Here is a 113,158-nt window from a genome sequence, read left to right as displayed (position 1 = left end):
GCAGGATCATGTAGAAGTACTTCATCGGAATGCCGGTCGTCTGCGACTTCCAGAACATGTTCATGCGGTTGAAGACGAAGTCGTAGCTCAGCCACACGAAGTAGAGGTTGAACCCCACCCAGAGCAGGTCGGCAACGGTCTCGCTGACCTTCTTGACGATGGGCGGAAAGAAGCGGAAGTGGAACGACACGCGGTTGTGCGCCGACATCTTCGCGGCCACGACGGCGCCCAGATAGGCAAACCACACGAACATGTAGGTCGCCACCTCCTCACCCCACGGGATCGAGTAGTGAAAGAACTGGCGCAACAGGATCTGGACGAACAGGAGCACTACGAACAACGCAAGCAGCGTCTCGCACAGGTACTCTTCCGCATTGGAAAGAAACTTCAGGATGGCCCGTTTGACGGACATGGCGGCTCTCCCTGGCTGAGGCGTAACGCGTCCGAGGCGGCCGTGGGCGCCTGCACCGGGCGGGGCGCTGCGCCGGCAGCGCGAACGACGCGTTGGGGTAGAGAAGTGCTTCGGGCGCCCCTGTCTCGGCCCTTGCGAAAGATTGCGGCGGGGTGCCGCGCAATCGCAAGGGCCGTGGCAGGGGATTACATCAGCGGCCCAGTGCCTTGAGGACGGCGTCGAGCTTGTCCTTGCCGCCGATGCTCTTGTGGAACTTCGGCCACACGGCAGTCGTGGCCTTCTCGATCCACTCCTTCTCGCCGTCGGCAGGATCGACGATCTCCATGCCCTTGGCGGCCAGGTCGGCGCGAATCTGCTCCTCGGTCTCCAACAGGTACTTGAAGCTGTGTTCGGTCGCTTCACGACCCGCTTCAAGGATAGCCTGCTGCACGTCCGGTTTCTGCGCCTGGAAAACCTGCTCGCTCATGATCAGCGGCTCGAGCGAGAAGATGTAGCGGATGTTGGTGATGTACTTCTGGACTTCGTTGAACTTCATCGCCGAGATGGTGATGTAGGGGTTGTCCTGGCCATCCACCACACGTTGCTGCAGGGCGGTGAAGGTCTCGGACCACGACATCGGCGTCGGGTTGATCCCCCAGGACTGATAGGTCGAGATCATGATCTCGTTCTTCGGCACCCGGATCACCAAGCCCTTGAGGTCGGCGAGCGTCGTCACCGGGCGCTTGGAGTTGGTCAGTACGCGAAAGCCCGAATAAGCCCAGCCCACGATGCGTACGCCGGCGTCGCGAATGGTGTTGTCCACCAGCTCCTGGCCCACCGCTCCCTGAGTCAGCGTCTTGGCGTCTTCCGCGCTCTGGATGACGTAGGGCAGGGTCAGTACGCCGACGGTCGGCGAGAAGGGCGTTACGTTGTTGATGGCGAGAACGGAGAAGTCCAGCAGCCCCATCGCCGCGTTGTTCACCGTATCCTGCTCGTCGCCGAGCTGGCCGTTGGGGAACAGATCGACCTTGTGCTTGCCGCCGGTCTTGTCGCTGAAACTCTTGGCAAAGCTGGTGGCGAGCTCCCATTGGGTACCGCCGGCAGCATCACCGATCGCCATCTTGAAGGTGGCCGCGATGGCGCCGGGTGCGCTCAGCATCAGGCTGGCGGCGGCGAGCATCGGCATCAGTACGGATTTACGGATCTTCATGGTTGTCTCCTCGATCACTAGGGGTGGTCTTGTAGGTCTGGCTGCTGCGGGTACTGCGGTTTGCTGCATGGTGCACCACCCGTCCGCTGGACGGGGTGTCATTCCGGGGCCTTCGTCCTCCTTGCTTGTTCGATACGATCAAGGCCGTACGCCAGTTTCAGAGCACCTCGTCCTTGAGGTGGTACCAGCGATACAGCCACCATTGGCCAAACCGGCGGAAGGGTGCGAAAGCCTGCGACTCGACCATCTCACGCACATTCGGGAACGGCAGTTTCGAAGTGAAGATCGGCAGATCCAGCGTCCTGCCCTCGCCCGCGATCCACTGCGCCAGGCGGCGCCCGGCCTGGGCCGAGTACATGACCCCGTTGCCGCCGTAGCCCAGCGCGTAGTAGATGGTCTGCGCCGGGTCCGGCTGGTAGATGCGCGGCATCATGTCGTGGCTCACATCCACCCAGCCCCACCACGAGTAGTCGATCTGGATGCCTTCCAGCGCGGGAAACTTGCGATGCAGGTCGCGGATCAGGAAGTTCTCGTACTTCTGCTGCGGCGCATCACGCCCGGTGATGGCACTGCGGCTACCGATCTGCACCCGGTTGTCGGGCATCAGCCGGTAGTAGTGGCGCAGTACGCGGGTATCGGTGATGACCTGCGTCGTACGGAAGTTGCAGGCGTCGATCTCCGCTTCGGTCAGTGGCCGCGTTACGATGGAATTCGACAGGATCGGCAGCAGGCGATTCCTGAGCTCGGGGTGCAGGCTGTTCGACGTGTAGCCACCGGTGGCGACGCCCACCGCGCGAGCCCGTACCACGCCACCCGGTGTGCGCAGGTAGTGCACACCGTTGCGCGTCTCCCAACCCTGGACCGGGCTGGCGGGGTGTACCGTCGCCCCCAGAGCACGCGCCTTCTTGAGGTAGCCGAAGGCGAGCTTGCCGGCATGGATGCCGATGCCTTCGGGCTCGTGCATGGCGCCACAGGCTTCCTTGTCGTCGACGTACTCGCGCCTGACCGTCTCCGCGTCCAGGATGCGGGCGTCGTACTTGAAGGTTTCGCGCAGGAGTCGCGCTTCCTTCTCCAGCGTGGGCATGACCTTGTCGCGGTGGGCGATGTAGAGGTGCCCACCGGGCTGCGGGTCGCAGTCGATGTCCTTGATCAGCGCCTTGAAGTTTTCCATGCCGTCGACGCATTCGCGGTGCATCTTGAGCGCGGTCTCCAGGCCCCAGCGCTCGATCCACTGCGAGCGCTTGAGGCGGCCCGAGGCGCACTGCGCCTGTCCGCCGTTGCGCACGCTGCACCCCCAGGCGGTACGGTTGGCTTCGAGCACGGTTGCCTTGATGCCGTACTCCTGGGCCAGGAAGATCGCCGTGGTGAGCCCCGTGAAGCCGGAGCCGATGATGGCCACATCGACGTCGATGTCATGGGTGATCGGGCCATCGTCTTCCGGCGGCTCGCCGGCAGTGCCGATCCAATAGGTGGGCGCGTATTCGCGACCGTGGCCCGGTGTGGCCGATACCAGCGGATCGTAGGCCGGGTCATAAGGCCGCGCCGCGGGCGTTGGCTTGCCGCTGGCGGCCAGCTGCTTGAGGCTTGCTGCATCCATGTCCGGAATCCTCGTCGGTGAAGCCGTACGGCCGGATCAGGCGCCGACGACCGGCGGACGGTCCTTGCGGTAGGCGTTCTTGACCGCAATCTTGCCGTTGTGGAAGGTGAACACATCGACCATGCGCGCCTCGATGCGCGTGCCGTCGGCCTTCGTGCCCGAGAACGTCGATTCGGTGACGCCGCGGTTGCCCACGACGAAGTGGTCGGGGTCGAGCCAGGCGGCATCGGGGAAGGTCTGCCAGGCAAGCTCGAAGCCCTGGCGCACAGCCTCGCGACCGACAAAGCTGCGGCCGAGAAGATCGGGGCCGGCAACGGCGTGGAAGGAGCAATCCTCGGCCATGAAGCTCATCAAGGCGTCGATGTCGTGGCGGTTCCACGCATCGCTGAAGGCTTGCAGGAAATCGACTGTGGGTTGGGTCATCTGCGTCTCCATGGGTCCCTTTGGCTTGTCATCGCTGTCCGCCCCCGGAGCGGGTCAGCGGCAGCGTCTGAGGTGCACATTAGGGATCGCGGAGACGGCTGCGTAGGACCAGTTCGGAACAATCGTTTGGGCCAGTCCGCGTGGCCCGCACGCCCTCTTCAGGCCTGTGGGCGCAGCGCGCGCAGAACCTCGCCCAGCACGCGGATACCGGGCTCGATGCGGTCCTTCGAGATCGACGAGAAACCGAGCCGGAAGCAGTTGCGCGGCGGCGGGTCGGCGTTGAAGAAGACGCTCCCGGGTTCGATCAGCACCCCTTCGCGCTCGGCTGCGCTCGCCAGTACCGCGGCATCGAGCCAGTCAGGCCCCTCGACCCAACACGCCGAACCGCCGGTGATCGGCTGATGGCGCACCTCGGGCAAATGACGAGACAGCGCAGCGGTCAGGCACTGTGCGCGCTCATGATGTGCTGCGGACAGTCTGCGCAGCAGCGCGTCGTGATGCCCGAGCGAGAGAAAGAGCGCAAAGGCGCGCTGCATGAAGGCGGTCGGATGACGCAAGTTGAGGCGCCGCATGCCGCGCAGTTCGCGGATGAGCTCCGCCGGCCCGACCACGTAACCCAGCCGCAGCCCGGGCGCGAGGCTCTTCGACAAGCTACCGACATAGATCACCCGGTCGTGGCGATCGAGGCTCTTGAGTGCCGGTGCAGGCTCGCCCTCGAAGGGGTTCTCGCTGTCGTAGTCGTCCTCGATGAGGACGAAGTCGGACGCCTCGGCCATGCGCAGCAGCGTCTCGCGCCTGGTCATCGACATCGTGACCTGGGTGGGGCACTGGTAGCTCGGCGTGACATAGACGTAATCGCAGCGCGCCAACGATTCGTTCGGCACCAGCCCCTCACCGTCGACCGCAAGGTCGATGATGTCCGGGCTGCGACTGCTGAAGATGTTGCGGGCGTCGGGATAGCCGGGGTTCTCGATGCCCACCGCCGTTGTGGCACCGACCAGCAGGTCGGCAAGCAGATAGAGCGCCTGCTGGGCACCGACGGTGACGACGATCTCATCGTCCGAGGCCCACACGCCGCGTCGCGGCAGCACGCGGGTACGGATCTGCCGTACGAGCGACTCGTCGTCACGCAGGATCATGTCCTGTGCCCACTCGCTGATCTCGAGCGCGCCGAGCGTCTTCATGCAGCATTCACGCCAGTCCGCGGTCGGAAACAGGCTTGCGTCGAACTGCGCGTAGAGGAACGGGTACGGATAGCGCTGCCAGTCCGAGCGCTTCTCGATGTTGCGCTGCGCCGATGGACGAAAGCGGAAACGCCGCCCCCAGTCGGGCGCATGTGCAGGGGCGGGGGCCGGCGCCGGGCCAGCAGCACGCGCAGCACGCCCCTCGAGCATCTCCGGATTGACGAAATGCCCCTTGCGCTCGCGCGACAGCAGATAGCCTTCGTCGGCAAGCTGCTGGTAAGCGATCACCACCGTGTTGCGCGCGACGCCCAGTTGTGCGGCCAGCTCCCGGCTCGACGGAAGCGGCGCATCGAGCGGAAGCTGGCCATCCAGGATGGCCATCACCAGCATCTCACGGATCTGTGCCTGCAGACTCAGCCCGGCGGACGTGGACCGCTGGAACAGCTGCTGCCACATTGTCCCTGTGGGTTTGACACTCATCGACTCTCGCATTCCCTCACTACGCCCCCGAGCACCGCACTCCTGCACCGTGCAAGGAACGCAAGCGCCGCGAGAGCCCTTCCACGCGACGGCGGCCGACCTCAGGCCGCCCGCGCAACCGGAGCGATCATCCCCTGCATGGGAGACGAGGGCTCCGCTGTGTACAGCTTGCGTGGCATGCGTCCGGCAAGAAAGGCCTCGCGGCCCGCCTGGACGCCCTTCTTCATCGCACTGGCCATCAGCACCGGATTGCGCGCATGCGAGATGGCGGAATTCATCAGCACCGCGTCACAGCCCAGCTCCATGGCGATCGCCGCGTCCGACGCCGTGCCCACGCCCGCATCGACCAGTACCGGAACCCGCGCATTATCGATGATCAGACGCAGGTTCCACGGATTGAGGATGCCCATGCCCGAACCGATGATCGAGGCCAGAGGCATCACTGCGGCGCAGCCGATGTCCTCGAGCATGCGCGCCTGAATCGGGTCGTCCGAACAATACACCATGACGTCGAAGCCATCCCGAACCAGCTCCTTCGCCGCCTTCAGCGTCTCGGGCATGTTGGGGTAGAGGTTGGTCGGGTCACCGAGCACCTCGAGCTTCGCCAGGGCGTGGCCATCGAGCAGCTCGCGCGCCAGGCGCAGGGTGCGCACCGCATCGTCGGCCGTGTAGCAGCCGGCCGTATTGGGCAGATACGTGTAACGCGAAGGCGGCAGGTAGTCGAGCAGGCTCGGCTCGCCCACGCTCTGGCCGATGTTGGTGCGACGGATGGCGACCGTGACGATCTCCGCGCCGCTCGCCTCGACGGCCAGGCGCGTCTCGTCAAAGTCCTTGTACTTGCCCGTGCCCACGAGCAGGCGCGAATCATAGGTCTTGCCAGCGATGACCAAAGGGTCGTTCATGAGGGTCTCCCGGTGCAGTCGAAACTGCAGAAATTGCTGTCAGCCGCCGCCGACGGCAGCGATCACCTCGATGCGGTCGCCGTCGTGGAGCAGCACCTCGCCGTGTTCTGCCCGCGGCACGACCGTGCCATTGCGCTCGACGGCAACGCGCTTGCCGGCCAGGCCCATGCGCTCGAGCATGTCGCGAACGGTCAGGCGGTGGTTCAGGATCTCGGTCTTGCCGTTGAAGGTCACATTCATCATTTCAGTCACACCGTACGATAAAGATCGGCACCGCTCTTGACGAACTCGATCGACTTCACCTCCATGCCCTTCTTGAGCGCCTCGGCCTCGTCGATGCCCTGCTGTGCGGCGAAGTCGCGCACGTCCTGGGTGATCTTCATGCTGCAGAAGTGCGGCCCGCACATCGAGCAGAAGTGCGCCACCTTGGCCGAGTCCTTGGGCAGGGTCTCGTCGTGGAATTCCTTGGCCTTGTCCGGGTCGAGGCCGAGGTTGAACTGGTCTTCCCAGCGGAACTCGAAGCGCGCCTTGCTCAAGGCGTTGTCGCGGATCTGCGCGCCCGGGTGGCCCTTGGCCAGGTCGGCGGCGTGCGCGGCCAGCTTGTAGGTGATGATGCCTTCCTTGACGTCCTGCTTGTTGGGCAGGCCCAGGTGCTCCTTGGGCGTCACGTAGCACAGCATGGCGGTGCCGTACCAGCCGATGGTGGCCGCGCCGATGCCGCTGGTGATGTGGTCGTAGCCCGGGGCGATGTCGGTGGTGAGCGGCCCCAGGGTGTAGAAGGGCGCCTCCTTGCACCACTCGAGCTGCAGGTCCATGTTCTCCTTGATCAGGTGCAGCGGCACGTGGCCGGGGCCCTCGATCATGACCTGCACGTCGTGGCGCCAGGCGATGTCGGTGAGCTCGCCCAGGGTCTTGAGTTCGCCCAGCTGGGCCTCGTCGTTGGCGTCGTAGATCGAGCCCGGGCGCAGGCCGTCGCCCAGGCTGAAGGCCACGTCGTAGGCCTTCATGATCTCGCAGATGTCCTCGAAGTGCTCGTAGAGGAAGCTCTCCTTGTGATGCGCCAGGCACCACTTGGCCATGATCGAGCCGCCGCGCGACACGATGCCGGTCATGCGGTTGGCGGTGAGCGGCACGTAGCGCAAGAGCACGCCGGCGTGGATGGTGAAGTAGTCCACGCCCTGCTCGGCCTGCTCGATCAGGGTGTCGCGGAAGATCTCCCAGGTCAGCTCCTCGGCCTTGCCATTGACCTTCTCCAGCGCCTGGTAGATCGGCACGGTGCCGATCGGCACGGGCGAGTTGCGGATGATCCACTCGCGCGTCTCGTGGATGTTCTTGCCGGTGGAGAGATCCATCACCGTGTCGCCGCCCCAGCGGATCGACCAGGTCATCTTGTCGACTTCCTCGGCAATCGACGAGGTGACCGCCGAGTTGCCGATGTTGGCGTTGATCTTGGTGAGGAAGTTGCGGCCGATGATCATCGGCTCGCTCTCGGGGTGGTTGATGTTGTTGGGGATGATGGCGCGCCCGCGCGCCACTTCGTCGCGCACGAACTCGGGGGTGATCACCGGCGGCAGGCTGGCGCCGAAGTTCTGGCCCGGGTGCTGGCGCAGCATCATGTCGGCCATCTTCTGGCCCTTGGGGCCGGTGGCGCGCAGCGAGGCGATGTACTGCTCGCGGTTCAGGTTCTCGCGGATGGCGATGTATTCCATCTCGGGGGTGATGATGCCGCGCCGGGCGTAATGCATCTGGGTGACATTGGCACCCGGCTTGGCGCGGCGCGGGGCGCGGTGCAGGCCGGGAAAGCGCAGCTCGTCGAGCGCCGTGTCGGCGGCGCGGGCGCGGCCGTACTCGGAGGACAGGCCGGGCAGCACTTCGGTGTCGCCGCGCGCCTCGATCCACGGCTGGCGCAGCGCGGGCAGGCCGGAGCGGATGTCGATCTTGGCGGCCGGGTCGGTGTAGGGGCCCGAACAGTCATAGACGAAGATCGGCGGGTTGGGTTCGGCGCCGAAGGAGGCCGGGGTGTCGCTCTGGGTGATCTCGCGCATCGGCACGCGGATGTCCGGGCGCGAACCCTCGACGTAGATCTTGCGCGAGTTGGGCAGCGGGGCGATCGCGGCCGCATCCACATGGGCCGTGGCGGCGATGAATTTCTCGGTGGCGTTCATGGGCTGAGTCTCCTGGGGGGTGGTCTGTTTATGTGTGAGTGTGCAAATGCCGCTCGTCCTCGGGGCGGCCTGGGGCTGTGCCTTCAGGGTGACTTCTGCGAGCGTCGCCACAGGGCATGGAAGTGATGCACAGGGCCGTGACCGCTGCCGACGGCGAGTTCGCCCGCATGTGCGATGGCACCGAGCAGCCACTGGCGTGCATGGCGCACGGCGGCCTCGACCGGGTGCAGCTGCCCCTTGGCTTGCGGCAGCAGCGCCGCGATTGCCGAGCTGAGCGTGCAGCCGGTGCCGTGGGTGTTCTTGGTGTCGATGCGCGGCGACGACAGTTCGACCATGCGATCGCCGTCGAACAGCAGGTCGACCAGGTCGTTGCCGGGCAGGTGGCCACCCTTGAGCATTACCCAGCGTTCGGAAGACAGCGGTAGCAACTCGCGCAGGCGCTCGGCGGCGCGGTACATTTCCTTTACCGTGTCCGGCGCGCGCTGTTCGAGCAGCACGCCCGCCTCGGGGAGGTTGGGCGTGATCATGAACGCCTGTGGGAAGAGCGCCTCGCGCATTGCCGAGATCGCGCTGCGGGCGAGCAGGCTGTCGCCGCTCTTGGCGACCATCACGGGGTCGAGCACCACATTGGCTGCCTGCCAGTGTGCCAGGCGCTCGGCAACGGTGGTCGTGACCTCTGCGCTGCCGAGCATGCCGATCTTGGTGGCGTGAAGTTGGACATCGCCGAACAGGGTGTCGATCTGCAGGCGCAGGAAGTCGGTCGGCGGCACGTGTACGCCAGCCACCCCCTGAGTGTTCTGAGCGGTCAGTGCGGCGACGACACCGCAACCGTAGGCGCCCAGTGCCGAGAAGGCCTTGAGATCGGCGAGCACGCCGGCGCCGCCCGAGGGGTCGACGCCCGCGATCGAGACGACATTGACAATGGCGGAAGCGGCGCCGCTGGCTCCGGAGGGGGTGTTGCGGGTATGCATGGATACGTTTCCCTACGCCGGTATGAGCCGGATCAGGTTCAAAGGGTCTTTCTCAGCCCCGTGCTGCGGGCACCCCTAACGAGATCGCCGCACGATACTGGATGCGTCAGCATGTGGCAAGGTGCTCAAGATATCGCCGAAATGGTCGTTTAGCATCGTGCCAGCCGAATTTGCTCAGTGCCCATGAAGCCCATCCGACTCCTGCTCGCCGCCTGCTTACTCGCCCAGCCCATGCACGCCGTGCTTGCGGCTGACTGGCAGCTCGTGTTGAGCGACCGTAATCGCCGCATCGAGATCGACCGCGACAGCATCCTGTCTTCGGATGCGGGCACGAAGATCTCTTGGGGACGTGTCGTGCTGACGACGGACGAGGCACGCAGCGCAGGCTACGCGATGATCAAGGCGCTCAACCGCTACGATTGCCGAAACCGCAGCTTTACCACGATCAAGCGCGTCTACGTCGATGCCGCGGACAATATCCTCCGCGAGGAGGCTGTGGATGGGGCGTCGGTCATGGTTACGCCTAATTCCGTGGACGAGCGCATGTGGCGGGAGGTATGCGATCCGCCCAGTGCCGCAGAGTTGCTCAAGCTCGCCAACGAGGCGGCTCGGCTTGCTGCACCGGCTGCCGCGCCAGTTGCCAATGCCGCTCCTGCGCCGCCGCCTGCCCGGCCTGCCGCTGCAGTGCCGCCGGCCGCGCCTGCCGCCATTGCAGTGGCGCCGGCTACCGTGCAGCCTCCGGTATCGGCCCCGGGGCCATCCGTGCCGCCGGTGCAGCCAGCGCCGCCGGTGACGCCTGCCGCGGCGCCGATGCCGCCCGCTGCTTCGGCGCCGCCCGCTCCGGCGCCGGTTGCCGTGGCTGCGGAGCCTGCTCCTTCACTTCCCGAGCCCGTGGTTCGCATCCCCGCGAAATTCGCCTCAGGCACCATTCGCACTGGGGACGCGTCCCCTGCCACGCAGGAGGCGCAGCCCTCCATTTTGCCGGCACTGCCCCGCATTGGCCCGTCACAGGGGGCGGCCGCGCAGGTGTCGACGCCCTCTCCGACGCCCTCTCCGACGCCCTCTCCGACGCCCTCTCCGACGCCCGCTTCGGCGCCTGTATCGGCGCCTGCTCCGCGGAGCGAGGCTACCGCTTCACGGCCGGCGTCCGCTGCAGCCGTCGCGCAGCCCGCTCCCCGTTCATCCGCGGCTACGCCCCAGCGGCCAGTCACCCGTCCGCCCGAACCGCGCACGCCAGTGCGCACCGAGCCGGTCAGGCCGCGATTGCCCGCCGACGGCGGCGCAGCGGAGCGCGCCCGTATCGCGCGTGCCGCTGAGCAGTCCGTCGGCGAGCGTGGTGGCGTCCGTGTGACACGGCCGGCGCTCGAGCCCAGCTGGAGTTACGCGGGTGAGACTGGCCCCGAGCATTGGGCCGCGTTGCGGCCGGAGTGGCGCCTGTGCGCAGAGGGGCGGCGTCAGTCGCCGATCGACCTGCGCGACGGCATCGCTGTGGATCTGGCGCCTGTCGAGTTCGATTACCGCCGCAGCGGATTTCGCATCCGCGATACCGGAAACACCCTTCAGGTGGATGTGGGCGAGGGCCTGAGCATCGTGGTGCGCGGCACCCGCTACGCGCTCGAGCGCTTCACGCTGCATCGTCCCTCGCAGGATCGCATCGGCGGCATGGCGCACGACATGGCCATGTATCTGGAGCACCGCAGCGAAGACGGGCAGGTTGCGATTCTGTCCTTGTTGCTCGAGGCTGGGGATACGCCCAACGAGGTGTTGCAGACTATTTTCAACAATCTGCCGCTGGATCGCGGACGGGCGTTCGCGCCTGACGCCGTGCTCGATCTGCCTTCGATGGTGCCGTCGAATCCGGGGCATTTCCTCTACATCGGCTCACTCCCTGCGCCTCCCTGCACCGAAGACGTACTTTGGGTGGTGATGAAGCAGCCGGTGCCGATCTCCCATGACCAACTCGCGGTCTTCGCGCGCCTCTATCCCCGCAACGGCCGGCCCATCCAGCCGCACAACGGTCGTCTGCTGCTCGAGTCACGCTGATTGCTCCGTTCGGATGTGCCTTGGTGACATGCAGCGGATCGCGCTGCAGCATCTGCGCTAGAATGCCAAGGTTTTGGCCTTCCGGATAACGCTATCCATTAGCGTGTGCTAATATATTGCATGGAGTCCCCGATGAACTTCGAGAAAGCGCGCTTCAACATGGTCGAGCAGCAGATCCGCCCCTGGGAGGTGCTGGATCAGGATGTGCTCGACCTCCTGATGACCGTCAAGCGCGAGGAGTTCGTGCCCAAGGCGCATCGCGAACTGGCGTTCGCCGATGTCGAGATTCCCATTGGCTGCGGCCAAGTGATGCTCAAGCCTGTCATCGAGGGCAAGGTGTTGCAGGCGCTGCGCGTTGCCAAGGGTGATTCGGTGCTCGAGATCGGCACCGGCTCGGGCTATTTTGCCGCCCTGCTCGCGGCGCGCTGCGACTGGGTGCGCACGATCGAGATCGAGCCGGAGCTGGTCAGGCTCGCTGGCGCGAACCTCGAGCGCAATGGTGTCGACAACGTGGTCGTCATCCAGGGCGACGGTGTCGCGGGCTGGCCCGAGCGCGCGCCCTACGATGTCATCGTGGTCTCCGGTGGGCTGCCGTTCGTACCTCAGGCGCTGCTCGAGCAACTCAAGGTCGGCGGCCGTCTGTTCGCGTTCGTTGGCGAGGCGCCGGTCATGAAGGCGCGGCTGGTCACCTGCGAAGCCGAGGGGCGTTTCCGTACCGAGGACATCTTCGAGACCGTCGTGCCCATGATCAGCAACGCCGCGCGCGGCGAGACTTTCAGTTTCTGAGCCCGCCATGCACCAGATCACTCCAGTGCAGCTTGCCGAGCGCCTCGCGGAATCAGAGCAGGGACTGCCGCTGCTGCTCGACGTGCGCGAGCCTTGGGAGTTCGAGATCTGTCACATCGACGGCTCGGTGCTGATGCCGATGGCAAGTGTCCCCGCGCGCGTCGGCGAACTCGACCGCGACCGCGAGACCATCGTTGTCTGCCACCATGGCGGGCGCAGTGCCCAGGTATGCGTCTTTCTGCAGCGCCAGGGCTTCAGTAATGTGATCAACCTGGCAGGTGGCGTGGCTGGCTGGGCAGCGCAGGTCGACCCGCGCATGCCGCAGTACTGATGCCACGCCCTGGATGAGGCAAGGAGCGGAGGTTCGGATGAAGCGACTGTTGGCGGTGTGCATCGCAGGCTTGTTCTCGGCCGGTGCAATGGCAGCGGATCTGATGCAGGCTTATCAGGATGCGCTGGCCAACGATGCGCGCCTTGCCGCTGCACGTGCCGAGCTCGAGGCCGGCCGGGAGCGTGTCGTTCAGGGCCGTGCTGGCTTGCTGCCGCAGATCGGCCTGTCGGCCAACACGACCTGGAACGATTCCGAACTGCGCTCTACCAGTGGCAGTCTTGAGCGCAGCTACAACAGCAATGGCTACGGCGTGCAGCTCACCCAGCCGCTGTTCCGCTGGCAAAACTGGGTACAGTACAAGCAGGGCGAACTGCAGACTGCGCTGTCCGAAACCCAGTTCGGCATCGCCCGCCAGGATCTCGTGCTGCGGGTCGCGGAAGCCTATTTCAATGTGCTGATTGCCCAGGATGCGCTCGCAGCCGTGGACCAGTTGCGCGCCGCTGCAGCCGAGCAGCTTGAACTGGCGCGAACGAGCTTCGAAGTTGGCACGGTCACCATCACCGACGTGCACGAGGCGCAGTCGCGCTTCGATCTTGCCTCGGCACAGGAGATCGCTGCTGCAAACCAGCTCGAGGTCGCGCGCCAGACGCTGGCGCAGATCATTGGCAAGGAGCCGGGGGGGCTTTCCGGCTTGCGCGAGGGGGTGGCGCTCCAGCGTCCGCAGCCCGACAACATCGCCGACTGGGTGGCTGCCGCTGAATCCGGCAGCTTTGGCGTGCAGGCGAGGCAGTTGGCACGCGAGATCGCCGTGCGCGAAGTCGAGCGTCAGCGTGCCGGCCACCTTCCGACCATCGATGTGGTTGCCTCGCATGGCGTGAATCATCGTCCGCAGCCCTCGACCGACCGTGCCGAGGCGAGTGCCATCGGCGTGCAGCTGAACATGCCGCTCTACGCCGGGGGTAGGGTGTCTTCGGTAACGCGCGAAGCAGCCGCGCTGCGAGTGAAGGCCGATGCCGAACTCGATGATGCGCGCCGCAGCGCTGCGCTCGCGGCGCGTCAGGCCTGGCTCGGCGTGACCAGCGGCATGGCGCAGGTGCGGGCGCTGGAGGCGGCGCGGGTTTCGTCCACTTCGGCGCTCGAGGCCAACAAGCTTGGCTACGAGGTTGGCGTGCGCATCAACATCGATGTGCTCAATGCGCAGACTCAGCTTGCCGACACCCTGCAACAGCTGTCGCGCGCGCGCTATGACACCCTGCTCGCTCAACTGCGCCTGAAGGCGGCCGCTGGAACGCTCGGCGAGGACGATGTGCAGGCGATCAACGCGCTGCTGGCGCCCTGAGTCCCGGGCGCGGAGCGGGCGACTGCACCTGCAGTCCGCGTAGCAGCTCGATGGTGCGTCGCGTCGCCCCTTGGTGCTGCGTGGCGAAGGCGCGTCCGGCCGCAGCCATCTGCGCGCGCATGTCCTCATCGCCCAGCACGGCCAGTGCGGCGGCGATGCCGTCCGCGGCGTCCTTGGCCCGGCGCGCTGCGCCGGTGCGCACAGCCTCTTCGGCCACCTGCATGAAGTTGAAGGTATGCGGGCCGACGACCACCGGCGTGCCCACGGCGCAGGCTTCGATCAGGTTCTGGCCGCCCAGCGGCAGCCAGCTGCCGCCGATCAGCGCCACGTCGGCTGCGGCGTAGTAGGCGAACATCTCGCCCATCGAGTCCCCGAGCAGGATCCGCGTGTCCGCTTCGATCGCCTCCTCGGCGCTGCGTCGCTGCAGTTTTACGCCGCGGCCGGCGACGAGGCGGGCGACCTCGTCGAAGCGCTGTGGGTGGCGGGGTACGAGTAGCAGCAAGGCTTTTTCCGGTGCCAGGCGGACGAAGGCGTCGATCAGCAGCGCTTCCTCGCCTTCGCGGGTGCTTGCGGCGAGCACGACCGGGCGCTCGCCTGCGCGTTCCCGCAGCTGGGTCGCGAGCGCCAGTGCCGCCGCGGTGGGTGTGACGTCGAACTTGATGTTGCCAGTGACGCTGACACGCGCTGCGCCGAGCTGCTGCAGGCGCGCAGCGTCGGCGGCCGTTTGCGCGCCGATCACGTCGAGAGCCTTCATGGTCAGGCCAGTCAGCACTGGCGCGCGCGCGTAGCGCCGCGCCGAGCGTTCCGACAGGCGAGCGTTGGCGAGCATCACGGCAACGCGGTTGTGGCGGCAGGCGGCGAGCAGATTCGGCCACAGCTCGGTTTCCATGATTACGCCGAAGCTCGGGCGGAAGTGACGCAGGAATCGTTCTGCAAGGCAGCCCAGGTCATAGGGCAGGTAGGCGCGCAGCACGCGGGCGTTGCTGCCGAACAAGGCCCTGGAGGTCTCGCGGCCGGTGGGTGTCATGTGCGTGATCACGACGCTGTGCTCGGGCCAGGCTTCGAGCAGGGCACGCACCAGTGGTTCGGCCGCGCGCGTTTCGCCCACCGAGACGGCGTGCACCCAGATCACCGGGCCGGGCGCGCGTACGCGGTAGCTCGCGAAGCGCTCGCCGAGGTGGCGGATGTAGCCGGGCTGGCGGCGTGCCCGCCACAACAGCCTGAGCAGTACGAAGGGCAGTGCGAGGAGCCAGAGCAGGGTGTAAGGCAGGCGGGTCAGCATCGATCACGGACTGAAGGCGACTGCGCAAGTATAAGCAAGGATGGTGGTCGAGGTCCGTGCATCGGCATGCGTGCGGCGTCACTGCCGCTGCAAGACCTCTGTCACACGTGCGCACGGATCTACATGCGATAATCCGCCCCTGATCCCACTCCTCGCTCATGCACTCCCAATGAAGATTCTCGTAACTGGTGCCGCCGGTTTCATCGGCATGCACACGACCGAGCGCCTGCTCGCTCGCGGTGACCAGGTGGTCGGACTGGACAACCTCAACGACTACTATGACCCCTCGCTCAAGGAGGCGCGACTCGCCCGGCTTGCGCCGCATCCGCAGTTCCGCTTCGTGAAGCTGGACGTGGCCGATCGTGCGGGCATGGAGCGCCTGTTCGCTGAGGAGGGCTTCGATCGTGTGATCCATCTCGCGGCCCAGGCCGGCGTGCGCTACTCGCTGCAGAACCCGCATGCCTACGTCGATAGCAATCTCGTCGGCTTCATGAACATCCTCGAGGGTTGCCGCCATGCGCGCGTCAAGCACCTGGTGTATGCCTCGAGCTCCAGCGTCTATGGCGGCAACACCAAGATGCCGTTCGCCGAGCGCGACAGTGTCGATCACCCGGTCAGCATCTACGCGGCGACCAAGAAGGCCAACGAGCTGATGGCGCACACATACAGTCACTTGTATGGGCTGCCGACCACCGGCCTGCGCTTCTTCACCGTCTATGGCCCCTGGGGCCGGCCTGACATGGCCTTGTTCCTGTTCACAAAGGCCATCCTCGAGGGGCGGCCGATCGACGTCTTCAATCATGGGCGCATGAAGCGCGACTTCACCTATGTGGACGACATCGTCGAGGGCGTGCTCCGCACCCTCGACCGCGTTGCCGCGCCGGATCCCGCCTTCGACGCCGACCAGCCCGATCCGGGCACGAGCAACGTGCCCTACCGCGTCTTCAATATCGGCAACCATGACCCGGTCGAATTGATGGAGTTCGTTTCGGCGATCGAGGGCGCGCTTGGCATGACGGCGCAGAAGAACTTCATGCCGCTTCAGGATGGCGACGTGCCGGCCACGTACGCCGACACGGCAGCGCTCAACGCCTGGACCGGCTTCGCGCCTGCGACCAGCGTCAAGGACGGGGTTGCGCGCTTCGTCGCCTGGTACCGCGACTACTACCGGGTCTGATCCCGCGCAGCACCCGCAACGATGGCCACCTACGCGATTGGAGACATCCAGGGCTGCCATACCCCGTTTGCGCGCATGCTGGACCTGGTGCATTTCGACCCGGCGTGCGATCGCTTGTGGATCGTGGGCGACCTGGTCAACCGCGGCCCGGAGTCACTGCGCGTGTTACGCGCGCTACGCGACCTCGGTGATGCTGCGGTGGTTGTGCTCGGCAACCATGATCTCTACCTGCTGATGATCGCAGCCGGCCTCAAGCGCCGCCTGGGCGATGACACCTTGTACCAGGTGCTCGAAGCGCCTGACCGCGATGAGCTTTTGCATTGGCTGGCGCGGCGGCCTCTGATGCATGTGGCGGGTGATCACGTGCTGGTTCACGCCGGGCTGCTGCCCGGATGGACTGTGACGCGCGCGCGTGCGCTTGCCCAGGAAGTCAGCGACACGCTTGCCGGGCCGAAGGCCAGGGATTTCCTGCTTCAGCTCGCGGGTAACCGTCCGGAGCGCTGGTCGGACAAGCTCAAGGGTTGGGATCGCCTGCGTGTGATCGTCAATGCACTGACGCGGTTGCGCTTCTGTTCGGCGGACGGGCGTATGGACCTCAGCGCGAAGGGGGCGCCGCACAAGGCGCCGGCGGGGATGATGCCCTGGTTCCGGGTGCCCGACCGCTTCAGCCGCACGCACACGATCGTCTGTGGCCACTGGTCCGCACTCGGCTTCTATCGCGAGCCTGGGCTCATCGCGCTCGATTCGGGGTGTGTGTGGGGCGGCAAACTTACTGCACTGCGCATCGAGGATGACGCCGTGTTTCAGGTCCCGGGCTGAGTGCCGGACGCGGGGGCTGCCCTTGGCTGCTCCGCGTCGGCTGGCAGTTCGAGGGCGGCAACGATCAGGGAGCGTGCAAGACGCGCCAGTTCTCTGCGGTCCGTGCCGTCACCGGTCGGTAGCGGTGCGGCGACGCAGACCCGGGCGACGATGACCGGTGTGGAGATGATGTTGCGCACGCACTGGCCCAGGCTAAGGTCGCCGTCATAGGCCGGTGCGCGCGTGTAGCGGCCGTCTGCCGTCTGGTAGCGCAAGGCGAGGGTCTGCACGGGGTGCTTGCACGCGATCGCCGGTTGCAGCAGTGCGCCGTGAAAGTGCAGCACCTGCGAGCCGTCGGTTGTCGTCCCCTCAGGAAAGATCGCCACGTTGCAGCCGGTCTCGAGCAGGGCAGCCGTTTCCATGTTGATGATGCGGGCGTGGCCGCGGCTGCCGCGGCGCAGGAAGATGGTGTCGTTGCGTGCGGCCAGCCAGCCGATTGCCGGCCACTGACGCACTTCGGCCTTCGAGACGAAGGCGGCAGGAGCGAGCGCGTTGATGACGAAGATATCCACCCAGGAGATGTGGTTGGCGACCAGCATGCAGCCCGGCGCCACCGCCTCACCCTCGTGCTCGAGCCGAATCCCGAGCGTGCGCAGCAGGCCGCAGGACCAGCGCTGGCGCAGACGCTGGTGGCTAGTGCGCCCGCAGAACGGGAATACCAGCGCGATCGTCAGCAGGCCGAGCAGCAGGTGGAGGCCCAGGCGCAGCGCGCGCCAGGCGCGCAGCGTGGGCGATGCCACGGCAGGCCGGACGGTCGCTGCCTGTGCTGCAATGGCGTCGCGAGCCTCGGTTGCGGCCTGCTCGATCTCGGGTGGTGTCGCGGGCGTGTTCAGTCTTTGCGTCCCAGGAAGTGCTTTGCGTAGCGGCCATCGACCTTGCCCATCGGCATCAGGATCGGCAGGTCTGCGGTGTTGAAGTCGGGATCCCAGGCCGGCTCGCCGCAGATCCACGCCCCGGCGCGCAAGTAGCCCTTGACCAGCGGCGGTGCCTCTGCCGGCAGGTCGTGGCGCAGGGCGTCGAGCGGCAGCGCGCAGCGCGGGAACACGTGGTATTCGAGCGGCGCGAGATGCTTGTCGCGGAGCTGATTATACAAGCTGGCCGCAGCATGGCCGCCGTCGGCCATGCTGACCGAGGCGCAGCCGATCAGGTAGCCGTAGCCGCCTTCCTGCATGTAGCGCGCGAGCCCGGACCACAGCAGGGCGATGACCGCGCCACTGCGGTAATCGGCGTCGATGCAAGAGCGCCCGATCTCGACCAGGTTGCCGCGCAGGTGCTGCAGGCGGGTGAGGTCGAACTCGTTCTCCGAGTAGTAGCCGCCAACCTTGCGCGCTGCGGCCGGAGACAGGATGCGATAGGTGCCGACGATGCGCCCGGCATCCTCATCGCGTACGATCAGGTGCTCGCAGAACGGGTCGTAGATGTCGCGATCCACGCCCGGGCTGCGCGGGTTGAGTCGTGCGCCCATCTCGTCCGCGAACACGCGGTAGCGCAGCTTCTGCGCTTCGAGGATCTCCGTTTCGCAGGTGGCGAGACCAACGTGAAGGTTGCGCGACTTGCGCGCATTCGCGTCCTGGCGGGGCTTGATGTGCTGGAGCATGGCAGGCTTCCGTCCTGTTCTGATGGACGCATTCTCGAGAGCCTGCGTTGCGATGCAGTGACGCCCTGATTACGATGCGGTGACGACAAACCAGCATGGAGAACTGAAAGCATGGAGAACTGCGTGTTCTGCCGCATCGTCAGCGGCGAGCTGCCTGCCTCGAGGGTGTACGAGGATGAGAATACCCTGGTCATCATGGATATCCAGTCGGTCAATCCTGGGCACATGTTGGTGCTGGTGAAGCCGCATCGGGCAAACGTGTACGCGCTCGAGGACGAGCTGGCCGGCGCTGCCATGCGCACCGCAGCGCGCATGGCGCGTGCGGTCAAGAAGGCTTTCGGCTGTGAAGGCGTGACCTTGCTGCAGGCGAACGAGCCGGCCGGCGCCCAGACGGTATTTCATTTCCACATCCATGTGCTGCCACGCTGGGAGGGCGACGGCATGGCGCTCGCCTGGCCGGCCAAGAACCCGCCGCGCGAAGCGCTGGAGGAAATGGCGATCCGCCTGCGTGCTGTGCTCGCCGACGCTTGATGTCGGCCTGGAGATGTGCGCGGGGCTTGGCGATGCAGGGGTGATTGCCGGCAGTCGGCAACTCGCGGCGCACATCGTCCCATGCAGGCGCGGCGCCAGTGCAGCCATTTTGGGATAATCGCGGTTTTCCCATCCTGGTCCCCCAAAAATGTCCATTCTCGTCTGCGGATCGGTCGCTTACGACTCGATCATGGTGTTCCCCGATCGCTTCAAGCACCACATCCTCCCCGACCAGATCCACATCCTGAACGTGTCCTTCCTGGTACCCGACATGCGCCGCGAGTTTGGGGGATGCGCGGGCAACATCGCCTACAGCCTCAAGCTGCTGGGCAGCGATCCGCTGATCATGGCGACGGTCGGCGAGGATGCCGGGCCTTATCGGGCACGCATGCGGGCGCTGGGGCTGCGTGAGGATCACGTACGTGAGGTGCCGGGGACGTTCACCGCGCAGGCCTTCATCACCACCGATCTTGACGACAATCAGATCACCGCGTTCCATCCGGGAGCGATGTTCCACTCTCATCTCAACGACGTTCGCGAGGCGCAGGGCGTGCGTCTGGGTATCGTGTCGCCGGATGGTGCCGATGGCATGCTGCGCCATGCAGCCGGTTTCGCCGAGGCGGGCGTGCCGTTCGTCTTCGATCCGGGTCAGGCGCTGCCGATTCTCGGTAGCGAAGCGTTACTGAATTGCCTGCAACAGGCGCGCTACTGCACGGTCAATGACTACGAGGCCCGCCTGATGTGCGACAAGACCGGGCGCAGCGAAGAGGCGTTGGCGCGCGAGGTCGAGGCGCTGGTTGTCACACTGGGTGCGGAGGGTTCGCGCATCCACTGGCGCGGCGAGTTGATCCATGTGCCGGCGGTGCCGGCCACGGCGGTCATTGACCCGACGGGCTGCGGTGACGCCTACCGGGCGGGCCTGTTGCACGGTCTGGTAAACGACTGGGACGTATTGAAAAGCGCGCGCCTGGCTGCCGTCATGGGTGCAATCAAGATTGCTCATCGTGGAGGGCAGAACCACCAGCCGACGCGCGCCGACATTGCCGCCCGCTTTGCAGCGGCATTTGGGGAGGAGCTATGGTGAATCACAAGGGATTGAAGTTGCGTGCTGCGGCAGGCGCGATCGTTGCGGTACTGGTGCTGGGCGGATGCGCTCAAGGGCTCGGTGGCGGTACCTATTCGCGTACCGAGGCGCGGCGGGCGATGACGGTGCAGTTCGGCACGGTCGAGTCGGTGCGCGGTGTTCAACTGGAGGGTACGAAGTCGCCGGTTGGTACCGTTGCCGGGGCTGCGGTGGGGGGTATTGCCGGCAGTACGATAGGCGGTGGCCGCGGCCAGGCTGTGGCCACCGTGATTGGCGCGGTGGCGGGTGGGGTGGCTGGCTCCGCCCTGGAGGAGGGGATGACGCGGACTCCCGGCGTGGAGGTTACCGTGCGGCTGGACAACGGACAGTTCCTTGCTGTCGTGCAGGCCGATGAGGGTGAGCGTTTGCGGCCGGGTGAGCGTGTGCGGGTGCTGCGCGACGGCGGGACGACGCGCGTGACGCGCTGACTGCGGCTCGTCCCTGACGAGGGCGGCGCTGCAATGCAGCCCCTCGGCGCTTCAGGGGAAGAACGCGTAGATGCGGTAGCCGGTCGGCGCTAGCCCCGGCGCCGCGAACGGAATACGCAGGCCGACCACGTTGCGTGCTGGAAAGGCCGGCGCCACCTGTCCGGCGGGTAGCCAGTCGGAAGGGGCCAGGACCCGGCGCGAGATCGGGTTGTCGCCAGCGTCGGTCAGCGTCAGCTCGAGATGGGGCCACTGCTGAGGGTAGTCGGCGCGGTTGTTGAGCGTCGCATGCAAAAGGTAGTGGCCCGGGCGTCCGGGTTCGGACTGCAGGTCCGAAGAGTCGATCGCGATGCGGTCGGCATCGCGCGGGTAGGGGACGGTGCAGCCGGCATGGGCGCAGGCTGCACTCAGGACTGTGCGCAGGCCTGGTAGGTCGCGGGCGATTTCAACGCGGTACAGATAGGTCAGCTGTGCGCCCAGCAGGAAGAGCAGCACGGTGAAGGCGAGCGTCGCGGCCGCGCGTGCGGCCGGGTGGGGTGTGTGCCTGGGCTTGCCATACGTTGCGTCCAGGCGGCGGATGTCGTCGTCCGAATGCAGGCCTTCGTCGATCGGCAGAGCACGTTGCGCTGCAGCGTCCGCTGCGAGGCGTGGTTCCGCCCTCGCAAGGGTGCGATCCATGGCGCGCTCGAATGCTTCGTCATGCGCAAAGGGCGCAGCGGCGAGCTGATCTCCCGGCGCTGCATCGATGCCCGCTTCATGAAGCGCTTCGGTTCCGCGCCTGCCGCTGCGCAATACCCCGGGCATTGGCGTGGGTGCGGTGCGTCTTTCGTCCTGGCTGTCGTGCCCGAGGGGGCTCGCCTGGCTGGTGGTCGACACGTCCGCTGCCGGCCACACAGGAGGCAGCGGGTCGTGTCGCTGCTGTACCGGCGCGGGTGCAGTGTCGAAAGCCGGATCGAAAGCCGGATCGAAAGCCGGATCGAAAACCGGATCGAAAACCGGATCGAAAACCGGATTGAAAACCGGATCGAAGGCGAGTGGCGCCTCTACCGGATCCGTCTTGCTGTCGGCAGGCGGTCGGGCGGGGGGCTGCGTGGGGGCATCGGGCGGGTCCGGCAAATGGAAATCGGGAATCTCGAAGTCGAGCCCGATACCTGCGGAAGGTTCTTCCGTCCGCCTGCCGCCGAGGGCGAAGAATGCCTCCCCGGTCCGCTCGGTACCTTCTCGTGCCTGTAGGGCGCCGTCCTGGCGGGACGCGGGGGCTGCCGTCGAGTCGGTGCCGTGGGCGTGATCGTGAGTCGCGCCGGCAGGCGGTGCCTCGATTGCGTGCTCAGGCGCGTTGAAGGGGTGAAAGCAATGGCCGCAGCGGACCTCTCCACGCCTGGCGTGCAACTGCTCCGGCCGCAGCCGGAACACCGTCTGGCAGGCGGGGCAGCGCGTGAGCATCATGGCCTGGGGCGCTGTCCTTCCAGGCGTATCCAGCCATCCAGGCTGCCGCCTACGTGCAGTGTGATGAAGGGCGCCCAGGCTTCGATCACCTGCTCGGCCTGGGTCTCGAGAACGCCCGAGAGGGCGACCCGCCCGCCCGCGGCGACGCGAGCCGCGATTGCCGGGGCCAGCACGCACAATGGGTTGGTGAGGATGTTGGCGACGACGAGATCGAAGTGTTCATCGAGCGGTACCGCGGAGTGCTGCAGCCGCATGTCAACGGCATTGCGGGCGGCATTGTCCTGCGCTGCTTCCACGGCTTTGGCGTCGATGTCGACGCCGATGACGTCCCCTGCGCCGAGCTTGGCAGCAGCAATGCCGAGGATGCCGGAGCCGCAGCCGTAGTCGAGCATGCTGCAGCCTGGGGTGACCGCATCGCACAGCCACTGCAGGCACAGCCGGGTAGTCGGGTGCGAGCCGGTGCCGAAGGCCATGCCGGGATCGAGCTCGATGTTGATCGCGTTCGCGTCTGGTGCCGCATGCCAGGACGGCACGATCCACAGCCGGTCGGTGATGCGGATGGGGTCGAACTGACTCTGCGTGAGCTGCACCCAGTTCTGCTCCGCAATCTTCTCGGTCGTGAATGGCGGAACTGCACCCAGGCCGGCAGCTTGCGCGGCTTCTGCCAGCATGGCGGCGAGCGCGTCGCCGGCGGTGTCGCCATCGAACAGCGCGATCACCCGGCTGTGGTCCCACAGTCCGGTGGGCAGGTGCCCGGGTTCGCCGAATTGCGGCTTCTCCGCCTCGGTGCCGGCGTCCGCATCCTCGATCGAGACCGACAGCGCGCCGGCCTCCATCAGGGCGTCGGACAGGGCCTCTGCCTTGTCGGCGTCGGCCTGCAGGGTGACGGAGATCCACATTGCCGCCTTACTCCTTGACTTCGCTGCGGTCGGCGAGCTTGTGCTCGAGATAGTGGATGCTGGTGCCGCCCTCGATGAAGCGCGGGTCGAGCATCAGCGTCTGGTGCAGCGGGATGTTGGTCTTGATGCCCTCGACCATCATCTCGGAGAGCGCGATGCGCATGCGGCGGATCGCCTGGTCGCGTGTGTCACCGTAAGTGATCAGTTTGCCGATCATCGAGTCATAGTGCGGCGGCACCATGTAGCCGTTGTAGACGTGCGAGTCCACGCGCACACCCGGGCCGCCCGGCGTATGCCAGTTGGTGATGCGTCCCGGCGAGGGGGTGAACTTGAACGGGTCCTCGGCGTTGATCCGGCATTCGACCGCGTGGCCGCGGAACTCGATGTCACGCTGGCGGAACCACAGCTTCTCGCCGGCAGCGATGCGGATCTGGGCCTGCACGATGTCGATGCCGGTGATGAGCTCGGTGACCGGGTGCTCGACCTGCACGCGGGTATTCATCTCGATGAAGTAGAACTCGCCGTTCTCGAACAGGAACTCGAAGGTGCCTGCGCCGCGGTAGCCGATCTTGCGGCAGGCCTCGGCGCAGCGCTCGCCGACCTGGGCGATCAGCTTGCGGTCGATGCCGGGCGCAGGGGCCTCCTCGATCACCTTCTGGTGGCGGCGCTGCATGGAGCAGTCGCGCTCGCCCAGATAAACCGCGTTGCCGTGTTGGTCGGCCAGCACCTGGATCTCGACGTGGCGTGGGTTTTCGAGGAACTTTTCCATGTACACCACCGGGTTGCCGAAGGCCGCCTGGGCTTCGGCACGGGTGGTGGTCACCGCATTGTGCAGCGCGGCTTCGGTGTGCACGACACGCATGCCGCGCCCGCCGCCGCCGCCGGCGGCCTTGATGATGACGGGGTAGCCGATGGCGCGTGCGATCTTGACGATCTCCTTCGGGTCATCGGGCAGGGCGCCTTCCGAGCCGGGCACGCAGGGTACGCCTGCCGCTTTCATCGCGTCCTTGGCCGACACCTTGTCGCCCATCAGGCGAATGGTCTCCGGGCGTGGGCCGATGAAGACGAAGCCGGATTGCTCGACACGCTCGCCGAAGTCGGCGTTCTCGGACAGGAATCCGTAGCCGGGGTGGATGGCCTCGGCGTCGGTGACCTCGGCGGCCGAGATGATGGCCGGCACGTTGAGGTAGCTCAGCGTCGACGAGGCCGGGCCGATGCAGACGGATTCGTCGGCCAGGCGCACGTACTTGGCCTCGGTGTCGGCCTCGGAATGCACCGCGACGGTCTTGATGCCGAGCTCGCGGCAGGCGCGCAGGATGCGCAGCGCGATCTCGCCGCGGTTCGCGATCAGGATCTTCTCGAACATGGCAGGCTCAGCCGATTACGAACAGGGGCTGACCGTATTCGACCGGCTCGCCGTTGTCGACCAGGATGGCCTTGACGACGCCGCTGGCATCGGCCTCGATCTCGTTCATCAGCTTCATCGCTTCGATGATGCACAGGCGGTCGCCCTCATTCACGCTCTGGCCGACTTCGACCAGCGGCTTCGCGCCCGGTGCGCTGGCGCGGTAGAAGGTACCGACCATTGGCGACTTCACGATGTGGCCCTCGGGCAGGGCGTCAGCGGCTGCGGCCGGTGCCGCGCTGCTGGCGGCGGCGACAGGGGCTGCGGGTGCTTGCGCCGGAATCTGCGCGTAGTAGGCGGCAGGTTGGGCTGCGGCGGCATGCTTGGCGATACGGACCTTCTCTTCGCCTTCGGTGACCTCGAGTTCGGAGATGCCCGATTCCTGGACGAGGTCGATGAGTTTCTTCAGCTTGCGCAGATCCATGATGTTCTCCGTACGGGACCGCGGCACGATATTGCGCTGCACGGTTGGATGATTGATGGTTCGGTTCGGACGACGAATGGCGCCGGGCACGCAGGTGTGGCGCGAGCGCGCCGCTGATGCGGACCGCCCTGGCGAGGCTCAGAAAGATCGTCGTCGTGGGGGGCGAAGAGGCCTGTAGGGCGTGCTGCAGGCAGCAAAAGAGCCCTCTCGCCACGATCCGGATGGAAGCGTGGCGATACGTGCTTGCCGGCGGCTTGAGTGCTTCATGCCGGCAAGTTTGCCGTAAATGGCGGCACGTTGTCCACCTTTTGGCTGGAATCTGCGCAGCCTGAGGCGGGCTCAGGAGGGCAGGAGTGCGCGGATTTTGCGCTCGAGTTCCTCGCGGTGCAAGACGCCGAGCTTGATGTGGCGCACTTTTCCTTCGGTGTCGAGGATGACGGTGAACGGCAGGCCGCGGGCGGCGTTGCCGAAGCCTTCGGCAAGGTCAAGCACGTGGTTGCCGGCGATCAGCAAGGGGTAGGGGACGCGGAATTCCTCATTGAACGCGCGCACCTTTGCGGCCGAGTCGATGCTGATGCCGACGAACTGCACCGGCTCGTCCGCCAGCGCCTGGCTGGCTGCTGCGAAATCGGGGATCTCCTTGCGGCAGGGTGGGCACCAGGTCGCCCAGAAGTTGGCAACGACGACCTTGCCCTGCCACTGCGCCATGGCCTGCTCCTCGCCGTTGGTGTCTGGCAAGCGCAGGGCGAGCAGGGCGTCCACTGTGTCTTGGCTGACCGTGTGCATGCCCGCAGGTGCGATCTGGGATTGCTCGCGGTTGAGCAGAAAGCCGCCGGCTGCGGCGGCGATGGCGACTGTCGCGAACAGCGCGGCCTGGATCTTGCGTTTCATTCCTGGGGCGTTCCTTGTGTTGTGTGCTCGCCCGCGGCGAGTAGCGCTTCGACCTGCGCCAGGCGGGCGCGCTCCTGGCCGCGTCGGACGTTGCGCTCTGCCGACGAGGGATAGACCGAGACCTTCACCGGTACGTCGTTCCAGTCGAAGCTCAGCACCGCCTCGGGGGCGTGCGGCGCCGGGCGGCGTGGTTCGCGGTGGTCATAGGGCAGGTCGAGATTGAGGAAGAAGATCTCCACATCCTTGGTGCTCTCCGGGAAGATCTCGATCTCGAGTTCGGAGTAGCGGCCCGCAGTGCCATCGAGTGCGCCGCCGGTAAGGTAGGGGCGGAAGTCTGCGAGCAAGCGCATGACCTCGACAGCGACGCTGCGCATCTCGTGCAGGCGCTCGGGTTGCTCCTCGTCCTGGTACAGCGCCAGCCAGGCGCGCAGCTCGGTTTCTATCTCGGTGTTGTTGGGCAGGGCATCGGCGTCGGTGGCGCCGAGTTGCTTGGCGGCCTTGCGTTTGGCGAAGCCGAAGTCGCTGATGCCGTCCTCGGCCATCATGCGGGCAGCGAGCGCGGCGATTTCGCGTCTCAGGCCGCCGCTGCGGGATACGTGGGCATGTGAGGGCATGACGGGGCTCGGGTAAGATGCGCAGTCATTGTACACGGGCCGGTTTCATACGGATGACGGCCCTTCGGAGCACATTGCCTCATGCATATCCACATTCTCGGCATCTGCGGCACCTTCATGGGCGGGGTCGCCTTGCTGGCGCGCGCGGCAGGCCATACCGTCAGCGGTTGCGACGCCAACGTCTATCCGCCGATGAGCACCCAGCTCGAAGGGCAGGGTATCGGGCTGATCGAGGGCTATGACCCCGCCCAGCTCGAGCTCGAGCCTGACGTGTTCGTGATCGGCAATGCAGTGTCGCGTGGCAATCCGCTGCTGGAGGCGATTCTCGATCGTGGCCTGCCCTATGTTTCCGGCCCCCAGTGGCTGGCCGAGCATGTGCTTGCCGGGCGTTGGGTGTTGGCGGTCGCCGGTACCCACGGCAAGACGACGACGACATCGCTGCTGACCTGGATGCTGGAGGATGCGGGGCTCAATCCCGGCTTCCTGGTCGGCGGCGTGCCGCAGAATTTCGGCGTTTCGGCGCGCCTCACCGAGTCGCCATTCTTCGTCATCGAGGCCGATGAATACGACACCGCGTTCTGCGACAAGCGCTCCAAGTTCGTTCATTACCGGCCGCGCACCGTCATCCTCAACAACCTCGAGTTCGACCATGCCGACATCTTTGCCGACCTGGCCGCGATCGAGACACAGTTCCATCATCTGGTGAGGACGATTCCCGCCAGCGGGAGGGTCATCGCCAATGCCCGCGAGGACAGCCTGAGACGGGTTCTTGCGCGTGGCAACTGGTCCGAACTGGAGTGGTTCAATGACGCCGCCCAGTGGTCGGCGGCCGCGGGCGGGCGGGATGTCGAGGCGGTGTTCCGCCTGGCCGGGACGGAACTGGGCAGGGTGGAGTTGGCGCTGCCCGGCAGCCACAACCGTGAGAATGCACTTGCGGCGATCGCGGCGGCGCGTCACGTGGGCGTCACTCCGGCGCAAGCGATCGCCAGCCTGGCCGCTTTTCGCGGCATCCGGCGCCGGCTGGAGCTGCGCGGCAGCGAGCGGGGGGTGAGCGTGTATGACGACTTCGCTCATCACCCGACCGCGATCGCCCTCACCATCGATGGCCTGCGTCGGCGCGAGCCCGAGGGGCGTATCCTCGCGGTGCTCGAGCCGCGTTCCAACACCATGAAGCTCGGTGTCATGAAGGCGCAGCTGGCGGGCAGCCTGACAGCTGCCGATGCGGTGTTCTGCTACGGCCATGGCCTGGGCTGGGATACGGGCGAAGCACTCGCGCCGCTCGGCGCGCGCGCGCGCAGCTATGACGTGCTCGAGGCGCTTGTTGCCGACGTCGCGGCGATGGCGCGCGCCGGCGACCACGTGCTGGTGATGAGCAACGGCGGCTTCGGCGGTGTGCACCAGAAGCTGCTCGACGCACTCGGCAGCGTCGGCGCGCGCTGAGGCGTCAGCGCCGGGCGCCGGTCGGGTTGTCCAGGCGGCGGGCCTCATCGTCGCTGATGAACTCGAACACGCGCACCACCTTGCGCACGCCCTGGCTGGTGCGTGCCACCTCGGCGGCGGCGTCGGCCTCGGTGCGGGTGACGATGCCGAGCAGGAACACCACGTTGGCCTCTGTCACCACCTTGACGTGGTGCGCCGAGAAGCGCTTTGCATCGACAAAGCGGGCCTTGACGTTGGAGGTGATGAGCGCGTCGTTGGCGCGTGCGGTGAGCGTTGAGTTCGGGCCAACCACGACCTCGTTGATCACGCCGCGCACATGCTCCACTCCGGCCACGATGCCTTCGAGTTCGCCCAGCACGGTCGCGTTCGGCGCCTGGCCGGTGAGCAGCACGTTGCGGTTGTACGAGGTCACATTCACATTGACCGTGTTGCCGAAGCGCTGGCGGATGCGTCCCGACACCTTCCATTCGATGCTCTCGTCCTCGACGTAGGTGCCGCTCGTACGGCGATCCGACACCATGGCGGCGCCGGCTCCGACCCCGGTGGCGACGACCGGAAAGCAGCCCTGCAGCAAAGGGAGCGCGGATGCAGCGGCAAGGCCGAGCACAAGCGTGCGACGACGGCCATCGGCGGTTGCGGAGGCCGCGGACGGGGCGAGTGCTTGGGGGGGCGTCTTCATCAGTCTTCCACTCCTAGTAATAGACAGTCGATGCCGTCGCACAGGCAATGCAGGGTGAGCAGGTGAAGTTCCTGAATGCGGGCCCTGCGATCGGCAGGCGGGGAAATGTGGATGTCGGCGGGGCCGAGGCACTCGGCGATCCGCCCCGGCTTTCCGGAGGTGAGAGCGATCACGTGCATGTCGCGCTCGTGGGCGGCGTGGATCGCCTGCTCGATGCGCGCCGAGTCGGCACCCGTCGACAAGGTGATCAGGATGTCCCCAGGGTGGCCGAAGGCGTGGATCTGGCGTGCGAACATCGATGCCGCGTCGGGTTCGCCTGTGAGCGGCGCCAGCGTCGAGGTGTCCGCACTCAGCGCAAGGGCTGCAAGCGACGGTCGCTCGAGCTCGAAACCGTTGACCAGTTGTGCTGCAAAGCGGCGTGCATCTCCGGCGCAGCCGCTCCCCCCGCACACCAGAACCTTGCCGTTGTCGAGCAGACTGGCGGTGATGAGTTCTACCGCGCCTGCGATCGGTGCGGCGAGGAGTTCGAGCGCCTCCAGTGTGGTGCGCATGTTGTCCTCGAACTGCGCGGAGATGCGATCGATCAGATTCATGCTGCCAGTGTCGTCTGAAGGGCGTAAGAGTCTAGCACGGCCCCTCATGTCGCATTGAAGGCGCCGGGTAACCAAGTGATGCGATCGGCGGAGAGGTCGTCGAGAAGCACTGCGTCGAAACGGCAGGGGGCGTTCTGGAAGCGCCGTCCGGCGCCGTTGAGCCACCACTGGGCGGCGATCAGCACGCGGCGCTGCTTGGTAGGTGTGATGCTTTCCGCGGCGCCGCCAAAGCGTCCATTGGTGCGCAGGCGTACCTCGACGAACACGACATGGTTGCGATCGAGGCAGACGAGGTCCAGCTCGCCGCCTCGGCAGCGCACGTTGCGCGCCAGGGTGCGCAGCCCGTGCGCCTCGAGGTAGGTGCATGCGAGTGCCTCGGCGGCCGCGCCGCGCGCTTGCGCCGGTGTCCGGCGCCCGTCGATACTGTGCGCCTGCGCGCTCCGGTTCTTCTCCATGACAGCTTCCTTCCGCCTCCCCGATCATCCGCTTTCAAGTACGCCGTCATTGTATGTGGTGGCTACGCCGCTCGGTAATCTGCATGACATTACGCTGCGTGCGCTCGCCGTGCTGGGCGCGGTGGATGTGGTGGCTGCTGAGGACACGCGCCACAGCCAGCGCTTGCTCGATGCCTTCGGCTTGCGCTGCCGCATGCTGGCGGTGCATCAGCACAATGAACAGGCTGCGGCCGGACAACTCATCGAACTCATCGCCGATGGCAAGCAGGTCGCGCTCATCACCGACGCCGGCACGCCGGCCGTGTCCGATCCCGGGGCGCGCCTGGTGGCGCGGGTGCGCGCCGCCGGCTACCCGGTCGTCCCACTGCCTGGGCCGTGCGCCGCCGTTGCGGCGTTGTCGGTGTCGGGCTTTGGCGAATCCGGCTTCCGTTTCGTCGGTTTCCTGCCGGCCAGACCGGGTGCGCGACAGGCGGCACTGCAGGCGCTGGTGGACGCGGGCGAAGCCCTCGTTTTCTACGAGGCGCCGCACCGCATTGCGGAGAGCCTGGCCGACATGGAAGCGGTGTTCGGCGCGCAGCGCGAGGTGCTCATTGCGCGCGAGATGACCAAGCTGCACGAACAGATCGTGCGCATGTCGCTTGCCGATACTGCTGCGTGGCTTGCCGCCGACAGTAATCGCTTGCGCGGCGAGTTCGTGCTCGTGGTCGCCGGTGCGCCGGCGCGCGACGGCCTGGGTGGCGAGATCGAGCGTGTGCTGGCACTGCTGCTCGATGAGGTCCCGCTCAAGACTGCCGCACGCCTGGCCGCGGAGATCACCGGTGCGCCGCGCAAGGCCTTGTATGCGCGTGCGCTGGAGCTGCGCGGGCGTGATGCGCCGTAGACGCCGGTGCGCCTGCCTTCAGATCCTCGCGGCTGGCGCCGCGCCAGTGACCGGCGTAAGCGCCTATAATCCGGCGGCTGTCATGAGGACTACTCCATGCAATCGATAACCCTCGTCCGTCCGGACGACTGGCACCTTCACGTTCGCGACGGCGATGCGCTTTCCGCGGTCGTCCCGCATACCGCTGCGCGCTTCGGCCGTGCGCTGATCATGCCCAACCTCAAGCCGCCGGTAACGACCACCGCACAGGCGCTCGCCTATCGCGAGCGCATTGTTGCCGCCGCGCCGGGTACCGGATTCGAGCCGCTGATGAGCTTGTATCTGACCGACAACCTGTCGCCCGACGAGATTGATCGGGCCCAGGCAAGCGGTCGGGTGGTGGCCTGCAAGCTCTATCCGGCAGGGGCAACCACGAATTCCGACGCTGGCGTCACCGCCATCGACAAGGTCTACCCGGTGCTCGAGCGCATGGAAGCGCTCGGCATGATCCTGTGTGTGCACGGAGAGGCCACCGGGCATGAGGTTGACGTCTTCGATCGCGAGCGCGTGTTCATCGAGCGCACGCTGTCGCCGCTGGTGCGCAGGTTCCCCGCGCTCAAGGTGGTGTTCGAGCACATCACCACGGCCGAGGCCGCGCAGTTCGTGCGTGCGGCCGGCGTCAACGTGGCTGCCACGGTGACGGCCCATCACCTGCTGCTCAATCGCAATGCGATTTTCGCGGGTGGCATCCGTCCGCATCATTACTGTCTGCCGGTGCTCAAGCGTGAGTCGCATCGTGAGGCGCTGGTGGCGGCGGTGACCTCGGGCAATCCGCGCTTCTTCCTAGGCACCGATTCGGCGCCGCATGCGCTGAGTGCCAAGGAGAATGCCTGCGGCTGTGCCGGTTGCTACACGGCTCATGCGGGGATCGAGTTGTATGCCGAGGTGTTCGATGCTGCTGGCGCGCTCGACAAGCTGGAGGCCTTCGCCAGCCTCAATGGCCCTGCCTTCTATGGCTTGCGACCCAACCCCGACACCATCACCCTGGTGCGTGAAGCATGGACGGTTCCGGTGAATTACCCCTATCTTGGCAGCGATCCGCTCGTCCCCCTGCGTGCAGGTGAGCAGGTTGGCTGGAAGCTCGTTACGGAGGACGCCTGAGCATGGCTGCGGTATCGTGTGGCTTGAAGCGCGTGCTGGCAGTGGCAGCCTTGCCACTGGCGCTTGCCGGTTGTGAGAACACTGCGACCGCGTTCATGATTGACGGCAGTCAGCATGCCCTCGTCCTGGTGCGCGAGCAGAAGTTTCCCTGGCATGACGAACTCAGGCAGGCGGTGGTGGTTTCGCGCCTGCCCGCGTGCCAGAAGCGGGTGCGCATCCATCCCAGCAGTACCACCCTGGTCGAAATGCAGGTCTATGAAGCGGGCGACGCACTTTGGGCGCTGCAGCAGGGTGGGCGCTGGTATCTCGCCAGTACCGAGCAGTGCGTGGTGCAGGACTGGGACAATCCGGGCGGTCAGCCGCCCGGTGAGCTCCTTGGCACCTTTGTCCTGAAGGATGGCAAGCCGGCGTTCGTGCGCGCGTCCGGCGCGAATTGAGCCGAGCGCGTATAATCCGGCACAGGAAGTTCGCCAGGCAGTCGCTGCGCACCTCGTCGTGCGTGGAGGAAAGTCCGGGCCCCGCAGAGCAGGATGCCGGCTAACGGCCGGGCGCCGTGAGGCGACGGAAAGTGCAACAGAGAGCAGACCGCCGATGGCTCGCGCAAGCGTGATCAGGTAAGGGTGAAACGGTGTCGTGGCGTGCGCAAGCACGACGCGGGCGGGTGCGAAAGCGCCGGCGGGTAAGAGCCCACCGCAGGACTGGTAACAGGACTGGCACGGCAAACCCCATCCGGGGCAAGGCCAAATAGGGGAGCATTGGCGTGGCTCGCGTCGCTCCCGGGTAGGCTGCTAGAGGGTCGCGGTAACGCGGCTCCCAGAGGAATGACTGCCCGATGGCGGTGGCTTAGGCCGCTGCCGTTCGACAGAACCCGGCTTATCGGCGAACTTCCCCCCCCCATTTTGCTGTTGGTGCGTCACCGCTCGGCGGACGCGCCAAGGCAAGCTTGCAGATTCCCCTCATGCTGCGCGCGCGTTTCCCACTTTGGGTCGCCGCCTTGCGGTCTGTGCGGCAATCCGCAGTTCTTGGTTCCCAGATTTCCTCCCTGCGGCCCCGATGCCGGGTCGTGGTGTGCCTGCATCCCCACTTTTTCCCACATCGCCCGCGTTTCTCGTCCAGCTCGTGTTCAACCTGAGCTGAAATGCATTGCGGCCTTGATTTTTCAGGATTTATCGACGATTGGTGTGCATTCGATAAGTCATTGTGTAACAACGGTATTCGCGCGAACCGTCCTTGACCGGGTATGGTCTTTCCACTAAAGTGGGATCAAGTGGAAAAAAGTGGGGAAAAGTGTCATTCCGATGCTTTTCCGGTGCCGTCAGGGGGGACGATGTTCCAGGGAGCCGCAGCGCTCAATCTCGATGCCAAGGGTCGCCTCGCGATTCCCTCGCGGCATCGTGACGCCCTGGCCGTCCAGGACGGGCAGGTCGTGCTGACTGCGCACCCCCATGGCTGCCTGCTTGTCTATCCCGTGCCCGCCTGGGTGCCGATTCGCGATCAGGTGCTCGCCCAGCCCAGCCTCGATCCGAAGGCTGCGATGCTCAAGCGGCTCCTGGTCGGTTTCGCCCAGGAGGAAGCGCTCGACAGCGCAGGTCGCGTGCTGGTTGCCGCTTCGCTGCGCAAGTTCGCCAAGCTCGACAAGCAGGTCTGGCTGGTTGGCCAGGGTTCGCATTTCGAGCTCTGGTCCGACGAAGGCTGGGAGCGTCAGCAGCAGGCCATGTTCGAGATGGCGACCGCAGATCTGCCTGCCGGCTTCGAGAGCCTCGCACTGTGAACGCCGCCGCCCATGTAAGCGTCCTGCTCGACGAGGCAGTCGACGCGCTCGCGATCCGTGCAGATGGCGTCTATGTCGACGGCACCTTCGGTCGTGGCGGACACAGTCGGGCGATACTCGCGCGCCTTGGCGAGCGCGGGCGTCTGATCGCCTTCGATCGCGACCCCGCGGCGATCGAGGCAGGTCGTGCCCTTAAGGATCCGCGTCTGACGCTCGTGCACTCCGCCTTCAGTGCGCTCGATGAGCAGCTTGCAGAGCTGGGCGTCGAGACGGTTGATGGCGTCCTGCTCGACATCGGGGTGTCCTCGCCCCAGCTTGACGACGCATCGCGCGGTATGAGTTTTCGTTTCGATGCGCCGCTCGACATGCGCATGGATACCAGCCACGGCCAGACCGTGGCGGAATGGCTGGCGGATGCCTCCGTCGGCGAGATCACGGAGGTCATCAGGGAATATGGAGAAGAACGGTTTGCTCATGCGATTGCAAAGGCGATTGCAACTGCTCGGGCAGGGGGGGCTGTCGCAACCACTGGACAACTTGCCGCGCTCGTGGAAAAAGCGGTCCGTACGCGCGAGCCGGGGCAGCACCCTGCGACACGCACCTTCCAGGCTCTTCGGATTTTCATCAATCAGGAGCTCGAGGAGCTGAGTCGCGTGCTGCCGGCCTGCGTGGCGCGGCTGGCGCCGGCCGGCAGGCTGGTGGTGATCAGCTTTCATTCGCTCGAGGACCGCATCGTCAAGCGCTTCATGCGTGACGAATCGCGTCCGCCTGTGCTGCCGCGCCGCTTGCCGCTGCGTGCGGCCGACCTGCCGCCGCCGCGCTTGCTGTTGGTGGGCAAGGCTGTACGGCCAGGCGAGGCCGAGCTTGCGGTCAATCCGCGTGCGCGCAGTGCGGTGATGCGCGTGGCCGAACGCGCGCGGGAGGTCGCATGATCCGCGCCGACGCCGTTCTGGTTGCCCTGGTGGTTGCGAGTGCGCTTGGCGTGGTGGCTGCCCAGCACCAGGCACGCAAGCTTCACACCCAGTACGAGCGTGAGCAGGCGCGGGCTCAGGCGCTTGCGGTGGAGTGGGGGCAGTTGCAACTCGAGCAGAGTACTTGGGCAACACATGGCCGGATCGAGCGCATGGCTCGCGAACGGCTTGGCATGCGCCATCCGGCGCCGGGTCAGATGCTGGTGGTGGAGCCGAAATCATGAAGAATCCTCGCCCCGTGACCTTCAATCACAATCCCTTGCTCAAGCGCGACCTGCCCGCATGGCGGCCACGCGTGGTCATGTTGGCGTTGATGGGCTGCTCGCTGGCGCTGGCGGGGCGCGCGCTCTATCTGCAGGGTATCAACAACGACTTCCTGCAGGCCAAGGGCGAGTCGCGCTATGCGCGTACGCTCGAGGTGCCGGCCACTCGCGGTCGTATCACCGACCGCCATGGCGACATCCTCGCGATCAGTACGCCGGTGCGATCGGTCTGGGCGCTGCCGTCCGACGCTCAGCTGGAGCCGGCGCAGGCGCGTGAGCTTGCCCGCCTGCTCGAGATGGATGCCAACGAGCTCAATCGCCGTCTCGCGGCCAGTCGCGACTTTGTCTATCTCAAGCGCCAGTTGCCACCCGAGGTGGCCAAGCAGGTTGCCGAGTTGCGCCTGCCGGGCATCCATCAGCAGCAGGAGTATCGCCGTTACTACCCGGGCGGCGAGGTGATGTCCCACATCCTCGGCTTCACCAATGTCGAGGACAAGGGCCAGGAGGGCATTGAGCTCGCCTTCGAGAAGCAGCTTGCCGGCATGTCCGGAGCGAGGCGTGTGATCAAGGACCGCCGCGGCCAGATCGTCGAGGATGTCGAGGCCATCCGCCCGCCGCGCGACGGTGCGGACGTCGCCTTGTCCATCGACGGCAAGATCCAGTATCACGCCTGGGCTGCACTGCGCGACACGATGCACGAGCACAAGGCGCTCGCTGGCGCTGTCGTCGTTCTGGATGCGCGTACCGGCGAGGTGCTGGCGCTTGCCAATGCGCCGACCTTCAACCCCAACAACCGCGCCAATCTGAGTGGCGCGCAACTGCGCAATCGTGTGTTTACCGACACCTTCGAGCCCGGTTCGGTGATGAAGCCTTTCATCGCTGCGCTGGCGATCGAGCGCGGGAAGGCGAAGGCCGATACCCTTATCGATACCGGCAATGGGCGCATGACCATTGGCACTGCGACCATCTCCGATGTCAAGCGCCGTGGTGTCATGACCGTCTCCGAAGTCATCCAGAAGTCCTCGAACATCGGCACGGTCAAGCTGGCGCAGCAGTTCAGCGCCGACGAGATGTGGCATCTGTTTGATCAGCTCGGCTTCGGTACGGCGCTCAACCTCGGCTTTCCAGGGGAGGCTTCCGGCCGCCTGCGGCCTGCCAAGAGCTGGCGCCCGATCGAGCAGGCCACCATGTCCTATGGTCATGGCATCTCGGTAAGCTTGATCCAGATGGCGCGTGCCTATCTTGTCTTCGCCCGCGACGGCGAACTCGTACCCCTGTCGCTCACGCGCGTCGATGGTCAGCCCAGCTCGGGGCGTCGCGTGTTCTCCGCAAGTACGGCGCGTGAGATGCGAACCATGCTCGAGCATGCTGCGGGCCCGGGTGGCACTGCACCGCGTGCCCAGGTCGCGGGCTACACCGTGGCCGGCAAGACCGGGACTGCCCACAAGCTCGAGAACGGACGCTACGCGAAGAAGTACATCTCGTCCTTCGTGGGTTTTGCACCCGCTTCCAATCCGCGCGTCGTGGTTGCCGTGATGGTCGATGAGCCGACGGCCGGCCAGTATTTTGGCGGTGCAGTAGCCGCACCGCTGTTCTCGCGCGTCACCGAGGGGGCGCTGCGCACCCTCGGCGTGGCGCCCGATATTCCATTGACACCGCTGCAGCTTGCCCGGCGTGGTGCCGAGGAGGCGGCAACGCGTGGCGCAGATCCGCGGGAGAACATGTGAGCGCAGACAAGGCTCTCGCTGTGCTCGAACGCCTGCGCGCGCTTGGCGTCGAGGCTCGGGACATCAGCGCCGATTCGCGCAAGGCCGGACCGGGGTGCGTGTTTGCCGCCTGGCCCGGCGTGCGCACAGACGGTCGTCGTTATCTCGGCGATGCTGTTGCGCATGGGGCTTCGGCACTGCTCTGGGAGTCGGCGGACGGCTTCCGGCCGGGCGACCTGACTGTGCCTGGGCTGGCTGTCGAGGGCTTGCGCGAGATGGCGGGCCACCTTGCGCACGAGATCCACGGTCGGCCGTCGGAGCGTTTGTGGTTGTGCGGAGTGACCGGCACCAATGGCAAGACGACGGTAACCCAGATGCTTGCCCGCGCCTTCGAAGAGCTCGGCAGTCGTTGCGGCATCGTCGGCACCCTGGGCTGCGGCTTTCCCGGTGAGCTCGAGGAAGGGCTCAACACCACGCCCGATGCGCTCGAACTGCAGCGCTGGTTCGCCCGCTTCGCCGCCGCTGGTGCGGCCGAGACGGCCATGGAAGTGTCGTCGATCGGCCTCGACCAGGGGCGCGTCAATGGCGCCCGCTTCGATGTCGCAATCTTCACCAATCTTAGCCGCGACCATCTCGACTACCACGGCAGCATGGAGGCCTACGGCGAAGCCAAATCCCGCCTGTTCTCAAGGCCGGAGCTTCGCACCGCCATCGTCAACATCGACGACAGCTTCGGACTTGCGCTCGCGCGCCGCCTGGTCGCCGAGGGCAGGGATGTGATTGCGTGCACGCTCTATCCGGCGAACACGGAGGCGGTGCCAGGCGTGCGCGTCCTGCTTGCCGATCGTCTGCAGGCGGCGCCGGCGGGGTTGCGCTTCAACCTCGCCTGGGAAGGGCGCAGCGCCGACGTCAATGTGCGCATGGTCGCCCCGTTCAACGTCTCGAACCTGGTTGCCGTGGCTGCGGCCTTGCTCGCCCGGGGGATCGATTTCGAGGCGCTGCCCCCCGTCCTGTCACGGCTGACGCCGCCGTCCGGGCGCATGCAGCTGGTGGGCGGTGTGTGCGAGCCGCTTGTGGTCATCGACTACGCTCACTCTCCCGATGCCCTCGCCAAGGTGCTCGAGGCCTTGCGCACCACGGTGCACACCCGCAAGGGGCGTCTGGTGTGCGTGTTCGGTTGCGGTGGTGACCGCGATCCGGGCAAGCGGCCGATGATGGGCGAGGTGGCCCGCGCTCTTGCCGACCGGGTCGTCGTTACCAGTGACAATCCGCGCTCCGAGGATCCGGTACGCATCATGGATGCTGTTGCCGAGGGGGCCGGACCGGGCGCCGAGCGCATCGTGGATCGCGCGCAGGCGATCGCGCGTGCGATCGCCGAGGCTGGAGTTGACGACGTTGTCCTCATCGCTGGCAAGGGCCACGAGCCCTACCAGGAGGTGCTCGGTGAGCGTATTCCATTCTCGGATCTTGAACAGGCGCGCCTGGCCCTGCAGGGGTGGCATGCGCGCGGAGTTGCTCGATGATGACCCTGCATGATGCGCTGCGCGCGCTTTCCGTACATGGTGCCCGTGTCGTTGGCGCGGCCCGTTTCGAACGTGTCGGCACCGATAGTCGCGCCGTCGTTCCAGGCCAGCTTTTTGTCGCGTTGCGCGGTGAGCACTTCGATGGCCACGATTTCGTGACTTTGGCGGGGGCTGCCGGTGCAGTTGCTGCGATGGTCGATGCCCGCTGGGCCGCGGCGCACGAGGCGGCGGGCTCGGCTGGGGAGACCTTGCCGCTGATCGTCGTGGACGACACGCGGTACGCGCTGGGTACGCTGGCAGCCGCCTGGCGTGCGCGCTTTGCGCTGCCTCTCATCGGCGTCACCGGCAGCAACGGCAAGACCACGGTGAAGGAGATGTGTGCCGCAATCCTGCGCGCCCAGGCGCAGCGGGAGGGATTCGGCGAGGAGGTGGTGCTCGCCAACCGCGGTAACCTGAACAATGACATCGGTTTGCCCCTGACGCTGCTCGAGCTGCGTGACTACCACCGTGCAGCCGTGGTCGAGATGGGCATGAACAAGCCCGGCGAGATTGCCTACCTGAGCGGCCTCGCGCTGCCCACGGTGGCCATTGTCAACAACGCCCAGCGTGCGCATCTGGAGGGCATGGGCTCGGTCGACGAGGTGGCACGCGAGAAGGGTTGCATCTACCAAGGTCTGGGGGCCGCCGGTACCGCGATCATCAATGCCGACGACGCGCATGCCGATTATTGGCGTGGTCTCAATGCCGATCGTGCGATTGTGACATTCGGTGTCGACCAGGCGGCCGACGTGCGCGGCCGGTGTACCCTGCGCGGCCTCGGCTCGCGGCTCGAGCTCGACACCCCGCAGGGGCAGGTCGAGTTCGCCCTGCAGGTGCCGGGTCTGCACAACGCACGCAACGCCGTATGCGCGGCGGCTGCCTGCCTCGCTGCGGGTGTGGCGCTCGAGGCGGTGGTCGAGGGGCTGGGTGGGTTCTCCGGCACCAAGGGGCGCCTGCAGCGTCGCCCGGGGCCGAAGGGGGCGCTGATCCTCGACGACTCCTACAACGCCAATCCCGATTCGGTGCGGGCGGGGATCGACGTGCTCGCCGCGACCCCCGGCCACACCTGGCTGGTACTCGGCGACATGGGCGAGGTGGGCGACAGCAGCGCACAGGTTCATGACGAGATCGGTGGCTACGCGAAGAGCAAGGGTATCGATGGCCTGTTCGCGCTCGGCGACATGAGCGCCGTGGCGGTGCGCAACTTCGGCGATGGCGGCCATCACTTCGGCTCGCCCGAAGCGCTCGTGAGAGCGCTCGTGGCGCGGCTGGATGCGGACTCGGTAGTGCTGGTGAAAGGCTCGCGGTTCATGCGTATGGAAAGGGTGGCGGACGCGCTTGCCGCAATGCACAATTCCGCCCCTTCAAAGGAAACCGGCTCCTGACATGCTGTTGGAACTTGCACTCTGGCTCGGCCAGGACATTCGTGGCTTCAACGTCTTCGGCTATATCACGCTGCGTACCGTGCTGGCCGCGCTCACCGCGCTCGCCATCTCGCTCGTTGCCGGCCCGGGAGTGATCCGCTGGCTCGCGGCGAAGAAGATCGGCCAGGCCGTACGCGACGACGGCCCACGCTCGCACCTCACCAAGGCGGGAACGCCGACCATGGGTGGTGCGCTGATCCTGATCTCGATCGGCATCACCATCCTGCTCTGGGGCGACCTCAAGAACGACTACATGTGGGTGACCCTGCTCGTTACGCTCGGATTCGGCGCGGTGGGTTGGGTGGATGACTGGCGCAAGGTCGTCCACCGCGACCCCAAGGGCCTGGCCAGCCGGTGGAAGTACCTGTGGACATCGCTGATTGCATTTGCCGCCGCGGTCTATCTGGGGCTTACCGCGACGACGCCGGCCGAGACCGAGCTCATCGTGCCGTTCTTCAAGGCCGTCGCCTATCCGCTGGGTATCGTCGGTTTCATCGCGCTGACCTATTTCGTCATCAACGGCACCAGCCATGCGGTGAACCTTACCGACGGCCTGGATGGCCTGGCGATCATGCCTACAGTGATGGTGGCCGGTGCCCTCGCAATCTTCGCCTACGTCGCCGGCCACGTCGGCTTCTCCAATTACCTGGGTGTGCCCTATATCGCCGGTGCCGGCGAGCTGGCCGTGTTCTGCGGTGCAATCTGCGGCGCCGGTCTTGGCTTCCTGTGGTTCAACGCCTACCCGGCCGAGGTCTTCATGGGCGACGTCGGTGCGCTGGCGCTCGGTGCCGCGCTCGGCACCATCGCCGTCATCGTGCGTCAGGAAATCGTGCTCTTCATCATGGGCGGCCTGTTCGTCGCCGAGACCCTGTCGGTGATGCTGCAGGTGTTCTACTTCAAGGCCACCGGCGGCAAGCGCATCTTTCGCATGGCGCCGTTGCACCATCACTTCGAGCTCGGCGGCTGGAAGGAGACCCAGGTCGTCGTGCGGTTCTGGATCATCACCATCATGCTGGTGCTGTTCGGCCTGTCCACCCTGAAGCTGAGATGAGCGCCCTGACCGGAAAACGTGTGCTGGTGATCGGCCTGGGTGAATCGGGCCTGGCGATGGCACGCTGGTGCGCCCTGCGTGGCGCGCACCTGCGCGTGGTCGACAGCCGCTCGGCGCCGCCGGGGCTGGACGCGCTGCGCGAGGATGCGCCGCTGGCCGATATCCGCAGCGGTGACCGCGCGGCGGCCGATCCTGCAGTGCTCGACGGCATCGAGCTGGTCGCGCTCAGTCCGGGGCTGGATCCGCGCGTCGGTCTCGCCGCCGAAGCGTACCGGCGCGGCCTGCCGATCACCGGCGAGATGGATCTGCTGGCGCAGGCGCTTGACGAGCTTGACGTGCGCGAGCAGACCCGCATCCTCGCCATCACCGGCACCAATGGCAAGACCACGACCACCGCACTGGCCGCCGCGCTCGCGAGGTCGGTGGGCATTGATGCCGTGGCGGCGGGCAACATCAGCCCAGCTGCGCTCGACGTCCTGATGGAGCGGCTGGAGGTGGGTGCAAGCCTGCCCGCCTGCTGGGTGCTGGAGCTCTCGAGCTTCCAGATCGAGACCATGCACGCGCTCAATCCGCAGGCGGCGACTGTGCTCAACGTCACCGACGACCATCTTGACCGCTATGCCGACCTCGAGGCCTATGCCGCGACCAAGGCCGCAATCTTTCAGGGCGATGGCGTGCAGGTGCTCAACCGCGATGATGAACGCGTGCGCGCGATGGCCCTGACCGGGCGCAGGGCGATCCGTTTTGGTGCCTCGGCACCGCAGGGCGATGGCGACTACGGTATTGCCGATATCGATGGCCGGCCCTGGCTGATGCGTGGACCGCAGCGTCTGATCGCACTTGCCGACCTGCCGCTGGCCGGCCGCCACAATGCCGCCAACGCGCTTGCCGCGCTCGCCTTGTGCGAGGCCGGGCTGGGGATCGAGCCGCAACGTCTGATCGGTGGCCTGATCGCCTTCCGCGGCCTGCCGCATCGCGTAGAGCTGGTTGCCGAGCGCGCCGACGGTGTGCGCTACTACGATGATTCCAAGGGCACCAACGTGGGTGCGACCGTTGCCGCGCTCGAGGGCATGGATTGCCCGGTCGTGCTGATTGCCGGTGGCGACGGCAAGGGCCAGGATTTTGCCCCGCTGGCGCCCGCACTGGCGCGCAAGGCGCGCGCCGTGCTGCTGATCGGCCGTGATGCGCGCCGCATCGAACAGGCAGTGGCGGGTTGCGGCGTGGTGCTCGAGCATGCCGCCGATCTCGACGCTGCAGTGCAGCGTGCGGACAGGCTGGCGCAGCCTGGCGACGCCGTGCTGTTGTCGCCGGCCTGCGCCAGTCTGGACATGTTCCGCAACTATGCGCACCGTGCCGAGGTTTTTGTGGCCGCGGTACACCGCCTTGCGGAGGTGACGCCGCGATGAAGCTGGCCAATGTCTTCGGTGGCCTGTTGCACCCAGCCGAGCAGAAGCCCGATCCGGCCCAGCGCGCCGTGCAACGGCTCGCCAAAGGCGGGGCGCCGGCGCGCGAGCTCGACCTGTTGCTGATCTGGTCTGCAGTCGCGCTGCTGCTGCTCGGTCTGGTCATGGTGTACTCGGCCTCGATCGCGTTCGCCGAGGGCAGCCGTTTCACCGGCTACCAGTCGCATTACTTCCTGATGCGCCATGCCGTCTTCCTGGCCATCGGCATTGGCCTGGGGCTGGTGTCCTTCCAGCTGCCGATGGCGCGCTGGCAGCAACTGGCGCCGGCGCTCTTCGTCGCCGGCGTGGTGCTGCTGATCGTGGTGCTGATCCCGGGCGTGGGCCGGGAGGTCAACGGGGCCCAGCGCTGGCTGTCGCTCGGGCCGGTGAACCTGCAGCCTTCCGAACTGATGAAGATCTTTGCCGCGCTCTACGCGGCCGACTACACCGTGCGCAAGCTCGACGTCATGGGCAGCTTCATCAAGGGCTTCCTGCCCATGCTGGTGGTGATCCTGTTCGTCGGCTTCCTGCTACTGCGCGAGCCCGACTTCGGCGCCTTCGTGGTCATCACCACCATCGCTTTCGGCGTGCTCTTCCTGGGCGGCCTCAACGTGCGCGTGTTCGGCCTGCTCGCGGTGCTGGCGCTGATCGGCTTCGTCATCCTGATCTGGACCTCGCCCTACCGTCGCGACCGCATCTTCGGCTTCATGGACCCCTGGCAGGACGCCTTCGGCAAGGGCTACCAGCTCTCGCATTCGCTGATCGCCTTCGGCCGCGGCGAGTGGTTCGGCGTGGGCCTTGGCGGTAGCGTGGAGAAGCTGTTCTACCTGCCCGAGGCGCACACCGACTTCCTGCTCGCGGTGATTGCCGAGGAGCTCGGCTTCGTCGGCGTGCTCACCGTGGTGGTGCTGTTCGCGATCATCGTGCAGCGCGCCTTCCTGATTGGCCGCGAGGCGATCAGGCTTGAGCGCTACTTTTCCGGCCTGGTTGCGCAGGGCATTGGCCTGTGGATCGGTGTGCAGTCCTTCATCAACATGGGCGTCAACATGGGGCTGCTGCCGACCAAGGGGCTGACCCTGCCGCTGATGAGCTTCGGTGGCTCGGGCATCGTCGCCAACTGCATTGCGCTCGGCATCCTGCTGCGAATCGACTGGGAGGTGCGTCAGCTCAAGCGGGGGGCGACGCCATGAAGACCCTGATGGTCATGGCCGGTGGCACCGGCGGCCACATCTTCCCTGGCATCGCGGTGGCCGAAGTGCTGCGCGCACGGGGCTGGCGCATCGTGTGGATGGGTAACCCGGACGGCATGGAGGCGCGTATCGTGCCGCAGCGCGGCTACGATACGGCGTGGGTGCGCTTCGGTGCGCTGCGCGGCAAGGGCCTGGTGCGCAAGCTGTTGCTGCCACTGAACCTGCTGTCCGGGTTCTGGCAGGCGCTGCGCGCGCTGCGCCGCAGCCGCCCCGACGTGGTGCTTGGCATGGGCGGCTACATCACCTTCCCTGGCGGCATGATGGCGGCCCTGCTTGGCCGCCCGCTGGTGCTGCACGAGCAGAACTCGGTGGCCGGCCTTGCCAACCGCGTGCTCGCGCGCGTGGCCGACCGGGTGCTGAGCGGCTTCCCCGATGTGCTGCCCAAGGCGCGTTGGCTGGGCAACCCTGTGCGTGCCGACATTGCTGCAGTAGCGCCGCCCGCCGAGCGTTATGGCGGCCGCAGCGGGCCGTTGCGCCTGCTCGTGGTCGGCGGCAGCCTGGGCGCTGCCGCGCTCAACGAGGCTCTGCCACAGGCCCTGCTGCGCCTTCCGCCCGAGCAGCGTCCGCAGGTGCTGCACCAGGCCGGCGAGAAGCAGATTGACGGGCTGCGCCAGACCTACGCCACCCTGCAGCTCGAAGGCGAGTTGCGTCCCTTCATCGACGACATGGCGGCGGCCTACGCCGACGCCGACCTCGTCATCTGTCGGGCCGGCGCGCTCACCGTTGCCGAGCTGGCAGCGGTCGGCGTTGCCAGCCTGCTCGTGCCTTACCCGCATGCGGTGGATGACCACCAGACCGGCAATGCGCGCTTCCTTGCCGAGCACGGCGCCGCTTATCTGCTGCCGCAGGCCGAGCTCACCCCCGAGCGTCTGGCGGGCATCCTGTCGAGCCTCGATCGCTCCCGCTTGCAGGCAATGGCCGAGTGCGCGCGTGCGCTTGCACGGCCACAGGCGGCGGATGAAGTGGCCGCAGTCTGCGCTGCGCTCGCCAGCTCGAAAACCGCCGCTGGAGTAAACGCATGAAGCACAAGGTCAGGAACATTCATTTCGTCGGCATCGGCGGCGCCGGCATGAGCGGCATCGCCGAGGTACTGGTCAACCAGGGCTTCAACGTCAGCGGTTCGGACCTGGGTGACAACGCTGCGACCCGCCGGCTGCAGAAGATGGGCGCCAGTGTGGTGCGAGGGCACGACGCTGCCAATGTCGCCGGCGCCGACGTGGTGGTGGTGTCGACAGCCGTCAAGGCCGACAACCCCGAGGTAGTCGCCGCGCGCGAGCGCCACGTTCCGGTCGTGCCGCGCGCGCAGATGCTTGCCGAGCTGATGCGCTTCAAGCATGGCATCGCCATCGCCGGCACCCACGGCAAGACCACCACCACCTCGCTGGTCGCCAGTATCCTCGCCGAGGGCGGCATCGATCCGACCTTCGTCATCGGCGGCCGCCTCAATGCCGCGGGTGCCAATGCCCGCCTCGGCAGCGGCGACTACCTGGTTGCCGAGGCCGACGAGTCGGACGCCTCCTTCCTGCTGCTCAACCCGGTCATCTCGGTCGTCACCAACATCGATGCCGACCACATGGAGACCTACGGTCACGATTTCGGCCGCGTCAAGCAAGCCTTCGTCGATTTCCTCCAGCGCCTGCCCTTCTATGGTGTGGCCGTGCTCTGCGAGGACGACCCCAACGTGCGCGAGATCATCCCGCGCGTGTCCAAGCAGATCGTGCGCTACGGCTTGTCGGAGAGCGCCAACATCCGCGCCGAGAACGTGCGCGCCGACGGTGGTCGCATGCTGTTCGACTGCGTGCGGGTCAACGGCACGACGACACGGCTGTCGATCGAGCTCAATCTGCCCGGCATGCACAACGTGCTCAATGCGCTGGCTGCGATCGCGGTGGCGACTGAAGTGCAGGTGCCCGACGCTGCCATCGTCAAGGCGCTTGCCGAGTTCAACGGCGTTGGCCGCCGCTTCCAGCGCTACGGCGAGGTCGCGCTGCTCGACGCCGACGGTGACGAGGCCGGCAGCTTCACCCTGATCGACGACTATGGCCACCACCCGGTGGAGATGGCGGCGACCATTGCCGCGGCCCGTGGCGCCTTCCCCGGCCGCCGCCTGGTATTGGCTTTCCAGCCGCACCGCTTTACGCGTACCCGGGACTGCTTCGAAGACTTCGTCAAGGTGTTGTCGACGGTCGATGGTCTGTTGCTTGCCGAGGTCTATGCCGCGGGCGAATCGCCGATCGTGGCTGCCGACGGGCGTGCGCTTGCGCGTGCGATCAGGGTTGCCGGCAAGGTTGAGCCGGTGTTCGTGGAGGACATCGGCGACATGCCGAGGATGGTTCTTTCCGCCGCGCGCGATGGCGACGTGGTGATCACCATGGGCGCGGGCAGCATCGGCGGCGTGCCGGGCAAGCTCGCCCGCATCGAGGACGTTTCGTGAGTACGGCATTCGGCAAGGTTGCGGTTTTGTTCGGCGGCTCTTCGGCCGAGCGTGAAGTCTCCCTGATGTCGGGGCGGGCGGTGCTTGCCGCGTTGCAGCAGGCCGGCGTGGACGCCCACGGCTTCGATCCTGCCGAGCGCGACCTCCATATCCTCAAGGAAGAGGGCTTCGACCGCGTCTTCATCGCCCTGCATGGTCGTGGCGGCGAAGACGGCACGGTGCAGGGCGCCCTCGAGCTGATGGGCATCCCCTACACCGGCAGCGGCGTGATGGCCTCCGCGCTGTCGATGGACAAGTGGCGCACCAAGATGGTGTGGCTGTCTGCTGGCCTGCCCACGCCACGTTACGCCATTCTCGAGGCGGACACCGACTGGGAGGCGGTGGTGGCCGAGCTGGGCCTGCCGATCTTCGTCAAGCCGGTGCACGAAGGCTCGAGCATGGGGGCAACCAAGGTCGTGGAAGCCGGACAGTTGCGCGCGGCCTGGGAGCTGGCCGCGCGCTTCGACCGCATGGTGATCGCCGAGGAGTTCATCGCCGGCGCCGAGCTCACCGCCCCCTTCCTCGAGGACCAGGCCTTGCCGCTGGTGCGCATCGTCGCCCCCGACGGCAACTATGACTATCAGCACAAGTACTTCACCGACGACACCCGCTATGACTGCCCGAGCGGCCTGCCCGCCGCGCAAGAGTCCGAGTTGCAGGCGATGGTGATGAAGTCCGCACGCGTTCTCGGCTGCCGCGGCTGGGGGCGTGCCGATCTCATCCTCACCGATGACGGCCGCCCCTATCTGCTCGAGATGAACACCTCGCCGGGCATGACCGGCCACTCTCTGGTGCCGATGTCTGCACGCGTGGCGGGCATGGACTTCACCACCCTGTGTCTCACCCTTCTGGAAGGGGCTCGCCTTGGCTGAAGTACGCGCCCGCCCTGCGTCGATCCGCTCTGGCCGTCAGGCCGCTGCGGGTGCGCGGGCGCGCGCGCCGGTCGAGCGTGGCCTTTGGCATCGTCCTGCGCTGCTCAACCTGGTGTCCGACCTGATCACGCTCGGTGCTGCGGTCGCGCTGGGCTGGGCGCTCGTTGCCTGGTTCCTGTCGCGGCCATTGTTCCCCTTGCGCGAGCTTGTGGTGGTGACGCCGCCGGCGCAGGTGACCGAAGCCCAGCTCGAATACGCCGCGCGGCTCGCCGTGCAGGGCAACTTCTTCACCGTCAATCTGGACGAGGTGCGTGCCACCTTCGAGAAGCTGCCCTGGGTGCGCAAGGCTGATGTGCGCCGGCGCTGGCCCGATGCGCTCGAGCTGCGCCTCGAGGAGCACGAAGCGGTGGCCTACTGGACGGTGTCCGAGAGCGGCGATGCGCGCCTGGTCAACCGCCAGGGCGAGGTCTTCGTCGCTGCCAGCAACGCAGACATGCCGCAGTTCGATGGCCCGCAGGGTTCGTCCACCCGGCTGCTCGCGCGCCACGCCGAGTTTTCGGCGATGCTGCAGCCGCTCGGCGTGCGCCTCGTGGGGCTGGCGTTGTCGGCGCGCGAGGCGTGGCAGCTTCATCTGGACAGCGGCCTCACCATCGTGCTCGGCCGCGAACAGGACAAGGCACCGCTCGTCGACCGCCTGCAGCGCTTCATCGCAGTGTGGCCTGGCGTGCAGCAGGATATCGATATCGAAATCAAGGTCGCGGATCTGCGCTATCCGGGTGGGTTCGCGCTGACGCCGGCGGACGCCTCGGTGCTGTTGCAGCCCGCGGCGCCCAGCGGCAGGAAAGGCAGGCAATGAGCAAGGAATACAAGGAACTGATCGTCGGCCTCGACATCGGCACCGCCAAGGTCACCTGCATGGTGGCCGAGGTCAAGCCCGACGGCCGTCTCAACGTGATCGGACTCGGCACCCAGCCGACCAGCGGCCTCAAGCGCGGCGTCGTGGTCAACATCGAGGCCACGGTCGACGCCATCTCGCGCGTCGTGCAGGAGGTCGAGGTGATGGCCGACTGCAAGATCCACGAGGTCTATACCGGCATCGCAGGCAGTCACATCAAGAGCTTCAACTCCAGCGGCACGGTCGCGATCAAGGAGAAGGAAGTCTCGCCCATGGATGTCGACCGGGTGATCGAGGTCGCGCGTGCGATGCCGATTCCGGCCGAGCAACAGATCCTGCACATCCTCACCCAGGAGTTCATCATCGATGGCCAGGGTGGGGTGCGCGAGCCGATCGGCATGAGCGGCGTGCGCCTGGAGGTCAAGGTGCATATCGTCACCGGTGCGGTGTCGGCGGCGCAGAACGTCATCAAGTGCGTGCGTCGCTGCGGCCTCGAGGTCATGGACCTCAGCCTGCAGCCGCTCGCCTCGAGCCATGCCGTGCTCACCGAAGACGAGAAGGAGCTTGGCGTGTGCATGGTCGATATCGGCGGCGGCACGACCGATATCGCGGTGTTCACCCAGGGGGCCATCCGCCACACTGCGGTCATTCCGGTCGCCGGCGACCAGATCACCAACGACATCGCGATGGCCTTGCGCACCCCGACCTCAGAGGCGGAAGAGATCAAGATGCGCCACGGCGTCGCCATGCACCAGCTCGCCGACGCCGAGGAAATGATCGAGGTGCCCGGGGTCGGCGACCGCCCGCCGCGCAAACTGTCGCGCCAGGCGCTGGCCGACGTCATCGAGCCGCGCGTGTCCGAACTGTTCGAGCTCGTGCAGGCGGAGTTGCGCCGCAGCGGCTACGAGGAGTTGCTGTCGTCGGGCATCGTGCTGACCGGTGGCTCGGCGGTCATGCGTGGCATGGTCGAGCTCGCCGAAGAGGTTTTCCACATGCCGGCAAGGGTCGGTTCGCCGCAGTACGACGGCGGCCTGGCGGATGTGGTCTGCCAGCCACGCTACTCGACGGCCATGGGTCTGGTCATGGAAGGTGCCGCCCAGCGCCGGCGGGGGCTTCAGGCGCGCGACACCCGCAGTGTGAAGCAGTTCTTCGGGCGCATGAAGTCGTGGTTCGAACGAAATTTCTGACCGGACCATCGGGGTCCAGTCATTTTGGATGAAGGCCGGTTAACCAGCACCTATTTAGTAGTAGACTGCGGAGTTGATACTAAATGCGGGCTGGCGGCATTCGGTGTTGAGCAGGGCCGTCAATTCAGGAGGCGAGGCAAATGTTCGAGATTGTTGAGAAGGAATCGAGCGGGACGATGATCAAGGTGATTGGCGTGGGCGGTGCCGGCGGCAACGCTGTCGACCACATGATCCGTGAAGGCGTGAAGGGGGTGGATTTCATCTCCGCCAACACCGACGCCCAGGCGCTCAATCGCTGCCTGGCGACCACCAAGGTTCAGCTGGGCAAGACGGGCCTCGGCGCCGGCTCCAAGCCCGAGGCGGGCCGTGCCGCTGCGCAGGAGTCGCGTGATGACATCGCTGCGGTGCTCGAAGGCGCACACATGGTCTTCATCACCGGCGGCATGGGTGGCGGCACCGGTACCGGTGCGGCACCGGTGGTGGCCGAGATTGCCAAGGAGATGGGCATCCTGACCGTCGCCGTGGTGACCAAGCCCTTCGACTTCGAGAACCGTATCCGTGTCGCCGAGAGCGGGGTGGAAGAGCTCACCCGCCATGTCGATTCGCTGATCGTCGTGCTCAATGACAAGCTGCTCGACGTCTATGGCGACGATGCCGGCTTCGAGGAGTGCTTCCGCTCGGCAGACAACGTGCTGCGTTCGGCGGTGGGTGGCATCGCCGAGATCATCAACGTTCCCGGCCTGGTCAACGTCGACTTCCAGGACGTGCGTACCGCGATGGCCGAGATGGGCCGTGCGATGATGGGCTCGGCCGAGGCTTCGGGCCTGGACCGCGCGCGCATCGCTGCCGAGCAGGCTGCCGTCTCGCCGCTGCTCGAGGGCACCGAGCTGTCGGGCGCGCGTTGCGTGCTGATCAACATCACCGCCAGCAAGTCGCTCAAGATGTCGGAAGTGCGCGATGCGGTGAAGACCGTGCAGGCCTTCGCTGCGCCTGAGGCCTTCGTCAAGTACGGCACCGTGTTCGACGAGACCATGGAAGACCGCATCCGCATCACCGTCGTGGCCACTGGCCTTGGCGCCCCGCGTGCCGCCCGTCAGCCGGTCATGCAGGTGGTGCAGGGGACGGGTACCTACGGCCCGTCGATGAGCAGCGGCGCGGTGGACATGAACAGTCTCGATGTGCCTGCCGTGATGCGCAGCGGCCGCCGCACGACGGTCGAGGCCATGAGCACGAGCGGCGTCGGTACCTACGACATCCCCGCCTTCCTGCGTCGCCAGGCGGATTGATTCACCGGCTCCGACCCTGATCAGGGCGGCCCCGCAGCCGCCCCCCCGCGCCGTGTTCCGGCGCCAAGCCCCTGCGCGGACGAACGCCTCCCGTTCGCGCAGGGGCTTTCACGTTGACCGGTGGGCGGTCATGCCTTGCGCGCCTTGCCGTACCAACGGAAGCGCTCGATGACCTCGTCCATCTCTGCCGCCGAGAGCAGCACTGGCGTGCCGATCTGCAGGGTGCGCCAGTATTGTTCGCACAGGGTCTCGAACTCGATCGCCAGCGCCAATGCGTGCTCGAGGTCGCGACCGAAAACGACCATGCCGTGGTTTGCCAGCAGGCAGGCGTTACGGTCCTGCAGCGCTGCCGTCGTGGCATCGGAAAGTGCCTGGGTGCCGAAGGTGGCGTAGCGTGCACAGCGCACCGTGCTGCCACCGAAGCGCGCGATCATGTAGTGGAAGGGCGGGATCTCCTGCCGCTGGCAAGCCAATGCGGTGGCAAAGGGGGCGTGGGCATGCAGCACCGCTCCCGCCGCCGGAAAGGCGGCATAGATGTCGCGGTGCAGTTGCCACTCCGACGACGGGGCGAGCGCCCCGCGCCGGCTGCCGTCCGCCGCCACCACCGCCATGTCCTCGGGGCGGCAGCGCTCGGCAGGCACGCCGCTGGGGGTGATGAGCATGTCCCCGCCGTCCAGCCGTACGCTGGCGTTGCCCGCCGTACCCTCGTTCAGGCGTGCCGCGCCCATGGCGCGCAGGGTGTCGAGCAGGGTGGTGCGCAGGGCCGTCTCGTCTGTCGCTGTGCCCGCTGTGGTGCGAGCCGGGCCGTGGCCGTTCATTGCCGGCGCTCCGGGTACAGCGCCGCCAGCTCGCCTGCGGCGACCACGCCGCGTTCGGTGATGATGCCGCGGATCAGTGCCGCCGGGGTCACGTCGAAGGCGGGGTTGGCGACACGGGTGTCCATCGGGGCCAGGCGCACGGTGGCGATCTCGCCCTCGTCGTCCTTGGTTCCGGGCGAAGGAGCGACGCCGCGCAGCCGGCAAACCTCGTCCGCGCCGCGGTCCTCGATCGGGATCGCAGCCCCGTCCGGGCAGCTGAAGTCGAGCGTCGAGTGTGGTGCGGCGATGTAGAAGGGCACGCCGGCCGCCTGTGCGGCGAGTGCCTTCAGGTAGGTGCCGACCTTGTTGGCGGTGTCACCGTTGGCAGCGATGCGATCGGCGCCGGTGATGACGAGGTCCACCTCGCCGCGCATCAGCAGCAGGCCGGCGGCATTGTCGGCGATCAGTACGTGGGCGACGCCTGCGGCGCGCAGTTCCCAGGCTGTGAGCAGGCCCTGGTTGCGCGGACGGGTTTCGCTGACGAAGACCTCGACTGCGAGCCCCGCGGCCTGCGCGGCGTAGATCGGCGCCAGCGCGGTGCCGGCGCCGCAGGTTGCAAGCCAGCCGGCGTTGCAGTGCGTCATGATGCGCAGCGGGCGCGTGCGAGTTGCTGCCAGCGCGCGCAGGATGTCCAGGCCGTGGCGGCCGATCGCATCGCATGTCTGTGCATCGTCGAGCCGTATGGCTTCCGCTTCGGCCCACGCCGCAGCTAGCCGCTGCGCGGGCCGCAGCGGCCGCAGCGCCGTGTCCATGCGCGCCAGCGCCCAGTGCAGGTTGACTGCGGTCGGGCGGGTTGCGCCCAGTACGGTGAGGGCGTGCTGCAAGCTGCGGTCGTCGGCACCCTGCCGCTCGAGTGCGAGTGCCACGCCGAAGGCTGCAGTGGCGCCGATCAGGGGGGCGCCGCGCACCTGCATGTCGCGGATGGCGGCAGCCACATCGTCCAGGGTGCTCAGGGCGGCGCGTTCGGTGCGAAAGGGCAGCAAGGTCTGGTCGAGGACCAGCAGGCGGTCGCCGTCACGGCACAGGGTGGGGATCGGTTGTTGGAACATGCTTATCGGTTGTCCAGCGTGGATCGAGTAATCGAGTTGGGGTAGTCGTGCCCTGGTCCGTGCCCGGGAAGTCGCTCAAATGGCATTGAGCCGTTCGCAGGCTGCGGCCAGGGTGGTTTCGTTCTTGGCAAAGCAGAAACGGATCACGCGTTCGTCGCGACCGTCTGCGAAAAAGGCCGATACGGGTATGGCGGCCACGCCCACCTTGCGGGTCAGGTGTTCGCAGAAGGCCGTGTCGCCGAGTGCGCTGATGCGCTCGTAGCGGGCGAGCTGGAAGTAGGTGCCGTGCGCGGGCAGCAGATCGAAGCGAGAGTTGGCCAGTGCGGCACGGAAGTAGTCGCGCTTGGCCTGGTAGAAGGCGGCCAGTCCGGTGTGGCGGCCGGCGTCGGCCATGTAGTCGGCGAGCGCGAGTTGAACCGGGGTGTTCACCGTGAACACATTGAACTGGTGCACCTTGCGGAACTCTGCCATGAGCTCGCGGGGCGCCAGTACGTAGCCGACCTTCCAGCCGGTGATGTGGTAGGTCTTGCCGAAGCTCGAGACCACGAAGCTGCGCGCCGCCAGTTCGGGGTGGGCGGCGCAGCTTGCGTGGCTGGCGCCATCGAACACGATATGCTCGTAGACCTCGTCGGCCACCACGATGATGCCGGTGCCACGCGTGAGCGCAGCCAGGCGGTCGAGGTCGGCGCGCGTCCAGATGGTCGCGGTGGGGTTGTGCGGGGTGTTGATCATGATCATGCGCGTGCGCGGCGTTATCGCCGCGGCCACCGCTTCCCAGTCCGGGCGGTAGTCGGGGGCGGAGAGCTGCAGCCGCACCGGCGTGCCGCCGGCGAGCTCGATCGCGGGCACGTAGGAGTCGTACACCGGCTCGAACACGATGACCTCGTCGCCGGGATGCACGCATGCAGTCACGGCGGTGAACAAGGCCTGGGTGGCGCCCGCGGTGACGGTGATCTCTGACTCCTCGTCATAGGCCGTGCCATACAGCGTCTCGACCTTGGCGGCGATTGCCGCGCGCAGCGCAAGGCAGCCCGCCATCGGCGCGTACTGGTTGTGGCCGGTGCGCATCCAATGTCCGACGCGCTCGAACAACACGTCCTCGGCGTTGAAATCGGGAAAGCCCTGGGACAGGTTGATGGCGCCGCACTCCTGGGCCAGGCGCGACATCACGGTGAAGATCGTCGTGCCGACGGCGGGCAGGCGGGAAGCGAGGGGAGCAGGAAAGGATGGCATGGCGCGGCGATGCGGTCGGGAGCAGGGGCCTTATTGTCGCAAACCCGCGCCCGCCGTGGGCAATGGCCGTAGGGGGGGCGTGCTAGAATCCGGGCAGTTTCCACTGCCGTGGCGCAGGGTCTGCGCCCTTCAACGTGCGCAATCTGCTCATCCTGATCCTCGTCTTCATTGCCATCTGGTGGTTGCGTGCGGCCTTGCGGCGCTTCAAGGACCAGGGTGGATTTGCTGCGCGCCGCGCCGCCAGGAAAGAGCGTGCCGCACCCGAGCGGATGCTCGAGTGCGCACATTGCGGCGTGAATGTGCCCGAGTCCGAAGGGGTGTCCGACGAGCGGGCTTTTTACTGTTGCGACGCCCATCGTCGCGCCGGACCACGTGCGCACTGAATCAGCGGCCGCGGCTGCCGAGGTCGAACGCACCCGCAGCACGTCGCTTCGCTACCTGAACCTGTTCCGGCTGCTCATGGCCGGGCTGTTCCTTGTCGCGGGCCGCGACCTCGGCCTGGGCGGGGAGCGACCATTGGTGTTCCAGGTCGCAGCCTTTGCCTACCTGGGCCTGGTTCTCGCGCTCGGTTTCCCCGATGCGTCGCGGCGTCTCGGCGCAGAGCGTGTCATCGTGCTGCAGGTACTGGTCGATGTGCTCGCACTGTCCGTCATCATGTGGGCGAGCGGCGGTTACCGCAGCGGTATGCCGGTGCTGATGATGATCGTGCTCGCGGGCGCGGGCCTGGTCATGGAAGGGCGGATGGTGCTGTTCTTCGCGGCCCTGGCCACCCTGGCGGTGCTCATCGAGAACGCCTGGCGCCATGCGGCAGGCAGCGACTCGGTCGATTTCCTGCAGGTGGGCATATTCTGCGCGGGCTTCTTCGGCATCGCCCTCGTCGCCCGCCTGCTTGCCCTGCGCGCCAAGGCCAACGCCACCCTGGCAGCCGAGCGTGGCTTGGCGCTCGCCAAGCAACAGGCGGTCAGCGAGCACATCATCCGCGACATGCAGGACGGCGTGATTGTGGTCGATGCGCAGGGCAGGATCCTGCACCTGAACGCGCAGGCGATAGCACTGCTGGGCCTGACCCACTCGAGCGCGGAAGCTCTCGAGGGCTTGGCGCTGGCCGACCTCGACGAGGGTTTCAGACCGATCCTGCAGGGGGCGCTTGGTGACGAGGGGCGCTTGCTGCGTATCGGCGCGGACGGCCGTCTGCTGCGTTGCCGCAGCGTGGCGGGAGAGGCCGGGAGCGCAGCTGCGGGCGATACGCTGCTTTATCTGACCGACTTCGAGGACATTCAGCGCCACCTGCAGCAGATCAAGCTGGCGGCACTCGGGCGGCTGACCGCCAGCATGGCGCATGAGATCCGCAACCCCTTGTCGGCCGTCACCCAGGCGGCCGAACTGTTGCGTGAGGAGAAGCGCGGCGAGATGCAGCTCAGGCTCGTGCGCATCATCAACGACAATGCCCACCGCATCGAGCGCATGATTCGCGACGTGCTGGCGCTGGGGCGGCGCGAACAGGCGATGCCCGAGGCGCTGCCGCTTGCCGCCTTCGTCGCCGAGGTGATCGACGCCAGGGTGTTCCGCGCTGCCCAGGAAGAGGGCCTGTACCATGTCGACATCGACCCTGGTCTAACCTTTGCGATCGATCGTGCCCATCTGCATCAGGTCCTCGACAACCTGCTTGCAAATGCCAGCCGCTATTGCTCGGGTGCGCCGGGCTCGGTGCGCCTGAGTGCCGAACTCCTGGCTGGGGGGCGCGCGGCGCTGCACGTCAGCGACGACGGCCCGGGCTTCGATGAGGCGATGCGCGCGCAGTTGTTCGAGCCCTTCTTCACCACCCACCCCAAGGGCACGGGGCTGGGCCTTTACATCGCACGCGAGCTCGCCGAGGCCAACGACGCCACGCTAGAGCTTGCGCCCGCCACCCAGGGCGCCCACCTGGTTCTTACCGGACGCACGACACCATGAATGCCGTCGAACGCCGTCAACGCCCCCAGTCAGTCGATGTGCTCATCGTCGACGATGAGGAAGACATCCGCGAACTGCTCGAACTGTCGCTGATGCGTCTTGGTCTGGCTTGCGACGCAGTGGGTACCGTCGCCGATGCGATCGCCCGACTGGAGGCCCGCCGTTATCGCCTGTGCCTGACCGACATGCGGCTACCCGATGGCGATGGGCTTGGCCTGGTGGAGCACATCCAGGCACACTGCCCGGGCTTGCCGGTGGCGGTGATCACCGCATTCGGCAGTATCGAGACGGCGATCAGGGCACTCAAGCTCGGTGCCTTCGACTTCGTCACCAAGCCGGTCGAGCTCAAGGCCCTGCGCGAGCTCGTCACCCATGCCCTCAGGCTGGGCGCGGCCGGGGATAAGGCTGCGGGAACCACGCCCGAACGTGCCCTGATCGGGCATTCGCCCGCCTTCATGCAGTTGCGCGCCCAGGCCGAGAAGCTTGCGCGCAACCAGGCGCCCGTGTTCATCCATGGTGAGTCGGGGACCGGCAAGGAGGTCATCGCCCGCTTCATCCACAGCCTGGGGACGCGTACCGCCGGGCCCTTTGTGCCGGTGAACTGCGGAGCGATCTCGCCCGAGCTCATGGAAAGCGAGTTTTTCGGTCATCGCAAGGGCAGCTTCACCGGCGCAGCCAGCGACAAGCAGGGCCTGTTCCAGGCTGCGAGCGGCGGCACGCTGTTTCTGGACGAGATCGGTGAGTTGCCGCTGGCCATGCAGGTCAAGCTGTTGCGCGCCATCCAGGAGCGCGCGGTACGGCCGGTCGGTGCCCATGCCGAGGAGCCGGTCGATGTGCGCCTGTTGTCGGCGTCGCATCAGGATCTCGGGCGACTGGTCGCGGAAGGGCGCTTCCGCCAGGACCTCTTCTTCCGCATCAACGTCATCACCTTGCGCATGCCGCCGCTGCGCGAGCGCCGTGAGGACATTCCCGCGCTTGCCGAGCACATCCTCGCTCGCCTGGCTGCGCGGGAGGGCGGGGCGCCGCGCCGACTGTCGGCCGCCGCGCTGCATGCGCTGCAGGGCTATGCCTTCCCGGGCAATGTGCGCGAGCTCGAGAACCTGCTCGAGCGTGCCTGCGCGATGTGCGAGGGCGACGAGATCGACGCCGCCGACATCGAGCTCTACCCGGACCAGACGGCGTCTGGCTGGCTTACCGACAGTGCCGCGGGGACTTTTGGCTTTCAGGTGCCAGGCGATTTCGGCGACCATGGCGGCGGCGGAGAGCCCGGGCAGGAACCCGCTGCCGACGACGCCGAGCGTCTGCGCATCATCCGCGCGCTCGAGCAGACACGCTGGAATCGCAGTGCGGCGGCGCGCAACCTCGGCATGACCTTGCGCCAGCTGCGCTATCGGCTGCAGAAGTGGGGCATGGAGTAAGGCATCGGGTAGGGCAAGCGGTTGATGCTGCAGGGTCGTCCTGGAACGGCCTTCCATTTGGCATGAATGGGAGGTGCCGCTAGAATCCCGGCATGAACCCGACGATCGTGCATCACGGCGCGCGCAACGGCGTGACCGGCTCCTGCCATCAGCTTTTCATCGAGGACGACAGCAGCCTGCTGGTCGACTGCGGCTTGTTCCAGGGCGCCGAGACCGCACCCGATGGTCGCGCTGCAGCGGACCGGCTGGACATCGACTTCCCGGTCAGGGGCATTGGTGCGCTCGTTCTTACCCATGTGCACATCGACCATTGCGGTCGCCTGCCCTGGCTGCTTGCGGCGGGTTTCAAGGGGCCGATCTTCTGCAGCGAGCCCTCGGCGCGGCTGTTGCCTACGGTGCTTGCCGATGCCTTCGAGCTTGGTGTCAGCCGCAACAAGGAGATCGTCGAGCGCTATCTCAAGCTTGTTGAAGCGCGCATCCGCGCCTTGCCCTACCGCCAGTGGCATACCGTGTACCGCAGCCCGGACGCCATCTGTCGCATCCGCCTCCAGCGTGCTGGTCACATCCTCGGCTCGGCCTATGTCGAATGCGAGCTTTCCGGCGCGGCTTGGCCGCAGCCCAAGCGGGTGCTGTTCTCGGGAGACCTGGGGGCACCCCATGCGCCCTTGCTGCCCGCGCCGCAGCCGCCTTGGCAGGCCGATGTCGTGGTGCTCGAGAGTACTTATGGTGACCGCGTGCACGAGGATCGCCGCAGCCGTCGCGAGCGCCTGCAGGCCGTGGTCGAGCATGCGTTGCGTGATGGCGGCACGGTCATCATCCCGGCTTTCAGCATTGGCCGCACGCAGGAGTTGCTGTACGAATTCGAGGACATCCTGTACCGGCAGCGTCGGCGCCCCGGCAAGTTTGCCGGGCAGTGGGCGCAGCTCAGGATCTTTCTCGACTCACCATTGGCGTGGCGTTTCACCGAGCTCTACCGGGAATTGCAGCCGTTCTGGGATGCAGAGGCCAAGGCCAGGGTGCGCGCCGGGCGTAAGCCCCTTTCCTACGAGCAGCTGGTCGCGATCGACAGCCATGCGTTGCACGAAGCCAACGTACGCCGCCTCGCGCGCAGTCGCGAACCGGCTATCGTCATTGCCGCCAGCGGCATGTGCGCTGGTGGCAGGGTGGTGAACTACCTCAAGGCCATGCTCGGCGACGCTCGCCACGACGTCGTCTTCGTCGGCTATCAGGCGCGCGGCACGCCCGGGCACGCGATCCAGACCTACGGGCCGCGCGGCGGTTACGTGGAACTCGACGGCGAACGTGTCGATATCCGTGCCGGCATCCACACGCTTGCAGGCTATTCGGCACATGCCGACCGCGACAACCTCACTCGCTTCGTTACCCGTATGCGCCACCTGCCGGCCGAGGTACGCCTCGTCCATGGCGAAGACAGCGTGCGCGAAGCCTTGGCACGCCATCTGCTTGCCGTCACCGGCGGCAAGATCCGGGTCGTGCCATGAGGCTATTGCTGCAGCCGGCGCATGTACTCGCGGGTGAACATGCGTTCGGGCAGGTCGCGGACGTTCATGTTCTCGTAGGTCAGCACGGAGACCTCGCCCTTTTTCAGCGCATCTTCCATGACCAGCCGAGTTGGGCGCAGCTGCCCTGCCATCTGGCGGAAGTCCTCGTATAACGCGGTTTTAAGCAGTCGGCCCGAGAGCGCATAGAACTCGGCCTTGAGGGGGCGTTTGTCGGCTTCCGCCACCCAGTACCTCACCCGCGCGTAGGTCACGCTGCGGTCCACCGCGGTGAGGTCCAGCACCACCGCCGGCGTGTCGCCCACGCTGTCGCGGCCGGCGATGGTCGGCCGGTAGTCGCCGGCGAAGTTTGCGCGCGCGAGGTCGCCATTGGCCACCTGGCCTGTGAGCCGTTGCGCCAGCGACAGGCGTACCGGCTGCGACACCGCCGGCATGAACACCCATAGATCGCGGCCCCGCATGAGCAGTGCCTGGCCGCGTTCGGTGGCGGGCTCGAGAGTGAGGACGATGGTGTTCTCGTTGCCGCGTGACAGGACGCGATACTTGCGCGTGTCGCCCTCCTTGCCGTCGCTGAGGTTGGCGACCGAGATCTCGGTCTGGAAGCTCTCGCGTGGAAAGCGCACCGCATCGGCGGCGGCCACCACACTGACAGCCTCGTCGTCGTCCTGGGCGTCGGCTGCCCGCAGCAGGGTGGGGAGCAGCAGGCCGCCCGCCAGAGCGGCAACGAAGCGGCGACGGGATCGTAAACTGTGCGTCATGAGTGCTATCCTTTCGGCGTCCAATCAGATTTTCAGCCCTGCACATGCCCATCGTCCAGGTCGAACACGTGAGCAAGCGTTTCCTGCTGGGGGATCAAATCGTCCAGGCGCTCGAAGACGTTACCCTGTCGATCGAGCCCGGCGTGTTTCTCGCCATCGCAGGGCCGTCCGGTAGCGGAAAGTCTACCCTGCTCAACATCATAGGCTGTATCGACACGCCAAGCGCGGGCCGTGTGGTCATCGACGGTCATGACGTATCCGATCGCACGCCCGATCAGCTTGCCGACCTGCGCGCGCGCACCATCGGTTTCATCTTCCAGACCTTCAACCTGCTGCCGGTGCTGTCGGCAGAGGAGAATGTCGAGTATCCGTTGCTGCAGATGCCGGAGTTGTCGAAGAAGGAACGTGCCGAGCGGGTCCGGCACTATCTTGGCATGGTAGGCCTGAGCAAGTATGCCGACCATCGCCCGAACCAGCTTTCGGGCGGTCAGCGCCAGCGCGTGGCGATTGCGCGCGCGCTCGCCACGCATTCAAAGATCGTGCTTGCCGACGAGCCCACTGCGAACCTCGACAGCAAGACGGGTTCGAGCATCCTGAAGCTGATGCGCGACATCAACCGCCAGTCTGGCACCACCTTCGTGTTCTCCACTCACGACCGCAAGGTCATGAACATGGCTGACCGTCTGGTGCGCATCGCCGACGGCCAGATCACCGCACTCGGCATGAAAGCCGAGGGGCGCTGGGTGTTCGTGCAGGACCGTCGGCCGCGTGACGAAGAAGACCCGGAAATCTAGTGAGAAAGCACACCATGCCTGCCTTGAATCGACTCGCCCTTGCCACCCTGTCCGCCGTGGCGCTGTTCATGACCCTCCCGCCGGCGCATGCGGCCGATGAAGCCAGTGACGCTGCGGAGGATGCCGAGTTCGATGCAGAGCTCGATGCGCTCTTCGATGTCGGCGCCCCGGAAGGCGCCGCTGCGGGCAGCGGCATGAAGTGGAGCGGTTATGCCGAGCTGGGGGCCGCCTACACACTGCCCGACCCCGAGCACTGGTCGCGACTGCGTGCCCGCGTCGAGCTTGCCGGCAGTGGCCAGCTTGCGCCTCGAGTGCGCTGGAAGCTCAACGCGCGTGCCGATGCGGATGCGGCCTTCGATCTCGAGGATGAGCACTACCCGGCCGCCGTGCGCAGGGACCAGCGGCGCAATCTGATCCTGCGCGAGGCCTACGTGGATCTTGGCCAGGGCGACTGGGAGTTCCGCCTCGGCCGCCAGCACATCATCTGGGGCGAGATGGTCGGCTTCTTCTTTGCCGACGTCGTCTCGGCCCGCGACATGCGAGAGTTCCTGCTGCCCGAGTTCGAAAGCCTGCGCATTGCGCAGTGGGCGGCGCGGGCGGAGTACTTTGCCGGCAGCAGCCACTTCGAGCTGGTCTGGATCCCCAGGCCCAGCTTCGACGAGATCGGCAAGCCGGGTGGCGATTTCTACACCTTTGCCGCACTGCCGGCGAATACCGTCGTGACCGAGCACAAGCCCTCTGACAGTCTGCGCAACAGCAACTGGGGCGCACGCGTCTCCCATCTGGTGAGTGGCTGGGATCTGTCGGCCTTCTACTACCGCAGCTACGACGTCGCGCCGACCTTGTACGAAGTGGGGGTGGGCACCGCCTCCTTGCGGCACGAGCGACTGCATCAGATCGGTGCGACCTTCAGCAAGGACCTGGGTAGCTTCGTACTCAAGGGTGAGGCGGTCCATACCCGTGGGCGTGGCGTCAACACACTGGTCGCGGCGCCGGTTCCGGGCGGCAGGCTGCTCGGGCTCGAGAAGACGGACATGATCGACTATGCGATCGGTGCCGATATCCCGGCAGGTGCCGATTGGCGCTTCAACACCCAGCTATACGGTCGTTGGCTCGATGAGCATCGCAGCACCATGGTGAGCGACAGGCTCGAGTCCGGCCTGACCTTCCAGGCTGTGCATTCGATCGGCAATGAGCTGGAACTCGAGTTCCTGGCCGTTTCCAGTCTCAACCGTTCGGACTACATGCTCAGGCCGAAGCTGACCTGGAAGTTCGCGCCGGCCTGGCGTGCCGTGACTGGTGTCGATGTGTTTGGTGGCAGTGGTACGGGACGCCTGAGTGCTTTCGATCGCAGTGACCGTGCCTACGTGGAGGTTCGTCACTGGTTCTGAGTGCCGACAGGAGCGCGCGGCCTTGCCGTTGGGGCGGCTTGATGCGTGGGCCGAAACCTCGGTCAGTGCTTGTCCGTCGCGTAGCACGTGACAGCAATGATCATGCGCTCCAACGCAGTGTTCGGCGCGCTTGCGACAGCCTCATCGAGCGCGGCTCAGCTGCGCTTGAGTCCTGCCAGCAGGTCTTGGAGGGTGGTTTCAGACGGGAGCAGGCGGGTTGCGCGCGGTGGAGGTCGGCCGGCTTCGTCGTCATGCCTGGCCAAAGCGCGTTCGAACTGCCGGTGCGAAAGGTGAAGCAGTACCGCTGCAGCACCGACGCGAGGGCAGACGCGCTCGGGGCCGGCAACCCTGTACCCGAAGATGCGCTGATAGAAGCGTGCGTGGCGAGGATGGACTTCGATGAAGACGTCCGACATTCGCTGGGTCAGCTTCGCCAGCACGTAGAGCGCCTGCAGCAGTCCGGCGAGCGCATCATGCGAGCCAAGGTCGGGATCGATTGCGAGTCGTGTGATTTCGCACACTTTGCCGCCGGTTTTTCGGACAGCGTCGATCTCATTGCTGTACAAAGTGTCTGCCAGCAGGCCGGAGCCCAGATCCATACGCAGAGTGAGCGTCGCAACCGCGTGTCCTTCGCGCAGCGCGACCACGGTGATGTCCCGGCGATCGAGCTCGGCGTGCATCCCGTAAGGGAACAGGCCGCGAGCCGAATACATGCGCTCCACCAGCCTGCTGCTCTGGCGTTTCAGATCGTCACAGCCGTTGGCGATGCGGATCTGGAACCCGTTCTGCTCGAAAGCCAGGCCGTTGGCCGCATCGAGCGGGGGAGGGAGCGCGTTGACGAAGCCGGCATTGCCAGGCTGGGCGGCGTCGGAATGAGGCGCGCGCGCACTACTGACCGCCATGGACGCATGTAAGGCGTCAGGCGCAGGTTGTGATCCATGCATGGAAGTGGCCGAGTTCTCGAGTGATGTTCAGGACAGTATAGCGCCGACCTGCTCGCTATATCTGCCGCGCGCAGGCCCTTCTGTTGCAACAAACGTTCCAGAATCTACAGACGTCGATCACTGCGTAGTGTAAGCGATTGTGTGCATTTGTTCCTGTCGACGCAAACCTGCATCCGCCTAGCATCCCCAATCGTGGATCGACGTCGTATCATTGCGAATCTTGAGACAGAACAGGGGGCTTGTCATGGTGAGCAGCTTACGGGGCGCATGGAGTTCGCTTGGGCGGTGCTTGATGCCGGTGCTGGCGGTGGGTGTGCTGGCTGGATGTGCGTCGAGCTTTCCACCCGCTCCGCCCTCCGCGGCAGACGCGGACTACAACTATGTGATCGGCCCGGGGGACACCGTTTCGATCAACGTGTGGCGCAACCCTGAGTTGTCAACGTCGGTGCCTGTGCGGCCCGACGGCAAGATCACGGCGCCGCTCGTCGAGGATCTGCCTGCAATGGGCAAGGATTCGACCACGCTTGCCCGCGACATTGAACAGCACCTCGCCAAGTACATCCGTGATCCGGTCGTCACCGTCATCGTCACCGGGTTCGTCGGACCGTACAGCGAGCAGATCCGCGTGATCGGTGAGGCAGGCAATCCGCAGACGCTGCCCTACAAGCAGAAGATGACCCTGCTCGACGTGATGATTGCAGTGGGCGGTCTCACCGACTTCGCCGACGGCAATGCAGCGACCATCCTGCGCACGGCCGAAGGCAACAAGCAGTACAGCGTCCGTATTCGCGATCTCGTGAAGCGTGGCGACGTCTCGGCCAACGTCGAGATGCGTCCGGGCGACGTACTGATCATTCCGCAGAGCTGGTTCTGATCTCTCACTCGAACGTCGGCACCCGGCCCGCTTGTGGCTGGGGTCTTGGCGTGCAGCACGGCAAGGACACATGGAAGAACTCGTATCTCAAGTCATAGGCTACCTGCGCGGCATGTGGCGATTCCGCTGGTGGGGCTTGGCTTTGGCCTGGCTGGTCGGCGTCGCCGGCGGGGTGGCGATCTATCTCATGCCCGACAAGTACGAGTCTACCGCTCGCATCAATGTCGATACGCAGTCCGTACTTCGGCCGCTCATGTCGGGCCTCGCGGTGCAGCCCAACGTCAGTCAGCAGATCAACATGCTCAGCCGCACGCTGATCAGCCGGCCGAACGTCGAGAAGCTCATTACCATGGCTGACCTCGATCTGGGCGTGCGCAGTCCGGCGGAGCGCGAGGCGCTGATCAACGCCCTGATGAGCGACCTGCAGATCCGCTCCACCGGGCGGGACAACCTGTTCACCCTCGCCTACGCCGATACGAGGCCCGAGCGTGCCCAGCGCGTAGTCCAGTCCTTGCTGTCCTTGTTCGTGGAGTCGGGCCTGGGGAGCAACCGCCAGGATGCCGACGCCGCGCGCAGGTTCATCGAGGAGCAGATCCGCAGCTACGAGCAGAAGCTGACCGAGGCGGAGAACCGGCTGAAGGACTTCCGTCTGCGCAACATGGCGCTGCTTGGCGCCGGCACGCGCGACTACATCACGCAGATTGCCGACGTTAACGAGCAACTGCGTCAGGCCCGTCTCGAGCTCCGCGAGGCAGAGAACTCGCGTGATGCGATGAAGCAGCAGTTGGCAAGCGGGCAGTCCGAGGCCGATTTTGCGCCGCCGCCGATGCTGGCCACCCCGGAGATCGATGCACGCATCGAAACGCTTCAGCGCAACCTCGACGATTTGCTGCAGCGCTACACCGAGCGCCATCCGGATGTGGTCGGTGCTCGGCGAGTGATCGAGGAGCTCGAGAAGCAGAAGCAGGATCTCCTCGCACAGATGCGCGAGAATCCGGTCGCCAGTCCGATGGGCGGTTTTGGCATGGGGTCGGGGATCGAGCAGACGCGGCTTGCACTGGCCCAGGGAGAGGCGCGTGTGGCCTCCTTGCGTGCTCGCGTGACCGAGTTCGAAAGCAGGCTCGAGACCTTGCAGGCCGACGCGCAGCGTATTCCGCAACTCGAGACGGAGATGGCGCAGCTCAATCGCGACTACAGCGTCCATAAATCCAACTACGATGCGCTCGTGTCGCGCCGCGAGTCGGCCAGCATCGCTGCCGAGATGAACACCCAGGCTGGTATTGCCGATTTCCGCGTCATCGATCCGCCGTCGATGCCGACCAAGCCGTCTGCACCGAATCGTCTGCTGTTGCTGCCTTTGGCTGCGCTGGTGGGCTTGGGGGCCGGGTTTGCGCTGACCTTCCTGATCAGCCAGTTGCGACCGTCCTTCGGCGATCCGCGTCAGCTGCGCGAGATCAGCGGCCTGCCGGTGCTGGGTACGGTGTCGATGCTGCCGACGCCTGAGCGCCGGCGCAAGCGTCGCAACGGCCTGATCGCGTTCGGAGGTGGGCTGGCCGCCTACGCCGGGGCCTTCGCCTTCGCCACCGCCGCACTCAAGATACTGCAGGGCTGAACGGATACACACGATGAGCATTATCGAAAAAGCAGTCGAGCGCCTGGACAGGCTCAAGCAAGCGGCCCGCGAGCCCGATGGCGAACAGCAGCCAGCGGCCGTGGTAGTCGAGAGCGCGCGGGCGCCTGCCCCGTCTGCAGCGGCGGCGCCGGCTGCCGCTCCCAAGGGAGACCGCCTGGCCAAGCCTGAGCAGGTCATCCGGACAGCGGAAGCCGCGGCGCCGGCGGCAGACGATGCCCCCAAGGCGGCCCGGGCTGTGGGGCGCTCGATCCGTATCGACCTGGAAAGATTGGCTGCGCGCGGCTTCGTCACGCCGGACCAGCCGCGCAGTTCGATCGCCGAGGAGTTCCGCATCATCAAGCGGCCCTTGCTGCGCAACGCCACCGATGCCGGGCCGGCTGCGATCGAGAGCGGCAACCTGATCATGATCACCAGTGCCTTGCCGGGCGAAGGCAAGACGTTCAACGCAATCAATCTCGCCATCAGCATGGCGATGGAGCTCGACTACACCGTACTACTGGTCGATGCCGACGTGTCGCGCCCATCCGTGCTGCGCGAGCTCGGTCTGCCCGCCCAGCGTGGATTGATGGATGTGCTGTCGGGCGAGGTGCCCGATCTGGGTGACGTGATGCTGCGCACCAACATCGACAAGCTGTCGATCCTGCCTGCCGGCATGCCGCATCAGCGCGCTACCGAGTTGCTGGCGTCCGAGGCGATGACGAGCATGCTTGCGCAGATGGCCCAACGCTATTCGGACCGGATCATCGTGTTCGATTCGCCGCCGGTGCTGGTGACCACCGAGTCCCGCGTGCTGGCGACCCACATGGGGCAGGTCGTCATTGTGGTCGAGGCTGAGCGCACCACGCATGCTCACGTGCGACAGGCGCTCGCCACCGTCGATAGCTGCCCGGTCAGGCTCATGGTGCTGAACAAGTCGCGCGAGCGTGCAGTCGGCGGTTACTACGGTTACGGATACGGATATGGATATGGACAAACGCCGGAAACCCGCCCGGAAGCTGCCTGACGTCCGTCTCGTCGGGCGTGCGCCTGTCATCGGGGTGCTTGTCGGCGCGCTCCTTGGCTGTGGCAGCGTGCTCGCACAGTCGGTCACCGTCACGCCCTCCCTCGATACCTCGCTCACCTGGACCGACAACGCCGGCGCGGCGGGTGGCGCGTCGGGAGGCGGCGAGGCGGACTGGATCTTCGAGGTTTCTCCCGGCATCTCCGTGTCGCGCACCAGTGGCCGGCTCAACGGTGGCCTGAGTGCACGCCTGCGCAACCTGGTCTATGCCGACGACACGGACCGTAACAGCTCTTACCTGAGCCTGCAGGGGCGCGGCAGCTTCGAGGCGGTAGAGGATCTGCTTTTCATCGATTTCGACGCCGGCATCAGCCGCAACAATCTGTCGGCGTTTTCCGGCGGGGCCTCTGGCGACCGGCTGTCGAGCCAGCGCTCGAGTGAAACGCGTACCTGGTCGATTGCGCCCCGACTGGAGTCGGACCTGCGCTTCGGCGAGGCGGCGGTCGGTGCCGTCGAGTATTCGTCGCGCGGGATCAGTTCCGGCAGCGATGGGCTCGGCAACCAGAACGTCGAGACCCTGGGCGTCCGCCTCTCCGACCCCGGCGGCCGGCGCTTCCTGGGTTGGGGCTTGGCCTATACGCGCACCGACTCGGATGGCGGCACGGCCGAGAGCAGCTCGCGCAGTGCAGAGACCCTGCGCGGCACGCTGTTTGCAAACCTGTCGCCGCAGTTCCGCCTGCGTGCAATCGGCGGTCACGAATCCAACGACTATGCAAGCGGCCGCAGGACCAGTGGCGATATCGTGGGGGCCGGTTTTGACTGGTATCCCACCGACCGTACTTCGATCACGGCCACGGTTGAGGACCGCCTCTTCGGGCGTGGTTACAATCTGGGCCTCAATCACCGCATGCGGCGCTCGGTGTGGTACCTGAGTGCGAGTCGGGATCTGTCCTCGACCGCGCAGGAACTCGGGCCCGGGCTGACGGAGGCCTCGGGCCAGGCATGCCTGGATTTCGTCTCGAATCCGGCGAACTTTCCTGAGATCACCGACCCTCTCGACCGTTTCCAGCTTCTCCTGAACTGCATTGCGCGGCTTACGCTGCGCTCCAACGCGGCGTACGTCAATCAGTCGCTGAGTGCGGGTTTCTCGTTGCTGGGGGTGCGCAATACGCTCAGCTTCTCGGTCTCGCGGGCGGATCGCTCGCTGGTCAGCAACATCTCCAGCCTGCTGCCCGGTACCGATGACTTCCAGAACACCGACAACGTACTCACTACCTCGGCAACCGTGGCGTGGAGCCATCGCCTCACCGGCACCAGTGCGCTCGATGCCAGCCTGACCCGGACGAACTCCGAGGGGCGAGATAGCTCCGGGCTGGAGACGAAGCGCCTGCTCGCTTCCCTGGGCCTGAGCCGGCAGCTTGGCCCGCAGACCCAGGCTGGCCTGCGCTATCGCTACCAGAAGGCGGAGGGGAGTACCGATTACACCGAGAATGCGGTCACGGCCACGCTCGGCATGCGTTTCTAAGCGGAACCCTGATGTACGAATCCTTCTTCAAGCTTTCCGGCAAGCCCTTCCAGCTCAACCCCGATCCCGCGTTTTTCTATGGCAGCCGTGGGCATCGCCGTGCAATGGCCTACCTCGAGTACGGTCTGCACCAGAGCGAGGGCTTCATCGTCATCACCGGCGAGATCGGCGCGGGCAAGACCACGATTGTGCGTAGCCTGCTCGAGCAGCTCGATCCGGACAAGGTGGTCGCTGCCAACATCGTCAGTACGCAGATCGATGCCAGCGATATGTTGCGCATGGTCGCGGCCGCCTTCGGCGTGCCCAGCCGAAGCCTCGACAAGGCGGGGCTGCTGCTCGCACTCGAAACCTATCTGGTGTCGGTTGCCGCAGCCGGCAAGCGCGCCCTGCTGCTCGTCGATGAAGCACAGAACCTCACGCCGGCGGCGGTCGAGGAACTGCGCATGCTGTCCAACTTCCAGCTCGAAGACCATGCCCTGCTGCAAAGCTTCCTGGTCGGCCAGCCCGAGTTCCGCGACATCATGCAGCGCGGCGAGATGCAGCAGTTGCGTCAGCGCGTGATCGCGTCCTACCACCTTGGTCCGCTCGACCTGCAGGAAACCCAGGGCTACATCGAGCATCGCCTGGCGCACGTTGGCTGGGCGGGCGATCCGATCTTCCAGCCCGGGGCCTATACGGCAATCTACGGCTACACCGGGGGCATTCCGCGCCGCATCAACACCTTGTGCGACCGGCTCATGCTCGCTGCCTACATTGCTGAGCGTCATGTCATCGCGGAGGACGATGTTCGCGAGGTCATCGATGAGCTCAAGCAGGAGTTCGCTGCGCCGCGGCGGCCGTTGCCGACCGAGAGCAGTCCGGACGCAAGCCTCACGGGTGCGCTCGACAGCGCCGTCAATGCCGTAGCCACGGCGCAGGCAGGGATTGAAGCAATCCAGCTGGATCTTGATCGGCTGCAGGTGTCGCCTGAGCTTGCCGAGCGGGCGGCCGGACTTGCGGCCGGCTACGACCTTCAACGCATCGAGGCGCGCCTGGCAGGGCTGGAGCAGTCTGCCGCCGCCACCCTCGGCCTGCTCAGCCAGTTGCTGCAGGCAGTACGTCGTGAGAGACCCGCAGGGGAGGAGCGCCAGTGAGCCCGTTGCCGATCGATGAGCTACCCCCGGTCATCTGCGTGGTCGGGGCGCGCCCGAACTACATGAAGGTTGCACCCATCATCCGCGCCTTCGCTGCGCACAATCCGCCGATCCGTACGCTGCTGGTGCATACCGGGCAGCACTACGACCCGGCAATGAAGGACCGCTTGTTCGCCGACCTGGCGCTCCCCGAGCCCGACGTCAATCTGGCGGTTGGCTCGGGGTCGCATGCAGTGCAGACGGCCGAGGTCATGAAGCGTTTCGAGCCCGTCATCGACGAGCACGGTGCGCGCGCCGTGCTCGTGGTGGGTGACGTTAACTCGACGCTGGCGTGCGCTTTGGTTGCGAGCAAGCGTCACATTCCGGTGGTACATGTGGAGTCTGGGCTGCGCAGCAACGACCGCCGTATGCCCGAAGAGATCAACCGCATCCTCACCGACCAGATATCCGACGTGCTCTATACGACCGAGCGTTCCGCCCACGATAACCTCGCGCGCGAAGGCATTGCGCCCGAGCGTGCGGTGTTCGTCGGCAACGTCATGATCGACAGCCTGCGCGCGAGCTTGCCCAAGGCCGTACCCGCCGCCAGCCTGCTGGCTGCGGCCGGTCTCGACCCGCAGCGCATCGAGGGGGGCTACGGCGTTGTCACCCTGCATCGTCCATCCAACGTCGACCATGCGGAAGTGCTTGGGCCGATCATCGAGGCATTGCATGTCGTGAGTGCCCGGTTGCCGCTGGTCATCGCGCTGCATCCGCGCACGCGCGCCAACCTCGAACGCTTCGGCATGCTCGGGCGCATCGATACGCCCGGATTCCTGCTCTTGCCGCCGCAGGGCTATCTCGAGATGCTCGGTCTGCTCTCCGGTGCGCGCATGGTGCTGACTGATTCGGGCGGCATCCAGGAGGAGACCACTGCGCTTGGCGTGCCGTGCATCACCATCCGTGAGAATACAGAGCGCCCGATCACGGTCGAGCAGGGCACCAACACCCTGGTCGGGGTGGACCCTGCAGCCATCATCGCGGCGGCCGACAGCGTGCTCGCGACCGGTGGCAAGGCGGGCCGCGTGCCCGAGTACTGGGACGGCCGCTGCGCCGAGCGCATCGCCGCCCACCTGCACGACTGGCTGCTCGCCCACGACAGCAAGGCCTGAGGCTGCAATGAGTTCCCGTATTACCAATGCCTTCACCTGCGACGTCGAGGACTACTTCCAGGTCTCCGCGCTTGCGCCGCACTTTCCGCGCAGTCAATGGGACAGTGTGCCTTGCCGCGTCGAGCGCAACGTCGACCGTATCCTCGAGTTGCTCGACGGTCACGGTGCGCGCGGTACCTTCTTCACCCTGGGATGGGTCGCCGAGCGCTATCCGCAGCTGGTACGCCGTATTGCCGGCGCAGGGCATGAGGTGGCCAGTCATGGCTATGCCCATGAACGTGCCAGTGACCTCACGCCCGAGTCCTTCAGCGCCGACATCCGTCTCGCCAAGGCTGTCCTCGAGGACATCACCGGTCAGCCGGTCACCGGTTATCGCGCGCCCAGCTTCTCGATCGGCACCGCCAACCTGTGGGCGCACGACTGCATTGCCGAGGCGGGTTACCGGTACAGCTCCAGCGTGTACCCGGTCAAACACGACCACTACGGTATCCCCGATGCGCCACGCTTCCCCTGGCGCCTGCCCAACGGACTGGTCGAGGTTCCCGTCAGTACCGTGCGCATGTTCGGGCGCAACTGGCCCGCCGGTGGCGGCGGCTTCTTCCGTCTGTTGCCCTATTCCTTGTCGCGCTGGCAGATTGCCCGTGTCAATGCCGATGATCGCAGGCCGGCGATCTTCTACTTCCACCCCTGGGAAATTGACCCCGAGCAGCCGCGTGTGACCGACGCCACAGCCAAAACCCGCTTCCGGCACTACATTAACCTTGAACACACCGAAGCACGGCTCGATCGCCTGCTTTCCGATTTTTCCTGGGGGCGCGCAGACGAAGTCTTCCGCGACGCCGCCTGAACCAGACTGGAGCGGGATGCGCGCAATGGACAGACTGCCGATTCACGTCAGCATGCTCACCCCTGCCGAGGTCGAGCGCTGGGATGACTTCGTGCGCCGGTGCCCGCAGGCCACGTTCTTCCACCTGTCGGCTTGGCGCGACATCCTGGAAGGCGTGTTCAAGCACCGCAGCTTCTACCTGTATGCCGAGCGGGCAGGCGATATCGTCGCCGTGCTGCCCTTGGCCGAGGTACGTAGCCGCGTGTTCGGGCATGCGCTGACCTCGCTGCCTTTCTGCGTGTATGGTGGAATTGCAGCCGACGTCGATGCGGGTCCCGAAGTCTTCCACATGCTTGAGATGCGGGCAGAGGCTCTGGCAACTGCGCTTGGTGTGCAGCACACAGAGTACCGTAACCTGAAGCCGGTGCATGCTGACTGGCCGCGCCAGGAGCTCTACGTCACCTTCCGCAAGGCCCTGCTGCCCGATGTTGAGGCCAACATGCTCGCCATTCCGCGCAAGCAACGCGCAATGGTGCGCAAGGGCATCAAGAACGGCCTTGTCAGCCACGTAGATGACGACATCGAGCGCTTTTTCGCCCTCTATGCAGACAACGTGCTTCGCCATGGCACGCCCGCGCTGCCCAAGACCTTCTTCGAACGCCTCAAGGCGGTCTTCGGCGAGGCCTGCGAGGTGCTCACCGTGACCGACCCGGCGGGTAAGCCGCTGTCGAGCGTGCTCAGTTTTTACTTCCGCGACGAGGTGTTGCCCTACTACGCGGGTGACGATACCGCTGCGCGCGATCTCGCTGCCAACGACTTCAAGTATTGGGAGCTGATGCGGCGCGCCTGCGAGCGCGGCTGCAAGGTTTTCGACTATGGTCGCAGCAAGGTCGGCACGGGTCCGTACAGCTTCAAGAAGAACTGGGGTTTCGAGCCGCAGCCGCTGTCCTACGAGTACCGTCTCTACAAGCGCGACAGCGTGCCCCAGAACAACCCGATGAACCCCAAGTACCGCGCCTTCATTGCGCTGTGGAAGCGTCTGCCCATTGGCGTCGCCAACCGCCTGGGGCCACATATCGTGCGTAACCTGGGGTAGGGCGGTGGAGGACAGCCGCCCCCCACTGCTCTACCTGACGCACCGCATTCCGTACCCGCCCAACAAGGGCGACAAGGTGCGCTCGTTCAACATCCTGCGCCAGCTTGCGCGGACCCACCGCGTCTTCCTGGGCTGCTTCGTCGACCATCCCGACGACAAGCAGCACATCCCGGCCTTGCGCAAGTGGTGTGAACACAGTTGCGTGGTGCCCATCGAACCCGGTATCCGCCGCATTGCCAGCCTGCGCGGCCTGTTGCGCGGCGAGGCACTGAGCCTGCCCTATTACCGCAGCCCGCGCTTGCGCGCCTGGGTGCGCCGGGTTGTCATCGAGCACGGCATCCGCAGCGCGGTTGCGTTCTCGGGGCCGATGGCACAGTACCTGGATCTGCCTGGACTCGATCGACGGGTGATCGACTTCTGCGACGTGGATTCAGCCAAGTGGTCGCAGTACGCCAGTGACCGGCGTTGGCCCATGTCCTGGCTGTATCGACGCGAGGGTGAGCGCTTGCTTGCCTTCGAGCGTGCCAGCGCAGCGCGCTGCGATGCCAGCCTGTTCGTCACCGAGGCCGAGGCCGAGCTTTTTCGTGGCGCGGCGCCCGAGATTTCGGCGCGTGTCGGCGTCATGCAGAACGGGGTCGATGCGGAGTACTTCTCGCCTGAACACCGTTTCGAGTCACCGTATCCGCCGGGTGGGCCGGTGCTGGTGTTCAGCGGCGCGATGGATTACTGGCCGAATATCGATGCCGTAACCTGGTTCGCCCGCGAGGTGCTGCCGCGCATCCGCGCCGAGCAGCCTCAGGTGCGCTTCTGGATCGTCGGCATGAACCCGGCGCCGGCCGTGCAGGCACTGGCTGCCGAGGGCAGCGGCGTGGTCGTCACGGGTACCGTGCCGGATGTGCGCCCCTTTCTCGCTCACGCGCAGGTCGTTGTCGCCCCGCTGCGCATTGCGCGCGGTATCCAGAACAAGGTGCTCGAGGCCATGGCCATGGCGCGCCCGGTGGTGCTTACCCAGGCGCCCGCAGCCGGGCTCGCCGCGCAGAATGGCCGCGACTGCGAGGTGGCTGCCGACGAGGCGGATCTTGCTGCACGTGTGCTCGGTCTGCTTGGCGATGATGCTCGCCGTGCCCGTATGGGTGAGGCGGCGCTTGACTGCGTGCTGCGCGCATACAGCTGGTCGGCGCATCTGCGCGTGCTCGACGGCTTGCTCGACGTGCAACCGCCCGAGCCCGGCGGCCAGGAGGACATTCCGACCGTGATCGGCGAACTCGCCGACGCTGCACCGTCCCAGGTGGCTTGATGCGCGAACTGCGGCCGCTGGTGATGCACCTCGTCTACAGTTTCGATGTCGGCGGGCTGGAAAACGGCGTGGTCAACCTCATCAATCGCATGCCGCCGGAGCGCTACCGCCACACGGTGGTTGCGCTCACGCGCTGTGCCGAAGGGTTCTGCGAGCGCATCCGGCGTGAGGATGTCGGCTTCGTGTCGCTGCACAAGCCTGCTGGCCATGGCATCAAGCTCTATCCGCGCCTGTACCGCTTGTTCCGTGAGCGGCGCCCAGCCATCGTGCACAGCCGCAACCTTGCCGCGCTCGAGGCGGTCGTGCCGGCGCGTCTGGCGGGTGTTCCGGTGCGGGTGCATGGCGAGCACGGCTGGGACGTCTCCGACCCTGGCGGCACTCGGCGCAAGTTCCAGGTGCTGCGGTGCCTCTACAGCCCCTTCGTGAGCCGGTATGTTGCGCTCTCGGGCCACATCGAGTCCTACCTGACCGGGCGGGTCGGGATCGCGCCCGCGCGTGTCGAGCGCATCTGCAACGGGGTTGACACCCTGCGTTTCACCCCCGCCGCAACCGGTGCGCGCCAGACCCTTGCCGGCAGCCCATTCGCCGATGCGAGCGTGGTCGTCGTCGGCACCGTCGGCAGGCTGCAGGCAGTCAAGGACCAACTCACCCTGGTGCGTGCCTTCGAGCTTGCCCGCGCACGGGGTGGGGTGGGGCAGAGGCTGCGCCTGATCATTGCCGGCGATGGCCCGCTGCGCGGCGAGGTCGAGGCCGAGATCCGCCGCGCCGGGATCGGCGACGCGGTCTGGCTTGCCGGCGAGCGCACGGATGTTCCGGCGGTCATGCGTGCGCTCGACGTATTCGTGCTGCCCTCGCAGGCCGAAGGCATCTCCAACACCATCCTCGAGGCCATGGCCAGCGGCCTGCCAGTGGTCGCCACCGCAGTCGGCGGCAACGGCGAGCTGGTTGCCGAAGGCGAGACCGGCTCCCTCGTGCCCGCGCAGGACCCGGATCGCATGGCCGAGGCGCTGCTGTGCTACGCTTCTGATGCTGCATTGCGGCAAACGCAGGGGGCGGCAGGCCGCCGACGCGTCGAGCACGGCTTCAGTCTCGACGGCATGGTGGCACGCTACACCGCAATGTATGACCAACTCCTGCAGCGCGCCGGCGTAGCGCCTGCCAGATCCTAAAGGAAGCCCGACCATGTGCGGCATCGCCGGCCTTTTCGATACCCGCGGCAAGCGCGACTTCGAGCGCGCGCTCATGCAGCGCATGAATGACGTTCAGCACCATCGCGGCCCGGACGAAGGCGGCTACCACTTCGAACCCGGCGTGGCGCTTGCGCACCGCCGGCTGTCCATCATCGATCTTGCCACCGGCCAGCAGCCGCTGTTCAACGAGGACGGCTCGGTGGCGGTGGTGTTCAACGGCGAGATCTACAATTTCCAGGAGCTGGTGCCCGAACTCGAGGCGCTGGGTCACGTCTTCCACACCCGCAGCGACACCGAGGTCATCGTGCACGCCTGGGAGGCCTGGGGCGAGGACTGCGTACAGCGCTTTCGCGGCATGTTCGCCTTCGCCCTGCACGACCGCAACCGCGACACCTTCTTCATGGCGCGCGACCGCCTCGCCGTCAAACCAATGTTCTACGCGCTGCTGCCCGACGGCACGCTCGCCTTCGGCTCCGAGCTCAAGGTGCTGATGCAACACCCCGATCTGGATCGCCGCATCGACCCGCTGGCGGTGGAGGAGTACTTTGCGCTGGGCTACGTCGCCGAACCGCGCACCATCTTCCGCGGCGCCAAAAAGCTCGGCCCGGGCGAATCGCTCTGCATCCGCCGCGGCCAGCCCATCCCCGAGCCCAGGCAGTATTGGGACGTGAGCTTCACGCTCGACAACGACATCAGCCTCGAGGAAGCCTCCGCAGAGCTCACCGAGCGCCTGCGCGAATCCGTGCGCCTGCGCATGATTGCCGAGGTGCCGCTGGGTGCCTTCCTGTCAGGCGGGGTGGACTCCAGCGCGGTCGTCGCCACCATGGCCGGGCTCTCCAGCGAGCCAGTGAACACCTGCTCCATCGCCTTCGACGACCCCAAGTTCAACGAATCGGAATTCGCCCAGAAGGTCGCCGACCGCTACCGCACCAACCACTTCGTCGAGACGGTCAAGTCCGACGACTTCGACCTCATCGACACCTTGGCCGCGCTCTACGACGAGCCCTACGCCGACAGCTCCGCCATCCCCACCTATCGGGTATGCCAGCTTGCGCGCAAGCGCGTCACAGTGGCCTTGTCCGGCGATGGCGGTGACGAGAGCTTCGGTGGCTACCGCCGCTATCGCATGCATCTGATGGAAGAGAAGATGCGCGCAGCGCTGCCGATGGGCGTGCGCCGGCCCATGTTCGGCCTGCTCGGTCGCCTCTATCCCAAGGCTGACTGGGCGCCGCGGGTGTTCCGCGCCAAGACCACCTTCCAGGCCATGGCGCGCGACGCCACCGAGGCCTACTTTCACAGTGTCTCCATCCTGCGCGGCGACATGCGCGACAAGCTCTTCAGCGCAGATTTCCGCGCCAGGCTCGGTGGTTACGACGCGCTCGAGGTCTTCCGCCGCCATGCCGGCGCCGCCAACACCGACGATCCGCTCGCCCTCATCCAGTACCTCGATCTCAAGACCTACCTGGTCGGCGACATCAACACCAAGGTCGACCGCGCCAGCATGGCCCATTCGCTGGAAGTGCGCGAACCGTTGATGGACCACAAGCTCGTCGAATGGCTCGCCACGCTGCCGTCCGGCCTCAAGATCCAGGGCAACGAAGGCAAGTACCTGTTCAAGAAGGCGATGGAGCCCTTCCTGCCCGACGATGTGCTCTATCGCCCGAAGATGGGCTTCGCCGTGCCGCTCGCACGCTGGTTCCGCGGCCCGCTCAAGCAGCGCGTGCGTGACGCAGTGCTGGGCGAAACCCTGGCCGCGACCGGTATATTCAACCGTGACTACCTGCAGCATCTGGTCGACGCTCATCAGTCCGGCGCCCGCGATTACAGCGCGCCGCTGTGGACCTTGTTGATGTTCGAAGCCTTCATCAGGAACAACACCGCACCGACACGCGCGCCAGCGGAAGTGGCCGCGGCGGCTTGAATCTCATGCGCATCCTTCACATCCTCGACCACTCCATCCCGCTGCACAGCGGCTATACCTTCCGCACTGCAGCCATCCTGCGTGAGCAGCGGGCACTGGGCTGGGAGACCTTTCACCTGACGTCGCCCAAGCAGGGCCAGGTTGCGGCCGAGGTGGAGGATGTCGACGGCCTGCGCTTCTACCGCAGTCCGGTGCCTGCGCCCGGCCCGGCAGGGATCAACGAGTTGCGCCTGATGCGTGCGACCGAGGCCCGGCTGGAGCAGCTTGCGCGGGAGCTCAGGCCCGATGTGCTGCACGCGCACTCGCCGGTGCTCAATGCCATCCCCGCCATCCGTGTGGGCAAGCGGCTTGGAATCCCGGTGGTGTATGAGATTCGCGCCTTCTGGGAAGACGCTGCGGTCGATCACGGCACGACGGCCGAGGGCAGCCTGCGTTATCGCGCCACGCGTGCCATGGAGACCTGGGCGCTCAAGCGGGTCGATCACGCCTTCACCATCTGCGAAGGCCTGCGTGCGGATATCGTCGCGCGCGGCATTCCGGCGGCCAGGGTCACGGTGATCCCGAATGCGGTGGATGTAGAAGGCTTTCAGCTCTCGGGCGACGCCGACCCGGTTCTGCGCCGGGAACTGGGTCTGGAGGGCTGCACGACCATCGGCTTCGTCGGTTCGTTCTACGCCTACGAAGGCCTGGATCTGCTGCTCGACGCCTTCCCTGCGCTGCTCGCCAAGCGCCCCGATCTGCGCCTGCTGCTGGTTGGTGGCGGTCCGCAGGACGCCAAGCTAAAGGCTCAGACCGAGCGTTTGGGAGTGGCGGACAAGGTGGTGTTTACCGGCCGGGTGCCGCACAGCGAAGTCAGTCGCTACTACGATCAGATCGACCTGCTTGCCTATCCGCGTCACTCCATGCGCCTGACCGAACTCGTCACTCCGCTCAAGCCGCTCGAGGCGATGGCCCAGGGGCGGCTGTTCGTGGCCTCGGACGTCGGCGGTCACAAGGAACTGATCCGCGACGGCGAGACCGGCAAGCTGTTCAAGGCCGGGAGTGCCGAGGCACTCGCCGCCGCCATCGACGCCATGCTCGCCGACCGCGGACGCTGGCCGACCATGCGCGCGGCAGGGCGCCACTTTGTCGAGGAAGTGCGAAACTGGACGAACAGCGTCGCCCATTACCGTGCAGTGTATGAGGCACTCGCCGGTCGTACCCGGCGCGCAGCCTGAGCGCACGCCGATGTCGTTTTCCGGTCTTCGTGTCCTGCTCGTCGGGCCGTTGCCGCCCCCCGCCGGCGGCATGGCCAACCAGACGCGGCAGCTCGCCGAACTGCTGCGCAGCGAGGGGGCGAGCGTCGAGCTGGTGCGCGTCAACGCGCCGTATCGTCCGGCATGGGCCGAGCGTCTCAAGGGCATCCGCGCCCTGTTCCGGCTGCTGCCCTATCTCGTCCAGCTCTGGCGCGGGGCAGGGCGGGCAGACGTTGCCCATGTGATGGCCAACTCGGGCTGGTCCTGGCACTTGTTCGCGGCCCTGCGGTGTGGATTGCGAGCCTGCGTGGCGTGGCAGTGGTGGTGAACTACCGCGGTGGCGAGGCCGGCAGCTTTCTTGCACACGCCGCCGGTGCCGTGCGCACGAGCATGCGCCGTGCTGCGCTGCTTGCCGTGCCCTCCGGCTTTCTGCGTAAGGTCTTTGCGCAGCATGGCATGCCGGCGCGCATCGTTCCCAACATCATCGACTTGGCGCGCTTCCACCCCGCGCCGCGGCCGCGTCGGCCGGCTGCGGCCCCGCACCTGCTGGTGGCGCGTAATCTCGAAGCCATCTACGGCAACGATACTGCGCTGCATGCGTTCGCACTGCTGTCCGCGCACTATCCCGCGGCGACCCTGACACTCGCCGGGGAAGGCCCTCAGGCGCAGGCGCTGGAACGGCTTGCGCGCGAACTTGGCGTCGCCGACCGTGTCAGGTTCAGCGGTCGGCTCGATCGCGACGAGATGGCTGCGCTCTACCGTGATGCAGATCTCATGCTCAATGCGAGCAGAGTCGATAACATGCCCAACGCGATCCTCGAGGCATTGGCAAGCGGCCTGCCGGTGGTCACGACCGCGGCCGGCGGCATCCCCTTCATGGTCGAGCATAGGCGAACTGCGATGCTTGTCGCTGTCGATGATGCAGCGGCGCTTGCCGAGGCGGTGCGGGTGGTGCTGGATGATGCGGCCCTTTACGAGGCGCTGAGGGCGCGCGGGCTCGATGAGGTGCAACGCTACTGCTGGCCCTCGGTGCGTGCCGAACTGCTTGCGGCCTACCAGGATGCGATGCAGGGCGAGGAAGCAAGGCGCAAATGAACATGAAGGAAGGTGCAATGAGTGTGACCAATGCCAGCCACGATCCTGGCCAAGCCAACGCTGCAGGTGATGCGCCCGCACGCAGGCTTCACCTCGCGGTACTTGCCGTCGGTCTGCTGTGGCTGTTGTTCTGGTACGGCGACACCTTCATGGCGATGGTCCACATTTGGGATCGCTCGGAGACCTTCGCCCACGGCTTCGTGATTGCGCCGATCTCGGCCTGGCTGGTCTGGCGGCGGCGCCACTTCATCCGCAACCTGCCGATCGAACCGTCGCTGCTTGGCGTCGTGCTTGGCGTCGGCGCGGGCTTTGCATGGCTGCTCGGCGAGCTTGCCAGCGTCGATGCCGTGTCCCAGTTCGCCGTCGTCGGCATGCTGGTGGCCTTTGTCTGGGCGGTGATGGGCACGGCGGTGATACGCACCTATGCCTTCCCGATCGGCTTCCTGTTCTTCATGGTGCCCTTCGGCGAGTTCATGTTCCCGAGCATGATGGACTGGACCGCCAACTTCATCATCTGGGCCGTGCGCGCGTCGGGCGTGCCGGTTTATGCCGAAGGCTACAACCTGGTCATCCCGTCGGGGCGCTGGGAAGTGGTCGAGGGCTGCAGCGGCGTGCGCTACCTGATGGCCTCGGTGGTGGTCGGCAGCCTGTTCGCTTATCTCAACTACACCTCGACCCGCCGGCGGCTCATCTTTGTCGCCGCCTCCATCGTTCTGCCGGTGTTCGCCAACTGGCTGCGCGCCTACGGCATCGTGATGCTCGGCCATCTCACCGACAACAAGCTGGCCGCCGGGGCGGACCACCTCATTTACGGCTGGGTGTTCTTCGGCATCATCATCATGATCCTGTTCTGGGTCGGTTCGCGCTGGCAGGAGCCGGAGGAGTCGGCGCCGGCGGCACCGATCTCGACACCGACGACGGCCGGTACTGCGCGTGCCGGTCGTGCCGGCTGGCTGGTCGCGGCCGTCGTGGTGGTGTCGATGTGGAACCCGGTGCTGGCCTTCATCGATCGCCAGGGGCAGCATGGGCCGGTGGAGTTCGCGGCATTCTCCCTGCCTGCGACGTGGCAGCCGGCGAGCGCTGCCAGCTTGCCGGAGTGGGAGCCGAGCTATTCCGGCATGCGCGGCAAGCTCACCCAGACCTGGGCCGGTGAAGATGGGGCAGTCGGTCTCTATGTCGGCTTCTATCGCAACCAGGGGCCTGGCGAGGAGCTCATCAACTTCGACAACCGGGTGCTGGTCAGCAAGCACCCGGTGTGGCGGCGCACGGGCGAGAGCCTGCACTCGATTCAGATTGGCGATCGTGCCGTCCCCTTGCGGGGCCTGACCATGCTCAGCAACGACGGGCGGCGCATGATGGTCTGGTACACCAACTGGATCGACGGTCGGTGGACGGTGAGTCCCTATGTTGCGAAGGTCTACCTTGCCTTGTCGCGCCTCACGGGCGAAGGTGACGACTCGGCCGTGGTCATGTTCAGTACCGCGTATGTGGAAGGTCATGGCGAGACCGGCGAGGCCCGCCTGAAGGCCTTCATCGAGGACGCCGGCCCGGCGCTGCAGTCGATGCTGCAGCAGACGGCTGAACGCTGATGGCGGGCCGGGAGCGACTGATGAACAAGGATGCGCGCTCGCCCTACACGCGCTTCATCGCGGATGTGGTGTTCCCGTTACACGAGCGCCTCAAGCGCCATGACACGGTCGCCGTCCGCAAGCAGCTCGAGGACAGCCAGTGGTGGCCGCGTGAGCGCCTGGAGCGATTCCAGGTCGAGCGCCTGCGTACTTTGCTGCGCCATGCCGGACAGCACGTGCCCTATTACAAGGCGCTCTTTGCCCGTGTCGGCTTCGACCCCGAGCAGGTGCAGTCGATCTCGGACCTGGGCAAGCTGCCGTTCCTGACCAAGGCCGAGATCCGTGCGCATACCGACGACTTGAAGGCCGACGATGCCGGTGCGCTGGCGCGCTTCAATACGGGGGGGTCGAGCGGTGAGCCGCTGATCTTCTACATCGGTAACGAGCGTGTCAGCCACGACGTCGCGGCCAAGTGGCGCGCAACGCGTTGGTGGGGTGTCGACATCGGCGATCCGGAGATCGTCGTCTGGGGCTCGCCGATCGAGCTCAGCGCGCAGGACCGCATCCGCGCCGTTCGCGACAAACTCCTGCGTACCGAGTTGCTGCCGGCATTCGAGATGTCCGATGCCAAGCTCGACGGCTTCATCGAGCGCATTCGTGTCCGCCGGCCGAGAATGCTGTTCGGCTATCCGTCGGCACTCTCGCACATTGCCCAGCATGCAAACAGGCGCGGGGTCCGCATGGACGGGCTCGGCATCAAGGTGGCGTTCTGCACCTCCGAGCGCCTGTACGAGCATCAGCGCGAGTTCATCGAAAGCACCTTCGGCTGCCCGGTCGCCAATGGGTACGGCTCCCGGGATGCCGGCTTCATCGCCCACCAGTGCCCCGCGGGCGGCATGCACCTGACCGCCGAGGACGTCGTCGTCGAGATCGTCGACAGCGCTGGCCAGGTGGTGCCGGCCGGCGAGTCGGGTGAGATCGTGGTCACGCACCTGGCGACGCGGGAGTTTCCCTTCATCCGCTATCGCACCGGCGATGTCGCCACGCTGGACACCGGCGCGTGCGCATGTGGCCGCGGCCTGCCCATGCTCAAGGAGATCCAGGGACGCACGACCGACTTCGTCGTCGCCCGTGATGGCACCGTGATGCATGGGCTGGCGCTGATCTACGTGCTGCGCGACCTACCGCAGGTGGGGGGCTTCCGTGTGGTGCAGGAGAGCCTGGAGTTGACGCGGGTGCAGGTCGTACCCGGCGCAGGCTTCGATGGCGCGACCGTGGAGCGTATCCAGCGCGGCCTGTGTGCGCGCCTGGGAGCGGGGGTGAGCGTCGAGGTGGAGCAGGTCGATGAGATCCCGCCGGAGAAGTCCGGGAAGTATCGCTATATCGTGAGCAAGGTCGACGCGGCGGGGGCGGCATGAGGGATCTGTTCGTCGCACTCGTCGTCTTCGGTTCGCTGCCCTTCATCCTCAAGAGGCCGTGGCTCGGCATCCTGATGTGGTCCTGGCTGGGCTACATGAATCCGCATCGCATGGCCTGGGGCTTCGTCACCTCGATGCCGGTGGCGCTTATCGTGGCACTGACCACGTTTGCGGCAATCCTGTTCTGCAAGGAGGAAAAGCGCATCCCGTGGACGCGCGAGACCGTATTGCTGCTGATCTTCACCGGCTGGATGTTCGTATCCACCCTGATGGCCCAGTATCCAGGCATGGCCTGGCCGCAATGGGACAAGGTGTGGCGGATCATCCTCATGACCTACATCACCATGATGCTGATCACCGACAGGCAGCGCCTGTATTGGCTGGTGGTGGTGATTGCGCTGTCGATCGGCTTCTATGGTTTCAAGGGCGGGGTGTTCATCCTGACCGGCGGGAGTGGAAACAACGTGATGGGACCGACGGGCTCCTTCATCGCAGACCGCAACTCGGTCGGACTGGCACTGCTCATGACCGTGCCGCTGCTCTGGTATGTCAGGCTTCAGACCACGAATGTCTGGGCAAGGCGCGCGCTGCTTGCCGGTGGTGCGCTGACCCTGGTTGCGATTATCGGGACCAATTCGCGTGGGGCCTTGGTCGGCCTTGCCGCCGTCGGGTTCTTTTTCCTGATGAAGGCACGCAACCGTTTTGGTGTCATCCTGGCGCTGATCCCGGTCTTCCTGGTGGTGCTTTACGTGATGCCGCCGGAGTGGTTCGAGCGCATGCATACGATCCAGACCTACGGTGAGGATGCCTCCGCGATGGGGCGGATCTACGCCTGGGGAAATGCCATCACGCTGGCGAACATGTTCTTCTTCGGCGGTGGTTTCCGCGCGATCACCGGCTACGGGGGTACGGATTCGCACAGTAACTGGTTCGGTGTGCTGGGCGAACTTGGCTGGGTGGGCCTGGGCATGTTCGTGCTGCTGCACATCTTCACCTGGCTGTCGGCTTCGCAGGTCATCCGCTGGTCGAAGCCGCATGCATCATTGACCTGGGCGCGCGACCTTGCGGCGATGGTCCAGGTGAGCCTGATCGGCTACATGTCTGCGGGGTCCTTCCTCGGCCTGCAGTACTTCGACCTCTTCTACCATCTGATCGCCATCATCGTGATCTCGAAGATCCTGGTTCAGAAGGAACTGGATGCGATGCGGGGGCAACAGCCTGCTCTGCAGCGGGATAGAGCACCACTGGAGCGAGACACGGGCCGAATGGCTCTGTCCTAGCAGAAGAGCAAGGAGCAGCGCCGGGCGGCCGCCGCCCGCGTTCGGTTCTGCATCCAGGCGCCAGCGCGGGGGCTAGACCCCATGAGCGTTCATCAGGGCTGTGCGGGACCAGGCCATCAGGTAGCGGGTCGGTGTGTATCGACCCTGTTCATGAAGGCGCCGTCGGGTGTCCGAGGTGGCTGTTGCGCCCGCTATGGCATCGGGGCCGCTGCCTGCGGGAAGGAAAAGTGCGCCACCTCGCTCTGGTTCATCACGCAGGTAGGCAAGGTGCGGGCTGATGGTGCGGACTGCCGGATCGTAGTACCAACTGATGCCCATCAGCCCCCGGCTTTCGGGCCAGCGCTGCAACAGTTCGGCGACGAGGGCGTAGCAGCGTTGCCGTCCTTCCGGGTTGAAGTGCGACAGCATCGCCGGGTGAACATGGTTTTCGAGGAAAGGTGCGAAGCCGTGGCTGCGCAGCCCGAAGTAGACCAGGGCGCGCATGAGATTGCCCGGCGCCTGCCGCAGAACAAGCGAGCGCGGCACCCCCGAGTGACGGTAGACCAGATGGGACGCGCAAGGGATGAGCCACATGCGCAGAATGCCGAGATCCTTCAGAAAGATGTCGTCGCGTGACGAGCGGGCCCACTGGGGGGACTGTGTCGTGCGCTGCAGCATGCGATCGAGGTTTTCGAGGTAATACGGCAGCAGGCTCTCCGGGAGCGCCGCCTGCGTGAATCGCCTCTCGAACTGCCGGATGAGCTCCAGGAGAAGTAGATCCAGCAGTCCCGGGGCCTGGCCCGCGGGTTCGCTATGCGCGAATGCGCTCACGTGTGCATGAAAGGCCGCGGGCAGATCGGTATAGCCGCGTGGCCGCGGCGGATGCTTGCCGCTTGTGCCTTCGAGCGTGAGCATGAGTTCCGATACGAGTCGCCGTGCATTCTCGGGTGGCAAGCACAACCGGTCACAGGTCCCTGTCCAGGCATCTCTGGTGCTGGCGGAGAGCGTATCGAAGCGTGTCATGGGGGCTCTGCTCGGCTGGGTCAGGCGAGCGTATCGCGCTTCAGGGCCCCGACTGTGCGCACGATCTGCCCCAGGCGCGAGCGCAGTGCCGACAGAAGGCTCCAGAATCCGCTCAGACGGGCCTCAAACTCGATGTCGGAGAGGGATTCGTTGTCGAGGATGCGCTTGAGCGCGTATGGTGAAGTGCCAGGGGGGTTGAGTCCGAATTCGGTCGTGGTGGCGGACTGGATGCCGCTGCTTGCAAGGACCGGAAACAGCTCGGGCCGGTAGAGGCCGCTCGGGTAGCAGAAGTGGTTCAGCTGCGCTGGGGCTTTGCCAAGTATCTGGCCGAGTACATCACGGTTGCGTTCGAGCTCTTGGCGCAGCCGGTCGGGGTTGAAGCCATGCATCCGATGCGAATGGGTGTGGAGCTGAATGTCCAGGCCCCTTTCGTGAGCATCGCGTACCTCCCCTGGCTTCATGAGCATGAAGACCCTGCGGGCTTCCAGGTTATCGAGGTCGATGCCGAGCAGATCGGCGATCCTGAGGGTTTCGGCCCGCCTGGCTTCTGCTGTGGGCTGGGACCGGATCCGGGCGGCGATTGCGCGTGATAGTTGCTGCGTGGAGGGGTGTGGCAGTGTCTGGTCGGGGAACAGGCGCCGCAGGTCGGGCGGGTGGATGGCACGGCTGGCAAGAAAGGTAGCCAGCACGTAGATGACCGGCTCCTGGTCCATGACATCTTTTGTCGTCAGGTACAGGCTTGCAGGGTAACCGTGTTGCTCGAGAACGGGCAGCATGTGGAGATAGGTGCCGACCCAGCCATCGTCAATGGTGATTACGACATCGCGGGTACGGACGCGCCGGTTGGCCAAGTCGTCGCAGGCCTGGCGCAGCGGGATCACCCGGTACCCGCATCGCGCGAGGAGGGCCATGCGCTTGCGGAAACGGTCCGCGCTCATGAACAGGCAGTCGCCGTAGTGCGGCTCCCCGCCCAGCCATATGCCGTGATAGCACAGGATGCGCAGCTGCCCCCGCGTCAGCATCCTGGACAGCGCGAACAGCCCCAGGCCCTTCGCCAAGCGCAGGAAGAGGGGCTTCAACACCATGCCCCCCGGGAACGAAAATGCGTGCCGGCTCTCGTCACGCGTTGGCTTGGAGCCAGAGCTCCAGTTCCACCAGTACCCAGATCATGACCCCATAATAGCTTGCATGGCCGCTGGCGTGTTCGCGACGCAGGTAGGCCAGGTACGCCGGTTTCACGATACCGCGCTGGCCCAGGCTGGCCAGGGCGTCTTCGGCCAGCGCCTTGAGCGGTGCGTGCGCGTTCAGCCACAGTCCGAAAGGCAGGCCGAAGCCGTGCTTGCTCTTGGAGATGGTCTCGTCGGGCAGGAAGCCGCGCAGGGCGTCCTTGAACAGCACGCGCAGCCGGCCCTTGCGCACTTTCTGTTCTGGCTTGAGCTGCCCGGAGAAGGCGACGAGGTCGTCGTCGAGGAAGGGGAAGCGCACCTCCACGCCGGCGGCCTCGCACATGCGCGTGACTTTGCGCAGATCGTTGTCGGCCAGCGTGATCTTGTGGTCGAGGTGCATCATGCGCTCGATCGGCTCGGGTGAAGCGCAACGGAAGTAGGCCTCGCGCGCGAGCTCCAGCGGGCGGTTGGTGTCGATCGCGGAGAGGAATTCAGGCTCGAAGATGTCTTGCAGCGGGCTGCGGTGCAGGAAGTTGTAGGTCTCCATGCGGTCTGGCAAGGGCACCCGTGCCTGCTCGATGTAGCTGCGCGCCTTGCGCACTGGCATGATCGACGCGCCCAGTGGAAAGTGCATCACCACCGGCTCCAGCAGATTGCGCAGCACGGGGGGGACGCGGTGGTAATGCTCGAAGACGCCCTGTTTGGCATAGCGTTCGTTGCCGCCGAAGAACTCGTCGCCGCCGTCGCCGGCCAGCACCACTTCGATGCCGTGCTCGCGCGCCATGCGCGCGCAGAAATAGGTCGGTGCCGCGGATGCGTTGCCGAATGGTTCATCGTAGGCCGCGGCAATGAGCGGCATCGCCTCGACGACATCGTCGGCGGTCACGTAGTACTCGTGCGCATTGGTGCCGAAATGGCGGGAGGTGATGCGGGCGAATTCCAACTCGTCGAAGCCCTGGGCGTCGAAGCCGATCGAGAAGGTCTCGGCCGGTTTGCCGCTGACCTTGCCCAGCATGCCGCTGACGGTGGAGCTGTCGGTGCCGCCGGAGAGGAAAGCGCCGGTTGGGCGGCCATCGTCGGCCTGGCGGGCTACGGCTTGTTCGGTGAGGTCAAGGAAGCGCTTGCGCAGTGCGGCTTCGTCGCCTGCGGCGCTGGCGTCGTAGGCAAGCTGCCAGTGAAAATTTCGCACTGCGTTCCTGCCGTCGAAGCTGGCGCATTGTGCAGGCAACAGCTTGGTGATGCCGGTAAAGGCGGTGTCGGGGCTGGGCACCATGTGGCAGTAGAGGTACTCGAACAGCGCCTGCCGGTCGATCGGGGCCGAAACCAGGGGGTGCTTCGCCACCGCGCGCGCGCTGGTGGAGAAGACGAGCGTCGCGCCCACCTGGGCGAAGCACAGGCGCTCGGTGCCGGTGCGGTCGATCGCGAGCAGGGCCCGCCGTTGACGCATGTCGATCAGCACAATGGCGAAATTGCCCTGCAGTCTGCCCAGAGAGGCTTCGCCGCCATCACGGTAAGCCGCCAGCGCGGCCGCGGCCACGCCTTCCGCGCGGGCGCGTGCGGCGAGTGACGCATCGGCCCAGCGCGGCCGCCCGAGCACTGCAGCCAGACAACCTGCGCCAAGATCGGTTGCCGTAGAGCAGGCCGGGTGGCTGGTGGCGAGCATGCCGGCATCGCTGGCCTGCACCTGCATGTCGGCGGACGACAGCCCTTCGGCTGCCAGCATCGCGTGCAAGGCATCGTGCGATGCAACACGTTCGTCGAAGTTAACCCAGCCGCAAAGTACTCGTCTTGATGTCATCGCTCTAAAATGCCCAAACCCATCGGAATGGCCACTATGGTAGCCGAGGTTGCAAGCGGGCAAGTGCGGCACGAATCACTCGGGATCAAGTTCATGGCGATGCGCATCAATGGCTGGTGGAGAGCGGGCATGCCCGGCGCGGGTGTCGTATGCGCTGTGGCACTCAGTATTGATTTCCTCTGCTCCTGACTCGTGGGACAAATGTACGCCTTTCTCCTGATTGCCGGTTTCTCTCTGCTTGCAGCATGGGTGTTGTTTTTTTTCGCGAACCGCGACCTGCTGCTGCGGCTGTGGCGCGAGCCCACATTGCTAAGGCCGGTGCTGATCGTCGAGAGCGACGACTGGGGGCCGGGGCCAGAGGCGGATGCGCAAGCTTTGCAGCGCATCGCAGCAATACTTGCGCGAGTGCGCGACCGCGAGCATCGGCCTGCGGTGATGACGCTCGGTGTCGTGCTGGGAAAGCCCGATGGCGCGGCCATTCTCGCCGACAACTGCGGACACTATCACCGCAGCGGCCTGGGCGAGGCACGCTATGCGCCGATCGTGGGGGCCATGCGGCAGGGCTGTGAAATGGGGGTCTTCGCACTTCAGCGCCATGGTCTTGAGCACTGCTGGCCTGAGTCGCTGCTTGTGCGAGCCCGTCAGGACGGCGTGCTGCGCGCATGGTTGGCGGACCCCGAGGCACGCAGCGAGGCCTTGCCGTCCGCGCTGCAGAGTCGCTGGGTGGACGCCGGAACGCTTCCGAGCCGCCCCTTGCCGGAAGCGGAGGTCCGGCGTGCGGTCATGGACGAAGCGGAGGTCTTTCTGACCCTCTTCGGCATTTGTCCCCCGGTTGCCGTACCGAATACCTTTGTGTGGGACGACGCGGTCGAGCGTGCCTGGGCGCAGAGTGGGGTACGTTGTGTCGTCACATGCGGGCGTCAGTACCAGGCGCGTGGCGCGGATGGCGCGCTCGCGGCATCCGCGCGACGTATCGTCAACGGAGAGTCGGGGCAGAGCGGTGTGCGCTACCTTGTGCGAGATGCCTACTTCGAGCCGATCCGCGGCCACCGCGCGGAGCAGGTGTGGGAAGCTGTGGCGCGGCGCACCGCCCTGGGACGACCCACCCTGCTCGAGACGCATCGGGAGAGCTTCATCGACGCTGACCATGGCGACACCGCGCTGGCCGAACTGGAGCGAGCACTTGCTGGCGTCGTCGAGCGTCACCCCGACGTGTGCTTCATCAGCACGGAGCGGCTGGCCGATGCCTATGCCGATCGGCAGCATGCGCTGTGGCAGCGCAGCATGCGTGCACGCAGCGTGACATTCCTGCGCCGTTTGCTTGCCGAGGCAGGCCTGTCGCGTCCGCTCAAGCTGTGCGGGCTCTACTTCGTGTTGCCGATGGCCGTGCGACTGCTGGCCACCGTGACCCCGTCCGCAGCGGGTCGGCACTGAGGGTGTTAGCATCCGCCCCGCCGCACTGGAAACCATCATGCAAAAACGCTATCTGGTCCTGACCGAACTCTTTCTGCCGACCAAGGGAGGCACGGCCGTCTGGTTCGACGAGGTCTATCGCCGCCTCGGCGGCAAGGACATCCACATCGTCACCGCGGATGTGCCGGGCGCGGAGGAGTACGACCGCGATCACCCGAACTCCATTCACCGGCTGTCGCTCAAGCGCGTACCCTGGCTGAAGCCGGAGTCGCTGCTGATGTACCTGCGCTTCTTCTTTACCTCGCTGTGGCTGGCATTGACCCACCGTTTCGACGCCATCCATGCTGGCCGAGCATTGCCCGAGGGCCTGGTGGCGTGGCTGGTCGCACGCCTAACCCGCCGGCCGGTGGCGATCTACGCACATGGCGAGGAGCTTACCGGCTGGGGGCGGGGCAACAAGTACAGGGCCATGCGCTTTGCGCTGCGCCATGCGGACAAGGTGATCGCCAACAGCGACTTCACCCACGACACCCTGGTGGAGATGGGGGTCGCGCCCGAACGCATCGAGATGATTCATCCCGGTGTCGATACCGAACGCTTCCGGCCCGGGCTGCCGTTTCAGGATCTGCGCGACAGCCTGGGGCTGGCCGATGGGGTGAGACTCATCCTGTCGGTGGGCCGCTTGAGCCGGCGCAAGGGCTTCGATACTGTGATCCGCTGCCTTCCCGCTGTACTCGAGGCCGGGGTGGACGTGCACTACGCCGTCATCGGCATCGGCGAGGATCGCGACTATCTTGCCGGCCTGGTTGACGAGTGCGGTGTGGGCGGGCGCGTGCACCTGCTCGGTCATGTGCCCATGGACGATCTGCCGCGCTGGTACAACGCCTGCGACCTTTTCGTCCTCGCCAATCGGGATATCGAAGGCGATACCGAAGGCTTCGGAATTGTTTATATTGAAGCGGCGGCGTGCGGAAAGGCCGCGATTGCCGGCCGCGCGGGTGGAACGGGTTCAGCCGTGCTCGACGGCGTGACGGGGCTGAGGGTTGAGACGAGCAACCTTGACGAGTTGCGGCAGGCGATCTGCCGCTTGCTGGGGGACAGCGGATTCCGCGACACGATGAGCGCGGCCGCGATGGAGCGCGCGCACGCTATGCTGAGCTGGACTGCGGTGGCTCAGCGGACCAGCGCCTTGAACTTGCGCAGCTGAGGGTGATGAGGGTCATGATCAGGAACTTGATTGGTTTTCTTGGTGTGGGGCTCGTGCCCGTCCTGCTTTCGCCAGCGATGGCGCAGTGGAACCCCGGCGGAACGCCGGCGGAGCAAGCACAGTTGCCGCAAGTATGTGCAGTCAAGCTCCGCAACGATGATCGCAGCGCGGAGGGGCAGCGCTACCTTGCTCAGTTCGGCGCCGACAACTGGGTGCACATGCACCATTACTGCTATGGGAGGGTCTTTCTTCTCCGTGCGGCCCAAGCGTCGACGAAGCGGGATCAGGACTATCAGCGTTCGCTGGCCGTGAAGGAGTTCTCCTATGTGCTCAAGGCTGCGAAACCCGATTTCTGGATGCGCCCGCAACTCAATCTCGAACTCGGCCGGGTTCACCTGCTACTGGGGCAGGCTGCGCAGGCGACGGCGCTTTTTTCCGACGCGATCCGGCTCAATCCTCACTATCAGCCGGCCTACCTGGCGTTGATATCCGAACTTCGCAGCAAGGGACAACAAGCTACTGCGCTTACTGTTGCAGAAGAGGGGCTCAGGCACCTCCCAAACTCAGCCGAGCTCAAGAAGCTGTATTTCGAACTCGGCGGCAAGGAGCCTTTGCCCACGCCTGCCAGAGCGGCGACCACGGGTCGGGGGGCGGGTCGGGATGCACCGCCCGAAGCGACTCGCGCTGACACCAGTCAGGCCGAGTCCGCCGCAACGGAGCGCAAGGAGGCGGGTGACAGCGAGGTGGCCGAGGAGAATGCGCCGAGCGAGGCGTCCCCAGCCTCGTCGGGGCAATCGCGGAACTGCCGATTTTGTCCGCCCGATGAGGTCGAGGAGCGTTGGCGCGAAGGGTTTCGCAACTAGCGCGGCGGGCATGGCAGTTTGACCGGCCAGTCAATTCCATGATGGATCGAGTGAGATGAGCGTTCCGATTCGAATCTCGGTGGTCGTTCCGGTCTATCGCTCACAGGAGACGCTGCCGCACCTTCATCGACGCCTGCTGGTTGTTCTCGAAGAGCTGGGAGAGACCTTCGAGATCCTCTTCGTTGAGGATTGTGGTGGCGACGATTCCTGGGCTGTCATTGAGGCGCTTGCCGCCGCGGACGCCAGGGTGCTGGGTTTGCGCCTTGCGCGCAACTACGGCCAGCACAACGCCCTGTTATGTGGTATCCGGGCCGCACGCGGCGAGTGCATCGTCACCCTTGATGACGATCTGCAGAACCCCCCTGAGGAGATTCCGCGCTTACTTGCCAAGCTGAATGAGGGCCATGACGTCGTGTACGGTGCGCCTCAGGCCGAGACGCACGGTTTTCTGCGCGACCAGGCTTCCCGGATCACCAAGCTTGCGCTGCAGGGGGCGATGGGGGTGGAGTCGGCCAGCAAGGTGAGTGCGTTTCGGGTCTTTCGGACTCGTCTGCGCGAGGCGTTCGCCGCCTATCGAAGCCCATCGGTCAATATCGACGTGTTGTTGACCTGGGGTACCACGCGATTCGCTGCCGTACAGGTTCGGCAGGATGAGCGGGCCATCGGTGACTCGGGCTATACGCTGAGGAAGCTCTTCAATCATGCACTCAACATGATGACGGGCTTTTCGGTGTTGCCGCTTCAGATCGCAAGCGTGCTGGGAATTGCCTTCGGCGCCTTGGGCTTTCTCGTGCTCTTCTATGTGCTGCTGCGTTATCTGGTCGATGGCAGCGCGGTACCAGGCTTCCCTTTCCTCGCATCGATCATCGCCATATTCTCGGGGGTCCAGCTCTTTGCGCTCGGGATCTTTGGCGAATATCTGGCGAGAATGCATTTTCGTTCGATGGAGCGCCCGCCCTACGCGCTGATGTCGTCGACGCGCATGCCTGCCGATACGGAGGGCGGCTGTGGCCAACGTGAGTGAGTCGCGCGGATCTGCTCTTCTGCATGGGGAGATCACTGCCGGCCCGCTTCGCCTCGCCTGGGCGGAGGCGCCGTGGGATACGGTGGTACTTGGTCATCCTGTGGTGCAGATTTCGCGGATCGAGGCCGACCTCGGTGCAAGAGCGGACGATCTCGCACCTTTCGTCGTCGCATGCGAGGCGGGTGGCGTTGAGTTGGCAAGTTGCCGCCTGGCGCACGATCGCTTGCGCGAGTCCATGCTGCTCGAAGAGATCGGTTTTCGCTTCATCGAGATGGTCTACCAGCCCGAATTCGTCTGCTCGGAATGGACGCAGACAGGCGATGAGAGGGGGCTCGAACTTGTCCTTGCATCGGCACGTGATCTTCCGGCGATCGTCGAACTGGCTGGCACCGCCTTTGGCTGCGAGCGTTTCCACATGGATCCCAGACTGCCGTCCGGTCTGGGTGACCTGCGTTACCAGAACTGGGTACGCAACTGCCTGGAGCATCCTTCGCAGCGCCTGTATGCGCTTAGAGAGGCTGGGGACCTGGTGGCGTTCTTTGTCGTCGAGATGCTCGTCGACGGTACCTGCTACTGGCACTTGAATGCTGTCTCACCAGCACGGCAAGGCATGGGCTATGGGCTGCGAGCCTGGCGGCAGATGATGCATCAGGCGTTCAAGGATGGGGCGCGTCGGGTGCGTACCAGTATCGTCGCGCGGAACCACCGTGTGCTGAACCTATACGCGCGGTTAGGTTTCGTGTTCCCCGCGCCATCGATGACCTTCCACTGGGTGCGCAGCGCATGAGCGGTCGTGTCGCACTGCGCCAGTTTCTTCGTTATGCCACGGTAGGCCTGGTGTCGAACGCAATTCTTTACCTCGCATATCTTGGGCTCACTGCCCTGGGTGTCGAGGCCAAGCGCGCAATGACGCTGCTCTATGTCCTGGGCGTCGTGCAGACCTTTGGCTTCAACAAGCGTTGGTCGTTTGCCCATGGGGGTGTGCGGGGCACTGCCTTCGTTCGCTACGCCATATCCTATGCACTCGGCTATGTGATGAATCTCGGCGGTTTGCTGGTATTCGTGGACGTACTCGGATATCCGCACCAGATCGTCCAGGGGCTGTTCATCCTCGGGTTGGCGATGTTGATGTTCCTGCTGCAGAAGTACTGGGTCTTCAGACCGCTGACCGTCTCCGCGCAAACGACCGGGCCACTGCCATGAACATCCCCTTCAACAAGCCCCACATGACGGGCAAGGAACTTTGGTACATCGCCCAGGCACATGCCAATGGACACCTCGCTGGCGATGGGCGCTTCACCGGCCTGTGTTCGCGCTGGCTCGAGGCTCGCACCGGCGCTTCCAAGGCCTTGTTGACCCATTCATGCACTGCAGCGCTGGAGATGGCCGCCATCCTGGCCGATCTTCAGCCTGGTGATGAGGTCATCATGCCCTCTTACACCTTCGTTTCGACGGCCAACGCGTTCGTGTTGCGTGGGGCCGTACCTGTTTTCGTCGATGTTCGCGCCGACACCCTGAACATCGATGAGCAACTCATCGAGGCAGCCATCACGGCGCGCACGCGGGCGATAGTCCCTGTCCATTACGCAGGTGTCGGCTGCGAGATGGATGCGATCATCGATATCGCCCGCCGCCATGAGCTCCTGGTGATCGAGGATGCTGCACAGGCGGTCATGGCGAGCTACAAGGGCCGACCGCTGGGTGGTATAGGCGACATGGGGGCGTTGTCCTTTCATGAGACCAAGAACATCATTTCCGGGGAAGGGGGGGCACTGCTCGTCAATTCGGTGCATCACGCCGCGCGAGCCGAGATCGTGCGCGAGAAAGGCACCAACCGTTCGCAGTTCTTCCGTGGCCAGGTCGACAAGTACACCTGGGTCGACATCGGCTCATCCTACCTCCCGGGGGAGCTGATTGCGGCCTTCCTGTGGGCTCAGATGGAGGAAGCCGACAGCATCACCCGGCGCCGGCTGGGCATTTGGGAGACCTACCATCATGGCTTCGCCGAAGCCGAGCGCCAGGGTCGCCTCCGGCGCCCGGTGGTCCCTCCTCACTGCGCACACAATGCCCACATGTATTACCTGCTGCTGCCCGAGCTGGACGTACGCACCGCCTTCATCGAGCGCCTGCGCCGCTTGGGCATTCACTGCGTGTTCCACTACATCCCCCTGCATGATGCGCCGGCGGGTCGCCGCTTCGGGCGACCGCACGGCATTTTGGCGGTGACCGAGGATGTCGCCAAGCGGCTGGTCCGCCTTCCCGTATGGTTGGGCATGGAGGACGAGCAGGCCGGGATCATCGACCAGGTCCTCGCCGCGCTTTGAAGCGCTCACCCCAGAGATCCGGCTGTGCGCAGGATGTGCGATCGCATCTTGCGGATGGGTCCGGTGGCCATCTTTTCAAGCGCCTGCTCTGGCTGGCGCTCGTGGGCGCAGTCGTGATCGTCGCGTTCGCCCGCACTCCGCTCGGGGATGTGCACTGGGACTCACCGATCTATCTATACCAAGCCAAGCGTTTCGCCGAGACGCCGTATGTTAATGACATTGCTGCGAGTTCCAGGCAGATCGTCGCCCAGATCGCGGGAAACTGGCCAGAGGATGAGGGCTATTCGGAGGCCTACTGGCGGGCCAGTCGCCTGGGCCACATCGCGATCCTGGGCGTGCTTGTCGATGTGCTCGGGAGCACGGCGAACGCGGTTCTCGCCGCGCATTGGCTGTTTGTCATCGCGATGCCGCTTGGCTTGTTCGCGTGGTGCCGGGTTGCCCTGCTTGCGGGGAGACTGATCGAGCCGGATGAACGGCTCGGGCTTGGCCTGTGCTTCTCTGCGCTCCTCTTCGTTCTTTCGGATATCTACGCCTACCTGAGTGGCAATCTTGTCAGCGAGGTCATCAGCTTCGGCCTGGGGGGGGCGGCGGTGTGGGCGCTGCTGGCGGCCGTAAGCACGGGCGCCGTGATGCTGGCGGCGGTCTCGGGCGTGCTCGCCGTGCTGGGTTACATGGTCCGGGTGGAGAGCGTCTGGGCATGGTTGGCATTCATGCTCGCCTTCCTGGCGTTCGCACCGGCGCAGCCAGCACGCCAGATGCTGCTACGCTGCTACGTCATCGCGGGCGCGGTGGCGCTGCTCGGTTATGCACTCTACGCCTGGTTTTTCCATCCTCTGGCGGACCCGCGCCACTACCTCGAGTTTGCGGGCAGCCTGGTGGACAGAGCCAGGAGCGGAGTGCATCCGTTGAATCTCGTATTCGTGGTCGGTGGCATGCTATGGCTTGGCGCTGCGCTCGCCCTTGCCTTGTTCGTCAGATCGCCCCTGGTGCGCTTTGGCGGGCTATGGCTCCTGCTTGCAGGGCTTCCTTCCTGGTGGTTGGTCGCGGCAGGCTCCGAGGTGCAGACGCGAATGTTGATCGGTCTGGTGCCACCGCTGGTTCTGCTGTCTGCGCTTGGATGGTGCTGGGTGTTTGGAGGCTGGCGCACGCCGATGCGGCGCGGGATGCTAGGTGCCACCTTGGTGCTGCTCTTGATCGTGCGGCCGCCCGTCTACGGTTGGCTGGTCGAGCAGCCGGGTGTGTGGCGTCTCCAGCGACTCGGTGCTGCCATGCTCGTGCCGAAGTACGAGCGCATCGATTACCAGCCGCAGGCGATGGCAGTGATCAGCGCGCACGTTTTCGATGCGCAGGCCGTGCCGACGGTTCTGCTGCGCGGCGTGACGGTACAGCAGGAGTACCTCAACCTGATTCGCTTCTTCGGACCATCCTACTCGAGTGATGCACGCCTTGCGCTTGTAGGGGATCCCACCAATCCGGGCGCCTGCGAGCACAAGCTTGACCGCCCTGATGAACCGGTCCGCTTCTGCACTGGCTTTGCAGGAGAATCCGCGTTGCCTGCAGCAGTGGAGGCAGGGCGTGTATTCAATCTGAGGCGCGATCAGGTCGCGCCCTTGCTGGGCGCTACCGAGCGTTTGCGGGCGGGCGGTTTCGTGCTCGAGCACCTTGGTCGCTGACCCCCCGCCGCGGATGCGAAAGGGGGCTGTGGCCCGAGCCTGCTCTCAGCCCGCTTCGGCAGGATCCAACTCCAGGCGTTGATCTTCCCGAAGGGCCGGGTCGTTTGCCATCCAGGCGTGCAGTTCGCCCCAAAGCCGCACGACTTCCTCGGGATACTTCGCCGCCACGTCACTCGTGCATCCCGGGTCGGCTGCGACGTTGTAGAGGCTGAGCTTGCGACCGGACTCCAGCGGCTGGTAGACGAGTTTCCAGGGGCCGTCGCGTACCATGCGGTCCTTTGCCACCACGACCTCTTGCTGGTAGTGCGCCCGGATGGCGAGGCTACCCGAGTCGGGGTCGGGAATGTCGAGTAGTTCGAGCAGGTTAGGGTAGCTGAGATGGCCTTCGGGGAGCCCAGGTACAGGCGCAATCCATATCCCGGTCTCGTTGAACGCCTTCAGGTGCAGGTCAGTGGCCGGGTCGGCGATGGTCGGCACGAGCGAGACGCCATCGCAGCCAACGGAGGGCGCGTCGAGCAGTTCGAGCAGGGTTGGCATGATGTCGACGCTGCGTACGACCTGGTCGATGCGCTGCCCACGCGCTTGCTTGGTGTCAACGACGACCAGCGGTACTCGCGCACTGAAGTCGCCGAGCGCCGAGTTGCCCTGTCCCCAGGTGCCATGCTCGAAGAACTCCATGCCGTGGTCACTGTAGAGGACGATGACGGTGTTCTCGGCGAGCCCGCTGGCCTCGATCTGTCGCATCAGACGTCCGACCTCGTCGTCGAACTGTGCGACGCAACCGTCATAGAGGTCGAGGATCTGGTCGAGGTCGAACTCCTCACGAGGTTCGCCCTGACGGCGGATGATCTCGAACGGCTCGGTCAGGCGAGCCATGGCAAATTTCGATGCGCCGGAATAGGCTGGGTCGGAGAACCGCGTGTAGTAGGGGTGCTCGGACGCGAACGGCGGGTGGGTGGTGGAGTAGAAGATGTTGAGCAGGAAGGGTTCGCTGGTGTTGGCAAGCCTCGTCAGAGTGCGGCGCGCACGGCGGCCGAGCATGCCGGTCTGGGGAACGCCGCCAAGGTAGTGGATCTCGGGAAGCAACTGACGGCCGAGGCGGTTGTGCAGGAACAGTGACAGAAACAGTCGAATGTCCTTTGGACCCTGGCGGACCAGATACTTCAGGTTCCATTGGTCGGCGGGCAGGTCCGTGATGTCGAAGCCGAAGTCGAACTTGCCCAGGTCGGCCCCGCACCAATCCGAGACCGCCGCGGTGCGATATCCGAGGGCTCGCAACACGTTGGGCAGTGTCTTGTCCTTGAGTCGCGTCTCGGCCTCCGTAACATAGTTGTCGCGTACGCCATGGTGGTGGGGCCAGGTCCCCGTGAACAGGGAGATCAGGCTGGGGGCGGTGCGGGCGCAGGGAACGTAACAGGCGCTGAACAGCGCCCCCTGTGCGGCGAGCGCGTCGATGTGGGGCGTGATCGAGACTCCGTCGCGCTGTGCGCCGATGCGGTCTGCACGCAGGGTGTCGCTGCCGATCATCACCACGTTTCGTCGCCCGCTTGACGCCGTCGTGCGCGCGTGAGCGCCGTCCGGCTCCCAGATTGCATAGAGCAGAAGTGCGATGTAGCCGCATGCGGCGAGCAGCAGGGTGCCGGCGTCGGCCGCACTGTCCTGGTGGTAGCGCAGCACGGCAAGCGCGCTTACCAAGGCGATGCCGGAAAACAGCACGATGCGGGCGATCAGGTCCAGGCCGCGGCGGGACAGTGCTCGCCACAGGCGATGGATGCGCACGGTGCGGTACTGCCAGGACGCGATGACCAGCCCTGGGTTCAGCGAAAGTGCCCGGCAGCCGGCATACACTGTCGCGAGCGCAAGGGTCAGCGCGCCCCCGGCTGCGGTCGACCACAGTGGCGGTTCGCGCCCCATGGCTTCGGCCGCGCTGATCCAGAGCGCCGCGCCGGGGAAAGCCCAGAATGCCGCAACACAAAGTGACGCAAATGCCAGGCGTGCGAGCGCGAAGACGATGTAGTTGCGGTAGCGGTTGACGATCTCGTCGCGCAGCCCGGGGCCGGTGCGCGAGAAATCGCGCACCGACTTGACCACGAGCAGCGCTGCAGTGAAGGCACCAACGAGTCCGGATGCGAATGCAGCCTCGCCCAGCCAGTCCCGCCCCAGCATCGCCGCCAGGGCGAGCGCGGTGGCGGCGATCGCCAACAGGCTGGCCGACAGGTATTCGGCACCGAGCATCGGCAGCGCCGCCCGTTTGCGCCGCCGCCGGTGCTGGTCGCGGATGCCCGAGATCTCGCCCAGCGCGGACGACAGCCGGACCAAGTAGAAGCGGCGTGCCTGCAGACGCCACGACAGCGCGAGACCGGCGGCGTAGCCTGCGGCCTTGCGCCACATGTAGCGCGGTACGCGTTCGAATTCCGCACGGACGCGCGTGACCGACTGCGAACGCTGGAAACCCTTGCGCGCCACATACGAGAGGGTCAGCCGCTCGCTGTCCACATAGTGGTACTGGAGGATTGCGGGCACGTAATGCAGACGCGTACCGTTGCGCAGTGCGCGCAGGATCCAGTCTGCGTCCTCCGAGCCGCCAAGGTCGTGCCCGGTAGGGCCGAGTTCGATTGCGAACGGGCCAGTCCGTGCGATCACCGCCAGGCGTGCGACCAGATTGCCTCCGCCGGGGATGGGGCCGTCGACATCGATTGCGAAGTCATCCTGGCCCTGGTCGTAGCGCGGTACGGGTAACGGGTAGATTCGGTAGGGGCCCTCGTCGTGCACCCAGGCGGGCTCGGTGCCGTCCCAGTCGGGGACGATACGGCCACAGAAGAGGTCGGCCTCCGGCCAACTGCTTGCTGCTCCGGTGATCGCCTCCAGATAGCTCGCGTCCACCCGGTGGTCGTCGTCCACAAAGGCCACCAGTTCGTCCTCGAGCAGAGGGAGCGCACGGTTCAGCGCGTGAGACTTGCCTGGCGTAGGCTCCGCGACCCAGGTGAGCGGCAGGCCGCCGTCGGGGTGTGCGCCGCGAGCCGTCAGAAACGCATGCGTGCCATCAGAGCAGGCGTTGGCGACCACGAACAGGCGGATCCGCCATCCCGCGGGCTGTGCTGCGCCATCCAGCGATGCGATGACGCGAGAGAGCAGATCCACCCTGTTGTGGGTGCAGATCAGGATGGTGAGGGTGTTCGGCGCGGGGCGTTCAGGTTTCACAGTCTCGCTCCGGTGATCAAGGCCAGGGTGATCCCCGCCACCAGTCTCCCATGGCTCAGGGGGGCGAGCATGAGGGCGCGTGCAAGATCGGCGAGTGCTGCGCCACGATCTCCCTCGCGGCACGCCCACTTGGCGTAGTCGCACAAGGTGCCTGCGTAGAGTGCGCGCCAGTAGGCGCCGCGCTTGTTGGCTGGCAGGAGGTGGCGGTTCTTGCGCGTCATCGCCAGTGCGCCCGCGCGCATTCGCTTGCGGTTCCGGCTGACGCTGCCCGGACGCTTGAGGACCACCACCAGGGCTTCGGGAATGCATGCAAAGCCGCCACGTGCAGCGAGGCGGATCCACAGGTCTGTATCCTCCGCACCGAACAGGGTCTCGTCGAAGCCGCCGAGCGCTTGTACGAGTTCGCGCCGCGCCAGCACCGATGAGGCGCCGCCAGCAATCAGCGCGTGGGCGGCGAAGACCTCGGTGACCGAGGCGGTGCCATTGCCCTGGCAGGCCCAGGCGCCGACCACCTGACCGTCGGGAGCCTCGAGGGTTGCGGTGGCCGCGCAGAACGCAAGTTCGGGCCGGTTGTCCAGTAGCGCGACCTGGCGCTCGAGCTTGGCTGGCAACCAGCGATCGTCCGCATCAAGGAAGGCGAGGTAGCGTCCGCGTGCGTTGCGGATGCCGGCATTGCGCGCACTGCTCATGCCGCCGTTCGGCTGTGATACGACAAGCAGCGCATCGCCGTAGCTGCGCAGGATCTCGGACGTGTCGTCGGTGCTGCCGTCGTCGACGACGATCAACTCGAAGTCCGGGAAGCTCTGCGCCAGCACGCTGTCGATCGCGTGCCGGATGCACCACGCCGCATTGAAGGCAGGGATGACGACGCTGACCGTCGGTTCAGTCGTCGATTGCATAGCCCAGTTCGCACATGAGTGGAGCGATGGTCGGCAGGATGCGCTCGATCGCCCGAGGGTTGCTCTCCTTCCACTTCTGCCTCTTCGGCGCACCCTTCACGATGCTCGTCGGACGCCCGGAGAGGTTGGCGCAATGCGCTTGCATGCGTGCATCGAAGGGCAGGTCCAGGCGCTCGAACACGGAGCGGAACATCTCGACCGGGTGCTCGAAGATATCCTCGTAGCGCACCTGTACCCACTGCGCAGCCGGCACGTCGCGTGCCGCATCGAGGGCGAGCCGGTTGGCACTGAGCCACTGGAATGCGCAAACCTCCTCGAGGCTGGCCTGGTTGTAGTCACGCCAGCCGGGCGGGAGGAAGAAATGCCATTCGCTGAACTCTCCATCATTGATCGCTACAGGCACGGGTGAGGGGCCGAAGAACTTCTCCAGGCCGAAACCGCCGTCGCTGCGGCCCAGGCGCCAGCCGTCGATCATCGAGCTGATGTTGTCGCGCCCGTCACGGTGGATGAACACGAACCTTGCCTGCGGGAAGAGCTTGTGCAGGTAGCCCACGCGCAGCGTGTTGATGCAGGTCTTGTCGAGCACCGGGCCGGCACCGAGGCGGGCGTAGAAGTAGGCGAGCGCACGTTGGCGGTGCTCGGGGTCGGCCTGCTCGGGGCCTGCCGCCTCCGAGATCCAGCCGTTGTTATTCGGCCCGTAGAGTCCGTTCCAGAACTGCGGCAGCTCATAGTCGAAGTGCAGGAAGTGCCCGCCCGCCGCGAGCGTCTCGAAGGTGATGGTGGTGCCCGAGCGCGAGCAGCCGATTACGAAGACCGGATCGGGCATGTCCGGGTGTGCGAGCGCGTAGTAATGCTCCCTGGCACGCCAGCGCAGCCATTGCACGTTCTTGGCGCGGATCTCGGGGTCGAGCAGTTTGTGCAGGTGGGGAAGCCTGAGTGAGGGCATCGGGGCAGGTTCGATCAGGTGTACGGGGTGGGCGGGGGTGACGACTCAGCCGCGGTCGCGTATCCAGCCGAGAAGGAAGCCGCAGAAATAGGCTGCGTTCATCTCGAGCCGCAGCGATTGGTCAGCGCCTGAGCCCAGCCTGCGCCCGACTGCGCGACCGACTGCACGCAGCCATTGGGCGAACAGGTAAGGGGGGGGGATGCGCCGGCCGCTTCCGCGCTTGGCCGCGCCTTCGCTGCGCCCCTGGCGGAAATGCAGGTCGAGGAAGTAGCCGCGGCGCAGCTTGGGCGTCTGGATGCGGTGGTGAATGATCGCCTCCGGCACCCAGCGCACCCGGCAGCCGTGTGCCAGCAGGCGGCGGTAGATCTCGGTGTCCTCGCCGCCGATGTTTGCCTTGCCCATGCGCCCGAGACGGGCGTCAAAGTCTCCGATGGTGCCAAACACGTTGCGACGGAAGGCGAAATTGCCGCCGAAGATCGGTGTGCCGGGAGCATCCAGCCAGCGCGCCGCGCCATGGTCGAGCTTGCCGAGGAAGCCGAGCAACTCGTCCTGCAGCCAAGGCGGGCGCACGCCGTCCTCGAAGAACACCTCTATGCGGCCGCCGAGTGCATCCGGCCGCCACTCCTGCATTGCGCGTTCGTAGGCGCACAGCCAGTCCGGGTCGGGGGTTTCGTCGTCGTCCATGAACAGCAGGTACTCACCGCGTGCCTCGCGCAGTGCCCGATTGCGCGCGTTCGAGAGCCCGAGGCGCTCTTCGCGCACGACCCGCACAGCGATACCGGCAGGATGCCAGCCGTTGTCTGCGAGAAGCAACGGTGTGCCGTCCGTGCTGCCATTGTCGATGACGAGCATTTCCCATGGCTGCTCGGTAGGATGCAGCTCGGCGAGGGTCTTGAGCGTGCGCTCCAGGCGGTCCGCATGGTTATGGGTGCACAGCGCGACCGTGATGAAGGGGAGGGAAGGGTGCATGATCGCGGGTCAGTGTCGAATGCCGAGCCGGGCCAGGACCCTGTCGGCGTTGTAACGCCATGCAGCGATGAGGCGGCCATCGTTGCTGCCGAGTGTGATCTTGCGGCACAGCATCGCTGGCGTGTCGGTGCCGAACACGTCGAGTCGGCGGAGACGGAAGCGATGGACGTCGGGACGGTTGAATCCGGGCTGAACTGAAAACGCAGCACGGTAGCCGGCACGTTGCGCCTGCTCCAGCACGCGCTCGTCGTAGCGCCCATACGGGTAGGCAAGGTAGTCGACCGGCTCGCCGAGCAGCGTTTCCAGGTCGTGGCGGGCACCGGCGAGTTGGGCCTGCAAGGCGCCGTCGTCGAGTGTTGGAAGGTCGGCATGGTCGCGCGTATGGGAGTGGAAACTGAAGCCCTGAGCGCGCAGCGCGAGGATCTGTTCGCGATCCATCAGCGGGTAGGTATGGCCGTCCGGGTTGTGTTTCTCGCACCAGGCGTCGCGTTCGCCGATCAGGCCGCTGACGAGGAACACCGTTGCCGGCCATTCGAGCCTGCGCAGCACCGGGGCCGCGTGCTCATGCACGCCGGCGAAACCGTCGTCGAAAGTGAGCAGGAACGCCCCCTGCGGGAGGTCGCGCGTGCCGTCCAGCCAGGCAAAGAAGTCCTCTATCGAGACCGCCTTCCATCCGGCGCGTGCAAGCGCCTCCATTTGCGCAGCGAAGGTCTCCGGGCTCACGCAATACTTGCGCTCCCAGTCGTTGTGTGCGGCGCCGATGCGGTGGTACATCAGGACCGGGACGCGTTGGGCGGGGGACGTCATGGTCGTGTTCAGCATGGGGGATGTGCGGGGTTGGAGTCTGGAGCGATGCCGAGGCGGGCATCGATCACGGCGAGTGCATCGGGTGCTGCGAGCTCATCGAACTTGAGCCCGAACGGTGCGCCCGAGCGCAGTGCTTGTTCGACCTCGTCGGTGTCGATCGTGGCGCCGCTGGCAGCATGCAGCTTAGGCCATTTGATGTAGCGCAGCACGTCATTGCAGATGCGCAGTTCCTTGTCGTTGGCCAGGATCGAAACGAAGAACGATTCGTCCGGATGCAACGCCCTGCGCGAGTATTGCGTCCACTCCGGATGGGCGTCGACGAATTCCAGGGTGCGCATGAGGGCGCGCCGGTTGAGGTTGAGAGTCTGCCGCCCCCCGCACAGCAGGAAGTCCTTGCCTATCGGGCGCTTCAGCCTGCGGATGCCGAAACGGGTCGGGGCTCTGCGTGGCAGGGGAATGATGCGGAACAGCGGCTGGGCTTTGTTGAAGACCTCCCGGCTACGTTCGAGCAGCCGCTGGAGGGTTTGTGGTACGCGGTGCATGTAGGGAAAGCGTGGCAGCCGATAGTAGGCGAACAGATAACGGCGCTCGGCCGTGCCCGGCGGCCACTGCACCGGATCGAAGGCATCGAAATGGTGGATGAAGACGTCGTACTCCGAGCGCTGCAGAAAGGCCTCGAACTCGGAGAGCGGCTGCAGGGGATATGTGAGTCCGGTCAGCGTGCAGCACCAGTCAAAGTTGAGATTGGCGGCACACCAGCGCAAGCCATGCAGGTATTGCTCCACCTGCGAGAAGGCGCCCCACTCGCCGCGCACCGGATCAGGGATGAAGTGGATCCCGGCGATGCCCTCGAACATGCTCTGGTCGAGCGCTTCGCCACCTGGGTCATGGTGGATCGCGATCAGTGCGTTCGGGCTCAGTTGCCGGATAGCGCGTGCCAGGCGCACGATCTGCCGCGGCCGTTCGTGCGTGAAGATCAGATAAAGCGTTGGATCCGCGCTCAAGAGTTGCCTCCTGCAAGACGTACGATATGTCGAAACAGCGGGGCAGGAAGGGCGGCAGGCAGGATGTACTTGAGGTCGCTCGCTTGCCATGCGCCTTCACTCCATGCCGCCCGGAACAGTGCCTGCGCGTCGCCGAGGTCGCGCCGCCAGTAGGCGCGATAGGCCTCGCGGCGCAGGTAGCCTTGGGTGAGGTCGGCGAGTTTGGCCACCGGGATGTGGGAGACACGGTCGGGGTGTGCAGCGATGAAGTCGCGCCGCACCCGCAGGGCGTCGAGGACCTGCTTCCAGCGCGTCTTGGAGATCTGCCCGCCGCTGTGCCAGCGGTAGAACGCCATCACTTCGGGTACGCGCACGATCTTCTGCGTGTGCGCATAGAGGCGGAGCCAGAGGTCGTAGTCCATTGCCGAGAAGCAGCGCTCCGAGAAGCCGCCGACCGCATCGATCGCGGCCCTGCGCACGAGTGCGGCGTGGATCGGCCATGGGCAGGTGCGCAGGAACTCGGCCGCAGTGTCCAGACTTGCGTAGTCGGGGGGAACATGCGGTGCCGTCCCCGGAGCGCCTTCGCCGACATTCTGCCAGCCGCAGTAGGCGATGTCCGCCGCAGCCTCGTCGAGGGCGGCGGCAAGCTTTGCGAGGCAGTCGGGGCTAAGGTAGTCGTCGGCGTCCAGAAACGCGATCAGGCTTCCCTTGGCCTGGCGCAGGCCAAGGTTGCGCGCGGGGTAGGGGCCCTTGCGGTTCTGCTCCAATACCCGCATGCGCTGACCATGAGTCGTTGCCAGCGCTTGAAGAATTTCCCTGCTCGCATCCGTTGATCCGTCGTCGATCACGATCAGTTCGACGTTGCCGTGTGTTTGTCCCATCACGCACTCCACCGCCTCCTGCACGAAGGGCGCGGCGTTGTAGCAAGGCATGACCACGCTGATGCAGGCGCGGGCGGCGGACGGGAGCGGAGCGGATGTCGTTTCCATGGGGGCGGACAATAGGGGCGTGAACGGTTTCAGGGCTCAGTTGCGCAGCAGTGCCTTGCCTGACGGGTGGCGGCTCAGCAGCGTGAAGGCCCAGCGCCGGCTGTCCGACATGCGCGCTTGCCGGAGTGCGGGGACGGACTTCCATGCGTCCAGCCCGGGGTGGTGGCGCAGCCAACGCCAGGTGGGAACGACGAAGCCGCTCTTGGGGCGGTTCAGTATCTCGGTGGGCAGACCGCAGGACAGTGTGCGCGGGAGCGCGCTCTTGCCCGGGCCGAGGCGTCCGCTTGCAGCCAGGCCCAGCAGGCTCTCGCTGAGCACATGGTCGACCAGTGGCACACGGATCTCGAGCGAGTGCGACATGCTGACCCAGTCGGTGTCACGCAGCAACTGGTTGCGCATGTAGCGGACCGACTCCAGGCAGGCGACCTGGCCGAAGTCATTGAGGCCGGTGTGTGCTTCGGCGTAAGCGGCGTCGTGCTCGGCGAGGGCGCGCAGACCCTCGCGCAGAATGTCCGTGCCGAGTATGCCCTCCAGCTCCCAGGGCATGAAGACCCCCTTGGACAGTTGGTAGGCCCCCTCGGGCGTGGTGCCGAATTCGGGTATCCCCGCGGCATTGGCTGACCAGCCTAGCCTGGCTCCGAGCAAGCGGTGCATGCTGCGGTAGAGCTTGGGGGCGTGCCGCCACGGGCTGCCTTGCGCGCTCGCGCGCAGTCTTGGAACCTCTGTGAAGCTTGCGTAGCCTCCCAGTAGTTCGTCTCCACCAAGCCCTGACAGCGCAACCTTGAGACCCGCTTGTTGCGCGGCACGGCTGACGAACCAAGTGTTGATTCCGTCGATGGTCGGTTGGTCCATGGCGGTGAAGAAGCGGTCGAGTTCTTCCTCTTGCTCGCCCGCTGAAAGCACGATGCAGGTGTGGTCGACGTCCAGGTGGCGGGCGATCAGGCTCGCGGCCGGGCACTCGTCGTGTTGCGTGCCTTGCAGGTCGTCAAAGGTCAAGGTGAGCGTGCGCAGGCGGGCAGATGAGGCCTCGCGGGCGAGGCCGACCAGGGTCGAGGAGTCGAGCCCGGCGGACAGGAAGGCCCCTACTGGCACATCGGCAAGCAAGTGGGCACGCACGCTGTCGAGGAGCTGTTCGCGCATGAAGGCCGTTTCGCTGCCAAGGGGGATCGAGGCCGCCGCTTTGAGCGATCGCTCCATGGCTGCAGACAGGGTCCAGTAGCGCACTGGTGCGGCGGCGCCCCTATCGGTCACGAGCAGTGTGGAGCCTGCCGGTAGCAGACGGACTCCGCGGTAGAGCGTGAATGGTTCCGGAACGGAGCCCCACAGCAGCATGCCGACCGCCCCTGCTGGCTCGGGGCGCTTGTCGATGCCATCGCCGGCCAGCAAGGCCGAGACCTGCGATGCGAAGCGCAGCGTACCGCCGTCGTCGGCGTAATAGAGTGGTTTGATGCCGTGGGGGTCGCGCGCGAGCAGCAAGCTGCGCGCCTGCGCATCCCACAGCGCGAAGGCGAACATGCCGCGCAGACGCCCAACCATCGCCGGACCCTGGCGGCGGTAAAGGTGCAGCAATACCTCGGTGTCCGAGTGTGAGTCGAAACGCACGCCGTCGCGCTCGAGCTCGCTGCGTAGCTCAGGGTAGTTGTAGATCTCGCCGTTGAAGCTGACGACCGTGAGGCCGTCGGCGGTCTGCATCGGCTGGGCGCCCGCAGGGCTGAGGTCGATGATGGCCAGGCGCCGGTGCGCGAGTCCGACCCGGCCGTTGTCGGCGATCCAAACCCCAGCGCCGTCGGGACCGCGCGCGGTCATCGTTTCGCGCACGCGCAGCAGCTCGTCCCGGTCTACCGCAGCCGCGCTTGGGCGATAGGCGAAGATGCCGTTGATGCCGCACACGTCAGCGCTGCTCCGTGAGGACGTCGCGGACGACACTCAGGTAGCCGTGGCCGAAACGTTGGTCGGGTTCGAGATAGTTGCCCTCAGCCCATTCGTTCCACGCCTTGATGAACACGATGCGCTGTTCGCTCGGGTATTCCTGCACCAGGTCGACACCGCGGCGCAGGACGGTCTTGAACAACGCCGGTGTCGACCCATGCAACACCAGGCCGTTCAGGCCGGAGCGCGGGGTGTTGTCCCAGTTGGGCAGCACGGTCGGATATTCGACGAAGTCAGGCAGGCGAGAGCGGGTCAGTCCGCTCATGATGCGCTCATAGTCGAGGACGGTGAGTTTGTACTTGCCGCGCGCCATGCGCATGCGCGCCTTGAGCGCGGGGTAGCGCCATGGGATGCTGCCGCTCTTGGACGGCAGCGGTTGCCAGGTCGAGGCGTCCATGCCGAAGCTGGACGGATCCACCGGGGAGCCAAGGTAGTTGACCGCTACGAGGTGCAGGCCGGGCAAGCCCGACTGTGCGGCGAGCTGGCGCCAGTAGTCCATCACCTGTGCGACGTCGGGGATATCCGGCGGGTTGTAGATCAGGAACATCGGCTTGCCATCGACGCGGATGTAGCGCGGGTCGTTGAATGCCGCCAAGAGCCATTCGAAGTGACGGCGGTGGTCCTCCATGCCCGGATAGGTCTGCTCGATCAGCATACGGTCGGCGACGCCCTGCCAGATGTTGCTCCAGCTGTGGTTGGCCCAGCACAGACAGAATGGGAGGTCCGGCTCGCCACTGGCGATGATCTCGTTGACCGGGCGCTCCAGGATGCGTCGTCCGCCAAACCAGTAGTGGTAGTAGCAGAAGCCCTCGATGCCGTAGGCGCGAGCGAGCTCGGCCTGGGCATGGCGTGCCTCTGGCAGGCGCAGGTCGTAGTAGCCGAGGTCGGCAGGCAGGTGCGGCTGGTAATGCCCAGGGTAAAGGGGCTTGGCCTTGGCCGTGTTCGTCCACTCGGTGAAGCCCTTACCCCACCACTCGTCGTTCTCGGGAGTCGGGTGGTACTGAGGCAAGTGAAAGGCGATTGCGCGTGCGTTGCTCATTGGGGCTGGGGAGGTGTCAAGAATGGGTTCGAGGGGGCGATGTTGGCCGTGCTGCCGATCGTGCGGGCAGTCGGCGCTGACAAGGCGCGCAGGAGTGCCCAGTTGCGAGCAGCGATTGTTTGCTCAGGCAGGGATACGCCGCTGTCCGGCCCACGCTCGAAGGCGATCGTCAGGGCGGTCGTGGCCGTATTGACGACGAGGAGGCTGGCTTCGTCCCGATTGCCAAGGTTGATCACCCACAGGCGTTCGTCCGTGGCGGATGGCGTGGGCGTGACGAGATGGGGCGGCAGGATCTCACCGTTGCCACCAAGCAGTGATGGTGGCAGCCCGAGGCCGGCATCGTGCAGGTGCAGTACGGCGTCAGCCAGCAAGGCGTGGTCGCTGTCCGCATTCGTGCGCAGGCAGCGACGGTACAGCCCCTCGGCCCAGAATGCCAGGGAGTCCTTGCTCGCTTCGCTTTCCTTCCAGAGCAGGGGGACACGGCTGGTGACGCCGAAATGAACCAGCCCGTCGCTGATCGCTGTCCATTGCGGATCCTTTGCGTCCACCCCCGGGCATGCCAGCAAACGCTCGAAATCCATCAGGTGTACGCCATGGTAGCGATGTACGAAATCAGCCTGGCCGAGGCTGCGCTCAATATATCCGTCGGGCATCGCCAGGCGTGGAAAGCGGCGACGGATGAGGTGCCAGCGCGGGATCACGTACTTCCAGCCGAAGCGCTTGAGCGCACGTGCGCCGAGAGACAAGCGCGCCTGTTCCGCTTTCGGCAGCAGTGACAGCTTGATGATCGAGAGCAGGCGGCGGAACAGCCATTCGGCAGGGCGTGCGGACATCACTGTGCGCAGGCTGCCTTCGGCGGATTTGAAGAGCGCGTCGTAAGTCGCGTCGTCGCACACCGTGCCATGGCGCGCAAGTGCGAGCATGCAGTCGAGATGCGTATTGAGGATGAGCAGGTTGGTAGTCGACTTGCCCAACCATTGTCCGCGCTCCCAGTTCAGGGGGTAGTGCCGCATGCCCTCTTCGGACTGTTCGAGAGAGTCGTGCAGGAACCATGGGCCGGCTGCGGTCTGGTCAACCTGTGTGGATATGAAATTCGCGATCCGTTTCAATGCATCGGCGATGGCTGGTTCCGGGGCAATCTCGAACTCGCTCGCCAGCAACTGCACGGCGCCGTTGATCAGGCGATTGTGACTCTCGTACTCGTCCGTCCATTCACCGTGCCGAAAGCTGCCATCTGCCTCCTGCCTGGCGAGCAAGGCGAGGACGATCTGGCGTCGTAGCAGGCGGTAGAGCCGCTTGCCGGTACTGCGCCCGAGTGCGCAGGCGATCATGTGAAGCGACAGGGCGTCGAGTTCGTCGCAGATCTTGAGCTTCTTTGGCCAAGCCCAGCATGCGCCATACACCTTGCCGTGCACCAGGTGGGAGTAGAAGTCGGCAGCGCTCCGTGTGGCGCTGTGCGAAGCGTAGATGAAGAACGGCTTGCGCTCGAGCGTGCTCGCGGTGCAGAACTCCATGTCTGCGGTGTGCTCGGCCGACGGTTGCAGTCGCCATACGACGAAATCCAGGGACTGCTCGTCCGGCAGCCGATAAGCCGCCGAAGCACCACTGTCGTTCATGACGAAGTCGGTCAGCGTGGCATCGGCTTCGGCCGTGATACGGCCGAAGCCGTCCAGAGTGCGTAATGCGGGCAGGCGCGGTAGCCAGAATACGGCTTTGTCCTGAGTCTCCGGTTCCAGCAGCCAGCCACCAACACCGCCGCAGCGGCGCAGGAGGTGCTTGCCACCGAGAAAGATACGGAGCTCGTCGCCGCCGGCGGATGGGTGGGCGCGTACAAATAGGCAACTCGCCCCGTCGAGCGGGAAGTCGTCACGCACGAACTCAATTCCATCACATGACCAGATGTGGCGGCTGGCTCCTTGTAGCGCCACCGTGGGAGCGCTTGTGGTGGTCTCGAAACCTTGGGTGAGATCCAGTGACTTCATCATGCCTTAGCGCGCGAGGCGAAGAGTTCGGCGCCAACGCAGGCTCTCGTCTGCAAGCGCGTTGAGGGGAATGAACAGGAACGCCGCTGCGTAGGCCAGCCCGGCGGAGCCTCCGACAATCAGCATGTAGAGGGCCGGCTGGGTGTCACGCCAACCGGTAGGCAGGATGGCATGGCCCACTGCGAGCATGCCGAGGAACAGCAGATTGAGCTTCAGACCCGGTGCGAGCGCATTGACAAGGTGGGCGAAGGAGCTCTGGAAGCATCGCGTGGCCAGGTAGTACATGACCGGGGTCGAGTACGCGATTCCAGCAAAAATGCCCCAGGCTGCACCGACGAGACCCCATGCCTGGAGCCCGTAGTAGCATGCCGCGGCCACGAGCAGCCCCTGGCTCGCGTGGATCCATACTTCCCTGCCCAGGCGGTTCATGGCGGCAAGGACTGCGCCGCAGGGGTGGCCAATACAGATCAGCAGGCCGGCGAGGGAGACGATGCGCAAGGGGTCGGCCGAAGGTAGCCATTTTTCGCCGTAGACGAAGTGCATGAAGGGCTCGGCCATCCAGGCCAGGCCGATATAGATCGGCAGGGTGTAGACGACCATCAGCATGATCATGCGGTAAAAGAGGTACCTGACCTCGTCCGGACGGTCCTGAGCCTTTGCCATCGCACGAAACACGGCTTCGTATACCGCTCCGCTGACGGTCGAGAATGGCAGCCAGGCCAGGCTTTCGCCCTTGTTGAAGAGGCCGACCGCGGAAGGGCCTGAGACGCGACTGATAATGGCGTTGCTCGCCTGCTTGGTGAAGTACGAGGCAAGGTCATTGAGGGAGACCTTGATGCCATAAGCCCCCAGCCGTCTTGCCACTGCCATGTCGACGCTCAATTGCGGACGACGATCGCTGACGCGGTCAAGCAGTACAAGCGTGATGAGGCTACCCAGAATCCCCGACAGGATCAGGCTCCACGGACCTGCGCCCACAATGGCAAGCCAGATGCTCGCCAGTCCCGTGAGGACGCCCACCACAAGGCCGATCAGGGAGCGCTCCTTGAAGCGCATCTCACGATGCAGTGCGCTCGCGCGCGTATTGACGAAGGGGCGCAACAGGAAGCTGATTGCCGAGACACGCACCAGGTCCGTGTACAACGGGTTTCCGAAGGTGGTGGCAAACCAGGGGGCGGCGAAATAGAACGCAATGAAGATGAGGGCGCCAACCGCCAACTGCGCCGTGAATACGACATCGAAATCCCGCGCGCTCGCATCCTTCGACTGGACCAGTGCCTGTCCCATCCCTCCGCCACTGAGGAGTCCCACGAAGCCGGTAAAGATCTGGATCGTGACGATGAAGCCGAAGTCCTCGGGGACGAGCAGGCGTGCAAGCGCGATCCCGAATGCGAACTGCAGGATCTGCGTACCCAAGCTGCCAGTGATCAGCCACTTGATCCCGGCCCGGATCGAGTTTGCGGCGCTCATGAGGCCAGAAGCATGTTGCGAGGTGAATGGTTCGGGAGGAGCATGCAGTTTCGGTATCGTGGTTGTTCAGCGCCAATGACAGTGCGAGCGCGCATATGCCCGCAGGCGCCTTCGGCATGCAGATGTGCCGCTGGGGTTGAGATCATCGACTGCGCTCTTCGGTGAGGACTCGCTTCCGGTGTCGTCCGCAACCGGTCTTGCCTGCGCGGCCGGCAAAAGCTGCGAATCGCTGCGGATCAATAAAGTGACGGACGCATGCAGGCAAGCGCCGCTTGAAGCGCCTGCATGCGACCGGATGGGGCTGCACGAGCTGCTCTACGGAGGTAATGCCATTCATGCAGGGCTCCGATGTTGCGGAGCGCATTGTGCCCGCATCGTCATGACGCAGCCGTGAATTATGGCATCACGGTTGCTGATGTCGAGCGTCTGCGCCGTAGAGGACGACCTTTCCGCCGTCATGACAGTGTGCCTGCCGCATGGCGTACGAGCACCTCCTCGAATGCAGCGACGGGTTGCTCGGCAAAGTGCTGCGTGATGCGCAGGTACGCGGCCTCTCCCATCGCATGCCTGGCGTCGGGGTCGGCAACGAGGCGCTCGACGGCCTCGGCCAGTTCGTGCGGGGATTCCGGGGCCACCAGACAGCCCGTGCGGCCGTCATCGATGATCTCCGGCAGGCCGCCGACGCGGGTCGCGATCACCGGCTTGCGGCAGGCGCCTGCCTCGATCGCGATCAGCCCCAGGGGCTCCTGCCAGCGTGACGGGACGACGACGATGTCGGAACTCGTGTAGACGTCTTCGACCCGCGTGATGTAGCCGAGGTAGCGGATGCGCGGATCGCCCCCGGCCATCCCCTGCACGTCGTGCTCGCTGTAGGCGCCAGGGAAGACCTTGGGGTCCCGGCACTCGCCGGCAATCAGGAAGACGAGATCGGGGGCCTTGATCAGGCGTGCCATGGCGATGAAGTCCTGCACGCCCTTGATGTCGCGGATCTGCCCGACAAAGCTCACCACGACTCGACCTGCTTCGATGCCTTGTGCTTCGCGTATCGAGCGGCCAAGGCGGAAGCGCTGCAAGTCGACGGGGTTGTGTACCACATGCTTGGGCAGGGCCGCAGGCACCGAGGCCTGGCCCACGAACCTGGACACCACGACTACGCCTCTTGCCCAGCGCACCACCGGGCTGATGGCTTCATTCACCACATGGAAATGGAGCAGGATCGGGATGCCAAGCAAACGTGCGGCGAGGGCTTCGGCCGATCGCCACGGGCGGTTATTGAAGTGAACCAGCCGCACCTTCTCGCGCCGGAAAAGCCTGATCGCGCGTACCAGGTTGCGTGCGAAGCCGAGCCGTTGACCAGGCTCAGTCGGACTGCCCCAGATGTGATGGCGCAGGCCGAGGCGGTTCAGTTCGGCGACGATGGGGCCGTCACGCGGCAGCAGCAGGATCGGTTCGATGCGGCTGCGGTCGATGTGGCGAAGATTCGTGTACAGCACACGGCTGGCGCCGCCCCAGTCGCCCGCACTGCCGGTCACGAAGCAGATCTTGATTTTCTCTTGTCGAGCCGGCATCACCGTGTCTTGTCGTCGGGCGGGACGAATGCTGCGTCGCGCATGGTTCGGAGCCGGGCGTCGAGCGTGGAAGACCACGCCGGCCCATGCAGATGTCCCGCGAGGTTAGACGAATGGTGTGGTGCAGGCGTGGAACGATTTCACGCCCCTGGCGTTGCCGGCAGGCTCAGCCGCCTGGCGTGAGGCGCGCCCTGCTGCGTTTGCTCCTGGCAGGTTGCCATGCTCCGCGCGCCACGCTTAACAGCATCGTGGCAATGAACACCGCCAGCGTCGCCGCATTGGCAATTGCGCCCGACTGGCGCAGTGCGAGGCTGTCGACCACGTCGCCGAACACGCGCAGGACGAGCGAGATGTGCAGCAGCGTCAGCGGCAGGTAGAAGGCCGCGTGGTAGGGAATCTTCACCTTCACCACCGCGGGGAAGATGATTGGTGCGTGGCCGAACACCATGGCAAACACGAAGCCCAGCGCTACGGCATGCATGGCGGCGTCGTAGAGCGCATGCCCAGGGGTGAAGCCGCCAGCCAGCCCGGCAATCGCCCCGGTGGCAAGCCACACATAGCCCGACAGCAGGCAGATCGCGATGAAGCGCGTGAGGCCTTGCTGACTCGCGTTGTGGCGGGCGATGTCGTAGCGCAGCAGCCATGCCGCCAGTGCGAGCAGGCCGGCGGCAAAGGCGATGCGCCCGTGCTCCGGTTCGACGGGCGTGAACAGCATGCCGCCGAGGACCAGGCACGAAAGGGCGATGAAGCTCGGTGCGGCGGCGCGGCGCACGGGCAGGAAACGCGTGAGCTCCAGGCGTTCGCCTGCGATGGTAACGACCAGGAAGGCCAGCCAGAATGGCACCGCCCCTTGCAGGTCGCCGTTGACGAACCACACCAGATTGCCCAGCAGCCAGCACACCGCACCCAGCGCAAGCATGACGGTGAAGAGCGCAAACTGACGCTGCATGACCTGAAAACTACCGAGCAGCAGCACCAGCGCCGCACCAACGAAGAGCGACTGCGGCACCCATAGCGGGGCGCCGGCGATGAGCAGTACGCCGCCTGTACCCGCGGCGGCTGGGCCGAGATAGGCCGACAGCCCGTCGAGCGCGACTGCGCGCTCCAGGCTGATGACGGTGCCGAAGAACGCGCAGATCATCAAGGCCGCATGCGTGCCGGCCTGGGTGGCAGCGATACTGGGAACGTCCACGCCCAGTCGGGCGAGTCCGGCGAGCACGCCCGTGAGCAGCGCCGCGAGACCGAGGATGAGCAGCGGGATGCGCGCCGGCGCCGGCAGTGCGGTCATCTGTTCCAGCCGAAGTGGTCGCGGGCGTCGGAGGCCATCATGTCTGGGCTCCACGGCGGCTCCCACACCACATCGACGCGAATATCGATCTCGGGCGGCAGCAGCGGATCGAGAACCGCGTCGATCTCGTCCAGGATCACGTCGGCCAACGGACATGCCGGCGAGGTCATGGTCATGTCGATGTGGACCGTTCCCGGTCCGCACTCGATGCGGTAGATGAGCCCCAGATCGACAATGTTCATTCCGACTTCGGGGTCGATCACCCGCCGCAGTGCGTGGCGGATGGCGTCAGGATCGGGCATGGCGGTCATTCGGCAGGTGCTTCATTGGACGCATCGAGCCACTATTGTACTTCCAGTTTCCCCGGGGCCGGCTGTCGAGAGCCCCCGTACGAGCAGCGCCAGCCGCGAGGGGGTGACGGCGATGCGGCTTGGGGGGGCGACGAGAAGCTCGCGGCTGGCGCCGCTCCTACAGCAAGCCCAACGCGCTTCGCCCCCCAGTGGGAGCGGCGCGAGCCGCGAGGGGGTGAAGGCGATGGGGCTTGGGCGGGACGACGAGAAGCTCGCGGCTGGCGCCGCTCCTACGGCACCCCGCTGCGGCCGACAATCCCCAGTGGGAGCGGCGC

The 113,158-nt window shown here is 65.8% G+C and carries 103 protein-coding genes, 1 other RNA gene, 1 pseudogene and 1 riboswitch (1 of these 106 cut by a window edge); of the genes and pseudogenes, 61 read left to right on the top strand and 44 right to left on the bottom strand.

Going from position 1 to position 113,158, the window contains the following annotated elements; translation table 11 throughout:
* The 9 genes from B447_RS03165 to thiD form a co-directional block, all read right to left on the bottom strand.
* Positions 1-412: the 5' portion of a TRAP transporter small permease gene (locus B447_RS03165; protein ID WP_002925861.1), read on the bottom strand. 140 nt of this gene lie to the left of the window's left edge; only the first 412 of its 552 coding nucleotides appear in the window; its start codon is at positions 410-412; its stop codon lies off the left edge, out of view.
* A 190-nt stretch (positions 413-602) separates the two neighbouring features.
* Positions 603-1,601: a TRAP transporter substrate-binding protein gene (locus B447_RS03160; RefSeq protein WP_002925860.1), complete on the bottom strand. Its 999-nt coding sequence runs from the start codon at positions 1,599-1,601 to the stop codon at positions 603-605.
* Between the two features lie 157 nt (positions 1,602-1,758).
* Positions 1,759-3,198: an NAD(P)/FAD-dependent oxidoreductase gene (locus tag B447_RS03155; protein WP_002925859.1), complete on the bottom strand. Its 1,440-nt coding sequence runs from the start codon at positions 3,196-3,198 to the stop codon at positions 1,759-1,761.
* 36 nt (positions 3,199-3,234) lie between these two features.
* Positions 3,235-3,621, bottom strand: coding sequence for a nuclear transport factor 2 family protein (locus B447_RS03150; RefSeq protein WP_002925858.1), 387 nt, complete (start codon positions 3,619-3,621; stop codon positions 3,235-3,237).
* A gap of 158 nt (positions 3,622-3,779) precedes the next feature.
* Entirely contained in the window at positions 3,780-5,285 is a 1,506-nt protein-coding gene (gene pdxR / locus B447_RS03145; RefSeq protein WP_002925857.1) for a MocR-like pyridoxine biosynthesis transcription factor PdxR, read from the bottom strand.
* A gap of 101 nt (positions 5,286-5,386) precedes the next feature.
* A complete protein-coding gene (locus B447_RS03140) occupies positions 5,387-6,187 on the bottom strand; it encodes a thiazole synthase (RefSeq protein WP_002936355.1) in 801 nt (266 codons plus the stop codon).
* Positions 6,188-6,226: 39 nt separating this feature from the next.
* Positions 6,227-6,430 carry a sulfur carrier protein ThiS gene (thiS, locus tag B447_RS03135; RefSeq protein ID WP_002925855.1) on the bottom strand — a complete coding sequence of 68 codons (204 nt, stop codon included), beginning with the start codon at positions 6,428-6,430 and terminating at the stop codon, positions 6,227-6,229.
* A gap of 5 nt (positions 6,431-6,435) precedes the next feature.
* On the bottom strand, positions 6,436-8,352 hold the full coding sequence (gene thiC, locus B447_RS03130; protein WP_002925854.1) for a phosphomethylpyrimidine synthase ThiC: 1,917 nt from the start codon (positions 8,350-8,352) through the stop codon (positions 6,436-6,438).
* An 83-nt stretch (positions 8,353-8,435) separates the two neighbouring features.
* Complete coding sequence (thiD, locus tag B447_RS03125) at positions 8,436-9,323, bottom strand: bifunctional hydroxymethylpyrimidine kinase/phosphomethylpyrimidine kinase (RefSeq protein ID WP_002932729.1); 888 nt, start codon at positions 9,321-9,323, stop codon at positions 8,436-8,438.
* A riboswitch (TPP riboswitch) is annotated at positions 9,316-9,410 on the bottom strand. Its footprint overlaps the gene before it by 8 nt.
* A gap of 96 nt (positions 9,411-9,506) precedes the next feature.
* Here thiD and B447_RS22805 point away from each other — a divergent pair.
* The 4 genes from B447_RS22805 to B447_RS03105 all read left to right on the top strand — a co-directional run bounded on the left by B447_RS22805 (position 9,507) and on the right by B447_RS03105 (position 13,822).
* Positions 9,507-11,366 carry a carbonic anhydrase gene (locus B447_RS22805; RefSeq protein WP_232431477.1) on the top strand — a complete coding sequence of 620 codons (1,860 nt, stop codon included), beginning with the start codon at positions 9,507-9,509 and terminating at the stop codon, positions 11,364-11,366.
* Between the two features lie 132 nt (positions 11,367-11,498).
* Positions 11,499-12,152 carry a protein-L-isoaspartate O-methyltransferase family protein gene (locus tag B447_RS03115; protein ID WP_002927011.1) on the top strand — a complete coding sequence of 218 codons (654 nt, stop codon included), beginning with the start codon at positions 11,499-11,501 and terminating at the stop codon, positions 12,150-12,152.
* A 7-nt stretch (positions 12,153-12,159) separates the two neighbouring features.
* Positions 12,160-12,483, top strand: coding sequence for a rhodanese-like domain-containing protein (locus B447_RS03110; RefSeq protein ID WP_002927010.1), 324 nt, complete (start codon positions 12,160-12,162; stop codon positions 12,481-12,483).
* A 37-nt stretch (positions 12,484-12,520) separates the two neighbouring features.
* Complete coding sequence (locus tag B447_RS03105; RefSeq protein ID WP_002927009.1) at positions 12,521-13,822, top strand: TolC family outer membrane protein; 1,302 nt, start codon at positions 12,521-12,523, stop codon at positions 13,820-13,822.
* On the opposite strand, the gene waaA is transcribed toward B447_RS03105, so the two are convergent.
* Positions 13,800-15,104 (bottom strand): lipid IV(A) 3-deoxy-D-manno-octulosonic acid transferase, encoded by a 1,305-nt coding sequence (gene waaA / locus B447_RS03100; RefSeq protein WP_002936330.1) that lies wholly within the window; start codon positions 15,102-15,104, stop codon positions 13,800-13,802. The two genes, B447_RS03105 and waaA, sit on opposite strands and share 23 nt — an antisense overlap.
* Positions 15,105-15,273: 169 nt before the next feature.
* Between waaA and B447_RS03095 the strand changes: the two genes are divergently transcribed.
* Positions 15,274-16,281 carry an NAD-dependent epimerase gene (locus B447_RS03095; RefSeq protein ID WP_002936329.1) on the top strand — a complete coding sequence of 336 codons (1,008 nt, stop codon included), beginning with the start codon at positions 15,274-15,276 and terminating at the stop codon, positions 16,279-16,281.
* A 21-nt stretch (positions 16,282-16,302) separates the two neighbouring features.
* Positions 16,303-17,100, top strand: coding sequence for a symmetrical bis(5'-nucleosyl)-tetraphosphatase (locus B447_RS03090; protein ID WP_002936328.1), 798 nt, complete (start codon positions 16,303-16,305; stop codon positions 17,098-17,100).
* Here the strand turns inward: B447_RS03090 and B447_RS03085 are convergent.
* Positions 17,085-17,879, bottom strand: coding sequence for a lysophospholipid acyltransferase family protein (locus tag B447_RS03085; RefSeq protein ID WP_002936325.1), 795 nt, complete (start codon positions 17,877-17,879; stop codon positions 17,085-17,087). The two genes, B447_RS03090 and B447_RS03085, sit on opposite strands and share 16 nt — an antisense overlap.
* Positions 17,880-17,968: 89 nt before the next feature.
* Positions 17,969-18,736, bottom strand: a complete 768-nt coding sequence (locus B447_RS03080) for a GNAT family N-acetyltransferase (protein ID WP_002936323.1) — start codon at positions 18,734-18,736, stop codon at positions 17,969-17,971.
* Between the two features lie 111 nt (positions 18,737-18,847).
* On the opposite strand from B447_RS03080, the gene B447_RS03075 reads away from it, so the two are divergent.
* From B447_RS03075 to B447_RS03065, 3 genes are all read left to right on the top strand, one after another.
* Positions 18,848-19,267 carry an HIT family protein gene (locus B447_RS03075; RefSeq protein WP_002936320.1) on the top strand — a complete coding sequence of 140 codons (420 nt, stop codon included), beginning with the start codon at positions 18,848-18,850 and terminating at the stop codon, positions 19,265-19,267.
* Positions 19,268-19,415: 148 nt separating this feature from the next.
* The gene (locus B447_RS03070; RefSeq protein WP_002926994.1) at positions 19,416-20,351 is read left to right on the top strand and encodes a carbohydrate kinase family protein; all 936 of its coding nucleotides are present in this window, start codon (positions 19,416-19,418) and stop codon (positions 20,349-20,351) included.
* Complete coding sequence (locus tag B447_RS03065; RefSeq protein ID WP_002926991.1) at positions 20,345-20,818, top strand: glycine zipper 2TM domain-containing protein; 474 nt, start codon at positions 20,345-20,347, stop codon at positions 20,816-20,818. Before B447_RS03070 ends, B447_RS03065 begins: the two co-directional genes overlap by 7 nt.
* Positions 20,819-20,869: 51 nt before the next feature.
* Here the strand turns inward: B447_RS03065 and B447_RS22800 are convergent, their stop codons facing one another.
* Complete coding sequence (locus B447_RS22800) at positions 20,870-21,493, bottom strand: DUF3426 domain-containing protein (RefSeq protein WP_232431487.1); 624 nt, start codon at positions 21,491-21,493, stop codon at positions 20,870-20,872.
* A gap of 231 nt (positions 21,494-21,724) precedes the next feature.
* On the opposite strand from B447_RS22800, the gene B447_RS22795 reads away from it, so the two are divergent.
* Positions 21,725-22,048 (top strand): hypothetical protein, encoded by a 324-nt coding sequence (locus B447_RS22795; RefSeq protein WP_232431491.1) that lies wholly within the window; start codon positions 21,725-21,727, stop codon positions 22,046-22,048.
* Positions 22,049-22,198: 150 nt separating this feature from the next.
* Here the strand turns inward: B447_RS22795 and B447_RS23025 are convergent.
* The 6 genes and pseudogenes from B447_RS23025 to B447_RS03035 all read right to left on the bottom strand — a co-directional run.
* Positions 22,199-22,258 (bottom strand): annotated as a pseudogene (locus B447_RS23025) (MJ0042-type zinc finger domain-containing protein); the annotation flags it as partial.
* Positions 22,258-23,160 (bottom strand): 50S ribosomal protein L11 methyltransferase, encoded by a 903-nt coding sequence (prmA, locus tag B447_RS03055; RefSeq protein ID WP_002926986.1) that lies wholly within the window; start codon positions 23,158-23,160, stop codon positions 22,258-22,260. The gene prmA and the pseudogene B447_RS23025, both read right to left, overlap by 1 nt.
* 7 nt (positions 23,161-23,167) lie before the next feature.
* Complete coding sequence (gene accC / locus B447_RS03050) at positions 23,168-24,526, bottom strand: acetyl-CoA carboxylase biotin carboxylase subunit (RefSeq protein WP_002926983.1); 1,359 nt, start codon at positions 24,524-24,526, stop codon at positions 23,168-23,170.
* A gap of 7 nt (positions 24,527-24,533) precedes the next feature.
* Positions 24,534-24,989: an acetyl-CoA carboxylase biotin carboxyl carrier protein gene (gene accB, locus B447_RS03045; protein ID WP_002926980.1), complete on the bottom strand. Its 456-nt coding sequence runs from the start codon at positions 24,987-24,989 to the stop codon at positions 24,534-24,536.
* Between the two features lie 339 nt (positions 24,990-25,328).
* Complete coding sequence (locus tag B447_RS03040) at positions 25,329-25,880, bottom strand: TlpA family protein disulfide reductase (protein WP_002936317.1); 552 nt, start codon at positions 25,878-25,880, stop codon at positions 25,329-25,331.
* Positions 25,877-26,494, bottom strand: coding sequence for a hypothetical protein (locus tag B447_RS03035; protein WP_002936316.1), 618 nt, complete (start codon positions 26,492-26,494; stop codon positions 25,877-25,879). Before B447_RS03035 ends, B447_RS03040 begins: the two co-directional genes overlap by 4 nt.
* 81 nt (positions 26,495-26,575) lie before the next feature.
* On the opposite strand from B447_RS03035, the gene mpl reads away from it, so the two are divergent.
* Positions 26,576-27,934 (top strand): UDP-N-acetylmuramate:L-alanyl-gamma-D-glutamyl-meso-diaminopimelate ligase, encoded by a 1,359-nt coding sequence (mpl, locus tag B447_RS03030; RefSeq protein WP_002936315.1) that lies wholly within the window; start codon positions 26,576-26,578, stop codon positions 27,932-27,934.
* A 4-nt stretch (positions 27,935-27,938) separates the two neighbouring features.
* Here the strand turns inward: mpl and B447_RS03025 are convergent, their stop codons facing one another.
* Genes B447_RS03025 through B447_RS03015 form a run of 3 tightly spaced genes read right to left on the bottom strand, consistent with a single transcriptional unit; the run spans position 27,939 to position 29,661 of the window.
* The gene (locus tag B447_RS03025) at positions 27,939-28,613 is read right to left on the bottom strand and encodes a BON domain-containing protein (RefSeq protein ID WP_002926970.1); all 675 of its coding nucleotides are present in this window, start codon (positions 28,611-28,613) and stop codon (positions 27,939-27,941) included.
* Positions 28,613-29,206, bottom strand: a complete 594-nt coding sequence (locus B447_RS03020; protein ID WP_002926969.1) for an SIS domain-containing protein — start codon at positions 29,204-29,206, stop codon at positions 28,613-28,615. The genes B447_RS03025 and B447_RS03020 overlap by 1 nt, the downstream gene beginning before the upstream one ends.
* A 44-nt stretch (positions 29,207-29,250) precedes the next feature.
* A complete protein-coding gene (locus B447_RS03015) occupies positions 29,251-29,661 on the bottom strand; it encodes a YraN family protein (RefSeq protein ID WP_002936314.1) in 411 nt (136 codons plus the stop codon).
* Here B447_RS03015 and rsmI point away from each other — a divergent pair.
* The 19 genes from rsmI (at position 29,660) to ftsZ (ending at position 49,834) form a co-directional block, all read left to right on the top strand.
* The gene (gene rsmI, locus B447_RS03010) at positions 29,660-30,541 is read left to right on the top strand and encodes a 16S rRNA (cytidine(1402)-2'-O)-methyltransferase (protein WP_232431472.1); all 882 of its coding nucleotides are present in this window, start codon (positions 29,660-29,662) and stop codon (positions 30,539-30,541) included. The two genes, B447_RS03015 and rsmI, sit on opposite strands and share 2 nt — an antisense overlap.
* Positions 30,542-30,637: 96 nt before the next feature.
* Positions 30,638-31,681 carry a dihydroorotase gene (gene pyrC / locus B447_RS03005; protein ID WP_002926962.1) on the top strand — a complete coding sequence of 348 codons (1,044 nt, stop codon included), beginning with the start codon at positions 30,638-30,640 and terminating at the stop codon, positions 31,679-31,681.
* 2 nt (positions 31,682-31,683) lie between these two features.
* A complete protein-coding gene (locus B447_RS03000) occupies positions 31,684-32,118 on the top strand; it encodes a hypothetical protein (RefSeq protein ID WP_002936312.1) in 435 nt (144 codons plus the stop codon).
* Positions 32,119-32,143: 25 nt separating this feature from the next.
* Positions 32,144-32,573: RNase P RNA component class A (gene rnpB / locus B447_RS21965), an RNA gene on the top strand.
* 435 nt (positions 32,574-33,008) lie between these two features.
* Positions 33,009-33,452: a division/cell wall cluster transcriptional repressor MraZ gene (mraZ, locus tag B447_RS02990; protein ID WP_002926958.1), complete on the top strand. Its 444-nt coding sequence runs from the start codon at positions 33,009-33,011 to the stop codon at positions 33,450-33,452.
* Entirely contained in the window at positions 33,449-34,384 is a 936-nt protein-coding gene (gene rsmH, locus B447_RS02985) for a 16S rRNA (cytosine(1402)-N(4))-methyltransferase RsmH (protein WP_002926957.1), read from the top strand. Before mraZ ends, rsmH begins: the two co-directional genes overlap by 4 nt.
* Positions 34,381-34,647, top strand: coding sequence for a cell division protein FtsL (gene ftsL, locus B447_RS02980; RefSeq protein ID WP_002926955.1), 267 nt, complete (start codon positions 34,381-34,383; stop codon positions 34,645-34,647). Before rsmH ends, ftsL begins: the two co-directional genes overlap by 4 nt.
* Positions 34,644-36,413 carry a peptidoglycan D,D-transpeptidase FtsI family protein gene (locus tag B447_RS02975; RefSeq protein ID WP_002936311.1) on the top strand — a complete coding sequence of 590 codons (1,770 nt, stop codon included), beginning with the start codon at positions 34,644-34,646 and terminating at the stop codon, positions 36,411-36,413. Before ftsL ends, B447_RS02975 begins: the two co-directional genes overlap by 4 nt.
* A complete protein-coding gene (locus B447_RS02970) occupies positions 36,410-37,915 on the top strand; it encodes a UDP-N-acetylmuramoyl-L-alanyl-D-glutamate--2,6-diaminopimelate ligase (protein WP_002926952.1) in 1,506 nt (501 codons plus the stop codon). The genes B447_RS02975 and B447_RS02970 overlap by 4 nt, the downstream gene beginning before the upstream one ends.
* Positions 37,912-39,339, top strand: coding sequence for a UDP-N-acetylmuramoyl-tripeptide--D-alanyl-D-alanine ligase (locus B447_RS02965; protein ID WP_002926951.1), 1,428 nt, complete (start codon positions 37,912-37,914; stop codon positions 39,337-39,339). The genes B447_RS02970 and B447_RS02965 overlap by 4 nt, the downstream gene beginning before the upstream one ends.
* Before the next feature lies 1 nt (position 39,340).
* Positions 39,341-40,429, top strand: a complete 1,089-nt coding sequence (gene mraY / locus B447_RS02960) for a phospho-N-acetylmuramoyl-pentapeptide-transferase (RefSeq protein WP_002936310.1) — start codon at positions 39,341-39,343, stop codon at positions 40,427-40,429.
* Complete coding sequence (gene murD / locus B447_RS02955; protein WP_002936308.1) at positions 40,426-41,835, top strand: UDP-N-acetylmuramoyl-L-alanine--D-glutamate ligase; 1,410 nt, start codon at positions 40,426-40,428, stop codon at positions 41,833-41,835. Before mraY ends, murD begins: the two co-directional genes overlap by 4 nt.
* Positions 41,832-43,061, top strand: coding sequence for a putative lipid II flippase FtsW (gene ftsW / locus B447_RS02950; protein ID WP_002926945.1), 1,230 nt, complete (start codon positions 41,832-41,834; stop codon positions 43,059-43,061). The genes murD and ftsW overlap by 4 nt, the downstream gene beginning before the upstream one ends.
* Positions 43,058-44,143, top strand: coding sequence for an undecaprenyldiphospho-muramoylpentapeptide beta-N-acetylglucosaminyltransferase (murG, locus tag B447_RS02945; protein ID WP_002926943.1), 1,086 nt, complete (start codon positions 43,058-43,060; stop codon positions 44,141-44,143). The genes ftsW and murG overlap by 4 nt, the downstream gene beginning before the upstream one ends.
* Positions 44,140-45,555, top strand: a complete 1,416-nt coding sequence (gene murC / locus B447_RS02940; RefSeq protein WP_002926938.1) for a UDP-N-acetylmuramate--L-alanine ligase — start codon at positions 44,140-44,142, stop codon at positions 45,553-45,555. Before murG ends, murC begins: the two co-directional genes overlap by 4 nt.
* On the top strand, positions 45,552-46,466 hold the full coding sequence (locus B447_RS02935; protein ID WP_002926935.1) for a D-alanine--D-alanine ligase: 915 nt from the start codon (positions 45,552-45,554) through the stop codon (positions 46,464-46,466). Before murC ends, B447_RS02935 begins: the two co-directional genes overlap by 4 nt.
* A complete protein-coding gene (locus B447_RS02930) occupies positions 46,459-47,322 on the top strand; it encodes a cell division protein FtsQ/DivIB (RefSeq protein ID WP_002926932.1) in 864 nt (287 codons plus the stop codon). The genes B447_RS02935 and B447_RS02930 overlap by 8 nt, the downstream gene beginning before the upstream one ends.
* Positions 47,319-48,548 (top strand): cell division protein FtsA, encoded by a 1,230-nt coding sequence (gene ftsA / locus B447_RS02925; RefSeq protein WP_002926930.1) that lies wholly within the window; start codon positions 47,319-47,321, stop codon positions 48,546-48,548. Before B447_RS02930 ends, ftsA begins: the two co-directional genes overlap by 4 nt.
* 140 nt (positions 48,549-48,688) lie before the next feature.
* On the top strand, positions 48,689-49,834 hold the full coding sequence (ftsZ, locus tag B447_RS02920; protein ID WP_002926926.1) for a cell division protein FtsZ: 1,146 nt from the start codon (positions 48,689-48,691) through the stop codon (positions 49,832-49,834).
* Between the two features lie 128 nt (positions 49,835-49,962).
* Here the strand turns inward: ftsZ and B447_RS02915 are convergent, their stop codons facing one another.
* The 3 genes from B447_RS02915 to B447_RS02905 all read right to left on the bottom strand — a co-directional run bounded on the left by B447_RS02915 (position 49,963) and on the right by B447_RS02905 (position 52,973).
* Complete coding sequence (locus B447_RS02915; protein WP_002936296.1) at positions 49,963-50,652, bottom strand: class II aldolase/adducin family protein; 690 nt, start codon at positions 50,650-50,652, stop codon at positions 49,963-49,965.
* Positions 50,649-51,740: an S-methyl-5-thioribose-1-phosphate isomerase gene (mtnA, locus tag B447_RS02910; protein WP_002936295.1), complete on the bottom strand. Its 1,092-nt coding sequence runs from the start codon at positions 51,738-51,740 to the stop codon at positions 50,649-50,651. Before mtnA ends, B447_RS02915 begins: the two co-directional genes overlap by 4 nt.
* A gap of 75 nt (positions 51,741-51,815) precedes the next feature.
* Positions 51,816-52,973 carry a pyridoxal phosphate-dependent aminotransferase gene (locus B447_RS02905; protein WP_002936294.1) on the bottom strand — a complete coding sequence of 386 codons (1,158 nt, stop codon included), beginning with the start codon at positions 52,971-52,973 and terminating at the stop codon, positions 51,816-51,818.
* Between the two features lie 134 nt (positions 52,974-53,107).
* Here B447_RS02905 and B447_RS02900 point away from each other — a divergent pair, with 134 nt between their 5' ends.
* From B447_RS02900 to B447_RS02885, 4 genes are all read left to right on the top strand, one after another.
* Positions 53,108-53,356, top strand: coding sequence for a PP0621 family protein (locus B447_RS02900; protein WP_002926918.1), 249 nt, complete (start codon positions 53,108-53,110; stop codon positions 53,354-53,356).
* Positions 53,346-54,926 carry a sensor histidine kinase gene (locus B447_RS02895; protein ID WP_002936293.1) on the top strand — a complete coding sequence of 527 codons (1,581 nt, stop codon included), beginning with the start codon at positions 53,346-53,348 and terminating at the stop codon, positions 54,924-54,926. The genes B447_RS02900 and B447_RS02895 overlap by 11 nt, the downstream gene beginning before the upstream one ends.
* Positions 54,923-56,344, top strand: coding sequence for a sigma-54-dependent transcriptional regulator (locus tag B447_RS02890; protein ID WP_002936292.1), 1,422 nt, complete (start codon positions 54,923-54,925; stop codon positions 56,342-56,344). The genes B447_RS02895 and B447_RS02890 overlap by 4 nt, the downstream gene beginning before the upstream one ends.
* A 92-nt stretch (positions 56,345-56,436) precedes the next feature.
* Positions 56,437-57,846, top strand: coding sequence for an MBL fold metallo-hydrolase RNA specificity domain-containing protein (locus B447_RS02885; protein WP_002936290.1), 1,410 nt, complete (start codon positions 56,437-56,439; stop codon positions 57,844-57,846).
* Between the two features lie 2 nt (positions 57,847-57,848).
* On the opposite strand, the gene B447_RS02880 is transcribed toward B447_RS02885, so the two are convergent.
* Complete coding sequence (locus tag B447_RS02880) at positions 57,849-58,622, bottom strand: outer membrane lipoprotein-sorting protein (protein WP_002936288.1); 774 nt, start codon at positions 58,620-58,622, stop codon at positions 57,849-57,851.
* Between the two features lie 44 nt (positions 58,623-58,666).
* On the opposite strand from B447_RS02880, the gene B447_RS02875 reads away from it, so the two are divergent.
* Positions 58,667-59,416: an ABC transporter ATP-binding protein gene (locus tag B447_RS02875; protein ID WP_002936286.1), complete on the top strand. Its 750-nt coding sequence runs from the start codon at positions 58,667-58,669 to the stop codon at positions 59,414-59,416.
* Positions 59,416-60,807, top strand: a complete 1,392-nt coding sequence (locus B447_RS02870; RefSeq protein WP_232431470.1) for a DUF1302 family protein — start codon at positions 59,416-59,418, stop codon at positions 60,805-60,807. The genes B447_RS02875 and B447_RS02870 overlap by 1 nt, the downstream gene beginning before the upstream one ends.
* Before the next feature lie 155 nt (positions 60,808-60,962).
* On the opposite strand, the gene B447_RS02865 is transcribed toward B447_RS02870, so the two are convergent.
* The gene (locus tag B447_RS02865) at positions 60,963-61,529 is read right to left on the bottom strand and encodes an N-acyl amino acid synthase FeeM domain-containing protein (RefSeq protein WP_232431469.1); all 567 of its coding nucleotides are present in this window, start codon (positions 61,527-61,529) and stop codon (positions 60,963-60,965) included.
* A gap of 514 nt (positions 61,530-62,043) precedes the next feature.
* On the opposite strand from B447_RS02865, the gene B447_RS02860 reads away from it, so the two are divergent.
* From B447_RS02860 to B447_RS02785, 17 genes are all read left to right on the top strand, one after another.
* Positions 62,044-62,625: an XrtA/PEP-CTERM system exopolysaccharide export protein gene (locus B447_RS02860; protein WP_002926902.1), complete on the top strand. Its 582-nt coding sequence runs from the start codon at positions 62,044-62,046 to the stop codon at positions 62,623-62,625.
* A 70-nt stretch (positions 62,626-62,695) separates the two neighbouring features.
* Positions 62,696-64,237, top strand: coding sequence for an XrtA system polysaccharide chain length determinant (locus B447_RS02855; RefSeq protein WP_002936276.1), 1,542 nt, complete (start codon positions 62,696-62,698; stop codon positions 64,235-64,237).
* Positions 64,238-64,250: 13 nt separating this feature from the next.
* A complete protein-coding gene (locus B447_RS02850; protein WP_002936270.1) occupies positions 64,251-65,261 on the top strand; it encodes an XrtA-associated tyrosine autokinase in 1,011 nt (336 codons plus the stop codon).
* Positions 65,218-66,783 carry a TIGR03016 family PEP-CTERM system-associated outer membrane protein gene (locus B447_RS02845; RefSeq protein WP_232431467.1) on the top strand — a complete coding sequence of 522 codons (1,566 nt, stop codon included), beginning with the start codon at positions 65,218-65,220 and terminating at the stop codon, positions 66,781-66,783. Before B447_RS02850 ends, B447_RS02845 begins: the two co-directional genes overlap by 44 nt.
* Positions 66,784-66,794: 11 nt before the next feature.
* Positions 66,795-67,916 (top strand): XrtA/PEP-CTERM system-associated ATPase, encoded by a 1,122-nt coding sequence (locus tag B447_RS02840; protein ID WP_002936267.1) that lies wholly within the window; start codon positions 66,795-66,797, stop codon positions 67,914-67,916.
* Positions 67,913-69,067 (top strand): non-hydrolyzing UDP-N-acetylglucosamine 2-epimerase, encoded by a 1,155-nt coding sequence (gene wecB / locus B447_RS02835; protein ID WP_002926894.1) that lies wholly within the window; start codon positions 67,913-67,915, stop codon positions 69,065-69,067. The genes B447_RS02840 and wecB overlap by 4 nt, the downstream gene beginning before the upstream one ends.
* Positions 69,068-69,074: 7 nt before the next feature.
* Entirely contained in the window at positions 69,075-69,914 is an 840-nt protein-coding gene (locus B447_RS02830; RefSeq protein WP_002926893.1) for an XrtA system polysaccharide deacetylase, read from the top strand.
* Positions 69,915-69,939: 25 nt separating this feature from the next.
* On the top strand, positions 69,940-70,989 hold the full coding sequence (locus B447_RS02825; RefSeq protein WP_002936260.1) for a FemAB family XrtA/PEP-CTERM system-associated protein: 1,050 nt from the start codon (positions 69,940-69,942) through the stop codon (positions 70,987-70,989).
* Positions 70,990-70,993: 4 nt separating this feature from the next.
* The gene (locus B447_RS02820) at positions 70,994-72,286 is read left to right on the top strand and encodes a TIGR03087 family PEP-CTERM/XrtA system glycosyltransferase (protein WP_002936259.1); all 1,293 of its coding nucleotides are present in this window, start codon (positions 70,994-70,996) and stop codon (positions 72,284-72,286) included.
* On the top strand, positions 72,286-73,455 hold the full coding sequence (locus B447_RS02815) for a TIGR03088 family PEP-CTERM/XrtA system glycosyltransferase (protein ID WP_002936258.1): 1,170 nt from the start codon (positions 72,286-72,288) through the stop codon (positions 73,453-73,455). Before B447_RS02820 ends, B447_RS02815 begins: the two co-directional genes overlap by 1 nt.
* A 13-nt stretch (positions 73,456-73,468) precedes the next feature.
* Entirely contained in the window at positions 73,469-75,397 is a 1,929-nt protein-coding gene (locus B447_RS02810) for an XrtA/PEP-CTERM system amidotransferase (protein ID WP_002936257.1), read from the top strand.
* Positions 75,398-75,402: 5 nt separating this feature from the next.
* Positions 75,403-76,614 (top strand): TIGR04063 family PEP-CTERM/XrtA system glycosyltransferase, encoded by a 1,212-nt coding sequence (locus B447_RS02805; RefSeq protein ID WP_002936254.1) that lies wholly within the window; start codon positions 75,403-75,405, stop codon positions 76,612-76,614.
* On the top strand, positions 76,577-76,960 hold the full coding sequence (locus B447_RS22785) for a hypothetical protein (protein WP_232431489.1): 384 nt from the start codon (positions 76,577-76,579) through the stop codon (positions 76,958-76,960). The genes B447_RS02805 and B447_RS22785 overlap by 38 nt, the downstream gene beginning before the upstream one ends.
* Positions 76,921-77,727, top strand: a complete 807-nt coding sequence (locus B447_RS02800; RefSeq protein ID WP_232431465.1) for a glycosyltransferase family 4 protein — start codon at positions 76,921-76,923, stop codon at positions 77,725-77,727. Before B447_RS22785 ends, B447_RS02800 begins: the two co-directional genes overlap by 40 nt.
* Positions 77,728-77,744: 17 nt before the next feature.
* Positions 77,745-79,316 (top strand): exosortase A, encoded by a 1,572-nt coding sequence (gene xrtA / locus B447_RS02795; protein ID WP_232431463.1) that lies wholly within the window; start codon positions 77,745-77,747, stop codon positions 79,314-79,316.
* A gap of 20 nt (positions 79,317-79,336) precedes the next feature.
* Complete coding sequence (locus B447_RS02790) at positions 79,337-80,713, top strand: AMP-binding protein (protein ID WP_037982262.1); 1,377 nt, start codon at positions 79,337-79,339, stop codon at positions 80,711-80,713.
* Positions 80,710-81,993 carry a putative O-glycosylation ligase, exosortase A system-associated gene (locus tag B447_RS02785; RefSeq protein ID WP_002936248.1) on the top strand — a complete coding sequence of 428 codons (1,284 nt, stop codon included), beginning with the start codon at positions 80,710-80,712 and terminating at the stop codon, positions 81,991-81,993. The genes B447_RS02790 and B447_RS02785 overlap by 4 nt, the downstream gene beginning before the upstream one ends.
* 72 nt (positions 81,994-82,065) lie before the next feature.
* On the opposite strand, the gene B447_RS02780 is transcribed toward B447_RS02785, so the two are convergent.
* From B447_RS02780 to B447_RS02770, 3 genes are read right to left on the bottom strand one after another with little or no spacing between them, the layout of a single operon-like run.
* On the bottom strand, positions 82,066-82,995 hold the full coding sequence (locus B447_RS02780) for a hypothetical protein (protein ID WP_037982251.1): 930 nt from the start codon (positions 82,993-82,995) through the stop codon (positions 82,066-82,068).
* A 20-nt stretch (positions 82,996-83,015) separates the two neighbouring features.
* Positions 83,016-84,080: a polysaccharide deacetylase family protein gene (locus tag B447_RS02775; protein WP_002936245.1), complete on the bottom strand. Its 1,065-nt coding sequence runs from the start codon at positions 84,078-84,080 to the stop codon at positions 83,016-83,018.
* 34 nt (positions 84,081-84,114) lie between these two features.
* Entirely contained in the window at positions 84,115-85,959 is a 1,845-nt protein-coding gene (locus B447_RS02770) for an asparagine synthetase B family protein (RefSeq protein WP_232431461.1), read from the bottom strand.
* Between the two features lie 201 nt (positions 85,960-86,160).
* Between B447_RS02770 and B447_RS02765 the strand changes: the two genes are divergently transcribed.
* Genes B447_RS02765 through B447_RS02730 form a run of 8 tightly spaced genes read left to right on the top strand, consistent with a single transcriptional unit; the run spans position 86,161 to position 94,463 of the window.
* Entirely contained in the window at positions 86,161-87,393 is a 1,233-nt protein-coding gene (locus B447_RS02765) for a hypothetical protein (RefSeq protein WP_002936243.1), read from the top strand.
* A gap of 37 nt (positions 87,394-87,430) precedes the next feature.
* On the top strand, positions 87,431-88,579 hold the full coding sequence (locus B447_RS02760; RefSeq protein ID WP_002936239.1) for a glycosyltransferase family 4 protein: 1,149 nt from the start codon (positions 87,431-87,433) through the stop codon (positions 88,577-88,579).
* Positions 88,580-88,593: 14 nt separating this feature from the next.
* Positions 88,594-89,442, top strand: a complete 849-nt coding sequence (locus B447_RS02755) for a hypothetical protein (protein ID WP_232431460.1) — start codon at positions 88,594-88,596, stop codon at positions 89,440-89,442.
* 55 nt (positions 89,443-89,497) lie between these two features.
* Positions 89,498-90,466, top strand: coding sequence for a glycosyltransferase family 2 protein (locus tag B447_RS02750; RefSeq protein WP_002936235.1), 969 nt, complete (start codon positions 89,498-89,500; stop codon positions 90,464-90,466).
* A complete protein-coding gene (locus B447_RS02745; RefSeq protein ID WP_002936234.1) occupies positions 90,450-91,253 on the top strand; it encodes a GNAT family N-acetyltransferase in 804 nt (267 codons plus the stop codon). Before B447_RS02750 ends, B447_RS02745 begins: the two co-directional genes overlap by 17 nt.
* Positions 91,250-91,669, top strand: a complete 420-nt coding sequence (locus B447_RS02740) for a GtrA family protein (RefSeq protein ID WP_002936233.1) — start codon at positions 91,250-91,252, stop codon at positions 91,667-91,669. Before B447_RS02745 ends, B447_RS02740 begins: the two co-directional genes overlap by 4 nt.
* Positions 91,666-92,790, top strand: coding sequence for a dTDP-4-amino-4,6-dideoxygalactose transaminase (gene rffA, locus B447_RS02735; RefSeq protein ID WP_002936232.1), 1,125 nt, complete (start codon positions 91,666-91,668; stop codon positions 92,788-92,790). Before B447_RS02740 ends, rffA begins: the two co-directional genes overlap by 4 nt.
* 35 nt (positions 92,791-92,825) lie before the next feature.
* The gene (locus B447_RS02730) at positions 92,826-94,463 is read left to right on the top strand and encodes a hypothetical protein (RefSeq protein ID WP_002936231.1); all 1,638 of its coding nucleotides are present in this window, start codon (positions 92,826-92,828) and stop codon (positions 94,461-94,463) included.
* A gap of 45 nt (positions 94,464-94,508) precedes the next feature.
* Here B447_RS02730 and B447_RS02725 read toward each other — a convergent pair whose 3' ends face one another.
* The 14 genes from B447_RS02725 to B447_RS02660 form a co-directional block, all read right to left on the bottom strand.
* Positions 94,509-97,664 (bottom strand): sulfatase-like hydrolase/transferase, encoded by a 3,156-nt coding sequence (locus B447_RS02725; protein WP_002936230.1) that lies wholly within the window; start codon positions 97,662-97,664, stop codon positions 94,509-94,511.
* Positions 97,661-98,563, bottom strand: coding sequence for a glycosyltransferase family 2 protein (locus B447_RS02720; RefSeq protein ID WP_002936229.1), 903 nt, complete (start codon positions 98,561-98,563; stop codon positions 97,661-97,663). The genes B447_RS02725 and B447_RS02720 overlap by 4 nt, the downstream gene beginning before the upstream one ends.
* A complete protein-coding gene (locus B447_RS02715) occupies positions 98,547-99,509 on the bottom strand; it encodes a sulfotransferase family protein (protein ID WP_002926851.1) in 963 nt (320 codons plus the stop codon). The genes B447_RS02720 and B447_RS02715 overlap by 17 nt, the downstream gene beginning before the upstream one ends.
* 45 nt (positions 99,510-99,554) lie before the next feature.
* Positions 99,555-100,478 carry a glycosyltransferase family 2 protein gene (locus B447_RS02710; protein ID WP_002936228.1) on the bottom strand — a complete coding sequence of 308 codons (924 nt, stop codon included), beginning with the start codon at positions 100,476-100,478 and terminating at the stop codon, positions 99,555-99,557.
* A gap of 9 nt (positions 100,479-100,487) precedes the next feature.
* A complete protein-coding gene (locus B447_RS02705) occupies positions 100,488-101,300 on the bottom strand; it encodes a polysaccharide deacetylase family protein (protein ID WP_002936227.1) in 813 nt (270 codons plus the stop codon).
* The gene (locus B447_RS02700) at positions 101,294-102,289 is read right to left on the bottom strand and encodes a hypothetical protein (RefSeq protein ID WP_002936225.1); all 996 of its coding nucleotides are present in this window, start codon (positions 102,287-102,289) and stop codon (positions 101,294-101,296) included. Before B447_RS02700 ends, B447_RS02705 begins: the two co-directional genes overlap by 7 nt.
* Positions 102,286-103,200 carry a glycosyltransferase gene (locus B447_RS02695; RefSeq protein ID WP_002936223.1) on the bottom strand — a complete coding sequence of 305 codons (915 nt, stop codon included), beginning with the start codon at positions 103,198-103,200 and terminating at the stop codon, positions 102,286-102,288. Before B447_RS02695 ends, B447_RS02700 begins: the two co-directional genes overlap by 4 nt.
* A 93-nt stretch (positions 103,201-103,293) precedes the next feature.
* A complete protein-coding gene (asnB, locus tag B447_RS02690) occupies positions 103,294-105,147 on the bottom strand; it encodes an asparagine synthase (glutamine-hydrolyzing) (protein ID WP_002936221.1) in 1,854 nt (617 codons plus the stop codon).
* Position 105,148: 1 nt separating this feature from the next.
* On the bottom strand, positions 105,149-106,225 hold the full coding sequence (locus tag B447_RS02685) for a glycosyltransferase WbsX family protein (protein WP_002936218.1): 1,077 nt from the start codon (positions 106,223-106,225) through the stop codon (positions 105,149-105,151).
* On the bottom strand, positions 106,222-108,210 hold the full coding sequence (locus B447_RS02680; RefSeq protein WP_232431458.1) for a hypothetical protein: 1,989 nt from the start codon (positions 108,208-108,210) through the stop codon (positions 106,222-106,224). The genes B447_RS02685 and B447_RS02680 overlap by 4 nt, the downstream gene beginning before the upstream one ends.
* A gap of 3 nt (positions 108,211-108,213) precedes the next feature.
* Complete coding sequence (locus B447_RS02675; protein WP_002936213.1) at positions 108,214-109,677, bottom strand: lipopolysaccharide biosynthesis protein; 1,464 nt, start codon at positions 109,675-109,677, stop codon at positions 108,214-108,216.
* 455 nt (positions 109,678-110,132) lie between these two features.
* Positions 110,133-111,245: a glycosyltransferase family 4 protein gene (locus B447_RS02670; RefSeq protein ID WP_002936212.1), complete on the bottom strand. Its 1,113-nt coding sequence runs from the start codon at positions 111,243-111,245 to the stop codon at positions 110,133-110,135.
* Positions 111,246-111,411: 166 nt separating this feature from the next.
* Complete coding sequence (locus tag B447_RS02665; RefSeq protein ID WP_002936210.1) at positions 111,412-112,533, bottom strand: hypothetical protein; 1,122 nt, start codon at positions 112,531-112,533, stop codon at positions 111,412-111,414.
* A complete protein-coding gene (locus B447_RS02660; RefSeq protein ID WP_002926836.1) occupies positions 112,530-112,844 on the bottom strand; it encodes a metal-sulfur cluster assembly factor in 315 nt (104 codons plus the stop codon). The genes B447_RS02665 and B447_RS02660 overlap by 4 nt, the downstream gene beginning before the upstream one ends.
* Positions 112,845-113,158: the final 314 nt, after the last annotated feature.

Source organism: Thauera sp. 27, from assembly GCF_000310125.2.
GTDB classification, from domain to species: domain Bacteria; phylum Pseudomonadota; class Gammaproteobacteria; order Burkholderiales; family Rhodocyclaceae; genus Thauera; species Thauera mechernichensis.
The sequence above is the reverse complement of the archived record's forward strand: the minus strand, read 5'-3'. Positions and strand labels throughout refer to the sequence as shown.

Excerpts from the sequence above, each read along its gene's own strand:
- B447_RS03160 (WP_002925860.1), bottom strand. The coding sequence starts at position 1,601 with ATGAAGATCCGTAAATCCGTACTGATGCCGATGCTCGCCGCCGCCAGC.
- B447_RS03155 (WP_002925859.1), bottom strand. The coding sequence starts at position 3,198 with ATGGATGCAGCAAGCCTCAAGCAGCTGGCCGCCAGCGGCAAGCCAACG.
- B447_RS03150 (WP_002925858.1), bottom strand. The coding sequence starts at position 3,621 with ATGACCCAACCCACAGTCGATTTCCTGCAAGCCTTCAGCGATGCGTGG.
- pdxR (WP_002925857.1), bottom strand. The coding sequence starts at position 5,285 with ATGAGTGTCAAACCCACAGGGACAATGTGGCAGCAGCTGTTCCAGCGG.
- B447_RS03140 (WP_002936355.1), bottom strand. The coding sequence starts at position 6,187 with ATGAACGACCCTTTGGTCATCGCTGGCAAGACCTATGATTCGCGCCTG.
- thiS (WP_002925855.1), bottom strand. The coding sequence starts at position 6,430 with ATGATGAATGTGACCTTCAACGGCAAGACCGAGATCCTGAACCACCGC.
- thiC (WP_002925854.1), bottom strand. The coding sequence starts at position 8,352 with ATGAACGCCACCGAGAAATTCATCGCCGCCACGGCCCATGTGGATGCG.
- thiD (WP_002932729.1), bottom strand. The coding sequence starts at position 9,323 with ATGCATACCCGCAACACCCCCTCCGGAGCCAGCGGCGCCGCTTCCGCC.
- B447_RS22805 (WP_232431477.1), top strand. The coding sequence starts at position 9,507 with ATGAAGCCCATCCGACTCCTGCTCGCCGCCTGCTTACTCGCCCAGCCC.
- B447_RS03115 (WP_002927011.1), top strand. The coding sequence starts at position 11,499 with ATGAACTTCGAGAAAGCGCGCTTCAACATGGTCGAGCAGCAGATCCGC.
- B447_RS03110 (WP_002927010.1), top strand. The coding sequence starts at position 12,160 with ATGCACCAGATCACTCCAGTGCAGCTTGCCGAGCGCCTCGCGGAATCA.
- B447_RS03105 (WP_002927009.1), top strand. The coding sequence starts at position 12,521 with ATGAAGCGACTGTTGGCGGTGTGCATCGCAGGCTTGTTCTCGGCCGGT.
- waaA (WP_002936330.1), bottom strand. The coding sequence starts at position 15,104 with ATGCTGACCCGCCTGCCTTACACCCTGCTCTGGCTCCTCGCACTGCCC.
- B447_RS03095 (WP_002936329.1), top strand. The coding sequence starts at position 15,274 with ATGAAGATTCTCGTAACTGGTGCCGCCGGTTTCATCGGCATGCACACG.
- B447_RS03090 (WP_002936328.1), top strand. The coding sequence starts at position 16,303 with ATGGCCACCTACGCGATTGGAGACATCCAGGGCTGCCATACCCCGTTT.
- B447_RS03080 (WP_002936323.1), bottom strand. The coding sequence starts at position 18,736 with ATGCTCCAGCACATCAAGCCCCGCCAGGACGCGAATGCGCGCAAGTCG.
- B447_RS03075 (WP_002936320.1), top strand. The coding sequence starts at position 18,848 with ATGGAGAACTGCGTGTTCTGCCGCATCGTCAGCGGCGAGCTGCCTGCC.
- B447_RS03070 (WP_002926994.1), top strand. The coding sequence starts at position 19,416 with ATGTCCATTCTCGTCTGCGGATCGGTCGCTTACGACTCGATCATGGTG.
- B447_RS03065 (WP_002926991.1), top strand. The coding sequence starts at position 20,345 with ATGGTGAATCACAAGGGATTGAAGTTGCGTGCTGCGGCAGGCGCGATC.
- B447_RS22800 (WP_232431487.1), bottom strand. The coding sequence starts at position 21,493 with ATGGATCGCACCCTTGCGAGGGCGGAACCACGCCTCGCAGCGGACGCT.
- prmA (WP_002926986.1), bottom strand. The coding sequence starts at position 23,160 with ATGTGGATCTCCGTCACCCTGCAGGCCGACGCCGACAAGGCAGAGGCC.
- accC (WP_002926983.1), bottom strand. The coding sequence starts at position 24,526 with ATGTTCGAGAAGATCCTGATCGCGAACCGCGGCGAGATCGCGCTGCGC.
- accB (WP_002926980.1), bottom strand. The coding sequence starts at position 24,989 with ATGGATCTGCGCAAGCTGAAGAAACTCATCGACCTCGTCCAGGAATCG.
- B447_RS03040 (WP_002936317.1), bottom strand. The coding sequence starts at position 25,880 with ATGAAACGCAAGATCCAGGCCGCGCTGTTCGCGACAGTCGCCATCGCC.
- B447_RS03035 (WP_002936316.1), bottom strand. The coding sequence starts at position 26,494 with ATGCCCTCACATGCCCACGTATCCCGCAGCGGCGGCCTGAGACGCGAA.
- mpl (WP_002936315.1), top strand. The coding sequence starts at position 26,576 with ATGCATATCCACATTCTCGGCATCTGCGGCACCTTCATGGGCGGGGTC.
- B447_RS03025 (WP_002926970.1), bottom strand. The coding sequence starts at position 28,613 with ATGAAGACGCCCCCCCAAGCACTCGCCCCGTCCGCGGCCTCCGCAACC.
- B447_RS03020 (WP_002926969.1), bottom strand. The coding sequence starts at position 29,206 with ATGAATCTGATCGATCGCATCTCCGCGCAGTTCGAGGACAACATGCGC.
- rsmI (WP_232431472.1), top strand. The coding sequence starts at position 29,660 with ATGACAGCTTCCTTCCGCCTCCCCGATCATCCGCTTTCAAGTACGCCG.
- B447_RS03015 (WP_002936314.1), bottom strand. The coding sequence starts at position 29,661 with ATGGAGAAGAACCGGAGCGCGCAGGCGCACAGTATCGACGGGCGCCGG.
- pyrC (WP_002926962.1), top strand. The coding sequence starts at position 30,638 with ATGCAATCGATAACCCTCGTCCGTCCGGACGACTGGCACCTTCACGTT.
- B447_RS03000 (WP_002936312.1), top strand. The coding sequence starts at position 31,684 with ATGGCTGCGGTATCGTGTGGCTTGAAGCGCGTGCTGGCAGTGGCAGCC.
- mraZ (WP_002926958.1), top strand. The coding sequence starts at position 33,009 with ATGTTCCAGGGAGCCGCAGCGCTCAATCTCGATGCCAAGGGTCGCCTC.
- ftsL (WP_002926955.1), top strand. The coding sequence starts at position 34,381 with ATGATCCGCGCCGACGCCGTTCTGGTTGCCCTGGTGGTTGCGAGTGCG.
- B447_RS02975 (WP_002936311.1), top strand. The coding sequence starts at position 34,644 with ATGAAGAATCCTCGCCCCGTGACCTTCAATCACAATCCCTTGCTCAAG.
- B447_RS02965 (WP_002926951.1), top strand. The coding sequence starts at position 37,912 with ATGATGACCCTGCATGATGCGCTGCGCGCGCTTTCCGTACATGGTGCC.
- mraY (WP_002936310.1), top strand. The coding sequence starts at position 39,341 with ATGCTGTTGGAACTTGCACTCTGGCTCGGCCAGGACATTCGTGGCTTC.
- murD (WP_002936308.1), top strand. The coding sequence starts at position 40,426 with ATGAGCGCCCTGACCGGAAAACGTGTGCTGGTGATCGGCCTGGGTGAA.
- ftsW (WP_002926945.1), top strand. The coding sequence starts at position 41,832 with ATGAAGCTGGCCAATGTCTTCGGTGGCCTGTTGCACCCAGCCGAGCAG.
- murG (WP_002926943.1), top strand. The coding sequence starts at position 43,058 with ATGAAGACCCTGATGGTCATGGCCGGTGGCACCGGCGGCCACATCTTC.
- murC (WP_002926938.1), top strand. The coding sequence starts at position 44,140 with ATGAAGCACAAGGTCAGGAACATTCATTTCGTCGGCATCGGCGGCGCC.
- ftsA (WP_002926930.1), top strand. The coding sequence starts at position 47,319 with ATGAGCAAGGAATACAAGGAACTGATCGTCGGCCTCGACATCGGCACC.
- ftsZ (WP_002926926.1), top strand. The coding sequence starts at position 48,689 with ATGTTCGAGATTGTTGAGAAGGAATCGAGCGGGACGATGATCAAGGTG.
- B447_RS02915 (WP_002936296.1), bottom strand. The coding sequence starts at position 50,652 with ATGAACGGCCACGGCCCGGCTCGCACCACAGCGGGCACAGCGACAGAC.
- mtnA (WP_002936295.1), bottom strand. The coding sequence starts at position 51,740 with ATGTTCCAACAACCGATCCCCACCCTGTGCCGTGACGGCGACCGCCTG.
- B447_RS02905 (WP_002936294.1), bottom strand. The coding sequence starts at position 52,973 with ATGCCATCCTTTCCTGCTCCCCTCGCTTCCCGCCTGCCCGCCGTCGGC.
- B447_RS02890 (WP_002936292.1), top strand. The coding sequence starts at position 54,923 with ATGAATGCCGTCGAACGCCGTCAACGCCCCCAGTCAGTCGATGTGCTC.
- B447_RS02885 (WP_002936290.1), top strand. The coding sequence starts at position 56,437 with ATGAACCCGACGATCGTGCATCACGGCGCGCGCAACGGCGTGACCGGC.
- B447_RS02880 (WP_002936288.1), bottom strand. The coding sequence starts at position 58,622 with ATGACGCACAGTTTACGATCCCGTCGCCGCTTCGTTGCCGCTCTGGCG.
- B447_RS02875 (WP_002936286.1), top strand. The coding sequence starts at position 58,667 with ATGCCCATCGTCCAGGTCGAACACGTGAGCAAGCGTTTCCTGCTGGGG.
- B447_RS02860 (WP_002926902.1), top strand. The coding sequence starts at position 62,044 with ATGCCGGTGCTGGCGGTGGGTGTGCTGGCTGGATGTGCGTCGAGCTTT.
- B447_RS02855 (WP_002936276.1), top strand. The coding sequence starts at position 62,696 with ATGGAAGAACTCGTATCTCAAGTCATAGGCTACCTGCGCGGCATGTGG.
- B447_RS02850 (WP_002936270.1), top strand. The coding sequence starts at position 64,251 with ATGAGCATTATCGAAAAAGCAGTCGAGCGCCTGGACAGGCTCAAGCAA.
- B447_RS02845 (WP_232431467.1), top strand. The coding sequence starts at position 65,218 with ATGGATATGGACAAACGCCGGAAACCCGCCCGGAAGCTGCCTGACGTC.
- B447_RS02840 (WP_002936267.1), top strand. The coding sequence starts at position 66,795 with ATGTACGAATCCTTCTTCAAGCTTTCCGGCAAGCCCTTCCAGCTCAAC.
- B447_RS02830 (WP_002926893.1), top strand. The coding sequence starts at position 69,075 with ATGAGTTCCCGTATTACCAATGCCTTCACCTGCGACGTCGAGGACTAC.
- B447_RS02825 (WP_002936260.1), top strand. The coding sequence starts at position 69,940 with ATGGACAGACTGCCGATTCACGTCAGCATGCTCACCCCTGCCGAGGTC.
- B447_RS02815 (WP_002936258.1), top strand. The coding sequence starts at position 72,286 with ATGCGCGAACTGCGGCCGCTGGTGATGCACCTCGTCTACAGTTTCGAT.
- B447_RS02810 (WP_002936257.1), top strand. The coding sequence starts at position 73,469 with ATGTGCGGCATCGCCGGCCTTTTCGATACCCGCGGCAAGCGCGACTTC.
- B447_RS02805 (WP_002936254.1), top strand. The coding sequence starts at position 75,403 with ATGCGCATCCTTCACATCCTCGACCACTCCATCCCGCTGCACAGCGGC.
- B447_RS22785 (WP_232431489.1), top strand. The coding sequence starts at position 76,577 with ATGAGGCACTCGCCGGTCGTACCCGGCGCGCAGCCTGAGCGCACGCCG.
- xrtA (WP_232431463.1), top strand. The coding sequence starts at position 77,745 with ATGAGTGTGACCAATGCCAGCCACGATCCTGGCCAAGCCAACGCTGCA.
- B447_RS02790 (WP_037982262.1), top strand. The coding sequence starts at position 79,337 with ATGAACAAGGATGCGCGCTCGCCCTACACGCGCTTCATCGCGGATGTG.
- B447_RS02785 (WP_002936248.1), top strand. The coding sequence starts at position 80,710 with ATGAGGGATCTGTTCGTCGCACTCGTCGTCTTCGGTTCGCTGCCCTTC.
- B447_RS02780 (WP_037982251.1), bottom strand. The coding sequence starts at position 82,995 with ATGACACGCTTCGATACGCTCTCCGCCAGCACCAGAGATGCCTGGACA.
- B447_RS02775 (WP_002936245.1), bottom strand. The coding sequence starts at position 84,080 with ATGGTGTTGAAGCCCCTCTTCCTGCGCTTGGCGAAGGGCCTGGGGCTG.
- B447_RS02770 (WP_232431461.1), bottom strand. The coding sequence starts at position 85,959 with ATGACATCAAGACGAGTACTTTGCGGCTGGGTTAACTTCGACGAACGT.
- B447_RS02765 (WP_002936243.1), top strand. The coding sequence starts at position 86,161 with ATGTACGCCTTTCTCCTGATTGCCGGTTTCTCTCTGCTTGCAGCATGG.
- B447_RS02760 (WP_002936239.1), top strand. The coding sequence starts at position 87,431 with ATGCAAAAACGCTATCTGGTCCTGACCGAACTCTTTCTGCCGACCAAG.
- B447_RS02755 (WP_232431460.1), top strand. The coding sequence starts at position 88,594 with ATGATCAGGAACTTGATTGGTTTTCTTGGTGTGGGGCTCGTGCCCGTC.
- B447_RS02750 (WP_002936235.1), top strand. The coding sequence starts at position 89,498 with ATGAGCGTTCCGATTCGAATCTCGGTGGTCGTTCCGGTCTATCGCTCA.
- B447_RS02740 (WP_002936233.1), top strand. The coding sequence starts at position 91,250 with ATGAGCGGTCGTGTCGCACTGCGCCAGTTTCTTCGTTATGCCACGGTA.
- rffA (WP_002936232.1), top strand. The coding sequence starts at position 91,666 with ATGAACATCCCCTTCAACAAGCCCCACATGACGGGCAAGGAACTTTGG.
- B447_RS02720 (WP_002936229.1), bottom strand. The coding sequence starts at position 98,563 with ATGCAATCGACGACTGAACCGACGGTCAGCGTCGTCATCCCTGCCTTC.
- B447_RS02715 (WP_002926851.1), bottom strand. The coding sequence starts at position 99,509 with ATGCCCTCACTCAGGCTTCCCCACCTGCACAAACTGCTCGACCCCGAG.
- B447_RS02710 (WP_002936228.1), bottom strand. The coding sequence starts at position 100,478 with ATGCACCCTTCCCTCCCCTTCATCACGGTCGCGCTGTGCACCCATAAC.
- B447_RS02705 (WP_002936227.1), bottom strand. The coding sequence starts at position 101,300 with ATGCTGAACACGACCATGACGTCCCCCGCCCAACGCGTCCCGGTCCTG.
- B447_RS02695 (WP_002936223.1), bottom strand. The coding sequence starts at position 103,200 with ATGCCTTGCTACAACGCCGCGCCCTTCGTGCAGGAGGCGGTGGAGTGC.
- B447_RS02685 (WP_002936218.1), bottom strand. The coding sequence starts at position 106,225 with ATGAGCAACGCACGCGCAATCGCCTTTCACTTGCCTCAGTACCACCCG.
- B447_RS02680 (WP_232431458.1), bottom strand. The coding sequence starts at position 108,210 with ATGATGAAGTCACTGGATCTCACCCAAGGTTTCGAGACCACCACAAGC.
- B447_RS02675 (WP_002936213.1), bottom strand. The coding sequence starts at position 109,677 with ATGAGCGCCGCAAACTCGATCCGGGCCGGGATCAAGTGGCTGATCACT.
- B447_RS02670 (WP_002936212.1), bottom strand. The coding sequence starts at position 111,245 with ATGCCGGCTCGACAAGAGAAAATCAAGATCTGCTTCGTGACCGGCAGT.
- B447_RS02665 (WP_002936210.1), bottom strand. The coding sequence starts at position 112,533 with ATGACCGCACTGCCGGCGCCGGCGCGCATCCCGCTGCTCATCCTCGGT.
- B447_RS02660 (WP_002926836.1), bottom strand. The coding sequence starts at position 112,844 with ATGACCGCCATGCCCGATCCTGACGCCATCCGCCACGCACTGCGGCGG.